Source organism: Streptosporangium sp. NPDC020072 (genome assembly GCF_040631445.1).
In the GTDB taxonomy this organism is placed as follows: domain Bacteria; phylum Actinomycetota; class Actinomycetes; order Streptosporangiales; family Streptosporangiaceae; genus Streptosporangium.
Genome location: NZ_JBEYAB010000020.1, coordinates 56,794 through 163,305, shown reverse-complemented (window position 1 = coordinate 163,305; position 106,512 = coordinate 56,794). Strand labels below are relative to the sequence as shown.

General features: G+C 70.0%; 92 protein-coding genes and 2 pseudogenes (1 of these 94 only partly in view). 41 read left to right on the top strand and 53 right to left on the bottom strand.

Features of this window, described 5'->3' with window-relative positions; translation table 11 throughout:
- From ABZ470_RS37530 to ABZ470_RS37510, 5 genes are all read left to right on the top strand, one after another.
- A partial coding sequence (locus tag ABZ470_RS37530) for a phosphopantetheine-binding protein (protein ID WP_362917524.1) occupies nt 1-473 on the top strand: 473 nt, incomplete at its 5' end.
- A 1-nt stretch (nt 474) separates the two neighbouring features.
- Nucleotides 475-4,878 carry an amino acid adenylation domain-containing protein gene (locus ABZ470_RS37525; RefSeq protein ID WP_362917522.1) on the top strand — a complete coding sequence of 1,468 codons (4,404 nt, stop codon included), beginning with the start codon at nt 475-477 and terminating at the stop codon, nt 4,876-4,878.
- Nucleotides 4,875-5,051 carry an MbtH family NRPS accessory protein gene (locus tag ABZ470_RS37520; protein ID WP_352012967.1) on the top strand — a complete coding sequence of 59 codons (177 nt, stop codon included), beginning with the start codon at nt 4,875-4,877 and terminating at the stop codon, nt 5,049-5,051. The genes ABZ470_RS37525 and ABZ470_RS37520 overlap by 4 nt, the downstream gene beginning before the upstream one ends.
- Entirely contained in the window at nt 5,038-6,951 is a 1,914-nt protein-coding gene (locus tag ABZ470_RS37515; protein ID WP_362917520.1) for an AMP-binding protein, read from the top strand. The genes ABZ470_RS37520 and ABZ470_RS37515 overlap by 14 nt, the downstream gene beginning before the upstream one ends.
- Nucleotides 6,948-12,680: an aminotransferase class III-fold pyridoxal phosphate-dependent enzyme gene (locus ABZ470_RS37510; RefSeq protein ID WP_362917518.1), complete on the top strand. Its 5,733-nt coding sequence runs from the start codon at nt 6,948-6,950 to the stop codon at nt 12,678-12,680. Before ABZ470_RS37515 ends, ABZ470_RS37510 begins: the two co-directional genes overlap by 4 nt.
- A 4-nt stretch (nt 12,681-12,684) precedes the next feature.
- On the opposite strand, the gene ABZ470_RS37505 is transcribed toward ABZ470_RS37510, so the two are convergent.
- Genes ABZ470_RS37505 through ABZ470_RS37490 form a run of 4 tightly spaced genes read right to left on the bottom strand, consistent with a single transcriptional unit; the run spans nt 12,685 to nt 18,933 of the window.
- Nucleotides 12,685-14,466: a hypothetical protein gene (locus ABZ470_RS37505; protein WP_362917516.1), complete on the bottom strand. Its 1,782-nt coding sequence runs from the start codon at nt 14,464-14,466 to the stop codon at nt 12,685-12,687.
- Between the two features lie 7 nt (nt 14,467-14,473).
- Nucleotides 14,474-16,459: a hypothetical protein gene (locus tag ABZ470_RS37500; RefSeq protein ID WP_362917514.1), complete on the bottom strand. Its 1,986-nt coding sequence runs from the start codon at nt 16,457-16,459 to the stop codon at nt 14,474-14,476.
- Nucleotides 16,456-17,475, bottom strand: a complete 1,020-nt coding sequence (locus ABZ470_RS37495) for a hypothetical protein (protein ID WP_352012962.1) — start codon at nt 17,473-17,475, stop codon at nt 16,456-16,458. The genes ABZ470_RS37500 and ABZ470_RS37495 overlap by 4 nt, the downstream gene beginning before the upstream one ends.
- Before the next feature lie 36 nt (nt 17,476-17,511).
- Complete coding sequence (locus ABZ470_RS37490; RefSeq protein ID WP_362917512.1) at nt 17,512-18,933, bottom strand: hypothetical protein; 1,422 nt, start codon at nt 18,931-18,933, stop codon at nt 17,512-17,514.
- Between the two features lie 236 nt (nt 18,934-19,169).
- Here ABZ470_RS37490 and ABZ470_RS37485 point away from each other — a divergent pair, with 236 nt between their 5' ends.
- The 4 genes from ABZ470_RS37485 (at nt 19,170) to ABZ470_RS37470 (ending at nt 23,334) form a co-directional block, all read left to right on the top strand.
- A complete protein-coding gene (locus ABZ470_RS37485; protein ID WP_362917510.1) occupies nt 19,170-20,564 on the top strand; it encodes a DUF4407 domain-containing protein in 1,395 nt (464 codons plus the stop codon).
- An 8-nt stretch (nt 20,565-20,572) separates the two neighbouring features.
- Nucleotides 20,573-22,048, top strand: coding sequence for a protein kinase (locus ABZ470_RS37480; protein ID WP_362917508.1), 1,476 nt, complete (start codon nt 20,573-20,575; stop codon nt 22,046-22,048).
- A gap of 106 nt (nt 22,049-22,154) precedes the next feature.
- The gene (locus ABZ470_RS37475) at nt 22,155-22,949 is read left to right on the top strand and encodes a GntR family transcriptional regulator (RefSeq protein ID WP_352012958.1); all 795 of its coding nucleotides are present in this window, start codon (nt 22,155-22,157) and stop codon (nt 22,947-22,949) included.
- Between the two features lie 37 nt (nt 22,950-22,986).
- Nucleotides 22,987-23,334, top strand: coding sequence for a VOC family protein (locus ABZ470_RS37470; protein WP_352012957.1), 348 nt, complete (start codon nt 22,987-22,989; stop codon nt 23,332-23,334).
- Here the strand turns inward: ABZ470_RS37470 and ABZ470_RS37465 are convergent.
- Nucleotides 23,321-23,917 carry a helix-turn-helix domain-containing protein gene (locus tag ABZ470_RS37465; RefSeq protein ID WP_362917506.1) on the bottom strand — a complete coding sequence of 199 codons (597 nt, stop codon included), beginning with the start codon at nt 23,915-23,917 and terminating at the stop codon, nt 23,321-23,323. The two genes, ABZ470_RS37470 and ABZ470_RS37465, sit on opposite strands and share 14 nt — an antisense overlap.
- Before the next feature lie 236 nt (nt 23,918-24,153).
- Between ABZ470_RS37465 and ABZ470_RS37460 the strand changes: the two genes are divergently transcribed.
- From ABZ470_RS37460 to ABZ470_RS37450, 3 genes are all read left to right on the top strand, one after another.
- Nucleotides 24,154-24,567 (top strand): hypothetical protein, encoded by a 414-nt coding sequence (locus ABZ470_RS37460; protein WP_362917504.1) that lies wholly within the window; start codon nt 24,154-24,156, stop codon nt 24,565-24,567.
- Nucleotides 24,568-24,885, top strand: coding sequence for a hypothetical protein (locus ABZ470_RS37455; RefSeq protein ID WP_352012954.1), 318 nt, complete (start codon nt 24,568-24,570; stop codon nt 24,883-24,885). It abuts the gene before it with no gap.
- 222 nt (nt 24,886-25,107) lie between these two features.
- Complete coding sequence (locus ABZ470_RS37450; RefSeq protein WP_362917502.1) at nt 25,108-25,629, top strand: peptidoglycan recognition family protein; 522 nt, start codon at nt 25,108-25,110, stop codon at nt 25,627-25,629.
- A gap of 492 nt (nt 25,630-26,121) precedes the next feature.
- On the opposite strand, the gene ABZ470_RS37445 is transcribed toward ABZ470_RS37450, so the two are convergent.
- The 8 genes from ABZ470_RS37445 to ABZ470_RS37410 all read right to left on the bottom strand — a co-directional run bounded on the left by ABZ470_RS37445 (nt 26,122) and on the right by ABZ470_RS37410 (nt 32,886).
- Nucleotides 26,122-26,607: an Ohr family peroxiredoxin gene (locus tag ABZ470_RS37445; RefSeq protein WP_352012951.1), complete on the bottom strand. Its 486-nt coding sequence runs from the start codon at nt 26,605-26,607 to the stop codon at nt 26,122-26,124.
- Nucleotides 26,604-27,353 (bottom strand): hypothetical protein, encoded by a 750-nt coding sequence (locus tag ABZ470_RS37440; RefSeq protein ID WP_362917500.1) that lies wholly within the window; start codon nt 27,351-27,353, stop codon nt 26,604-26,606. The genes ABZ470_RS37445 and ABZ470_RS37440 overlap by 4 nt, the downstream gene beginning before the upstream one ends.
- Complete coding sequence (locus tag ABZ470_RS37435; RefSeq protein ID WP_362917498.1) at nt 27,346-28,251, bottom strand: RNA polymerase sigma-70 factor; 906 nt, start codon at nt 28,249-28,251, stop codon at nt 27,346-27,348. The genes ABZ470_RS37440 and ABZ470_RS37435 overlap by 8 nt, the downstream gene beginning before the upstream one ends.
- A gap of 91 nt (nt 28,252-28,342) precedes the next feature.
- Complete coding sequence (locus ABZ470_RS37430) at nt 28,343-30,118, bottom strand: ferritin-like domain-containing protein (RefSeq protein ID WP_362917496.1); 1,776 nt, start codon at nt 30,116-30,118, stop codon at nt 28,343-28,345.
- Nucleotides 30,111-30,341: a hypothetical protein gene (locus ABZ470_RS37425; protein WP_352012947.1), complete on the bottom strand. Its 231-nt coding sequence runs from the start codon at nt 30,339-30,341 to the stop codon at nt 30,111-30,113. The genes ABZ470_RS37430 and ABZ470_RS37425 overlap by 8 nt, the downstream gene beginning before the upstream one ends.
- A 60-nt stretch (nt 30,342-30,401) precedes the next feature.
- Entirely contained in the window at nt 30,402-30,824 is a 423-nt protein-coding gene (locus tag ABZ470_RS37420; RefSeq protein WP_362917494.1) for a cupin domain-containing protein, read from the bottom strand.
- A gap of 3 nt (nt 30,825-30,827) precedes the next feature.
- Nucleotides 30,828-31,589, bottom strand: coding sequence for an SDR family oxidoreductase (locus ABZ470_RS37415; RefSeq protein ID WP_362917492.1), 762 nt, complete (start codon nt 31,587-31,589; stop codon nt 30,828-30,830).
- Nucleotides 31,590-31,707: 118 nt separating this feature from the next.
- Nucleotides 31,708-32,886 carry a low temperature requirement protein A gene (locus ABZ470_RS37410; RefSeq protein WP_362917490.1) on the bottom strand — a complete coding sequence of 393 codons (1,179 nt, stop codon included), beginning with the start codon at nt 32,884-32,886 and terminating at the stop codon, nt 31,708-31,710.
- A gap of 153 nt (nt 32,887-33,039) precedes the next feature.
- Here ABZ470_RS37410 and ABZ470_RS37405 point away from each other — a divergent pair, with 153 nt between their 5' ends.
- Both ABZ470_RS37405 and ABZ470_RS37400 read left to right on the top strand, forming a co-directional pair.
- Entirely contained in the window at nt 33,040-33,864 is an 825-nt protein-coding gene (locus ABZ470_RS37405; RefSeq protein ID WP_362917488.1) for a sugar nucleotide-binding protein, read from the top strand.
- Nucleotides 33,865-34,065: 201 nt separating this feature from the next.
- Nucleotides 34,066-34,641 (top strand): DinB family protein, encoded by a 576-nt coding sequence (locus tag ABZ470_RS37400; protein WP_352012942.1) that lies wholly within the window; start codon nt 34,066-34,068, stop codon nt 34,639-34,641.
- 79 nt (nt 34,642-34,720) lie between these two features.
- On the opposite strand, the gene ABZ470_RS37395 is transcribed toward ABZ470_RS37400, so the two are convergent.
- The 6 genes from ABZ470_RS37395 to ABZ470_RS37370 form a co-directional block, all read right to left on the bottom strand.
- Nucleotides 34,721-36,520 carry an ABC transporter ATP-binding protein gene (locus ABZ470_RS37395; RefSeq protein ID WP_362917486.1) on the bottom strand — a complete coding sequence of 600 codons (1,800 nt, stop codon included), beginning with the start codon at nt 36,518-36,520 and terminating at the stop codon, nt 34,721-34,723.
- A gap of 43 nt (nt 36,521-36,563) precedes the next feature.
- Nucleotides 36,564-36,977, bottom strand: a complete 414-nt coding sequence (locus ABZ470_RS37390; protein ID WP_362782530.1) for a lasso peptide biosynthesis B2 protein — start codon at nt 36,975-36,977, stop codon at nt 36,564-36,566.
- Nucleotides 36,974-37,120, bottom strand: a complete 147-nt coding sequence (locus ABZ470_RS37385) for a hypothetical protein (RefSeq protein WP_362917484.1) — start codon at nt 37,118-37,120, stop codon at nt 36,974-36,976. Before ABZ470_RS37385 ends, ABZ470_RS37390 begins: the two co-directional genes overlap by 4 nt.
- Nucleotides 37,117-37,389, bottom strand: coding sequence for a PqqD family peptide modification chaperone (locus tag ABZ470_RS37380; RefSeq protein WP_352012938.1), 273 nt, complete (start codon nt 37,387-37,389; stop codon nt 37,117-37,119). Before ABZ470_RS37380 ends, ABZ470_RS37385 begins: the two co-directional genes overlap by 4 nt.
- Nucleotides 37,386-39,149: an asparagine synthase-related protein gene (locus ABZ470_RS37375; RefSeq protein WP_362917482.1), complete on the bottom strand. Its 1,764-nt coding sequence runs from the start codon at nt 39,147-39,149 to the stop codon at nt 37,386-37,388. The genes ABZ470_RS37380 and ABZ470_RS37375 overlap by 4 nt, the downstream gene beginning before the upstream one ends.
- Before the next feature lie 160 nt (nt 39,150-39,309).
- The gene (locus ABZ470_RS37370) at nt 39,310-39,441 is read right to left on the bottom strand and encodes a lasso RiPP family leader peptide-containing protein (protein WP_352012936.1); all 132 of its coding nucleotides are present in this window, start codon (nt 39,439-39,441) and stop codon (nt 39,310-39,312) included.
- Nucleotides 39,442-40,065: 624 nt separating this feature from the next.
- Here ABZ470_RS37370 and ABZ470_RS37365 point away from each other — a divergent pair.
- Nucleotides 40,066-40,743: a hypothetical protein gene (locus tag ABZ470_RS37365; RefSeq protein WP_352012935.1), complete on the top strand. Its 678-nt coding sequence runs from the start codon at nt 40,066-40,068 to the stop codon at nt 40,741-40,743.
- A gap of 6 nt (nt 40,744-40,749) precedes the next feature.
- On the opposite strand, the gene ABZ470_RS37360 is transcribed toward ABZ470_RS37365, so the two are convergent.
- The 5 genes from ABZ470_RS37360 to ABZ470_RS37340 all read right to left on the bottom strand — a co-directional run bounded on the left by ABZ470_RS37360 (nt 40,750) and on the right by ABZ470_RS37340 (nt 45,446).
- Entirely contained in the window at nt 40,750-41,475 is a 726-nt protein-coding gene (locus tag ABZ470_RS37360; protein WP_362917480.1) for an ABC transporter permease, read from the bottom strand.
- 139 nt (nt 41,476-41,614) lie between these two features.
- Nucleotides 41,615-42,415: an ABC transporter permease gene (locus ABZ470_RS37355; RefSeq protein ID WP_352012933.1), complete on the bottom strand. Its 801-nt coding sequence runs from the start codon at nt 42,413-42,415 to the stop codon at nt 41,615-41,617.
- The gene (locus ABZ470_RS37350) at nt 42,412-43,119 is read right to left on the bottom strand and encodes an ABC transporter ATP-binding protein (RefSeq protein WP_362917478.1); all 708 of its coding nucleotides are present in this window, start codon (nt 43,117-43,119) and stop codon (nt 42,412-42,414) included. Before ABZ470_RS37350 ends, ABZ470_RS37355 begins: the two co-directional genes overlap by 4 nt.
- Before the next feature lie 217 nt (nt 43,120-43,336).
- The gene (locus ABZ470_RS37345) at nt 43,337-43,999 is read right to left on the bottom strand and encodes a response regulator transcription factor (protein WP_352012931.1); all 663 of its coding nucleotides are present in this window, start codon (nt 43,997-43,999) and stop codon (nt 43,337-43,339) included.
- Complete coding sequence (locus ABZ470_RS37340; RefSeq protein ID WP_362917476.1) at nt 43,989-45,446, bottom strand: histidine kinase; 1,458 nt, start codon at nt 45,444-45,446, stop codon at nt 43,989-43,991. The genes ABZ470_RS37345 and ABZ470_RS37340 overlap by 11 nt, the downstream gene beginning before the upstream one ends.
- Nucleotides 45,447-45,528: 82 nt before the next feature.
- Here ABZ470_RS37340 and ABZ470_RS37335 point away from each other — a divergent pair, with 82 nt between their 5' ends.
- Entirely contained in the window at nt 45,529-46,437 is a 909-nt protein-coding gene (locus tag ABZ470_RS37335) for a hypothetical protein (protein WP_362917474.1), read from the top strand.
- A 10-nt stretch (nt 46,438-46,447) separates the two neighbouring features.
- Here ABZ470_RS37335 and ABZ470_RS37330 read toward each other — a convergent pair whose 3' ends face one another.
- The gene (locus ABZ470_RS37330; protein WP_362917472.1) at nt 46,448-47,311 is read right to left on the bottom strand and encodes an SDR family oxidoreductase; all 864 of its coding nucleotides are present in this window, start codon (nt 47,309-47,311) and stop codon (nt 46,448-46,450) included.
- Nucleotides 47,312-47,447: 136 nt separating this feature from the next.
- Here ABZ470_RS37330 and ABZ470_RS37325 point away from each other — a divergent pair, with 136 nt between their 5' ends.
- Nucleotides 47,448-47,843: a ChaB family protein gene (locus ABZ470_RS37325; RefSeq protein WP_362917470.1), complete on the top strand. Its 396-nt coding sequence runs from the start codon at nt 47,448-47,450 to the stop codon at nt 47,841-47,843.
- Nucleotides 47,844-48,018: 175 nt separating this feature from the next.
- Here ABZ470_RS37325 and ABZ470_RS37320 read toward each other — a convergent pair whose 3' ends face one another.
- On the bottom strand, nt 48,019-48,453 hold the full coding sequence (locus tag ABZ470_RS37320) for a hypothetical protein (protein ID WP_362917468.1): 435 nt from the start codon (nt 48,451-48,453) through the stop codon (nt 48,019-48,021).
- Between the two features lie 84 nt (nt 48,454-48,537).
- Here ABZ470_RS37320 and ABZ470_RS37315 point away from each other — a divergent pair, with 84 nt between their 5' ends.
- Entirely contained in the window at nt 48,538-49,203 is a 666-nt protein-coding gene (locus tag ABZ470_RS37315; RefSeq protein WP_362917466.1) for an SMI1/KNR4 family protein, read from the top strand.
- Between the two features lie 147 nt (nt 49,204-49,350).
- Nucleotides 49,351-50,700, top strand: coding sequence for a hypothetical protein (locus tag ABZ470_RS37310; RefSeq protein ID WP_362917464.1), 1,350 nt, complete (start codon nt 49,351-49,353; stop codon nt 50,698-50,700).
- Nucleotides 50,701-50,797: 97 nt separating this feature from the next.
- On the opposite strand, the gene ABZ470_RS37305 is transcribed toward ABZ470_RS37310, so the two are convergent.
- The 3 genes from ABZ470_RS37305 to ABZ470_RS37295 form a co-directional block, all read right to left on the bottom strand.
- Nucleotides 50,798-50,923: a hypothetical protein gene (locus ABZ470_RS37305; RefSeq protein ID WP_362917462.1), complete on the bottom strand. Its 126-nt coding sequence runs from the start codon at nt 50,921-50,923 to the stop codon at nt 50,798-50,800.
- Complete coding sequence (locus ABZ470_RS37300; protein ID WP_362917460.1) at nt 50,920-52,632, bottom strand: tetratricopeptide repeat protein; 1,713 nt, start codon at nt 52,630-52,632, stop codon at nt 50,920-50,922. Before ABZ470_RS37300 ends, ABZ470_RS37305 begins: the two co-directional genes overlap by 4 nt.
- A 258-nt stretch (nt 52,633-52,890) precedes the next feature.
- Nucleotides 52,891-53,598 carry a TetR/AcrR family transcriptional regulator gene (locus tag ABZ470_RS37295; RefSeq protein ID WP_362917458.1) on the bottom strand — a complete coding sequence of 236 codons (708 nt, stop codon included), beginning with the start codon at nt 53,596-53,598 and terminating at the stop codon, nt 52,891-52,893.
- A gap of 69 nt (nt 53,599-53,667) precedes the next feature.
- On the opposite strand from ABZ470_RS37295, the gene ABZ470_RS37290 reads away from it, so the two are divergent.
- Together ABZ470_RS37290 and ABZ470_RS37285 are read left to right on the top strand one after the other, a co-directional pair.
- A complete protein-coding gene (locus ABZ470_RS37290; RefSeq protein ID WP_362917456.1) occupies nt 53,668-54,624 on the top strand; it encodes an ATP-binding cassette domain-containing protein in 957 nt (318 codons plus the stop codon).
- Nucleotides 54,624-55,427: an ABC transporter permease gene (locus ABZ470_RS37285; RefSeq protein WP_362917454.1), complete on the top strand. Its 804-nt coding sequence runs from the start codon at nt 54,624-54,626 to the stop codon at nt 55,425-55,427. Before ABZ470_RS37290 ends, ABZ470_RS37285 begins: the two co-directional genes overlap by 1 nt.
- Before the next feature lie 94 nt (nt 55,428-55,521).
- Here the strand turns inward: ABZ470_RS37285 and ABZ470_RS37280 are convergent, their stop codons facing one another.
- The 11 genes from ABZ470_RS37280 to ABZ470_RS37230 form a co-directional block, all read right to left on the bottom strand.
- Nucleotides 55,522-56,979 (bottom strand): MDR family MFS transporter, encoded by a 1,458-nt coding sequence (locus ABZ470_RS37280; protein WP_352012918.1) that lies wholly within the window; start codon nt 56,977-56,979, stop codon nt 55,522-55,524.
- 695 nt (nt 56,980-57,674) lie between these two features.
- Nucleotides 57,675-59,015: a glycerate kinase gene (locus tag ABZ470_RS37275; protein WP_362917452.1), complete on the bottom strand. Its 1,341-nt coding sequence runs from the start codon at nt 59,013-59,015 to the stop codon at nt 57,675-57,677.
- 332 nt (nt 59,016-59,347) lie between these two features.
- Entirely contained in the window at nt 59,348-60,331 is a 984-nt protein-coding gene (locus ABZ470_RS37270; protein WP_362917450.1) for a fumarylacetoacetate hydrolase family protein, read from the bottom strand.
- A gap of 8 nt (nt 60,332-60,339) precedes the next feature.
- On the bottom strand, nt 60,340-61,218 hold the full coding sequence (locus ABZ470_RS37265) for a 3-keto-5-aminohexanoate cleavage protein (RefSeq protein ID WP_352012915.1): 879 nt from the start codon (nt 61,216-61,218) through the stop codon (nt 60,340-60,342).
- A gap of 39 nt (nt 61,219-61,257) precedes the next feature.
- Nucleotides 61,258-62,280: a Gfo/Idh/MocA family oxidoreductase gene (locus tag ABZ470_RS37260; RefSeq protein ID WP_362782472.1), complete on the bottom strand. Its 1,023-nt coding sequence runs from the start codon at nt 62,278-62,280 to the stop codon at nt 61,258-61,260.
- Nucleotides 62,277-63,155: a sugar phosphate isomerase/epimerase family protein gene (locus ABZ470_RS37255; protein ID WP_362917448.1), complete on the bottom strand. Its 879-nt coding sequence runs from the start codon at nt 63,153-63,155 to the stop codon at nt 62,277-62,279. Before ABZ470_RS37255 ends, ABZ470_RS37260 begins: the two co-directional genes overlap by 4 nt.
- A complete protein-coding gene (locus ABZ470_RS37250) occupies nt 63,152-64,225 on the bottom strand; it encodes an alcohol dehydrogenase catalytic domain-containing protein (RefSeq protein WP_362917446.1) in 1,074 nt (357 codons plus the stop codon). Before ABZ470_RS37250 ends, ABZ470_RS37255 begins: the two co-directional genes overlap by 4 nt.
- The gene (locus tag ABZ470_RS37245; protein ID WP_362917444.1) at nt 64,222-65,238 is read right to left on the bottom strand and encodes a hypothetical protein; all 1,017 of its coding nucleotides are present in this window, start codon (nt 65,236-65,238) and stop codon (nt 64,222-64,224) included. Before ABZ470_RS37245 ends, ABZ470_RS37250 begins: the two co-directional genes overlap by 4 nt.
- Nucleotides 65,235-67,028: an ABC transporter permease subunit gene (locus ABZ470_RS37240; RefSeq protein ID WP_352012910.1), complete on the bottom strand. Its 1,794-nt coding sequence runs from the start codon at nt 67,026-67,028 to the stop codon at nt 65,235-65,237. Before ABZ470_RS37240 ends, ABZ470_RS37245 begins: the two co-directional genes overlap by 4 nt.
- 45 nt (nt 67,029-67,073) lie before the next feature.
- Nucleotides 67,074-68,183 carry an extracellular solute-binding protein gene (locus ABZ470_RS37235; protein WP_362782463.1) on the bottom strand — a complete coding sequence of 370 codons (1,110 nt, stop codon included), beginning with the start codon at nt 68,181-68,183 and terminating at the stop codon, nt 67,074-67,076.
- 50 nt (nt 68,184-68,233) lie between these two features.
- Complete coding sequence (locus ABZ470_RS37230) at nt 68,234-69,385, bottom strand: ABC transporter ATP-binding protein (RefSeq protein WP_362917442.1); 1,152 nt, start codon at nt 69,383-69,385, stop codon at nt 68,234-68,236.
- A gap of 280 nt (nt 69,386-69,665) precedes the next feature.
- On the opposite strand from ABZ470_RS37230, the gene ABZ470_RS37225 reads away from it, so the two are divergent.
- From ABZ470_RS37225 to ABZ470_RS37215, 3 genes are all read left to right on the top strand, one after another.
- Nucleotides 69,666-70,430 carry an IclR family transcriptional regulator gene (locus ABZ470_RS37225; RefSeq protein WP_352012907.1) on the top strand — a complete coding sequence of 255 codons (765 nt, stop codon included), beginning with the start codon at nt 69,666-69,668 and terminating at the stop codon, nt 70,428-70,430.
- 130 nt (nt 70,431-70,560) lie between these two features.
- Nucleotides 70,561-71,142, top strand: coding sequence for a signal protein (locus ABZ470_RS37220; protein ID WP_362917440.1), 582 nt, complete (start codon nt 70,561-70,563; stop codon nt 71,140-71,142).
- Nucleotides 71,143-71,325: 183 nt separating this feature from the next.
- Nucleotides 71,326-72,555, top strand: a complete 1,230-nt coding sequence (locus ABZ470_RS37215) for a cytochrome P450 (RefSeq protein WP_362917438.1) — start codon at nt 71,326-71,328, stop codon at nt 72,553-72,555.
- A gap of 88 nt (nt 72,556-72,643) precedes the next feature.
- Here ABZ470_RS37215 and ABZ470_RS37210 read toward each other — a convergent pair whose 3' ends face one another.
- The 3 genes from ABZ470_RS37210 to ABZ470_RS37200 form a co-directional block, all read right to left on the bottom strand.
- Nucleotides 72,644-73,885 carry a VWA-like domain-containing protein gene (locus ABZ470_RS37210; RefSeq protein ID WP_362917436.1) on the bottom strand — a complete coding sequence of 414 codons (1,242 nt, stop codon included), beginning with the start codon at nt 73,883-73,885 and terminating at the stop codon, nt 72,644-72,646.
- Nucleotides 73,882-75,120 carry a MoxR family ATPase gene (locus ABZ470_RS37205; RefSeq protein WP_362917434.1) on the bottom strand — a complete coding sequence of 413 codons (1,239 nt, stop codon included), beginning with the start codon at nt 75,118-75,120 and terminating at the stop codon, nt 73,882-73,884. Before ABZ470_RS37205 ends, ABZ470_RS37210 begins: the two co-directional genes overlap by 4 nt.
- A 62-nt stretch (nt 75,121-75,182) precedes the next feature.
- Nucleotides 75,183-76,532: a hypothetical protein gene (locus tag ABZ470_RS37200; protein ID WP_362917432.1), complete on the bottom strand. Its 1,350-nt coding sequence runs from the start codon at nt 76,530-76,532 to the stop codon at nt 75,183-75,185.
- Between the two features lie 228 nt (nt 76,533-76,760).
- Between ABZ470_RS37200 and lgt the strand changes: the two genes are divergently transcribed.
- From lgt to ABZ470_RS37175, 5 genes are all read left to right on the top strand, one after another.
- Nucleotides 76,761-77,762, top strand: coding sequence for a prolipoprotein diacylglyceryl transferase (lgt, locus tag ABZ470_RS37195; RefSeq protein ID WP_362917430.1), 1,002 nt, complete (start codon nt 76,761-76,763; stop codon nt 77,760-77,762).
- Nucleotides 77,763-78,307: 545 nt separating this feature from the next.
- On the top strand, nt 78,308-79,069 hold the full coding sequence (locus ABZ470_RS37190; protein ID WP_362917428.1) for an ABC transporter ATP-binding protein: 762 nt from the start codon (nt 78,308-78,310) through the stop codon (nt 79,067-79,069).
- Nucleotides 79,066-81,915: an FtsX-like permease family protein gene (locus tag ABZ470_RS37185; RefSeq protein WP_362917426.1), complete on the top strand. Its 2,850-nt coding sequence runs from the start codon at nt 79,066-79,068 to the stop codon at nt 81,913-81,915. The genes ABZ470_RS37190 and ABZ470_RS37185 overlap by 4 nt, the downstream gene beginning before the upstream one ends.
- 145 nt (nt 81,916-82,060) lie before the next feature.
- On the top strand, nt 82,061-82,789 hold the full coding sequence (locus ABZ470_RS37180; protein ID WP_362917424.1) for an alpha/beta hydrolase: 729 nt from the start codon (nt 82,061-82,063) through the stop codon (nt 82,787-82,789).
- A gap of 230 nt (nt 82,790-83,019) precedes the next feature.
- Nucleotides 83,020-83,457: a nuclear transport factor 2 family protein gene (locus ABZ470_RS37175; protein WP_362917422.1), complete on the top strand. Its 438-nt coding sequence runs from the start codon at nt 83,020-83,022 to the stop codon at nt 83,455-83,457.
- A gap of 148 nt (nt 83,458-83,605) precedes the next feature.
- Here the strand turns inward: ABZ470_RS37175 and ABZ470_RS37170 are convergent, their stop codons facing one another.
- Nucleotides 83,606-85,222 (bottom strand): RICIN domain-containing protein, encoded by a 1,617-nt coding sequence (locus ABZ470_RS37170; RefSeq protein WP_362917421.1) that lies wholly within the window; start codon nt 85,220-85,222, stop codon nt 83,606-83,608.
- A gap of 312 nt (nt 85,223-85,534) precedes the next feature.
- A complete protein-coding gene (locus tag ABZ470_RS37165) occupies nt 85,535-86,227 on the bottom strand; it encodes a DUF6461 domain-containing protein (RefSeq protein WP_362917419.1) in 693 nt (230 codons plus the stop codon).
- Between the two features lie 223 nt (nt 86,228-86,450).
- On the opposite strand from ABZ470_RS37165, the gene ABZ470_RS37160 reads away from it, so the two are divergent.
- The 3 genes from ABZ470_RS37160 (at nt 86,451) to ABZ470_RS37150 (ending at nt 88,948) form a co-directional block, all read left to right on the top strand.
- On the top strand, nt 86,451-87,014 hold the full coding sequence (locus ABZ470_RS37160) for a hypothetical protein (RefSeq protein WP_362917417.1): 564 nt from the start codon (nt 86,451-86,453) through the stop codon (nt 87,012-87,014).
- A gap of 182 nt (nt 87,015-87,196) precedes the next feature.
- Nucleotides 87,197-88,273: a ParB/Srx family N-terminal domain-containing protein gene (locus ABZ470_RS37155; protein WP_352012893.1), complete on the top strand. Its 1,077-nt coding sequence runs from the start codon at nt 87,197-87,199 to the stop codon at nt 88,271-88,273.
- Nucleotides 88,274-88,492: 219 nt separating this feature from the next.
- A complete protein-coding gene (locus ABZ470_RS37150; protein WP_362917415.1) occupies nt 88,493-88,948 on the top strand; it encodes a hypothetical protein in 456 nt (151 codons plus the stop codon).
- A 21-nt stretch (nt 88,949-88,969) separates the two neighbouring features.
- Here the strand turns inward: ABZ470_RS37150 and ABZ470_RS37145 are convergent, their stop codons facing one another.
- On the bottom strand, nt 88,970-89,344 hold the full coding sequence (locus ABZ470_RS37145) for a DUF5997 family protein (protein ID WP_352012891.1): 375 nt from the start codon (nt 89,342-89,344) through the stop codon (nt 88,970-88,972).
- A gap of 55 nt (nt 89,345-89,399) precedes the next feature.
- On the opposite strand from ABZ470_RS37145, the gene ABZ470_RS37140 reads away from it, so the two are divergent.
- On the top strand, nt 89,400-90,134 hold the full coding sequence (locus ABZ470_RS37140) for a LysR family substrate-binding domain-containing protein (protein ID WP_362917413.1): 735 nt from the start codon (nt 89,400-89,402) through the stop codon (nt 90,132-90,134).
- Between the two features lie 247 nt (nt 90,135-90,381).
- A complete protein-coding gene (locus tag ABZ470_RS37135) occupies nt 90,382-91,344 on the top strand; it encodes a LysR substrate-binding domain-containing protein (RefSeq protein ID WP_362782421.1) in 963 nt (320 codons plus the stop codon).
- On the opposite strand, the gene ABZ470_RS37130 is transcribed toward ABZ470_RS37135, so the two are convergent.
- From ABZ470_RS37130 to ABZ470_RS37105, 6 genes are read right to left on the bottom strand one after another with little or no spacing between them, the layout of a single operon-like run.
- Nucleotides 91,331-92,179, bottom strand: a complete 849-nt coding sequence (locus tag ABZ470_RS37130; protein WP_352012888.1) for an alpha/beta fold hydrolase — start codon at nt 92,177-92,179, stop codon at nt 91,331-91,333. The two genes, ABZ470_RS37135 and ABZ470_RS37130, sit on opposite strands and share 14 nt — an antisense overlap.
- Before the next feature lie 10 nt (nt 92,180-92,189).
- On the bottom strand, nt 92,190-93,089 hold the full coding sequence (locus ABZ470_RS37125) for an ATP-binding cassette domain-containing protein (protein WP_352012887.1): 900 nt from the start codon (nt 93,087-93,089) through the stop codon (nt 92,190-92,192).
- The gene (locus tag ABZ470_RS37120; RefSeq protein WP_362917410.1) at nt 93,086-94,120 is read right to left on the bottom strand and encodes an ABC transporter ATP-binding protein; all 1,035 of its coding nucleotides are present in this window, start codon (nt 94,118-94,120) and stop codon (nt 93,086-93,088) included. The genes ABZ470_RS37125 and ABZ470_RS37120 overlap by 4 nt, the downstream gene beginning before the upstream one ends.
- The gene (locus ABZ470_RS37115) at nt 94,113-95,099 is read right to left on the bottom strand and encodes an ABC transporter permease (protein ID WP_362917408.1); all 987 of its coding nucleotides are present in this window, start codon (nt 95,097-95,099) and stop codon (nt 94,113-94,115) included. The genes ABZ470_RS37120 and ABZ470_RS37115 overlap by 8 nt, the downstream gene beginning before the upstream one ends.
- Nucleotides 95,096-96,019, bottom strand: coding sequence for an ABC transporter permease (locus tag ABZ470_RS37110; protein ID WP_362917406.1), 924 nt, complete (start codon nt 96,017-96,019; stop codon nt 95,096-95,098). The genes ABZ470_RS37115 and ABZ470_RS37110 overlap by 4 nt, the downstream gene beginning before the upstream one ends.
- The gene (locus tag ABZ470_RS37105; RefSeq protein ID WP_362917404.1) at nt 96,012-97,706 is read right to left on the bottom strand and encodes an ABC transporter substrate-binding protein; all 1,695 of its coding nucleotides are present in this window, start codon (nt 97,704-97,706) and stop codon (nt 96,012-96,014) included. The genes ABZ470_RS37110 and ABZ470_RS37105 overlap by 8 nt, the downstream gene beginning before the upstream one ends.
- Nucleotides 97,707-98,810: 1,104 nt before the next feature.
- Here ABZ470_RS37105 and ABZ470_RS37100 point away from each other — a divergent pair.
- Complete coding sequence (locus ABZ470_RS37100) at nt 98,811-99,182, top strand: YciI family protein (protein WP_362917402.1); 372 nt, start codon at nt 98,811-98,813, stop codon at nt 99,180-99,182.
- Between the two features lie 1,660 nt (nt 99,183-100,842).
- A complete protein-coding gene (locus ABZ470_RS37095) occupies nt 100,843-101,670 on the top strand; it encodes a hypothetical protein (RefSeq protein WP_362917400.1) in 828 nt (275 codons plus the stop codon).
- A gap of 240 nt (nt 101,671-101,910) precedes the next feature.
- Here the strand turns inward: ABZ470_RS37095 and ABZ470_RS37090 are convergent.
- A pseudogene (locus ABZ470_RS37090) lies at nt 101,911-102,171 on the bottom strand (helix-turn-helix domain-containing protein); the annotation flags it as partial.
- Nucleotides 102,172-102,887: 716 nt separating this feature from the next.
- Between ABZ470_RS37090 and ABZ470_RS37085 the strand changes: the two are divergent.
- The 5 genes and pseudogenes from ABZ470_RS37085 to ABZ470_RS37065 all read left to right on the top strand — a co-directional run.
- Nucleotides 102,888-103,718, top strand: a pseudogene (locus ABZ470_RS37085) (transposase).
- A gap of 70 nt (nt 103,719-103,788) precedes the next feature.
- Nucleotides 103,789-104,594 (top strand): IS5 family transposase gene (locus ABZ470_RS37080; RefSeq protein WP_362917528.1). Its coding sequence is split into 2 segments (ribosomal slippage): nt 103,789-104,134 and nt 104,134-104,594, totalling 807 coding nucleotides; the frame shifts between segments, so codons are not numbered across the junction.
- A 364-nt stretch (nt 104,595-104,958) separates the two neighbouring features.
- Nucleotides 104,959-105,141, top strand: a complete 183-nt coding sequence (locus ABZ470_RS37075; protein ID WP_362917398.1) for a hypothetical protein — start codon at nt 104,959-104,961, stop codon at nt 105,139-105,141.
- Between the two features lie 61 nt (nt 105,142-105,202).
- On the top strand, nt 105,203-105,808 hold the full coding sequence (locus ABZ470_RS37070) for a restriction endonuclease subunit S (RefSeq protein ID WP_362917396.1): 606 nt from the start codon (nt 105,203-105,205) through the stop codon (nt 105,806-105,808).
- Between the two features lie 41 nt (nt 105,809-105,849).
- Nucleotides 105,850-106,512 carry the start of an N-6 DNA methylase gene (locus tag ABZ470_RS37065; protein WP_362917394.1) on the top strand. 1,194 nt of this gene lie beyond the right edge of the window, so only the first 663 of its 1,857 coding nucleotides appear in the window; it begins with the start codon at nt 105,850-105,852; the stop codon falls past the right edge of the window.

The window sequence follows — 106,512 nt, the reverse complement described above, 5'->3', positions numbered from 1 at the left end:
CCTACCTGCCCCTGACCCACCTGCCCACCACCCACAACGGCAAGACCGACCGCAACGCCCTGCCCCCACCCCACACCCTCACCCCCCTACCGACCGACCGGGCAGCCGCGGAGAAGTCCGCAGCGGAGCCCGCAGGGGAGGCCGACCCGGTCCGCCGTACCCTCGCCGACATCTGGGGACGGGTACTCGGCCTGGCGTCCGTGGGCGCCGAGGACGACGTGTTCGAGCTGGGGGCGCACTCGTTCGCGATCGCCAAGGTGAAGGCGCGGGTCGCGGTGGCGCTGCGGATCGACCTGCCGCCCCGGGTGTTCTTCACCGCCAGGACCGTCGCAGAACAGGCCGCGGTGCTGCTGGAGAAGGCGTCCTCGCCGGAGGCCGTACTACGCCGGGCGGAGGCCGTCGCCGCGCTGCCGGAGATGAGTGACCACGAGTGGGCGGCGGCCGTGGCCGGCCTCACGGACGGGGAGGACTGACATGACGACCGTCGAACACGGCTGGCAGCCGCTCAGGCCGGGGAACCTGGAGACGGCCCCGCTCACGTACGGCCAGCGTGCCCTGTGGCTGCTCGACCGGCTGACCCCGGGCACCGCGTTGCACAACATCCCCTGGGTGCTGCGGCTCGAAGGGCCGGTCGACGCCGACCTGCTCGCGGAGTGCCTCGGGACGATCGTCGGGCGGCACGACATCCTGCGCAGCGCGTTCCTCGCCTCGGTGTCGGAGCCGTACCAGGTGGTCAGGCAGGAGACGGCGTTCGCGCTGACGGTGACCGAGTGCGCGCCGGAGGCCGTCGACGACCTGGTCCTCGACGAGGCGCGCAGGCCGTTCGACCTGGAGCGTGATCTGCCGGTCCGGGCGCGGCTGCTGCGCTGGGCCGAGGACGGGTGCGTCCTGGTGGTCGTCTTCCACCACATCGCCTGTGACGGGCTCTCGCTGCCGGTCTTCGAGCACGAACTGGCCGTGCTGTACACCGCGCGGGCCGAGGGCCGTACGCCCCGGCTGCCCGCGCCGCCGATCCAGTACGCCGACTACGCGGCGTGGCAGCGGGAGCAGGACCCGCGTGAGGACCTCGACTACTGGCAGCGGCGCCTGGCGGGCGCGCCGGAACGGGTGACGCTGCACACCGACCGGCCCCGTCCCCCGGTGCGGTTGACGGAGGGGGCGACCCACCTGTTCGACCTGCCACCCGAGGTGACCGAACGGGTGCGCGTGCTGGCCATGGACGAGGAGGTCACCCCGTTCGTCGTGCTGTTCACCGCGTTCGCGGTGTTGCTGCACCGCTACACCGGTCAGGACGACCTGGTCATCGGCTCCCCGGTGGCGGGCAGGGACCGGATCGAGATCGAGGACCTGATCGGCTACTTCGTCACCGTGCTGCCGCTGCGCACCAGGATCGACGGCGGGGAGAGCTTCCACGAGCTGCTGGCCGCGGTCGGCCGTGACGTCATGGAGGATCTCGACCACCACCGGGCGCCGCTCGACATGGTCGTCGACCGGCCGCTGATGAACGTCGCCTTCGGCGCGCACGGCGCGCAGGACACCGGGCCGATGCGACTCGGCGAGGTGAGCGGGACCCCTCGTGTCATGACCACCGGCACCGCCAAGTTCGACCTGCTGCTGTCCGTCTTCGACGACGGGCGCCGCATGCGGGGCGAGGTCGAGTACGCCACGGGCCTGTTCGACGCCGCCACGGTCGAACGGCTGGCCGGGCACTGGCTGACCCTGTTGAGCGCCGCCGTCGAGGCGCCGGGGACCCCGGTCTCCGAGCTGCCCCTGACCTCCGGTGCCGGGCACGGCGTCGCCGTACCGGTGAGCCGTGAGCCCCGGGCCTGCCTGCACGAGCGTTTCGAGGCGGTCACCGCCCTGCACCGGGAGCGGATCGCGACCGACGTCACCTACGAGGAGCTCAACGCCAGGGCCAACCGGCTGGCCCGTCACCTGCGGGCCCGTGGCGTACGGCCGGGCGACCGGGTCGCCCTGCTGCTCGAACGCACTCCCCGCCAGGTCGAGGCCGTGCTCGCGGTGCTGAAGGCGGGCGCCGCCTACCTGCCGATCGCCCCGGAGACCCCGGCGGAACGGGTGGCGTTCCTGCTTGAGGACGCGGGCGCCAAGGTGGTCGTCGCCGACCGGGCAGGGGAGGGCGTCACCGTCGGGCTCGACGAGGAGGCGGAGGCCATCGCCGACCACCCGTCGGACAACCTCGGCCTGGCCGTCCCCGTCGGGACGACCGCGTACATCATCTACACCTCGGGCTCGACCGGCCGTCCGAAGGGGGTGGCCGTCACCCACGCGAACGTGGCGGAGCTGTTCGACGCGACCGAGGAGCGTTTCACCCCCGGCCCGGGGGACGTGTGGACGCTGTTCCACTCCTACACCTTCGACTTCTCCGTGTGGGAGATGTGGGGTGCCCTGCTGTACGGCGGGCGCCTGGTGGTCGTGCCGAAGGAGGTCGCCAGGTCGCCGGAGGACTTCGCCGGCCTCCTGCAGCGGGAGCGGGTCACCTGCCTCAGCCAGACGCCCTCCGCGTTCGGCCAGCTCGTCGGCCTCTTCGAGGAGGCGCCGAGGGTCCTCGACGACCTCAGGCTGATCGTCTTCGGCGGTGAGGCGCTGCAGCCGCACCACGTGCGCCGGTGGTTCGCCACCGGGGCGGGGCCGAACGCCCGGTTGTGCAACATGTACGGCATCACCGAGACGACGGTCCACGTCACGGCCTACGACATCACCCCGGAGACGCCCTTCGACCGCAGCGTGATCGGGCGGCCCCTGCCCCACCTGTCGGCCGAGATCGTCGACCGGCACGGCCGGGCCGTACCGGACGGGGTGCCCGGGGAGCTGTACGTCGGCGGGTACGGGGTGACCGGTGTCTACGTGGGCCGTCCCGGGCTGACCGCCTCACGTTTCGTGCCCGACCCGGCGAGGCCGGGAGCGCGGCGTTACCGCAGCGGTGACCTGGTCCGCAGGCTGCCCGGCGGGGACCTGGAGTATCTCGGCAGGATCGACGACCAGGTCAAGATCCGTGGTTTCCGCATCGAACCGGGTGAGATCCAGCGGGTCCTCGACGGGCACGACGCGGTGCGTTCCTGCGTGGTCGTGGTCAGGGAGGGGCGGCTGCTGGCCTACGTCGTGCCCCGCGACGGGTGGCCGGGGGCGTCCGAGCTGCGCGCCTACCTGGCGGCCAGGCTGCCGGACTACATGGTGCCGTCGGCGGTCGTGCCGCTTGAGGGCATCCCGCTGACCCCGAACGGCAAGGTGGACCAGCGGGCACTGCCCGACCCGGGACGCGGGGAGCGGCCCTACGACCCGCCGAGCGGCCCCGCGGAGCAGGCGTTGGCCGACGCCCTGGCCGAGGTGCTGAAGCTGGACCGGGTCGGCAGGGACGACAACTTCTTCGAGCTGGGCGGCGACTCGGTGCGCAGCGTGCAGGTCGCCGGACGGCTCAGGCGGTCGGGTTACGCGCTGCCGCTCGACGTGCTGTTCGCCCACCCCACGGTCCACGAGGCGGCGGCCCTGATGACGCCGGCCGAGGACGGGCCGCCTCCCGAGCCGTTCTCGCTGCTCGGCGAGGCCGACCGGCGGCGGGTCGAGGCGCTCGACGACGTCGTGGACGCCTACCCGATGACCTCCATGCAGCTGGCGATGGTCTACCACATGGAGCTCGAACCCGAGCGGCGGCCGTACCACAACGTCAACAGCTACCGGGTGGCGACGCCGTTGGACGAGGAGGCGCTCGCCAGGGTCCTGACCGAGGCCGTGGCGCGGCACCCGGTGCTGCGCACCTCCCTCGACCTGGCCTCCTTCAGCGAGCCCATGCAGCTCGTCCACCGTGCCGCGCCGTCGCCGCTGGTCGTCGAGGACCTCCAGGGGGCCGACCAGCAGGCGGCGATCACCGCGCTCGTCGAACGGGAGTGGGCGACCCCGTTCGACCTGCGTACGGCCCCGCTGTTCCGGGTGACGGCCCAGCGGCTGTCCCCGACGGCCTTCCAGCTCACACTCACCGAGCACCACGCGATCCTGGACGGCTGGAGCTTCACCTCACTGGTCGCCGAGATCCTCAAGCGGCACACCCTGCTGCGCGACCACCCCGAGACGCCGCCCGCGGCACCGCCGAAGTCGCGTTTCAGCAGGTTCATCGCCCTGGAACGGGCAGCGGCGGGTTCGGCGGAGTCGGTCGCGTTCTGGAAGGAACGCCTGTCGGGGGTGGACGGCACCCTGTTCACCGGTCTCGGCCAGACGGCGACCGTGGCGCACAGCATCGACCGCGAGGTGAACGGCGAGCTGTTCCGGGCGATGTCCCAGCTGGCCGTGACGGCGGGCACCAGCAGGAAGAGCGTCGCCCTGACCGCCCACCTGGTCGCCCTCGGCCGGGTGTCGGGCCGCACGGAGGTCGTCACCGGCCTCGGCGTCAACGGCAGGGTCGAGGAGGAGGCGGGCACCGAGGCGCTCGGCCTGTTCCTCAACACGGTCCCCTTCTCCGTCAGTCTCGACGGCGGGACCTGGATCGACCTGGTACGGCGGGTGCACCGGGAGGAGACGGCGATCATGCCCCACCGGCGGGTGCCGTTCGCGACGCTCGCCCGTCACATGCGCGACTGGAATCTGGACGCCAACTTCGGATTCAACCGGTTCCACGCGCTCGCCGGGGTCCGGATCGACGACGAACGCATCGGCTGCGCGCCGACGATGCGGTACGAACCCAACCACTTCACGCTCAGCATCGGGTTCGTGCAGGACCCGTCCACGGACCGGGCCCTGCTCATCGCCGACTATCCGGCCTCGAAACTGCCGCACACGGTCGCCGCGGACTACGCGGACTCCTTCCTGCGGGCCGTGCACGCCATGACCTCCCAGCCGTACTCCAACTACCGCGAGGAGCTCCAATGACCCACGTCGTCGTGGTCAACGACGAAGACCAATACTCGATATGGCCCGCGGAACGGACGCTCCCCCCGGGGTGGGCCGACGCCGGCCATCGGGGGTCCGAGGACGAGTGCCTGGCCCACATCGAGAAGGTGTGGACCGACATGCGCCCGCGCAGCCTGCGTGAACGGATCTGAGCCCGTGCAGCTCATCGAGGACGCCCTCGCGCACCAGGCGCGCTTACGGCCGGACCGGCTGGCCGTCACCCATCTTGACTTCGAGGCCGGGCACACGCCCAGGCAGCTGGAGGTGACCTTCGGCGAGCTCCACGCCAGAGCCACCGAGTTCGCCACCAGGTTGAGCGCGGTCGTCGCCCCCGGGCAGCACGTCATGCTGCTGCACAACGCGGGCGTCGACTTCGTCGTGGAGTTCTTCGGCTGTCTGATGGCCGGGGCGGTTCCCGTCCCCGCGCCCGAACCGCAGATCCCCTACCACCGGGCCGCCGAACGCCTCACCAGGATCGTCGAGGACGCCGGGATCACCGCGGCGGCGGCCGCCCGTCAGGTGGCCGTGGCCGACGTGGTCGCGCTGAGCCCGCGCCTGTCGGAGGTGACGTGGCTCAGCCACGCCGCACCGGGCGAGCCGGGACCCGCGCGTGAGCGTACGGCCCGGCGGGACGACGTCGCCTACCTGCAGTACACCTCGGGCTCGACCGGTTCGCCGCGCGGCATCGAGATCACGCACGGCAACGTGCTCGACGAGGTCGACTACTTCGGTGCCGCGCTCGGCCTCGACTCCGAGTCGGTGCTGGTGACCTGGGTGCCGGTCTTCCACGACCTCGGCCTCGTGCTGGGCACCCTGGTCCCACTGCTGCGAGGTGCCCGCATCGTGACGCTGTCGCCGCAGGCCTTCGTGCGTGACCCGGAGCGCTGGCTGCGGGCGATCTCCGACTTCGGAGGCACCCACGCCGCCGCCCCCGACTTCGCCTACGACCTGTGCCTGCGCAGGATTCCCGAGGCCAGGCGGGCCGGGTTGCGGCTGGACACCTGGCGGGTGGCGATCAACGGCGCCGAACCGGTGCGGGCCGAGACCGTCGACCGTTTCGCCGAGGCCTTCGCCCCGTACGGCTTCGACCCCGCCGCGATGCGCCCCTCGTACGGCCTGGCCGAGTGCACACTCGCGGTGACGACTCCCCCGTTGCACGAGATGCCGGGCCGGGTCGTCGCCGACCGGGACGCGCTCGCCGAGAGCGTCGTCAAACTGTCGCCGACCGGGCGGACGCTCCTGTCCTGCGGACGCCCGATCCCCGGCATCAACGTCTCGATCGTCTCCCCGACGACCCGCGAGCAGCTGCCGGAGGACGCCGTCGGCGAGATCCGGGTGACCGGGTGGGGCGTGGCGCGGGGCTTCCACGGGGACCCGGCCAAGATGACCGAGCTGTACACCGGTGACCTGGGCTTCTTCCACGAGGGTGAGCTGTACGTCACCGGCAGGCTCAAGGACGTCATCATCGTCCGGGGCCAGAACTACCACCCGGTGGACCTGGAGCAGGTGGCCGAGCGGGCCGATCCGCAGATCCGTCCCGGCTGCCTGGCGGCCTTCCAGGACGGTGACTCGGTCGGCATGGTCTGCGAGGTTCGCGGCAACCAGTCCGAGGAGGCGCTCGCGGCGACGGCGACCACGATCCAGCGGGCGATCTCCGAGACGTTCCAGCTCAAGCTCGACGTGATCGCCCTGGTCCAGCCGGGCAGCGTGCCGAAGACGTCGAGTGGCAAGGTCCGCAGGAACGAGTGCGGTCGCAGGCTCGCCGCCGGTGAGCTGCGGGTTCGTCACCGCGCGGAGCGGACCGTGGTCTCGGCGCGGGTCAGCGCCGCCGCGGCCAAGCCGATGCTCAGGTTCCTGCTGGGCAGGGTGGTCGGCGTCCCGGTCACCCAGCTCGACGACCACGTCCCCTTCGCCGACTACGGTCTCGACTCCAAGGGTGCCCACGAGCTGGCCGGGGAGCTGGAGCGTCTGCTCGGCACGCCGGTCCCCTCGTCGATGGTCTTCGACTACCCGACCATCTCCGACCTGGCCAAAGCACTGGAATCAGAGTGAAGGAGATCGCCGTCGTCGCGATGGCCTGCCGCTTCCCCGGCGGTGTCACCTCGCCCGAGGAGCTGTGGCGGCTCCTGGTCGACGGGGTGGACGCCGTCGGGGAGGTGCCGCACAGCCGGTGGTCCGTCGAGAGGCTGTACTCGGCGGACCCGGCGGAGGCCGGGAAGATCAGCAGCCGGTGGGCGGGCTGCGTCGACGGGATCGAGGAGTTCGACGCCGCCTTCTTCGGTCTCTCCCCCGCCGAGGCCGAGCAGATGGACCCCCAGCAGCGGTTGTTGCTTGAGGTCGCCTACGAGGCGATGGAACGTGCCGGGCTGCCGCCGACCCACGACCTGGTCCGTGACTGCGGGGTCTTCGTCGGCATCAGCGGCAGCGAGTACGGCCGTGCCCTGGGCGGTGACCTGTCGGCCATCGGGCCGTACTTCAGCACCGGTCAGGCCCTGTCCATCGCGGCCAACCGCATCTCCTACGCCTGGGACATGCACGGGCCGAGTGTCGCGGTCGACACCGCCTGTTCCTCGGGGCTGGTGGCGGTGGACATGGCGGTGCAGAGCCTGCGGCGTGGTTCCTGCCCGGTGGCGCTGGCCGGGGCGGTCAATCTCGTGCTGGCGCCGGAGAACTGGGTGTCGCTGTCCAGGTTCGGGATGATGGCCTCGGACGGACGGTGCCGTTCCTTCGGCGCTGACGGCGACGGTTTCGTGCGTTCCGACGGCTGTGCCCTGCTGCTGCTCAAGCCGCTCGACGCGGCCGTGCGCGACGGTGACGAGATCCTGGCCGTCATCCGGGGTTCCGCGGTCAACCAGGACGGCCGGAGCAACGGCCTGACCGCGCCCAACGGTCCCGCCCAGGAGGCGGTGATCCGGGCCGCGCTCGCCGACGCGGACCTGCCCGCCGAGGCGGTCTCCTACGTCGAGGCGCACGGTTCCGGCACCGCGCTGGGCGACCCGATCGAGATGGGCGCGCTGACCCGCACGTACGGCAGGCGGAAGGCGGGCCTGTGTCATGTCGGCTCGGTGAAGTCCAACATCGGGCACGCCGAGGCGGCGGCCGGGATCGCGGGGCTGGTCAAGCTGGTCCTGTGCCTGCGCAACGGCCATCTGCCCGCCTCGCTGCACTCGACCCCGCCCAACCCCAGGCTCAGGCTTGAGGGCACCAGGATGCGGGTGGTCACCGAACCGCTCGCCTGGACCGGCGAGGGACCGCTGGTCGGGGCGGTCAGCTCGTTCGGCTTCGGCGGCACCAACGCGCACGTCGTCGTCTCCGCCGCCCCCACCCGTACGGCCCGCGCCCCCGAACCACCGGACACCGCCCGCGGGACCGAACTCGAAGCCAGGGCCGAAACCGAGGCTGGAGCCGAAGCCGGGGGCGGGCCACTGGTGCTGCCGCTCTCCGCGCGCAGTGCGAAGGCCCTGCGGGTCCTGGCCGGGCGTTACGCCGACTTCGTCGCGGCGCACGAGGAGGTCTCCCTCACCGACCTGTGCCACAGCGCGGCCGTACGGCGGGCACACCACCGGCACCGGGCCGCCCTGGTCGTGGCGGACGGCGCCGAGGGCAGGGCGCGGCTCCTGGACGAGCTTCGGGACCTGCCGAGGACCTCGGACGACGGGCCTCCCTGGCGGGACCCGGTGCTGGTCTTCTCCGGTCAGGGCGCCCAGTACCCGGGCATGGCCCGTCACCTGATGGACCGGGCCCCCTTCGCCGAGGTCGTGGCGCGTTGCGAGCCGGTCTTCCGCGCCGAGCTGGACGTCTCCGTGCGGGAGCTGCTCACCGGGCAGGAGGCGCTGCCGCCGTACACCGACGTGGCGCAGGCGACGCTGTTCACCTTCCAGGCCGGGCTGTACGAGCTGTGGCGTTCCCTGGGGATCGTCCCGGCGGCCGTCGTCGGGCACAGCGCGGGAGAGACGGCCGCGGCCTACGCGGCGGGGCTGCTGGACCTGGAGTCGGCGGCCCGGCTGACGGCCGCGCGCGGGGCCGCGATGCGGCTGGCCCACGGGAGCGGTCACGTGGTCGCCGTGGGCGGTCCGGTGGCCGACGCGGCGCCGTACCTCGGGGACGAGGTCGTGGTCGCCGCCCACAACGGCCCCGGCGCCTTCGTGGTCTCCGGCCCCGGGCCCGCCCTGACCACCGCGACCGAGGCGCTGCGGAAGGCCGGGTTCACCTGTACGCCGCTGCCCGGCGAGTACGCCTTCCACAGCCCGCTGATGCGGCCCGCCGCCGAGGCGATGCGGCGGGCGCGGGTCACGCCGACAGCCCTCGGCGGGACCGCGTTGTTCTGCTCGACCTCGCTGGGCGCGATCGTGAACGGCGTACGGCTCGACGCCGACTACTGGGCGGAGGGCATCACCGGGCCCGTCCGCTTCCAGGAGGCGGTCGAGGCGCTGGTCGAGATGGGGTTCGGCGCCTTCCTTGAGATCGGCCCGAAGCCGACCCTCGCGTCGGGGATCGTCAGGACCGCGCGGCGCAACGGCGGCACCGCCCGTGTCGTGCAGGCGCACCGCGACGGCGGCACCGTCCCCACGCTCGTCGATCTCTATCTAGCGGGGGCCGAACTGGACTGGACGGCCGTCTCCCCCGGCGGCGCGTTCCTGCCCGGCCTCCCCACCTATCCCTGGCAGCGGACCCGTCACTGGGCGCTCACCGAGAACTCGAAGGAAAGCGGCATGAGGGACGACGTCGTCACCACGATCAGGACGCTGCTCGCCGGACACCTCAAGCTGAGTCCCGCCGAGCTCTCCGACCACGCCAGGTTCCTGGACCTGGGCGCAGACAGCCTGGTTCTGCTGAAGGTCGTCTCGCAGATCAACGAGCGGTACGGGACCGCCTTCCAGCCGACGATGCTGTTCGACGAGCACCCGACCGTGCGGGCGCTGGCCGCCGCCGTCGAGGCGCAGGCCGCGCCGGTGACCACGACGGTCGCGGTCACCACGGCGACGACCCAGACGGTGGTCCCGGTCTCGCCCCTGCCCCAGAACACGGTGCAGAACACGGCCCAGAACCTGGTGTACGGCCTGGCGCAGAACACGGCGCCGGGGCCGGTCGACGCGACCGTCGCCCATGTCGTCGCCGAGCAGCTCGCCCTCATGCGGGAGCAGCTGCGGGCGCTCGCCCCCGGTGGGGCCCCCGCGCCTTCCGTTCTCCCCGCCCCCGCCCCCGTGGCCGACGGCGTCGCCCCTCGACTTCCGCAGGTCCCCGAGCCTCCCGTGGCGAGGCCCGCCGCCGCTCCGCCGGTCACGGCCCCCGCGTCCCGTCCCGCCGGCAGGCTCACCGACGACCAGCAGCGTTACGTGGACGAGCTGGCCTCGCGGATGGACGCGCGGGACGCGGCGTCGAAGAAGCTGGCGGGCGCCTACCGGCCTCGTCTGGCCGAGAGCCGCCCGTGGGCGAACTTCAGGCCCGAGGTGAAGGAGCTGCTCGTCCCCATCGTGGCCGACCGGGTCCAGGGCGCCAGGATCTGGGACGAGTCGGGCAACCCCTACACGGACTACTGCATGGGGTTCGGCGTCCAGCTCTTCGGCCACACCCCCGAGTTCGTCTCCGAGGCCGTACGGCGTCAGCTCGACCGGGCCTTCTCCCTCGGCTACCAGCTACGGCAGAGCTACGAGCTGGCCGAGCAGTTCTGCCGGATCACCGGCCACGACCGGGTGACGTTCTGCAACACCGGCTCCGAGGCCGTGATGGGCGCGATCCGGCTGGCCAGGCTCGCCACCGGCCGTCACAAGATCGCCTACTTCGAGAAGTCCTACCACGGGCTGGTGGACGCGGTCCTGGCCCGGGGCGGTCTTGAGCCCGGCCAGTCCATGCCGATCGCCCCCGGCCTGTCCCCCGGCGCGATCGGCGAGGCGGTCGTGCTTCCGTACGGCGAGGCCGAATCGCTGGCCCACCTGCGGAGTGTGGCCGGTGAGCTGGCCGCGATCGTCGTCGAGCCCGTGCAGAACCGCAACCCGTCCGTGCAGCCCGCGGAGTTCCTGGCCGAGCTGCGGCGTTTCACCGCCGAGAACGGCATCGTGCTGATCTTCGACGAGATGATCACCGGGTTCCGGATCGGCATCCGGGGCGCGGCCGGATACTTCGGCATCACGCCCGACATGGCGACCTACGGCAAGATCCTCGGTGGCGGCCTGCCGATCGCGGCCATCGCGGGCCGCGCCGACCTGATGGACGGCATGGACGGCGGCAGCTGGGGCTACGGCGACGACAGCGCGCCGACGGCGGCGACGACCCTGTTCGGCGGGACCTTCCAGAAGCACCCGCTGGCGGTCAGCGCGGCCCGTGCCGTACTCGACCATCTGGAGAGCCGGGGACCGGCGCTCTACGAGGATCTGAACGGCCGGGCCAAACGGATCACCGACGCGCTCTCCGAGATCATCCGGGCCGAGGAGCTGCCGTACACCATCGCCTCGTTCGGCTCGCTGTGGCGGTTCGAGTACCGGGGCGCGTCCAACTTCTACCAGCCGTTGCAGCTGGAGATGCTGTACCAGAGCCTGCTGTCCGACGGGCTCTACGTCTGGGAGGGCCGGACGTTCTTCCTGTCGACCGCCCACGACGACCGGGACGCCGACGAGCTGGTCGAGGCGGTCCAGCGGGGGGTGCACCGGCTGCGTTCCGCCGGTTTCCTGCCCGCGAGGAAGCCCCTCGAATGGCCCGCGACCCCGCAGCAGCGGCGGCTGGCACGGCTCCAGGACGAGCACGGCCCCGAGTGGAGCGCCTACCACGAGACCGTGCTGCTGCACCTGCGCGGCGACCTCGACAGGGACGCCCTGGTCGCGGCGGTCAGGGCGGTCTGGCGCCGTCACCCGGCGCTGCGGGCCGTACTCTCCGGGGACGGGACGCTGCTGCGGTGTGACCCTGAGGCCACGCTCGACGTGCCCCTCCTTGAGGGCACGGCGGTGGAGGTGGTCCGGGAGCTGACCGACAGGCCGTTCCCGCTGGACCGGGGGCCGCTGTTCCGCGCCGCGCTGCTCGACCGCGGTCCCGGCCTGCACACGCTCGTGCTGTGCGCGCACCACGTCGTCATGGACGGGGTGTCCGCCGCGCTCCTGCTGTCCGACCTCACCGAGGCCTACGCCCAGGCGAAGAAGGGCCTTCCGCTGACCCCGGTCGTCACGTCCGTCCCCGCCCGCACGGGGGACGCGGGGCCGGTCGGGGCCGTGGCGCCGGTCGCCGAGGAGGACTTCGCCCCGGCGGCCCGGCACACCTCCCGCCTGCCCGAGGGGCTGTGGGCGGCGGTCGCCGAACGCGCCAGGAGCCTGGGGTGCACGCCGTTCACGCTCGCCTTCTGCGCGTTCGGCCACGCGCTGCACGAGGTGACCGGCAGGGCCGAACTGTCCGTCGGCGTCCACGTGGACCGCAGGACGACCGAGCGGGAGCACGCCTTCGCCGGGCACTTCCTCGACGTGGTGGCCGTCCCCAGCACCGCGGCCGGTTCCTTCGAGGACTACCGCGCCGGGCTCCAGGGACGGCTCGGCGCCCTGCTGGGCGCGCCCGGCGACCAGGGGACACCGGTCGAGGTCGTCTTCGACCTCAACCCGGCGGTGCCCGAGCTGTCGTGGCCCGGCCTCGACGTCGAGATCGAGGCGCCGAAGGCGGGACACGCCAAGTACGGGCTGTTCTTCGACGTCATCCCGGTCGCCGACGAGGGCCTGGTCGAGGTGACCTACCGGGCCCCGTTCGACCGTGACCTGGTCGAACGGCTGCACGCCCGCTGGACGGCCCTGCTGTCCGAGGTGTGACCCGTCAGGACCGTCCCGAGCGGCGGGCGGTGTTCCTCCGCCGCTCGGACGGGTCCCGTCCCGGCTCACCGAGTTCCCGCATGACGTCGTCGAGGAGCTCACGGGTGATCCCCTGTCCGAGCAGCGTCAGGAACACCTCCCTCATGAGGAGGGGGCGGGCGTCCCACGCGCACGTGAGGGCCAGCGCGGCGAGCAACGGCGCCGGAGGAAGCCCGACGGAGAGTACCTCCCGCAGCGCCTCCTCTCCGGGCTCCTGGCCGTAGGCGGCGGTCAGCAGGTCGCGGTGCCGCCGGATCTGGCCTTCCTGGTCGCCCGGGTGGAGTCGCTGGACCACCTCGACGAGCTGCCCGCGTCGCCGCAGCGCGGCGCGGACGACCGTCCGCCCGGTCTCGTCGGCGCCCCGCCGTACCAGCTCGTCGCAGGCGGTCCTGGCGGCCGGCGGATCGACGGGTTCCCTGGCCGCCGCGTCGGCCAGGTCGTCCGGCGCCAGCGAGGCGAGGAGCGCGGCGCGTTCGGCCGCGCCGAGGTAGCGGGTGAGCCGTACCGTGACGGCCGGCTCGGCGGCCGTCATCCGGCGCAGGGCGGCCACCAGCGGCGGCGGGATCCGGCGTCCCGCGTCACGGACGATCCGGTCGAGGCCGTCGACGGTGAGCCGGGGCCCGTAGGCCAGGCTCAGCAGCGCGTCGTAGAGGCGTTCCTGGATCGTCTGGTCCAGCGTGGGGTCCGGCACCAGCAGTCTGCGGCTGCCGATGATCTGCCGGTGGCGTTCCTGTTCGCCTCCCTCACGCGCCCGCGCCGCCAGGATGTTGAGCTGGACCAGGTGTTGCGGGAGCATGTCGAGCCGCCCCTGCCCGAGGGCGTCGGCGCACGAGGTCAGCACCTCGTCTCCCCCGGTCGCCAACCACTCCTCAAAATCCGATATATCGGATATGTCAGGCAACTCGAAGAGGAGGCCGAGTTCACCGAGCACCGGCAGGACCGTGGCGAGGTTCTCCACACTCATGGACCTCGGCCGGGTGTCCCGGGCGAACCGCGCCGTCAGCTCCACGAGCCGGTCGCCGCCCAGGAGCGCGTTGTGGTAGACACGCGCGACGTCCTGGTCCTCGGGGATCTCCGCCCCGCGCCCCCAGGAGACCGGATACGCCCCCGCGGGCGCGTGCCTGGCGAACGACAGCCTGATCCGGTGCCGCGAGGCGCTGTCCGTCCAGGTCGAGGCGGTCATCTTCGCCCTGAAGCCGTACGGCAGCAGCGCCGTCACCGCGTCGAAGAACAGCAGGCGGTCGAGCAGCGGCACGTCCTCCCCGTTCACGACGCAGACCGGCTGCCCGGTCAGCAGCAGCGCCGCCGCGCCCACCACGGTCTCGTCGGCGGCCCGCGCGGTCGCCTGCGGGTCCAGCGTCGGCACGTCCACCAGGAGCGGCCCCGTGACGGGCAGCGCGCGTTCGGCGAACGCCCGGTAGAGCCCCTCGAAGGACACCGGCCCCTCGGCGGCCCGCTCGTAGGGCACGCAGAAGTACCGGGTGATCGCGATGTCCCTGCCGAGCCCGTCCCGCTCGTCGGACCACTCCTGTACGGCCAGGCCCAGGTGCGCGCTGTCCCTGCCGCCGAACCAGCTCATCGTCACCTGGGGCAGCTCGGTGGAGGTGCCCGGCGCGTAGCGGGTGATGATCTTGCTGAAGTCACCGCCGCCCACCTTCCCGTCGCTGCAGGCGAGCACCTTCTCGCCGTCCCGCGTCCTCGGCTCCTTGCCCCACAGCGCCCACTCGGCGGTCAGTCGTATGGTCAACGCTTCCTCACCGATACATGATCAAATAGGGGATGGCAGCCCCGATGAAGCCGAAGAGCAGGAGAAAGAGCACGAAGAGAACCGGCCGGGGAATGAGCGGCTCGGAGCTCCGGCGCTCCGGAGCCGGCCGGAACCGGGAGAGGAAGCCTTCTCGCGGACGCGAACGCTGGTGCTGGTGCGAGGGGGACGACGAGGCGGGGCTCAGTCCTTCCAGCGGCCTGACAGCCGGGAGGTGGGCGACCGGGGGCTTGACCGGCTGGGGGCTGACGGGCTGGGGATTCGGTTCGGGTGGCGGCAGCAGTTGGCCGACCACGCGGTTGAGGGTCTTGGTGGAGAGCCGGGCCCGCTCAAGGAACTCGCAGAAGGCGCTCATCACGACGTTCCGCGCGCCCGGCCCGTACAGGTCGACTGCGGCGGCGACGAGCCCCGCCGACTCCGGCGGGAGGGGAAACCTGAGCACCTCCTCAAGCTCGGCGCGCCCGAACGACCGGCCGTAGGCCGCGACCAGCAGGCTCTTGAACCAGGCGAACCGGGTCTCCCCGTCGTCCGGATGGACGGATTCGATCGCGGCGGCGAGATAGCCGTGTTCCCGCAGCGCCGGGGCGATCGCCGGGTCCTCGGCGGCGTCGCCGCCCCTCATGACGAGCTCCCGGTAGACCAGCTGCACGATCGGCGGGTCGAACGGCTCCGCGGCAGCGGCCCTGACCAGGTCCCCGGTCTGCAGTTTCCGCAGTACGTCCGCCTTGCGCTCGTTGTCGGAACACAGCGGCAGCAGTCTCACCACGGCGCCGGGCTCGGTGGGCATGCGCAGCATGGCGTTGACCAGCGTTTTGCTCAGGCCGCCCAGTTCCTCCTGGATCCTCCCCACGCCTTCGACGGTGAGCTCGGGGCCGTACCCGACGGCCAGGACGGTGTCGTAGAGGAAGGTCTCCAGGCGTTTGGGCAGCTTCGGGTACTCCCACAGCAGCCGCTTCACCCTGATGGTCTCCCGGTGGAGGCGCCGGTCCCCGTCGAGGAGACCGGCGGCGGCGTTGAGCCTTCCCAGGCGAGCCTCAAGCTCGTCGTACCGTTCCTGCTCAAGGAGGTCGGCGCAGGCCTTCAACGCCTCACCGACCTGCGCGGACGACCACCTGACGGGCATCAGCGCCGTCGCGCGGCTCGCCTCGTCGAGCAGGGTGAGGACCCGCTGCTGGGCGTCCTTGAACGACAGCGGCTCGGTCTGCCTCGCGAGCCTGGTCACGGCCTCCTCCGGGGAGAACTCGTCGAGCAGCTCCACGTACCGGCCCGCGATGTCACGGCGGGCGGCGACGGCGTCGTCGGCCTCCCAGGTGACGGAGTACGCCCCCTCCCTGGTGTGCTTGGCGAACGAGAGCTTGATCCGGTGCTCGGCGGAGCTGTCGGTCCACGTCGAGACCGTCAGCCGTGCCCGCAGGCCGTACGGCAGGAGCGCGGCGACCGTGTCGAGGAAGCGCAGCCGTTCGCGCATCGAGACGGCCTCGCCCCGCAGCACGCAGACCTGCTCGTCCGTCAGCAGCAGCGCCGCGGCGTTCATCGCCGTCCTGTCGACCCGGTCCGCGATCACCCTCGGGTCGAGGACGGGGACGTTCACGTTGAGGGGACCGTCGACCGGCAGCGTGCGGCCGACGAGGGCGTCGTAGAGCCCCTCGTAGGAGACCGGGCCGTCGGCGACCTGACCGTAGGGCACGCAGAAGTAGCGGGTGTCGGCGATCGGCCTGCCCAACCGGTCCCTGCGGTCCGACCACTCCTGGATGGCCAGCCCGATGTAGGGGGTGTCGATGCCCCCGACCCAGCTGACCGTCACCTGGGGCAGGTCCGTGGGGGTCCCCGGCGCGTAGCGGGTGACGATCTTGACGAAGTCGTCGTGACCCAGCCGCCCCCTGCTGCACGCCAGGACGTTGTAGTCGTCCCTGGTGTCGGAGAGCTTGCCCCACAGAGCCCATTCCGCCGCGAGCCGCACCTCCCCCCTGGTCATCGGACTCCCTTCGCGTCCCCGTTCGACGACAGCTGCTGCCCGAGCCAGAGCATCGGCTCGACCACGTTGATCGGGTGCGCCTGCCCGCGGATCTGGTAGCCGCTTCCCGGCGGGGTGTGCGGGTCCCGTACGCCGCCCGCGCCTCCGAGCGCCTCGGGGATCAGGTTCTGGAAGTCGTCGGGGTCGAAGGTCCCCCTCATCGGGTTCAGGTAGAAGCCGATCGACGAGGTCACGAAGAACTTGATCCGGTCGGGGTGGAAGAACTGTTTGAGGGTGGGCAGCACCATGTTCGCGTTTCCGCTGGCCGAGACGGTGGACAGGGCCTGGAACAGCTCCTCGGCGTCCTCCTCTCCGACCCGGGGGAAGCAGTGGGGGTCGGCGGGGTCGGGGCTCAGCAGGCTCAGGCTCTGCGCGGTCTTCAGAACCCGCAGTTCGTCGAACTTGGTGACGCAGACGGCGAGGTGGTGCGGCAGCATGCCGTCGGCGAACTCGTCCGTGGCGAGCATCCGCTGGGCGAGGTCGGCCAGCACGCCGTGCAGGTAGGCGAAGGCGTCCCCGTCCTCGAACTCGCGGATCGGGTCGAAGAGGAAGACGATGCCCCTGCTTGAGGCGAGGTTGTCGAGCAGGTCCTCCCGGTCGGTCCCGCGCCCGCGCTTGGAGTGGTACGAACGGCCCGGCGCGTCCAGCACGTCGATCCCGATCTTCCAGGCGCGCTCCTCCTTGCGCCTGCGCCCCCATCGTCTGGGCTGCGGCTCCGGCTTCTTGCTCAGGAACCAGCGGTAGTGGCCCAGTGCCCCGGTCGCCGGGGGGAAGCGCTGGTCGTGGGAGAGCGCCGTGGTCATCTCGATGAGGAAGTCGGTCGAGGGACCGTCGGCCCCGATGACCCGCCACGGCCCCTTCTTGAGGATGAGAGCGATGTCGAGGGCGGCGAGGAACGTGGTCTTCCCGCTGCCCGGCGCCCCCCATATGGCGATGTTGTGATCGGAACGTGCCGGTTGTCCCAGGTCAGGGTGCACGGTGAGCCTCATTCCATCTGTTCGCTGACATCTCACTCACGGCGTCTCGATCAGGGGGAAGGGGATCCGCTGGGTCCGCGACGCCATCAGGCCGAGCCCGGCGCCGAGTTCCCGGACGTCCACCGCGTCGTCGAGCCGGACCAGCCCGTCCCGGCCCAGGCGGGACCAGGCGGAGCCCTCCCGCCCCGGAGGCCGGTCGCAGATCGCCCCGAACACCAGGCCGGGGTACTGCTCAAGCCTGCGCACCTGCTGTTCCCAGTCGATCCTGCGCGGGCAGGGCAGGACCTCCGAGTGGTGCGCCCTGGGCGGGTGCGGCGGCCCGTCGCCGACCGTGAGCAGCGCCGTACGCCCCTGGAAGGCCGGGGGAAGGCGGCTCGCCACCTCGGCCAGCATGTCCTCGACCATCGCCGCGCCGGTGTAACCCCGGTAGACGGCCTCGCGTTCCCTGACGCGTTCCTCCAGGAGTTCCAGGGACCGCCGGGCGCGTTCTGCGGGCACCTGCCAGTCCGCGACGTCGACCGGATCGTCGAGAACCTTCCGCTGGAAGGAGTGCGCGCCGTAGGCGACCAGCGACACCTGGAGCCGGTCGTCCAGTTCGCCGGATATCGTGGTGATCATCTGGCTGACGCGCCGCAGCCTCTCGTGCACCCGCTCGGCCGCCCCGCTGACCTCGACGGCGCAGATCAGATGCGCGGGCCCGACCGACGGTTCGAGCCGGTACGGCACCGCGGCCACCAGTTCGGTCCAGCTCCGGCCGCCTCTGGTGAGACCGGGCAGACCGGAGAAGCGGACCCGGCCGGGCCGTTCCAGCTCGGCGGTGATCTCGTAACGTCCCGGCGGGACCTTCGCCGTGTGGACGGACAACGGTGTGGGCCGCCGGTCCTGCCACGCCACGACCACGAACGCCGTGCCCTGCTCGTCGCTCGGCTCGCAGCGGACGGTGACGGCGGAGGAGCTGCCGCGCTGGGTGTCGATCGCGAACAGCGGCGCGCAGGTGAGTTCGAGCCGGTTGGTCACCGGGTGGCGTCTCAGGACGACGAGCTCGTAGGACCGGCACAGGGGTTCGTCGGCGACGACCTCACGGAGAAGCGTCTCGACCTGCACCCCGGAGCGGGTGAAGGAGAAGGCCCGTGGATGGGCCGCCCTCAACCACTCCATCGCCTCCTCGGCCCGGGAGTCGCCCGGAGCCGAGCCGACCAGCACCACCGTGGTTTCGGCGGAGGCCCGCACGGCGTCGAGAACCGCCTGTCTGTCCCCGGGACCTCCTGGGGTGTCCTCCGAGTCGGTCCAGCGGACCACCTCTCTCCCCTGGCCACGGGGTGTTCCCGCCTCGTCACGGTGCAGGTCGAAGACGGTGACGCCCTGAGCCGCGACCTCCGCCACGCGCAGGCGCCTGGTGCCGCCCAGCTCGGCGACCGCTTCGGTGAAGGTCTTGCGGAGCAAGCTCGATTCGGTCAACTAAGACTCCCGTTGCCACATCTCCCCAAAGCCGGTCTTGTTCCCCGAATAGTCACCTATGCCGTCAAACCGAAAAAACGACACAAGTCAGAAATTTTGCTATATTTCGCCGTCATTCACCGTGCTCATATTTGGCAATATGCATAGCCTATCCTGGCCCTGTACTGGTAGATCTGATACGAGGCAATCATGGTGCTCACGATCCGAGCAGGGGAGCCATTCCCGAGAGGAAACATGTGAGAAAGTTTCTGATCACCCTGTCCGGGGCCCAGCCCGACATCGTCAGGAGCTGCCCGACCGAGCACGGCAAGTTCGAGGGTATCGGCGGCGCGGTCCTCACCACCGGTGTGCTGGCCATTGTCTCGATGACGTTCGCCCTGTACAGCGCGCTCGGCATCAGCATCTTCCTCGCCGTACCCGCCAGCGTCCTGTGGGGCCTGGCCATCATGAGCCTCGACCGGTGGCTGGTCGGTTCCATCCAGACGGACGGGCCACGCCGCTGGCGACTGGTCATACCGAGAATCCTCATGGCCGTGCTGCTCGGCGCGGTCATCTCGACCCCCCTCGTTCTGCAGATCTTCAAATCCGAGATCGACGCCCAGATCGTCCAGATCAGACAAGATCGCGCCAATAGCTTCACCCGCGAGCAGAAGAAAGGCGACATCGGCCAGGACGTCACCGCCCTGCGCCAGTCCGTCGCCGATCTGCGGAAGGTGATCGCCTCCCAGGGGGACGTGCCGCAGGACCCGGCGAAAGACCCGAAAATCAAGGCGCTGACCGCCGAACGCGACGCGCAGAAGAAACAGGCGGACGAGTACTACGACAAGTGGCAGTGCCAGCTGTACGGCGGGCCGACCTGCCCCCGCAAGGGCGACGGCGTGGTGGCCAAGGCGAGCAAGGCGGCCTACGACAAGGCGAACTCCCGGCTCGACACCCTCAACAAGCAGGTCGAGAAGCGCAAGCGGGAGCTGACCGCCAACGACGAGACCACCAAGCAGATCCGGTTCGAGGCGGCCAAGGCCGAACTGCCGAAGGTCCAGGAGCAGCTCGACGCCGCCGTACGACGGCAGAGCGACCTCCAGGAGTCCTTCGACGCGGAGAACAGGTCGGCCAACGGACTGCTGATCAGGCTGCGGGCGCTCAACGAGGTCTCCGGCAGGGACTTCACCCTCAACGCGGCCCGTCTCCTGCTGTTCCTGCTGTTCCTGCTGATCGAGTGCCTGCCGGTGACCGTCAAGATGATGCAGAAACCCGGCAACTACGAGAAGATCCTCGACCTGGCGGCACGACACGAGTTCCGTTCCGTCAAGGACAGCTTCGTCCCGGGCGTCCGGGCCGAGGGAGCCGGGGCGTCCCCGGTCATGGGGGACATCTGGCGCCGGGACGCCGCCCCCTCCCCGAAGCCCGACACCCCGGGCACCGTCCCGATGCCGCCTCCCCGGTCCGACGCGCGGGACGGCTCCACCACCTTCGAGACCCGGCCGGACACCCTCGACCCTGACGACGGGCACGTCTCCCTGGAGGACGAGGCGCTGCGTCAGATGCCGGACACGTGGGTGACCCGCACCACCGTCTCCGGCCAGGGCGCGGAGCGATCCGGCGGATTCGAGCTGTTCCCCGACGACGAGTGAGCCGTCATTTGATCAGAAGCCGTTATCGCCTGCTGTCCACGCTCGCCCAGGGAGGCATGGGCGCCATCTGGCTGGCCAGGGACGTGGTGCTCGACCGCCACGTGGCGCTCAAGGAGGTCGTGCTGACGCCGTACGGGGAGGACCTGTCCGTACGCACCGAGCGGGCGCTGCGTGAGGCGCGCGCCGCGGCGAGCGTCGGCCACCCCGGCATCGTCAAGATCTACGACGTGTTCCTCGAAGAGGGCAGGCCCTGGATCGTCATGGACTACATCAAGGGCCGCTCGCTCCTGAACCTGATCGAGGACGGCGGGCTCGGCGAGCGCGAACTGGCCAGGATCGGCGTCCGTGTGCTCGACGCGCTGAGCGCCGCGCACCGCGCCGGTGTCGTGCACCGCGACGTCAAGCCCGCCAACATCGTGATCAGCGAGGAGGGCGAGGTGTTCCTGGTGGACTTCGGCATCGCCCAGATCAACGGTCTGAGCGGCCTCACCACCCACAACGCCCTGGCGGGCACCCCGGACTTCATGGCGCCGGAACGCGTCAACGGCGGACGGACCGGCCCGCCCGCCGACCTGTGGTCCCTGGGGGTCACCCTCTTCCACGCCCTGGAGGGATACTCCCCCTTCCGCCGCGACAACGCCGCCGCGACCATGGGCGCCGTCCTCACCCAGCCACCGCCGCCGCTCTCCCGCGGGGGACGGCTGTCCGAGGCGGTCGTACGACTGCTGGAGAAGGACCCGGCCAGGCGGATGGGCGCCGACGAACTCGCCCGCGTCCTGAGGTCGGTCGTCGCGGGCCCGATCCCCCCGCCGCCGCCTCGGGAACGACAGGAACGCCGGGAACCCCCGGAGCGCCAGGACCGTCAGGTCACGGAGCGGCGCGCCGTCGACCCGCAGAAGGCCGCGCGCCGCCTGGGCGCCATGGCGGCCGGACCCGCCGCGAGACTCCTGGAGACGCTGCCCAAGGAGACCGCCCAGCAGGTGGTGTCCCTGCTTGAGCCACGGACCGCCGGAGGAATCCTGCTGGAGCTCCCCGAGAGCCAGGCCGCCGCCGTCCTCGTGGGGCTACAGGTGAGGGACGTCGGCGGTCTGCTGGAACGAATGGCCGTCGTCCCCGCGCGGGCCGCCTCGGTACTGCAGATGATGTCCGCCGCCAGGGCGGGCCGCGTGGTGGACTACATCCGCCTTGAGGAGGCCTCCGCGATCGTCGGCGCGCTGCCCTCCGGTGAGGCGGCGCGGATCCTCGCCCACGCCCATGTCCGCACCGCCGCCGGGATCGTCAGGGAACTCTCCGGAACCCCGGCCGCCGTCCGGCTCGTCGAGGCCATGCCGCTACGCCGGGCCTGCGACGTCCTCTGCTACGTGCCGCCCGCGGTCGTCGCCACGGCGCTGCGGAACCTCCCCGCCGGGCTCGCCGAACGACTGCTCGACGGCCTGGACGACAGGACCCGCGGCCTCGTCCTGCACCACCTGAAACGCCCCTGAGCCGTGGAACGGACCCGCGAGGGGCGACGGTCTCGATACGATCAATGGAAATGTCCCGGTCAATGGTAGTCCGCCGCGAATGCCGACCCAAGGGGGAAACAAGAGGATGAGCGGCTCGCCGGCCCGCCGCACCCCGCGTGGCGCCGCGGGTGGGTTACCCCGCGTCGGCAACGGCTCCCTGGCCGAACGGACCACCCGTGCCCTCCTTGAGGCCATCATGGAGCGCCGCTTCCCCGGCGACCGCCTGCCCAACGAACCCGACCTCGCCGCCCAGCTCGGCGTCAGCCGCACCACCATCCGTACGGCGCTGCAGACGCTCGGACGGCTCGGCGTCGTCAGCAGGGCGCCGGCCAGGGGTACCCAGATCCGCCCCCACGTCGGACGTGAGAGCATCCTGCTGCACCGCCTGGTCGGCTTCCGCGGCCTGCTTGAGGCCAACCACGACGAGGTGCGCGTCGAACAGCGCTTCGAGGTGCGCGAACACCCGACCCCCGCGGGCATGACGGCCCTGGGCATCGGCGAGGACACCCCGATGGTGGCGCACGACAAGGTCATCTTCGCCGACGGGCGCCCGGCGGTGCACCTGTCGCAGGAGGTGCCGCTCGGCTTCGTCGCCGAGGAGGTACGGCGCAGGCTCGTCGCGGGGCACCGCTTCGACCCCCCGGACACCATCTTCGAGTTCAGCCGGTCATGGCCGGGCCGGGAGATCGACCACTCCCTCGTCGAACTGGTTCCCGCCGTGGTGCCGCAGGCCGCCGGGTTCCGCCTCGACATGGCGCCGGGCACGCCGTACATCGCGATGCGGGAGGTCCACTACGCGGCGAGCAACGAGGCCGTCGCCTACTCGGAGGAGACCGTCGACGATTCCCTCATCCGGTTCAGGATGGTCCGTACCCGCTGATCCGGTATGAAGGAGACCGTCCTTCGGGGAGGAAACCATGAGCGTTCGCCGTGTCGTACCGGACATCCATACGGAGTCCATGGAACAGAGCCGTGACTTCTACGGCCTGCTCGGCCTCGTCGAGGTCATGGACCTGGGGTGGGTCGTGACGATGGCCTCACCGGCCAACCCGACGGCGCAGGTCATCCTGATGGGACCGGAGGCGAGCGCCACGGTCCACCCCGACGTCAGCGTCGAGGTGGACGACGTGGACGCGGTCCACGAGGCGCTGGTCGCGCGGGGCGCGAAGATCGTGCACTCCCTGCGGGACGAACCGTGGGGGGTGCGCCGGTTCTTCGTGCTCGACCCGAACGGCAAGGTCGTCAACGTCGTCAGCCACCGGTGACCGGCTGGGCCAGTAGCAGGCCCGCGCAGCGGGCGACGAGGTCCTCGGCGTGGGCGGGGATCGCGCCGCCCGCCTGGTGGTGACGGCGCACCGTGGCGTAGGGGAGATCGACGGTCGCCAGCACCAGCCGCTCGACCTCCGGCGGCGTGCCCGGCCCGAGGCGCCTGGCCAGGGCGACGAGGGCCTCCTCGATCCGGCGGTTGCCGGTCCTCAGCCGTTCACGGGCGTCCCGCGGCCAGTCGGACTCGCCGAAGTCCGCGGGGCCGTACAACAGGACACGGGCCTGGAGCGGGTTGGCCCGGCTCCACGCGACGACGTGACCGGCCGCCGCCATGACGGCCCGCTCCGGCGGCTCCTCGTGCGTCGCGGCCAGGAAACCCTCCTGGAAACGGCCGACGGTGCGCAGCCACAGCGCGGCGAGCAGCGCCGCCCTGCTGGGGAAGCGGTGGTAGACCGAACCGCTCGGCGCGCCCGCCTCACGGGCGACCGCCGCCATGGTGACGCTCCCCGGCCCCGACTGCGCCGCCAGCCGCACCGCGGCGTCGAGGAGCCGGTCGACATCGTGCTGTGACGGTCTTCCCACGGCCCAAGAATACGGGTGGGGAAACACGACGCCCACGGTGCGTGGCAGTGCGTGGCGGAAGAGTCACTGGCCCCTTACCGGAAGCCCAAGAATCGGCTCGCTATCTGTACTTTCCGTATTACATTAGTCACTCTCTGTATAGACGTCGTGCACGGCACGCCCTAGGAAAGGAAAGCCGATGTCGACCGGACCACGCTCCGTCTCCTTCTGGAGCGGCCCCCGGGGACGGCACTGACGTGTTGCGCCGACTCATTCACCGATTCGACCGCCGGGTCGGCTTCCGCGGATCGGTGTTGCTGTTCCTGGCACTGTGGAGCGCCAGCCAGGCGATCCGGCTCGCCTGGCCCGACCCCCTGGTCACCAGGACCCCCACCTACGTCTACCTCGCCAGCGTCGCCCCACTCGGGATGCTGGCCGTTCCCTGGGCCGCCTGCGCGATCATGTGCGGCATCCAGGCCTTCACCATGACCGACTGGGTGGCCTTCGCCCTCGCCGCAGGCGTCCTGGTCGCCTGGGCCGTGATCCACCTGGTGGGCGGCGTCAGGGGAGCGATCCCCCAGGCGTACTGGGCCTGCGTCGTGCAGGTGGCGGTCGCGAGCCTCATCCTGCGCCTGTCGCGCTGGCCCGAGCCAACAGAACGGGGGCACTGAATGGACCCTGGCGTCATCGTCGGCGCTGCGGGCGCGCTGGCCGGCCTGCTTTCCACCGTCTACACCGCCCGACAGGCCAGAAGAGCCGCGGAGGACCAGGAGGCCGCCGCCGAACGCGCGGCGCTCCGCCAGGTCGAACAAGGCGCCTACCAACGGGCGAGCGCCTTCGACGTGGACACCCAGATGCGCATGCAGGCCGAGATCGCACGCCAGGCGGAGCAGATCCGCACCCTGCAACGGCAGGTCGCCAGACTGACCCGGCAACTCACCCATGTGGGCCTGGTCCCCGACATCGACGACGAGGAAGAACACGCGTGACCCGGCCCACCACCACCGCGTACGGCCTGCACGGCTCGTACGGCGCCGCGGGCCTGTTCGGGGCGGCGCCTCGGAGCAGGGCCGTGACCTGGAGCGGCACCGCGAACCTGTGCGGAATGACACCTCAGGACGACACTGCGAACTCGTTCGGGGCCTCGCCCCAGGACCAGACCGCGATCCGGAGCAACACCGTGAGTCCGAACACCGACAGAGGAGATGCCCATGAGCATGCTCAGCCGCCGTGACTGGGGGGCCAGGCCCCCCAAGGACGCCTACACCACGCTCACCCACACCAAGGGTGTCAAGATCCACTACACCGGCGACCACGTCGATCCCGCCCTGGCCAGGGAGCACGCCAGGTGCGTGGCCACGGTCAAGGCGATCCAGGACCACCACATGGACGGCAACGGCTGGATCGACATCGGCTACTCGCTGGTGGTCTGCCCGCACCGCACGATCTTCCAGGGCCGGGGCGCCGGGCACCTGCCCGCCGCCAACGGCGCCGGACTCAACTCCGACCACTACGCCGTCCTGGGACTCGTCGGCACCTCCGGCCTGACCCAGCCGCCCGACGACATGCTGCTGGGCATCCTCGACGCGATCGACTATCTCCGTGAACACGGCGGCGCGGGCAACGAGGTCAAGGGCCACCGCGACGGCTACTCGACCGACTGCCCCGGCGAAGCCCTCTACAACTGGCTCAAAGCCGGCACCCCCCGCCCCAAGACCGACGAGTCCCACTGACCGACGTGCTCCCCGCACGTGCGGGGAGCACGCCCCGGGGCCCGGGTCCGCGCCGGTCGAGCCGCGACGGCTCACACCGGACGGCCCGCCACCGAGACAGGCCGGACCCGGTGGGCGCCGATGGTCAGGTCGGTCAGCCGTCGTTCGTCGCCGGTCGTGGTCGTCCCGGTTCGGACGGCGGGCAGGAACACACGTCGTTCGATCCGTGAAGTCGGGACTCCTCACCTGGGCTGGAATTCCCGGGAACTTTCGTCCGGGCCGAAATTTCCGAGGTTCTTCATTCGGACCGTGAGTCCCGGGTTTCGGAGCGACCGTGAGCCTTCACATAAGCCCGCACAGGGCCGTGTAGGAGCCGGAGTTCGGAGAGGCCGGGCATTTCGCGTAGGACGGGTCCCCGGCGCACGGAAGCCGCCCGCGGTGGCGTGCCCGAGCCGCACGTCAGGAGGTACGGCGGGGCGACGTTCCACCACCCGCCGTACCGGCCTCAGGAGCTCAGGGGGCGAGGGTGAGGGTGGTGGGGATGCCTTGGCGGGTCATTTTGGTGTAGGGGCACAGGGCGGCTGCCTGGGTGAGGAGGGGGTTGGCCCTGTCGGGGGTGGCTCCGGGCCAGTTGACGACGAGGTCGGCGCGGAGTTGGTACCCGCCGTCCGCCGGGTCGCGGCCGAAGGCGACGGTCGCCTCGACCGTGATCGCGGCGGGGTCGAGGTGGTGCTGACGGGCCAGCAGGCTGAGGGCGCCGTGGAAGCAGGCGGCGTAGCCCGCGGCGAAGAGCTGCTCGGGGTTCGGCCCCGTGGCGTCGCCACCCAGTTCCTCGGGCATCCGCAGCTCCAGGTCAAGGGCGCCGTCCGCGGAGCGGGCCCGGCCGGTGGCCCGGCCGTGGGCGGAGCTGCCGCCGCTCACCTCGACACTCGTGACGTAGAGCGGTTTGAACGCCGAGCCGTCGTAGTCGTGGTCCGTGGACAGGATCGGGTCGTTCACCGGTACGCCTTCCGTGGCAGCGGGCGATGCCACGGCCGCAGTTTGTCGGGGTTCAGCACGATCCACACGGCGGTGACCCGGGCTCCGGCGACGCTCATGCCGACCACCGCCACGGCCTGGCCCGCCTGGCGCAGCACCAGGCCTGTCCGGCCGTTCACCGACTCGGCGGTCACCTCGGTGCCGGACTGGCCGGTCAGCAGGGCGACGACGAAACAGGCGACCGCGTCCGCCCCGTGAACGGGATGTACGGCGGCGCGTAGTTTGCCGCCTCCGTCGCTCACGGCTGTCGCGTTCCCGGCCAGGATCTCCCGCAGTGCCGTCACCTCCCCCAGGCCCCAGACCTGGGCGAACCGCCGTACGACACGGTCGTGCTCGGCGAGGGCCCGCGGGTGTGCCGAACCGACGGCGAGGGCCCGTGGGCGCGCGGGTTCGGCGGTGAGGGCGGGCGGACGCGCGGGGCCGACGGGTTCCGGCCGGTGCTCCGGGTCGGCGACGCCGGGGACGGGAGCCGGGGCCGGGGCGGCGAGGAGTTCGAGGCAGATCCCTCCGGCCACCTTCGTCAGCCAGGCGCGGGGCACCGTGATGGCGCCGCGTTCCGCCTCGTCGAGGGTGTACCAGCGGCGGTAGGTCTCCTGGACGATCCGGTCGGCCAGGGGTTCCGAGCCCAGCATCCACAGGGCGATCTCGATCAGGTGCCGACGTTCGTTGAGCATCTCCGTCAGCGTCCCGGCGCTCACCTCAGCCATGTCCCACCGCCCCGACCGTGCGAGGCCGTGAGCGTTCGAACGCGTCGAGTTTGGCCGGGTTGACGACCCACATGACGTGGTGGATGCCCTGTGGGGAGGCGTCGATGGTGAGGAAGGTGGTGCCGTGGTTGCGGGGGACGATCACCCCGGCCCTGCCGTTCGCCTCGACCCAGGTGATGTCGGCGCCCGGCCAGAACCGCGGCGCGTAGGTGGCGACGAACTTCGCCACCCGGGTGCCGCCCGTGATGGGGAAGCGCGCCGAGCCTCTCATGCCGTCCCCGTCGGAGGAGCTGACGACGTCCGCCGCGAAGAGATCTTCGAGGGCGGCGACGTTCCCCGTCTCGGCGGCGGCGAGGAAGACCTTCAGCAGGCGCCGGTGCTCCGTCTTGTCGATGGGCTCGCGGCGCTCGGCGGTCAGGCGTTTACGGGCGCGGCTCACGAGCTGGCGGACGTTGACCTGGCTGAGCTGGAGGATCTCCGCGATCTGCGGATAGGGGTAGACGAAGGCCTCACGGAGCACGTAGGCGGCCCGTTCCGTCGGGGTGAGCCGCTCCAGCAACAGCAGGAAGGCGAATTCGAGCGCCTCCCCGCGTTCGGCGCCCAGGGTGGGGTCGAGGCTGGTGTCGACGGGTTCGGGGAGCCACGGTCCTATGTAGGCCTCACGGCGTGAGCGGGCGGACTGGATGACGTTGATGGACAGGCGGGTGGTGATCAACGCCAGGAAGGCCGAGGGGTTCTCGACGGTCGCGCGGTCGGTGTTCTGCCAGCGCATCCAGACCTCCTGGAGGATGTCCTCGGCCTCCGTCACGCTGCCGAGCATCCGGTAGGCGATGCCGAACAGGCGCGGACGCAGCTCGACGAACGCGGAGGCGACCTGTTCCAGGGATTCCGTACGCATGTTCACCCGTGCCTTCGCTGCATCGGCGACAACCTGTCCACATTGATTCCCCGGCCGGCCGGTGATCCGTCACACGACCGGCCAAAACGGCCTACGCTCCGCCGTCGCACAGCGGCCCCGGCTCCTCCCGGAAGTCGATCCTCCGGTGGGTGCCGTCGCACAGCGGTTTGTTGCCGGAGTGGCCGCAGCGGCACAGCGTCATCCTGTTGCGGGTCTCCAGCGGCTGTCCGTCGGAGCGGGTGACCGGCACCCCTCCGGTGACCCACAGCGCGCTGGCCAGGCCGTTCTCCTCCTCCAGGACCGAGACGGCCTGCGGGAGGTCGGGTTCGACCGTCTCGCCGCCACGGCTCAGGGCGTAGCTGTAGGAGCCGGAGGGACAGTGGTCGATGCGGCCCATGATGTCGGAGCGCACGTCGCTGTCGTCGGTGTCGGCGAGCATCTCGGCGATCGGCCTGGTCCGCCCGACGCAGAAGGCCGCGTGGACGCACAGCTCCCCCACCCGCTGGGCCGAGATGCCCACCCCGTCGTGCACGTGCTGCGTCTCCCTGTACGGCGGGGCGACGGGAGCCTCCGTGCCGTCGAACCCGACCGCCGCGTGGGTCCCGTCGCAGAACGGCTTCGACGAGGAGCGTCCGCAGCGGCACAGCGCGTAGGTGTCCTCGGTCTCCAGGTGTTCGTGGGTCTGCCAGGTCAGCGCGTCGTTCCCGGCGGAGACGATCTTCCGCTTGCGTCTGAGGGGCACGCCGCCGTACACCACGTAGGGGCCGTCGCGCAGGACGACGATCCGCCTCCGGTCGCCGACGCTCCACCGGCGTAGTTCGGGCGCCACGTACTCGAAGGTGGGACCGGCGTCGGGCGTCTCCATCAGGGCCTGGGCCTGCGCCTTGAGCGCGTACATGGTGCCGGTGGCGACCGAGAGCATCCTCGGGCTGCCGTTGAACGCCTGTTCCAGCAGGTGCAGAAGGGCGCAGTAGGTGTGGTTGAACTCCTCCTGCGCGGCGCGGGCGGGGCTGCCGGGCGGCGCGGGCCTGGGGTCGCGCCGCATCGGACGCACCCCGGCCAGGTCGACGGAGACGGCCTCACCGGTCGGCCCTGACTGCGGGGTGTCGCCACGTCGGTAGCGGCGGCCCGCCTTCAGCTCCTGGAACCGGTAGTAGTGCGCGACCTCGTCCCGTTCCGGGTGGAGGACGTCCCGGTCGCCGTCCCAGACCTCGCCGTGGTCCAGGCCCTCGCCCTGTTCGACGATCTCCGCCAGCGCCGTCAGCGCGGACTTCAGGCCGTCGACGACGACCAGCCGCCCGGCGGTGTGCCGGAAGTGGGCCGCGCGCACCTGGCGTGCGGGGTCGCCGCTGAAGACCTCCTGTTCACCGAGCCGGTCGCACAGCAGCCGCAGTCCCTGTTCGACGGCGGCGTAGAACTGCCCGATCGTCTCGTAGCCGTCGCTCTCCGCCACGGCACCGGCGGGCGCGGGCCGTTCGATCCGCAGGAACATCTCCAGTGCCTCCGGCCCGAAGGGGACCAGGGACAGTTCGATGTCGCTGTGGGGCAGCCGCCGGGGATGCGGTGGCAGCATCTCCGGGGTGTCGAGGCGCGGCCTGCCGCCGACGGCGTTGAGCAGGTTCGCGGCCAGCGTCAGGTGCAGCATCTCCTCGGCGAAGACGCTGCCCACCACCTCGACGGCCTCCCGGTTGCGCTCCGGGTCCAGCGAGTACAGCGCGCACAGGTACGGCGGCAGCGTCGCGTGTTCCAGCTCGATCGCCCACTGCAGGTGTTCCCTGAGGCTGTCGAGCGTGTCGATCCCCCCGTTGGCGCCCCTGTTGGCGCCCCCGTTGACGCCCCGGCCGTCCCGGACCGGGTGTTCAGGCACCGTGACCGCCGGGCCGGGAGTCGTCCTCCAGCACCTCGACCGCTTCGAGCAGACCCCGCAGGCCGATCTCCTCGCGCTCGGCGTCGGTGGGGTCGAACAGCCAGTCGGTGACCGGCAGCCCGGCCACCTCCTCGGGGTGGCTCGCCTCGACCTGGGTCAGTTCGATCTCGACCTCGGCCTGGAGTTCGTACAGGAACTCGTTCTCGGCGTTCGGGGTGCTCATCTTTCCTCCGCGTGTGGTTCGAGCGCTCCGCCGTACGGCGTGCGGGCGGTGTGGGCCGGGTCAGGCGGGGCGTGGGGCGCGACGGTCCCCGCGCTGGGCGAGTTCGTCCTCGTCCACGAGGGTGAGCATCGGTCTGCCCGGCTCGCACAGCATCGTGACGGTGAACCGCAGCGGGACGTCGTCGCGGTTGTTGCCGTCCTGGTAGTGGATGACGTCGCCGCCGGGCTCCCAGAAGGCCTCCCCGGCGCGGACGACACGCTCGGGCTCGCCCTCGATCTCGAACAGCATCTCGCCCTCCAGGACGTAGCCGAACGCCGGTCCCGAGTGGCGGTGTGGCGGAGTGCCCGGGTCACCGGGCGGGAACTCGATCACCACGGTCATCGCGTGCGCGCCCCGCGGGATGAACGGCGGTTCCGCCTCCTGCAGCATGGTCAGCGCCGTCTGCCATGCGTTCGATCCTGGTTTCCGCGTGCCCTCGGACATGGGTCACCTGCCCTGGGCCTGCGCCGTACGGCCTGGCCAGTCGCGGTAGCGGATCCGGCCGAGGGTGGCGCCCTCCTCCGGCACCAGGGTCCGCTCCTCCAGCTCGCTGCCGAAGTAGCGCGCGTGCGGGTCGGTGACCACCTCGCGGGGGTCGCCCCATTCGGCCAGTACGTCGCGGAAGAACTCGTCCATCTGGAACCGTTCCGGACCGGCGATCTCGATCCTGCCGTTGATCGGCAAGCCGACCGCGACCTTGCCGACCTCCTGCGCGACCTCGTCGCCCGCCATGGGCTGGAAGCGCACGGGCGCCACCCGCACCTTGTCGCCGTCCGTGGCCTCGTCGGCGATGTGCCGGACGAACTCGAAGAACTGGGTCGCGTGGACGAGGGAGAACGGGATCGACGACTTCTCGATCAGCTGTTCCTGGGCGATCTTCGCCCGGAAGTAGCCGTTCTCTGGCAGCCGTTCCGTGCCGACCACCGAGACCGCGACGTGGTGACCGACGCCCGCCGCCGCCTCCGCGGCCAGCAGGTTGCCCGTGGAGGTCGTGAAGAACTCCATCACCGCGGTGGCCTCGAAGGAGGGGGAGTTCGACACGTCGACCACGACCTGGGCGCCCTCCAGCACCTCCGCAAGCCCTTCACCGGTGAGGGTGTTGACCCCGGTGCTCGGCGCCGCCGCCACCGCCTGGTGACCGTGTTCGTTCAGTTTCGCCACAAGCTTCGACCCGATCAGGCCGGTTCCACCGACCACGACGATCTTCATGGCAGACCCTTTCCGCTTGTCCTCTGTCCGCCGGGGCACCCGTGTGCCAACCGGTCGCCAGCTAAGACAGGGCAGCCCCCGAGCCTGTGACAGCCGTCGCGAAAATCTTTTTTGACGGCTACGCCGCCTCCTGCCGGGACGCCCTCCCCGCGGTGGTGATCGTCACCGCGACCAGCAGGACGCAGACGGCCGTGATCGCCCCGACCACGGCGGCCACCCCGATCGCGGGCGCCGCGAGGGGCAGCGCCAGGACGGCGACGACACCGCCCAGTGCCGGGACGGGACGGATGACGGGCTCCGCCGTGATGAGTCTGTGCAGGGCCCAGAGCATGGCGAGATACACCCCGGTCGGGATGGCGACGGCGTAGCCGAGGGCCGACGGCGACGCCGCCACCGCGTGCCCGCTCTGTTCGACCGCCACTTCGAGCCCGGCGCCGAGGGCCGCCAGGGCCGCGAAGATGACGTAGTGGCCGTACCCCCACAGATAGGACCGATGGCGGCGGTCGTTGAGGCCCTCCCCCGCCTCGGTGAGGAAGTAGAGCCACCACAGGGCGAACAGCAGGACGAGGGCGCAGACGGCGATGACCACGAAGGACGGCCTGATCTCCGCCGCTTCGAGTGCCCCGGCGACTCCCCGGCTCGCGGCCAGCACGCTCTCCCCGAGCAGGATGATCGTGAACAGGCCGTAGCGTTCGGCGATGTGGTGCGGGTGCCAGTTGGTGGACCTGACCCGTTCCGCCCACCTCGGCACCGCGAGTTCCAGGACGACCAGGCAGACGAAGGCCGGCAGCCAGGCGGACTCCGGCAGGACACCCGTGTCCGCGAGGACGAGCCGCAGCACCCATCCCACCTGCAGGACGGTGATGCCGGCGGCGTAGCGCAGCGCGGTGCGACGACCGGCCGGATCTTCGAGACCGGCCCGCACCCACTGGGCGACGAGCCCGATCCTCATGATGATGTAGCCCAGCGTGACGATGCCGTAGTCGGAGTGGTCGGCTGCGGCGGGCACCCCGGCGGCGAGCGTCAGCACCCCGCCCATCTGGACCATGGTCAGCAGCCGGTAGAGAACGTCGTCGGTGTCGTAGGACGAGGCGAACCACGTGAAGTTCATCCACGCCCACCAGATCGCGAAGAACACCTGCAGGAACGGCACCAGCCCGGTGAGGCCGTGACCGGCGGCGACGGCGTGCGCGAGCTGGGCGGTGACGGCCGCGACCGCGACCACGAAGGTGAGGTCGAACAGCAGCTCCAGCTGGCTGGAGACGCGGTGCGGCTCGTCGATGGCACGAGCGGTCATCCGGACCCGGATCCGGACGGACGTGCTGGCTGGTGGCACGGTCTTGCTCCTGTCGTTCGCACCTGACTGGTTCGCCATAGTCTGACCTGCCTGAAAGACAGGGCGGCGTCCCGGTCTGTGACACCTCACCGTCTCCGGTTACGGTGACGGCCCATGAGAATCTGCATCGTAGGCGCCAGCGGCTTTCTCGGCGGCGAACTCCTACGGCGGGCCGCCACCGGCCATGTCGTCGCCGCGACCTATCTGAACCGCCCGGGAACGACGGCGGGGGCCGACTGGCTGCCGCTCGACGTCCGTGACCGTACGGCCGTGGCCGACCTGGTCAGGTCCTTCGCCCCCGACGTCGTCGTCAACGCGGCCTACGACCAGGCCGACTGGACGACCACGGCGCTCGGCGCCGCCCACGTGGCCGTCGCGACCCGGGAGAACGGCGGGCGCCTGGTGCACGTGTCCAGCGACGCCGTGTTCTCCGGCAGGGCGATCACCTACACCGAGGACGACGTCCCCGACCCGATCACCCCGTACGGAGCGGCGAAGGCGGCCGCAGAGGTGGCCGTGCAGGTGATCGACCCCTCGGCCCTGATCGCCAGGACGTCCCTGATCGTCGGGGACGGCGGCTCCTCCCACGAGGCCATGGTCCACTCCCTGGCCGCGGGCCGTACGCCCGGAGCGCTGTTCACCGACGAGGTGCGCTGCCCCGTGCACGTCTCCGACCTGGCCTCGGCCCTGCTGGAGCTCGCCGCCTCCGGCCGTTCGGGGGTCCACCATGTGGCCGGGGCCGACGCGGTGAGCCGCTACGACCTCGGCCTCCTGATCGCGGAACGCGACGGCCTGGACCCGGCCCGCCTGCCCTCCGGCCGTAGCGCCGACCTCCCCTCGCCCCGCCCCCTCGACGTCCGCCTGGACTGCTCCCTGACCCGGCGACACCTGCGAACGAGGCTCCGCGGCGCACGGGAGTTCCTGCGAAACGGGGCCTGACCTGGCACGCCGTACCCTCTGACGTCGGCCGAGCCGTGAGAAGTGTAGTTATGATAACTGCACTTCTCTTAGCTTCTAAGGGATCTGGGCGCGAACCCCCGAGCCCCGGGTTGCTGGTCGAGCAGGGCGTCCTGGCGTGGTGGCGCGCCTGACCGTGAAGAACGTCCACAGAAAGGGACACCGGACATGACGGAGTCAGGCGTGAAGACGGACCTTCACCGTTACCTTCAGCGCGCCCGTGACGCCATGGTGTGGAAACTCGACGGGCTGTCGGAGTACGACGCCCGCCGGCCGCTCACCCCGACGGGCACCAACCTGCTCGGCCTGGTGAAGCATCTGGCCGGGGTCGAGGCCGCCTACTTCGGCGACACCTTCGGGAGGCCGTACGGCGAGGCGCTGCCGTGGATGTCCGAGGAGGCCGAACCCAACGCGGACATGTGGGCCGACGAGAGCGAGACCCGCGAGGGGATCGTCGCGCTCTACCGCCGCGCGTGCGCGCACGCGGACACCACGATCGGCACGCTCGCCCTGGACTCCGTCGGACGGGTGGCGTGGTGGCCGCCGGAGCGCAGCGAGGTCACGCTGCACCTGATCCTGATCCACATGATCGCCGAGACCAACCGGCACGCCGGGCACGCCGACATCGTCCGGGAGCTGATCGACGGGGCCGTCGGCCTGCGGGCGGACATGGACAACATGGCGCCGGGCGACGAGGCCTGGTGGGCCCGCTACCGCGACCGGCTCGAAAAGGTGGCCCGTGAGGCCGGCCGGTCCTGACCGCGACCGGCGTTCGAGTCCGCCGGACTCGCGGCCGTGGGAAACCCCTGTGGTCTGCCGCGCTTCCGCGAGGCGGTCGTCAGGCGAGCAGCTGGTTGTGGGCGAGTTCGCGGTAGAGGGGGGAGATCCTCAGGAGTTCCTCGTGCCTGCCCTGGGCCACGACCCGGCCGTTCTCCATGACGATGATCGAGTCGGCCGCGACCACGGTCGAGAGCCGGTGCGCGATCACGATGATCGACTGGGTGCCGTCCTTGGCGCGCAGGACGTCCTGGACGACCTTCTCGTTGTTGCTGTCCAGGTTCGAGGTGACCTCGTCCAGCAGCAGGATCGGCGCGTCGGCGAGGAACGCCCGCGCGATCGCCAGCCGCTGCCGTTCGCCACCGCTGAGCAGCACCCCGACCTCACCGACCTGGGCGTCGAGGAAGTCGTCCGTCGCGGGCAGGTTGACCCGGCGCAGGGCCTCAAGGCACCGTTCCCGGCTCGCGGTGTGCGCGCCGAGCAGCAGGTTGTCCCGTACGGTGCCGGACAGCGCGGGCGCGTCCTGCTCGACGTAGGAGATCTGCCCGCGCAGCTCGTCGCGTGACAGCCGCCGCACGTCCTCGCCGAGGAAGCCGATCTCCCCCTCGGTGACGTCGTGGAACCGTTCGAGCAGGGCGAAGAGCGTCGACTTGCCCGCGCCGGAGGGGCCGACCACGGCCGTCGTCCTGCCGCCGGGGAAGTCCAGGGTGACGTTCCGCAGGGCCCAGGCCTCGTCGTCGGAGCCGTTCTCCGTACGCCTCGGGTAGCGGAAGGAGACGTCCCTGAGCGTGAAGACCGGCTCGCCGGGGGCCGTCCGTGCGGGCAGGGCCGTCAGCGGGGTGTCGGTCTCCGGCTCCATCGCCTGGATCTCCATGATCCGGGTGAGCGAGCCGAAGGCCTCGCCGAGCAGGGAGACCAGGCCGCCGAACACCGTGATCGGGGTGGCCATGAGCAGCAGATACATGATGAAGGCGCTGAGCTGGCCGATGGTGAGCGAGCCCGCGGCGACCCGGATCGCCCCGGCGGCGACGACCGCGACGAGCAGCAGCTGTACGGCGACGCCGGAGAAGGTCTGCACGACAGCCCGCAGCCGGGCGACGGCGAAGCCCGCGTCGAGGGCCTCGCGGGCCCGTTCCACGGCGGAGTCGGCCTCGCGGGTGGTCGAGACGGTGGCACGGATGGTCCGTATCGCGCCGAGTGCCCGGGTGACGACGGTGGCCAGGTCGCCGACGGCGTTCTGCGCGCGCAACCCGGCCGGGCGGGTACGCCGTCCGATCAGGTAGACCGCCACGATGACCACGAAGATGGCCAGTGCCGCGAGCGCCAGCAACACCCAGTCGATCAGCGCCATCATGACAATGGAGACCAGCACCGTGATCAGGCTGGTGGCCAGCTCGACCAGTCCCGAACTGAGGATGGACCGGGTCTGGGAAACGTCGGTGGTGATCCTGGAGACGAGGTCGCCGCGCTCACGCCGTTCGAGCACGCCGATCGGCAGCCGGTAGACGTGCCTGATCAGCCGTTTCCTGGTGTCGAAGGCGAAGCGTTCGCCCGAGCGCTGCAGGACGTACTGTTCGAGCCCGTTGAGGGTGGCGCTGGCCACCAGCAGCGCGAACATGAGCCCCAGCGCCCCATACGGCACGCCCCCGGCGAACCCGTCGACCGTCGAGGAGACCAGCAGCGGCTGCAGCGCCGCGAGCACGGTCGAGGCGGCGCCGAACGCGAACGCCACGACCATGCTCGGGCGGTACGGCCTCAGCAGGGCCAGCGCCTGCCGGAACCCGGCGACCTGGGGTGCCGCCTGTCCGGACCCGGGGGTGGCGTCCGGTGCCACGGTCTCCTGCGCGACTACGGTGGTCACGGTATACGACCTCGTTTCCGGAAATTTCAGGAAATTGTGGGGGTCAGCGGTGGGGGACCGACATGACGGCGTGGAAGTGCGCCACCACCTCGGGCTCTCCGATCGGCACTCCGTCCACCTCGACCCAGGCGTGCGCGACGAAGGGGTCGGGCCGGAAGCCGGTCTTCCACGCGGGCGGCGCGCCGTACAGGCGGCCGAGCAGCATGACCGCGACCGAGCGTTGCAGGCAGCCCTCGCCCGCGCAGCGGCGGCTGACGCTGTTGACCGCGTCACGCCAGGCGAGCACGTCCGCCGCCACGGGTGGCCGGGTGCCCCTGACCAGCAGGTTCAGCACGCGGCGCAGCAGGTGCGGGGAGAGCCTGGACAGCGGCAGGGCGAGCGCCGCTGCGGTCCTGGCGGCGACGGCGGGCCTGCGGCGCAGCCGTACCCGGCGCTGCGGCATGATCGGCGCGCTCACGACGACCACCCCGCCGGCAGGCCGCTCATCCTGAGCGAACCCGTCAGGAAGCCGTTCGTCGCGAGCGATCCCGCCGACAGGCCTTCCATGGCGGGCGATCCCGTCGGCGGGCTCGGGAAGGGATCCTTCGGCATGCCGTTCACGACAGCTTCCCCTCGATGAGCTTGGCGCGGCGCAGTTCGTCGAACAGGGCCAGGTGGTCGGAGCGGACCCGCTCGGCGTCGGCCCCGGTCTCCCTGGCGATCTGGCCGACCAGGTCGTCGAGGGCGCGGCCCCGGCCGAGTTCCTCGACCATCGTGATCGCCGTCTGGTTGAGGTGCCAGTAGACGCCGCGTCTGGTGTCGAGGATGACCTTGCCGTCCTCGACCTCGACGATCGACAGGCCCTGCCTGAGGTGAACCACGGTCGTCACTCCCCCTGTCCCACGGAGCGCAGCCAGCGCTCGGCGATCACGATGTTGTCCAGGTCGGTGTAGGCGGTCCCGCTCGTGGTGTACCGCTCGGCCAGGCGCAGGACGCGTTCGGCGGAGACCAGGCCCAGGTCCTCAAGGGCGGAGCCGTCGGCGAAGAGCCTTCGCAGCACCGGTTTGACCGCCTGGTGCTGGGCGAACACCTCGGCGGTGTAGTCGCCCTTGTCCGGCCTGGTGAAGTAGTCGAGCGCCATCGCCGGGGGCCTGGCCGCCGCGAGCAGCGGTTTGGCCGGGTACTGGTGGCTGCGCGCGCCGACGCCGAGCGCCAGGGCGGCCTCGACGACGCGCCGGTCGAGATACGGGCTGTCGAAGGTGATCCCGCCCGGGGTCGCGGCCTGGTTCATCCGCCGTACGACGTTGCCGTGCACCACGAGGTAGTCGAGGATCTGGTTGACCGTACGGTCCTCGGAGAAGGCTCCCCGTTCCCCGAGCACCGCGTCGGCGGCCAGTCGTCGCAGGTGTTCACGGGCGGTCTCGGTCAGCGCCGGGTGCACCTTCGGCAGCGGCACCCAGCGGGAGTAGGCGGCCACCCCCTCGTCACGGACGCCGAAGTCGTGCCGGGCGATCCTGCGCAGGTCGTCCAGGTAGGAGCCCCGCTCGGCGAGCATCCGGACGGTCTGGCCGAGCGGGTGCCGGTTGAGCACCCGGAACCGCCACGTACGGCGGTAGCGCCCCTTCTCCCGCGAGTGGAACAGCGACCAGAGCATCGTGGAGACCGAGCCGAACAGGGCGTCGCCCGCGTGACCGTTGAGGTGCAGCGTGGTCCCGGTCTCCTTCATGACCTCCTCGATCATGGAGACCGAGGCCAGCGCGGCGTTGGCGATGCCCGGCCCCTCCGGCGCCGTGGCCACCGTGCCCGTCCGCTCGTCCAGCAGGTGCGGGATGACCGAGCCGTACGGCACGCTGTGGTGGTCGACGCCCAGCTCCGCGGCGGCGCGGCCCGCCCATCGGTGGTCGTTGTTGGCGACGTTGGCCGAGGCGAGGAAGAGCGTGTGCGGCTTGAGGCCGAGGTCGGCGAGGAAGAAGCAGAGCGTCGTGGAGTCGAGGCCGCCGGACAGGTCGGCGCTGATCTCCTGGTGTCCCGCCGTTCTGAGGCGTAGCGCCTCGGTGACGGCCCCGCGCAACTCCTCCGCGAGGTCGTCCACGGAGCGGCCGGGGTGGGGCGGTCGCCACCACACCGTGCGGGCGGGGGCGCGGTCGTTCCAGGAGTCGAGCCACTCGCCGGGGCCGGTGACGTGCACGCCCTCCCAGACGCTCCTGAGTCCGTAGGCGTGTGTGATCTCCGCGTCGGTGAGCCTGCTCGCCAGGACGGCCGGGTCGGGGCGCAGCCGGGCCAGGGTCCTGAGCGTGTGCTGGTCGTCGGAGATCAGGGGCACCCCGTCGACCATGGCCCAGCACAGGGCGCGGGTGAGCAGGAGCGGGCCCTGCGAGCGCATGCGCGTGTTCTCTCTGGCGAAGAGCAGGAGGTCGCCCTCGACGAGCCGCTCGGCGACCGAATCGAGTTCCCTGACCGTTTTCCTGTCGCCGACGAGCCGGGCAAGATCGCTTTCTGTGAATGCCGCTCCGCTGTTTCCCAGGAGAATGACGTCGATATCCCTGTTTCCCGCCCGCACGATCCCACGGCCGTCGCCGCCGATGATCCACGGGAATCCCGATGGATGTCGGAACAGGATCTCTCCCGCGTGCTCGACGATCTCGTTCACGAGTGCGGGACGCAAAGGGATGTCTGGCAGGACTACCACAGGCATGGCGAAATTCCCGGCCTTTTCATCGTGTTCCGCGTCGATGGGAATTGGGTAGGGTTGGACGGGCACGGAGCAGGTGTCTGCTGCTCCGTGCCCGCGCTCAGCCGTCCCTCGCGGGTTACGCCGGCGGGTGGATCACGATCAGCGCGCGGAAGCCGAGGATGTCGTGCTCACGGGCGCTGCCGAGGCTCTTGGTGACGTCCTCGAACGATCCGATCCGGGTCAGCGTGGGCGCGGTGTAGTCACTCACGGTGTACTCCTCTCTCATGTGGGTCGTTGGTGCGTCGGCACCGGCCGGTGCCCACACAGAAAGCTAAGCCGCCCGTCCGCCCGGGGTAATCTCGGCGATCCGAGAAGTCGTCCGGTTGCCGTTGGGGAAAATCATTGATACACGCGCGCGTGCCGACCGATTAGTGATCTGGTTCACTGTCGCACGTGACCGCAATGACTCTCCGTAGTCAATGCGAACGGATATGGAGTTCTCCCAGCTTCCGGCGCGTCTGAGAACACCCATTAACAGTGCGCCCCGATCAGCCGCTTCACCCCTGCGGCCACCCTTGTAGCCATGAGCGCACATGTCTTACATTAAGGATGATTTTCGGCTGCCTGATGGTGAATTCTCCGGCCGTTCGCCCGTTTTCAGGCTGGCATAAAACTACAAAAAGGACGCTGCGACCTGTCCAGACCGGACGACATCATCGGGAGGTGACGATTCTCGCTTCGCACAGCAGCCGACCGGTCGGCGTCGCCACCGCGGCGGCTCCTCCGTAGGCCTGCCCGAGGACACCGACGAGACGATCCGAGGAGCGACGTACGGCCACACCCCAGAGTTTCTTGATCAGCACGGGGAGCCATGAAGAACAACGGGGAAGCGATGAACAAGAAGATCACGATCCAGGGCCCCGCCGAGATCGGTGAGACGGCCACCCAGATCAGCCTGACCGCCGGGCAGTCCGCCACGATCGGAGCCTGTCGCTGCGGACACTGCAGGGTCGACCTGCGCATCGACACCGACGAACTGCCACCGGCGATCGGCCGCGTCACCGCCCACACCGGATTCTGGTCGCTGAGCAACCTGTCCGGCGAGGCACCGATGACCGTGACGAACATGGACGACTGGTACCAGTACCTTGTGGTCGAACCCGGACGCCGCGACGTGCCCGTCCCGTTCGAACTGGCGCAGATCGAGCTGGCCCCCTCACCCAACGCCCCCAAGGTGGCCGTCTTCGGCTACGAGCCGCAGTACACCTCCCAGGACCGTCTGGTGATGTGCCAGTCGCCGCCACCGCGTCCGCTGCTCGACCGCCGTTCAACCTATTTCTCCGTCCTGTCCGAACTCTGTCGCGACAGGCTGAACGGCACCATGGACGCGAGCCTGCCCACCTCCGTGGAGATCGCCGACAAGCTGCGCACCCGCTACCGGTCCATCAGCCCGCGTGCCGTCGACGCCCACATCAAGTACGTCAGCGAGAAGCTGCGGCTCCCCAAGGGAGCGGGCCGGGACGCGCTCGTCGCCGTGGTCATCCGGGCGAACCTGCTGCACCAGTCGTGACGCCCCTCAGCTGTCCCGCCGTACGGTGACCACCCAGGCGGCGCCGACGAACACCGCGGCCCAGGCCAGGAGCACCCCGAAACCGGCGGGGCGGCTGAGCGCCAGCACCGGGCTCGTGGGGGTGCCGAGGAAGCTCAGCGTCGCCTCGTGCGGCAGCAGCCGTACGAGGCCGGGCAGCAGGCCCGCGAGCATCGGGGAGACCAGGATCGGCAGGATGAACAGTACGGCCAGCGGGGTGACGACCGTCCTGGCCAGAACCGCGAAACCACACCCGAGAAGGCCGAGCAGCAGATAGGCCGCCACCTCGGCGGGCAGGCCGTCCACCGCCTGCCGTACGAGAAGACCGGGGAGCAGCACGGCCGTCGCCGCCACGACGGCCGTCCCCGCGCCGGCCAGGAGCTTGGCCAGGAAGAACCGGTTGCGGTCGGGCGTCGCGATGAGGCTGACCCGCAACTGCCCGCCGTACTCCCTGCCCGCGGCGAAGACCGGGACGGCGACGAAGGCGTAGACCGGGGCCAGCATCACGGTGCCGAGCTGGGCGATGGCGACCGGTCCTCCCTGTGAGGCGACGCGCACGGTGTCGGAGGCCGCGAGCAGGCCCAGCAGCGTGTTGGCCACCAGGGTGACGGCCAGCGCGATCCAGGTCGCGGGCAGGGTGCGGATCTTGGTGAACTCGGCGCGCACCAGGTCGGCCAGCCCGATCGCCTCCCGCCGTTCGGAGAGGCCGGTCATCGCGCGTTCTCCTCGTCACGGGGGAGCCGCGTTTCCTCTCCGGTGCGCGGGAGTCGCGCGGGGACGTCGCCTCGTGGGGGTCGCCCGTTCCCCTCGCCGCGTGGGAGTCGCGTGTGCTCCCCGTCGCGTGGCAGGTTCGTCATCGCGCGTCCCTCCTGGCGAGCAGGAAGGCGGCCACGACCGTGGTCACCAAAGGCCAGGCGACCAGCACCACCATGGCGTGTCCCGGCCCCGCGGAGAGCGTGTTCTCCACCGGGTTGAGCAGCAGGTTGCGGCCCGCGCTGAGCGGGAACAGCGCGTCGAGGGCCGGGGAGAACACGGCCAGGAGCTGCGTCATGGTGACCGCGATCAGCCCGACGGTGACCGCGACACCCGTGAGGGTGCTGCGGGCGATCACCGTGATCGCGAAGCTGATCAGGCCGGTCAGCACCGCGAAGGCGACGAACTTCCCCTGCCCGATCCAGGCTCCCGGGCTCACCAGCAGGCCCGGATTCCAGTCCCTGACCGCGGCGTACATGAACGCCGTGCTGACCCCGGCGACGACCACGGCCACGAACAGCAGGTAGACGGTGGCCGCGACGGTCTTGGCGACGATCAGCCGCCCCCGGCGCGGCACCGCGAGCAGCGTCTGCCCGAGCTGCGGGGTACGGAACTCCTGTCCGGCGATGACCGCCCCGAGGCCGGGCAGGAACAGCCCCATCTGGAACGACGACGCCACCAGGAAGTCGACGATCGCCCGGTTGGCGGGCTGCGGGTCGTCGGCGAACAGCTCGATCATGCCGTCCGGGGTGATGGCGCGCACCGCCTCGATGTTGATCCCCACGTTCGCGTAGGAGACCAGCAGGTGCAGGGCGAGGATCACACCGGTGACGATCCACACCGTGCGCAGGGTGACGATCTTCGTCAGTTCGGCCCTGGTCGCTGCGAACACGGCGCTCACCACCCCACCTGGCCGCCGGTGAGCGCGAAGAAGGCCGTCTCCAGCGACGCGTGCCCCTTGGTGATCTCCTCGATCGAGCCGCGCGCGACGATCCTTCCCTGGGCGATGACGACCGCCTCGTCCGCCGTCTCGGCCATCTCCGCCATCAGGTGGCTGGACAACAGCACGGTACGGCCGGAGGCCGCGAACTCCCGCAGGAAGGTGCGCACCCAGCGGATGCCGTCCGGATCGAGCCCGTTGACCGGTTCGTCGAGCACCAGGATCTCCGGGTCACCGAGCAGCGCCGCAGCGATGCCGAGGCGCTGCCCCATGCCGAGGGAGTACTTCTTGACCCGCTGCTTGGCCGCGTCGCCGAGGCCGACCAGGTCGAGCACCTCCCGTACCCGGCTCCGGGGGATGCGGTTGCTCTGCGCGATCCACGTGAGATGGTCGATCGCGCGACGCTCGGGCACCGGCCCCGCCCCGTCGAGCAGCGCCCCGACCTTGCGCAACGGATGGCTCAGGTCGCGGTACGGCCTGCCGTCGATCAGCGCGGTGCCGCTCGTCGGGTGGTCGAGACCGAGCAGCACCCGCAACGTGGTGGACTTGCCCGCGCCGTTCGGGCCGAGGAAGCCGGTCACCGTGCCCGGCCGTACGGTGAAGCTGACGTCGTCGACCGCCGTCTTCGCGCCGTAGCGCTTGCTGAGCCGTGAAACCTCGATCATCGCCCGCCTCGCGTCGCCTGGGATCCGGACGTCCAGCGTGCTCCCCGTCACCCCGACCCCGCGTCACCCGAAAGTGGACATCCACCGACGCGCGGCCCGATCCCTCGACCCCACGGCGCCCGAGAGCGAACGGCGACCCGACCGCTTGGCCTCCGTCTCCCGAAAGTGGACGGCCACCGGCACGCGACCCGGTCCCACGGTGTTCGAGAGCGGACGGTTACCGGGGTTCGCGCAGCAGTCCCGCCTCGTGGGCGAGCACCGCCAGGTGCGTACGGTCGTTGACCCCCAGCTTGGCGAACATCCGGCGAAGGTAGGTGCGGACCGTCTCCAGGCTCAGGAACAGCTCGTCGGCGATCTGCTGGTTGGAACGGCCCCTGGCGACCAGCCGGATGACCTGCAGTTCCCGTTCGGACAGGACGTGCTCGGCGAAGGGGTGCCGTTCGACGGGACGCTCGGGCGCGAACCGGTCGAGCAACCGCGCCGTCACCTCGGGGGCGAGCATGGCGTTGCCCTCGTGGACCGTACGGACGGCCCGCAGGATCTCCGCCGGGGAGGCGTTCTTCAGCAGGAAGCCCGAGGCCCCGACCGTGAGGGCGCGATGCACGTACTCGTCCAGGTCGAAGGTGGTCAGCATGACGACCCTGGTGGTCGTGTCGGCCACGATGCGCCGCGCGGCCTCGATCCCGTCGGTTCCCGGCATCTGCACGTCGAGCAACGCCACATCCGGTCGCAGCGCGGTGACCAGTCTGGCCGCCTCAAGCCCGTCGGCCGCCTCCCCGGCGAACCGGAAGCCCGCCGTACGCTCGAACAGCTTCCGGTAGGCCCCACGCATGCCCGCGTCGTCGTCGGCCAGAAAGACCGACACCACCTCAGCGGACATCATCACCTCCCTCGAAACCCCGCCTCTGAACGCCGTCCTCGTCTCGCCCTCGAACCGCGGCCTGACTTCTCCCCTGGGCCGAGACCCGGTCTTGTTCCTGAGCCGTGGCCTGGCTTTGCCCCGGAGCACCAGTCCGGCCTTGGCCCTGAACGTCGGCCTCGCCTCGCTCCTGAACACCGTTCTGGCTTTGTCCCTGAACGCCGGCCTGGTTTCGTCTCTGAGCCGTGGCCTGGCCCTGGTCGTTGAGGGGCAGTCTGGCCTCGACCGCGAATCCGCCCTCCGGCCGGGTGCCCCAGGTCACCGTCCCACCGGCCAGGCGGACCCGTTCACGCATACCCCGCAGCCCGACCCCCGCACCGGCGGACCGGGCCGCGTCCCGACCCGCGAGCGCCCCGCCGTCGGCGACCCCGACCACCAGGGCGTCGTGCTCCCGGTGCAGGTCAACGACGCATTTCGCTCCTGGAGCATGCCGTACCACGTTGCCCAGCGCCTCCTGAACAACCCTGAACGCCACCGCCCCCACCACGTCCCCGACCTTCCCGGCCGTCTCCGGACCGATTCCCGGACCGAGCCCCGCGCCGCCCTCCTGGTCAGGCCCGGTGCCAAACTTTCCGCCCGGCTCCGTACCGCCCTCCCGGTTGGGCCCCGTGCCGGTCACCAGGCCGAGTTCCCGGCTGATCCGTGTCTCGACGTCGATTCCGGCGGCGCGGGTCGCGGTGATGACCGCCGCGATGCCGTCGAGGCCCGGCCCCGGGCCGCCGTCCGGGTCGCGGAGCGTCCGCACCAGCGCCTGCACGTCCTCAAGCGCCCGGCGCGTGTGGGTCTCCACCTCCGCCAGGGTCTCGCGCAGCTCGGCCTCCCCGACGTCGGGGAGGCTCAGGACGACCCCTGACTGCGCCAGCGTCACCCCCAGCGCGTGCCCGACCACGTCGTGGACGTCACGCGCCACCTCAAGCTGCACGCGCATCCGTTCCGTCTCCCGCGCGGACTCGATCTGCCTGCCGGTGGTCGTGCCGAACAGCCACGACGCGCTGAGCGCGGCCACTGCGATGACCACCCGTTCCCCGAGGCCGCGAGCGGCCCCCTCGGGAACGGCGACGACCAGCGCCAGCGCCGCGAACATGGCCGCCAACATCACGACCGCCACCCGCGTACGGCGCGCCCGCTCGACCGCGAGCGGATACAGGCACCAGGCCGCGGCCAGCATCGGGTCCTGGCAGACCCCCAGGGCGCCGCCAACGACGGTCGCGGCCCCCGCGGTGACCGTCGCGGCGAACGGCAGCCGCCCACGCAGGACCATCGCCCCCGCGGTCACCACCGCCAGCACCGCTCCCACGGCGACGTACGGCCAGGCGACGGCCTGAGCCGTCGGCAACGCCCAGAACATCCCGACAACGGCGACCGCCGCGACGACGTCCGCCCCAACCCCCCGCCCCCAACTCCGCACCCCAGCACCGTAGGCGACGGACTCCCGGGACGGCCACTACGCTGAAGATCACTAAGCCCGTCGACGCCGAGAGGACGTACCGATGCCGGAACTCGCGGTGGCATCGCGCCTCTACGCCGTCCTGGCCGTCTCGGGGCCGGTGGTCCTGACGGCCTTCGGCATCGGCGGAGGCGACCTCCCCTGGTTCTGCTCCTCGGAGAGCCCCTACCTGCCGGAGGGTCCGTACGCGCTGGGGAGCGTCCCCGCGGAGGCGCTGTTCCTCGGGGTCCTGCTGCTGCCGGTCGTCGTCGCCGGCCTCGTCTCGTACGGCTCGCGCAGGGCCGTGCTCTCCGCCGCCCTCGTGACCGGCGCCGTCCTCGTTCTCGGCCTTCTCGTCTCCGGCCCCGACCCGTGCACCGGCCAGATCCGTACGGCCTCCCCCTGGCCTCTGCTCGTCTGTTACCCGCTGGCCGTCGGGGCCCTGCTCCTGGCGGCCCGGCATCCCCTGCCCACCAGGCGGTACGGCTTCGCCCCGTGGGCGGCCGTCCTCCCCGCCGCGTGGGGCGCGTTGTGCGACCGGCCCGTCTCCGCGTTCGACGAACGTTCGTTCACCGTCTTCTTCGACGTGGCGCCGGGGTCTTCGGGAGACGTCCCCCAGTGGCTCTGCGCCGCTCTCCAGTGGTTCACCCAGGCCGACAGGATCGGCCTGCCGGTCACCCTCGTCGCCCTGGCCGCGGTCGCGCACGCCACCGGCCTGTCACGGTGGATCGGCGCCACGGTCGCGGCGGTCCTTCTCCTCTTCCCGGTCCTCGACGTCTTCCTGCTCGACGAACTCCTCCTCGTACGGTCGCACCTGCTGCTCGCCGCCCTCCTCGTCGTCTGGACCGCCCGGCCCGCCCGGTTGAAGGTCGGGCCCGGGTCCCTCGCCAGGGTGCGGACCGTCGCCGCGACGGCCGCGGTCGTTCTCTGCGCCCTCTGGCTGGTCGTCTCCTCCTACGGTCCGTCCCGATGACCTCGAAGGATCAGCCGGGGAGGGTCTCGCCGCCGACCGGGGCCAGGATCTCTCCGGTGTAGTAGGACGACAGGCGGTCGGAGGCGAAGAAGACGTAGGACGGGGCGATCTCGTCGGGGTCGGCGGCCCGTTCCATGGGCGCCTGCTCGCCGAACTTGCCCACCTTCTCCGGTGGCATGGTGGCCGGGATGAGCGGTGTCCACACCGGCCCCGGGGCCACCGCGTTGACCCGGATGCGGCGTTCGAGCAGGTTCTGCGCCATCGAGTAGGTGAAGGCGTTGATCGCGCCCTTGGTCGCGGCGTAGTCGATCAGGGTCTTGTTGCCGCGCAGCCCGTTGATCGAGGAGGTGTTGACGATGGCCGACCCCTCGCCCATGTGCCGCAGCGCCGCCCTGGTGACCCGGAAGTAGCTGTGGATGTTGACGGCGAAGGTGTACTCCCACTGTTCGTCGTCCAGTTCGTCGAGCGAGTCGACCGGTTGCTGGTAGGCGACGTTGTTGACGAGCACGTCGAGCCCGCCGAGTTCGCTCACCGTACGGTCCACCACGTCGGCGCAGTGGGCGGCCTGGGAGAGGTCTCCCGGCAGCAGTACGCACCGCCGCCCGGCCTCCTCGACCAGCTTGCGGGTGTGCTCGGCGTCCTCGTGCTCGGACAGGTAGGCGATCGCGACGTCCGCTCCCTCCTTCGCGAACGCCACGGCGACGGCCCTGCCGATTCCCGAGTCACCCCCGGTGATCAGTGTCCGCCGGTCCCTGAGCAGGCCACGGCCCTCGTAGTCGCGCATCTCGTCCCGGGGAGCGGGGGTCATGTCGCCGCTGCTGCCCGGGTACGGCTGCTGCTGTTCTGGTGGTGTCTGGCGTGGTTCATCAGGCATTTCCCCCACGTGCCCCACCCCCTGATCGGCTAACAGGACGTAACCGCCGATTTCGCAATTGAATGATGTTTCGGGATGCAATGAGGGGTATGGCCCGGATGAGGCCAACATCCGACCTGGAGAAGAGGTGACGATCATGCCCGTCCGTCAGGAACTGCCCGAGACACTCAAACGCTCTCCCAAGAAGGCCCAGGAGACGTGGATCAAGGCCCACGACTCCGCGGTCAAGGAGTACGGCGAGGGGGAACGCGCCCACCGGACGGCCAACGCCGCCCTCAAGCACTCCTTCGAGAAGATCGGCGACCACTGGGAGCCCAAGAGCAAGAAGGGTCCCTCCGACAGGCAGGCGGCCCGGCACACTCCCAAGCGCGGGAAGACCGCCGAAGGCGTCGACGCCAACTCCTCCAAGCAGCATCTGTACGACGTGGCCAGGCGGCTGGACGTGCCGGGAAGGTCGTCCATGACCAAGACCGAACTCGTCGATGCGATCAAGAAGGCCAACCGCAGGGCGTCCGCCAAGGCGCGCTCCTGACACACGGGGCGACGGGAGGGGCTGACCGGCCTTCCCACGAGGGACGACCCGACCGCGAGGGGCGCCTCCGGGAGGATCCGGCCGCCGCGACGACCGGCTCCAGGAGAGCCCGGATCGCCCGCGAAGGCCGGCTCCCACGAGAACCGAGTCCCGTGAGGGTCGGCACCCGTGAGGGTCAGCTCACCCCTCCCACGACCGCCCCGCCCTCCCGTGCCGCCGCCGTGTAGAACGGGCCGAGGCCCGCGAACCCGTCCTGCCCGGCGGCGGCGAAACCCCATCCCTCACCGGCCAGGCCCCGCGCGACCTCCGCCACCCGCTCCGGATCGAGGGCGAACGGCGGGCCGTACCCGAACGTGTGGTCTTGCAGGTCGTGTTCACCGTCCGCGCCGGTCGCCGCCGCGAGCCAGGGGTAGTGCCGTCCCCATCGCGCGTCCCCATGCTCGGCCTCGGCCCTGCCCTCCGCGAAGTCGCCGAGGGCCAGGTAGTCGTCCGTGAACACGTCCTCCTCCCGGGGGTGCCCCGAGAGGATCTCCCCCGCCAGATCGGGCCTCGCCCGTACGGCCCGCAGCGCCTCGGGGTCGATCCTCACCAGCGTCAACCGCATGGACACCGCGTCCGCCTTCCGCCGTACCGGACCAAACGACCATGATCGCAGGCCCGATTTCTCACGCGTCCGTCCTTTAAGGTGCCGGGTATGACGAGTCACGACTGGTCGGATGTGCGTGAACGGCTCTCGCGGCTGGCCGCGGCACGGCCCGCCAGGGCGGTGTTCGGCTCCGAAGGACATCGCTGGAACCTCGAACCGCCACTGAGCACCGGTGAACTGGCCGAACTGGAGAAGCAGCTCCGGGTTGAGCTGCCCGAAGAGTACCGTTCCTTCCTGCTGGAGGCGGGACGCGGCGGAGCGGGGCCTTCCTACGGCCTTTTTTCCGTGCGGCGCGTGGCCGGGCGGTGGCGGTGGGAGGGCAGCGAGGCCGACCGCACCGACCTGGACATCCTGGACCAGCCGTTTCCCCACGTTGAGGCGTTCAACCCGGCGAGCCCGCCCGGCGAGGCGGACTTCGGCTCCCCCGAAGAGTTCAGGACAGCCCTGGAGGAGTACTGGGGGTGGTACGAGACGACCGTCGACGACCCCCGGCACTCGATCGGGATGTTGCACCTGTGCCATCTCGGCTGCTCCCATCTGGAGGGCCTGGTGGTCACGGGTCCGGCGCGGGGCCGGATGTGGGCCAACAGCATCATGAGCGACGAGGGGTTCCAGCCGTTGTTCGACGACGACGGCATGCCCCTCGGGTTCGCCCGCTGGTATCTCCGCTGGCTTGAGGAGGCCGAGGCCCAGGTACTGCCCAGTGCCCGCTGATACACCGATATTTCTGGATATATGGATTACCTGATCGATCCGAAAGGAGGCGGTGTGCGCTAATCGCCGATGTGATCGGCCGTCACCGGTGTACCGTCCTGCTGACTCCACATGCGCGTACCACTACCGTTACGGCGAGGAGATCAGGTGAGCGGCACGCGAATGCGACTGGCCGACGTCGCGCAGCTCGATCCCGACATCACCCCCGAGGGGTTGCGGGAGCGGTACGGAGACGATCCCGACACCATCAGCCTCCTGGCGGTGGCCGAGGCCACCCTCAACCGGGTTCCCTCCGGGTTGAGCCGCTGGCTGTCCTCCGCCGAGACCTGCGAGGTCTGGGAGGACGTGCTGATCCGGCAGGAGGGGCTCCACCAGCTGTCGTGGTGGAACAACGTGCTCGGCTCCGGTTTCGACGATCCGTTGACCCGGCGCGCCGAACGGCGGCTGGCCCGCATCCGCCAGCGCGGCGTCGAGGCGCGTCTCACCGTCGAGGCGCACGCCGGGCTGACGACCGACCGGGCGGCGGCGTCGGCGGTCGCGGCGCTCGTCGCGGCCCATCGGGAGGAGGCCGACTCGCTGCTCCGTCCGGGCGGGGCCGGCGACGGCCTGCCTCCGGAGGTGGCCAGGATGCTGGCGATGGGCACGACCGCCTTCCGTGAACTGGTCGGCAACGACATCAAGGACAGCGGGGTGTGCCACCCGCTCCGCCATCCGGCGCTGCTGTCCCGCTGGTACGAGGCCCTGGTGGCGATCGGCACGATGGCGTTCACCGAGATCGGCCTTGAGGTGACGCCCGTGCGGGTGCGCAACCTCTTCGCCGTCCCGGACCCGCACCTCATCCAGGCCCGTCACGACGCGTCCCGCGAGAAGTGGGCGTCCAAGCTCACCTTCCTCACCCATGTCCGGGCCGCGCTGGTCGAGCAGGACCGGCGAAGCCGCCGGGCCGAGGCGCCGGTCCACCGCCACCTCGTCGAGCGGTATCCCGTCCAGTACGCCGAACTCGTCCAGCAGGCGCGGCAGGACCCGCGCAACCACCGCCCCGCGCACCGGCCTCCCCACCCGACCGTGTTCGACGACCACGCCGACATCCTGCGGGAACACGGCTGGGACGTGCGCTGGATCTTCGACGGGCACCGTGTTTGGCTCGACGCCTGGCCGATCGGCGAACGGACCGGGAGGCCGTCGCTGCCCGCCTGGCGGACCGGGGGACGGCTGATCGCCACCGCCGTCCGCAACCGCAACACCGGCAGGTCGGCCTGGCGCTGGAGCACCCCGACCTACGTCTTCTACGGCCGGGGCCAGGGTCGTTACACGCTGCTGACCGGGGCCGACGCCCTGTGTCATCTCGCCGAGACCAACCCGCGCGCCACGCCACGGCGCTTCTTCAAGGCCATGGTGCCGCCGGTGCGCGAGCATCTTGAGGCGCACGTGCCGCCGGACGGGCACCGCTGGCGGCGGCCGTTCCCCGAGTGCTTCCCGGCGCTCCACTACCGCTGAACACCGCGCACCGCCACTGGACACCGCGTACCACCGCTGGGTGCCGCGCGACGCGCCTTCTCCTCGCGCCGCGCGGCCGTACCCGAACCGCCCTGTCCTACCAGTTGCGGCTGCAGCCGTTGCGGGTGCACCAGACCTCGTGGACGACGTCGCCGTCCACGATCAGGTCGGCGTAGACGCGCCGCACACCGCCGGCGACGGTTGAACGAGGCCTCGGGGTCATCCCGCCATGGCGCGGCGGCAGCGGGCCAGTTCCGCGCGCAGGTCACGGCGCAGTGCCCGGTCGAGGCCCGGCTGGGTGAGGGCGTCGGCGAAGTCCCGCGCGGCCTCCTCAAGTCTGCCGAGCCGTACCAGTGCCTTCCCTCGGTTGTAGCGGGGCACCGGTGCCGCCGACAGCGCGACCGCCCGGTCCAGGTCGGTCACCGCGGCGGCCACGTCACCGCGTTCGAACCGTACGGCGGCCCGGTTCGTCCACGCCTCGACGAGTTCGGCGTCCCCGGCCAGGGCCCGGGTGAGGAGGTCGTCCGCCTCGGTGAGGTCGCCGCGCTCCGCGCGGATCAGCCCGAGGGTGCACAGCAGCGCGGGGTCCTCCGGGGCCGGTTCGAGCCCGGCCCGCGCCTCGGCCTCGGCCTCGTCGAGCGCGCCGCGCTCCACCAGCAGGTTGACCAGGGCGATCCTGGCGTCCAGGTGTCCCGGCTCGATGGCGAGCACGCGTTCCAGGTCGGCGCGGGCCCGTGCCGTACGGCCCCGCTCCTGCTGGAGCACGGCCCGGTTGTAGTACGCCTCGGGCAGGTGCGGCCCCAGGCGGATCGCGGTGCCGTAGTCCTCGATCGCGGCCCTGGGCCGTCCCGCCGCGCGGTACAGGGCGGCCCGGTCCACGTAGTACTCGCAGTTGTCCGGGTCGTGGGCGATCACGGTGTCGAGGTCGGCCAGGGCCCGGTCCCGGTCTCCCATGGCCAGGTGCACCTGAGCCCGGTTGTGGCGCAGCCTGGCCAGGTCCTGCGGACGCTCTCCCGGCCCGAGCACCGCCGCCAGCCGGGTCAGCCCGTCGTCGATCAGCCGCAGCGCGCGGGCGTGCTCGCCGTCCCTGGCGTCCAGCAGGGCGAGTCCCTGCTCGTAGAAGACGGTGGACAGTGTCCGCTGCCGTGGGTCGTCCAGCTCGGCGGCGAGGTCGAGCGCCCGTTCCAGCCAGTGTCTGGCCCGCCCCGGGTCCTGCTCGGCCGTGGGCAGGTGCCTGGCGTACAGCATGGCGGTGGAGTAGGCGGCCGACGTGGTGATCTTCGGGTCGTCGGTGACGGCGCGCGCCTCGTGGTAGAGGTCGAGTGCCTCCTCGGCCTGCTCAAGCGCGGCCAGGGCGGTGGCCAGGCCGGTGGTGAACGCCCACCAGTGCCGCAGGTCGCCGTCCGGGGTAACCGTCGCGCGCCCGCGCCGGGCGGTCCTGGCCGCGTGGTGGTAGAAACCGCGGGCCAGGCTGTCGCCGAGAGCCCTGCGCGTCTCCTCGGGGGTCGGCTCAGCCGCCGCCCGCCGGGGGGCGCCGCCGTCCCGCAGGTCCAGGCGCAGCGTGGACGGCTCCGCACGGACCAGCGCGTCCAGCAGTTCGCGGGTGGTCTCGTCGGCGTCGCCGACGTGGTCGAACCGTACGGTGACCGGGTTCCTGAGCGTGTCCGCCCAGGCCGTGACGAACTCCGCCGCGCCGTAGGCCAGGCAGGCGGTGCGCCGGGCGGGGTGGAAGCGGATCGGCTCCTCCTCGGCGGCGGGGCGCGCCGTACGGTCGAGCCAGGGGGCGATCGCGTGCAGCTCGACCCGGTGGCGGGCCGCCAGGCGGGGCCGTTCCGCGGCGACCTGGGTGAGGAAGGAGGCGACCCCGGCGTACGGCCCGCCGTCGCGGTGGCAGTCGTAGCCGTCCTCGTGGGTCTCAGAGGGGCCGGTCACAGTCGGGCCGGTCGCCGCAGGGGCGGGCACCCGGGGGCGCCCGCCGTACCGGCAACTACCAGCACCACTCGAACCAGAGACGGCGAGCGCCGGACAGCAGGCGCAGCGCGCCCTTGCGACGGACGGTCATCTTCCTCATGGACACCTCCGGAGATCCACTTCGAACTGCCCAGAGCATAATCCGGCCCAACCGAAATATATGGATCCCTCATGATTGGTCGCCTATCGTCAGATCTGGTCGTTATATGACAATTGGCACTACCGCAGGCTGAGGGCGAGGCCGTCGAGCACCATCTCCAGGCGGCGTTCGAACACCTCGTCCCGGTGGGGGTGCTCGGCCTCGGTGACGATCCGTTCGAGATACGGGTGCTCCTCCTCGTTGAGCAGCCGTGACAGGTACGGTGCCATCCAGTCGCGCCAGGCGTCCTCGTCCAGCCCGGTACGGCGTCGCTCCTCGGCCTCGGCGAGTTCCGCCTGGACGAACCCCTGGGTGAAGTGCAGCGTGGTCGAGACCATGTCCAACATCCGGTCCGTGGTGAGCCCGAGGCCGTCCACGCACGCCATGGCGTACTCCATCACGCGCACCGCGTTCGGCCCCATGGTCGGGCGCTGGCCGATCTGACCGAGCCAGGGGTGGCGGTGCCGCAGCGCGCGATTCCGCCCGGCCAGGTCGGCGAGTTCGGCCCGCCAGCCCCGGGACGGCCGCTCCGCGAGGTCGAGTTCGCCCAGCACGTGGTCGTACATCAGCTCGATGAGGTCGTCTTTTCCCTTGATGTGCCGGTACAGCGACATCGTGCCGCTCTCGATACGACCGGCGATCTTGCGCATGGACACGGCGTCGAGACCGTCGAGGTCGGCGATGGCGACCGCGGCCCTGGTGATGATCTCGTAGTCGAGAGGGCGCTCACGGGCGCGCTGCGGCGCCGAGACGCGTGCCCAGATCACCGATGGCGAAGGCGAATCCATGTGATTAGACTCCTCAGTCGTATGCATACACCGTACCCATAAGCTTCCCCAGAACCGGGAGCAGGTTCGATGACCCAGAACGCGGTCGAGGCACACGGCATCACGAAACGCTTCGGCACGACGACCGCCCTCCGGGGCGTCGATCTGGCGGTTCCCACGGGCACCGTCCATGGACTACTCGGTCCGAACGGCGCGGGCAAGACGACGATCGTCCGAATCCTGTCGACCCTCCTGCGGCCCGACGCCGGAACCGCCCGGGTCGCCGGACACGACGTCGTCCGCGAGGCCACCGCGGTGCGGCACCGGATCGGGCTGACCGGCCAGTACGCCGCGGTGGACGAGAAGATGACAGGCCGGGAGAACCTGCGCCTGTTCGGCAGGCTGTACCACCTGCCGGGGAAACGGGTTCGCCGACGCGCCGACGAGTTGCTCGACCGGTTCGGCCTGGCCGAGGCCGCCGACCGGGTGGTGCGGACCTACTCCGGTGGGATGCGGCGGCGTCTCGACGTCGCGGCGAGCCTGATGGTCGAGCCCGCCGTGCTGTTCCTCGACGAGCCGACAACCGGTCTCGACCCGCGCAGCCGTACCCAGGTCTGGGACCTCGTCCGCGACCTGGTCAGGGAGGGCACGACCGTGCTGCTGACCACGCAGTACCTGGACGAGGCCGACCGGCTCGCCGACCGGATCGCGGTCGTCGACCGGGGCGGCCTGATCGCCGAGGGCACCCCGGCCGAGCTGAAGGGCGGCGTCGGCGGGACCCGGATCGAGGTCGTGGTCGAGGACGCCGGCACGCTGCCCGCCGCCGCGGCGGCCATCGCGCGGACGACGAACACCACCCCGCACATCACGGGGGAAACCCGGCGGATCAGCGCCGTGCTCGACGGCCGTGGGGGGCACCTGCTGGCCTCGGTGGTCCGCGCGCTCGACGACGCCGGGGTCGGCGTCGAGGACATCGCCCTGCGCAGACCGACACTCGATGACGTGTTCCTGCGGCTGACGGGCCACACCGCCGACGAGGCCGCCTGATGCCTGTTCTGTCGCAGTTCGGCTGGGGCGTGCGTGACGCGTGGTCGGTCGCGGGCAGGGAGTTCAGCCAGATCCGCCACCAGCCGGGAGAGCTGGCGGGCGCGCTGGTCGTCCCGGCCGTCATGGTCGTGCTGTTCGGCTACGTGTTCGGCAGCGCGATCGAGGTTCCGGGTGGCGGGAACTACCGCGAGTACCTGATCCCCGGCCTGTTCGCGATGAACGCCGTCACCGGCGTGATAGCCAGCGCCCTGATGATCTCCAAGGACGTCGCCGAGGGCGTCATGGACCGGTTCCGTTCCATGCCAATGGCGCGCTCGGCGATCCCGTTCGGCCGTACGATCGCGGATCTGGTCGTCGGCGCCATCACCACCGTGATGATGGCGGGCATGGGGCTGCTCGTCGGCTGGCGGGCGCACAACGGCCTGGCCGCCGCGCTGGCCGCGTTCGGCCTGATCCTTCTGGTTCGTTTCGCGGTGAGCTGGATCGGGGTGACCGTCGGCCTGTCGATCCGTCCGGAGACCGCGGATGCGTTCATCCCGATGATCTTCCCGATCTCGGCGCTGTCCAACAGTTTCGTGCCCACCGACGGCATGCCCGGGTGGCTGCGGCTCGTCGCGGAGTGGAACCCGGTCAGCGCGCTCGTCGCCGCCTGTCGCGACCTGTTCGGTGATCCGGGCGCCGCCGTACCGCAGGACGCCTGGCCCCTACAGCATCCGATCGCGGCCGTCCTGTTGTGGTCGGTCGCGATCCTTGTCGTCTTCGTCCCCCTGGCGACCCGCCGGTATCAGCGGATCGGGAGGTAGGCGCCAACGGCTCCGGGGTTCGCCGCTCGATGACGGCGAACCCCCGAAGAGCCACGGCGACGGTCTTCTTAGACGGTCTTCCCAGGCGGTTTTCCTAGACGTGGGCCGCCTGGTGCTCCGTCGTGGTGGCGGCCCTGGCCGGCAGCATCAGGGCGGTGATGACCACGATCACGGACAGCGCCGCGCTGACGATGAAGGCCGTGCGCATGCCGCCGAGGTTGGCGAGCGCGTCGCTGGCGCCCGTCGCCTTCAGGGCCTCGGCCCGCACGCTCATCAGGGTGACCACGAGCGCGGTGCCGATGGCCGCCGAGACCTGCTGCAGCGTGCTCAGGATCGAGCTGCCGTGGGAGTAGAGCGAGGCCGGAACCGACCCGAGCCCGAGGGTGAACACCGGGGTGAAGGTCGCGGCCAGGCTCACCATCAGCAGCGCGTGCAGGCCGAGCAGCAGCCAGAACGGCATGGTCATCGTGACCTGGGTGAACCCGACGAGCGCGACCGCGATGCCGATCGCACCGGGGACGATCAGCACCCGGGCGCCGAAGCGGTCGAACAGCCGGCCCACGGTCGGGCCGAGCAGCCCCATCGCCAGACCACCCGGCATCACGAGAAGCCCGGTCTGCAGGGCGGTGAGCCCACGGACGTTCTGCAGGTACAGCGGGAGCAGGATCATCGAGCCGATCATCGCCAGGAAGGCCACCGCCATCATGATCAACGCGATCGTGTAGGTGCGGTGGCGCAGGGTGCGCAGGTCCATCAGCGGCGTGCCGCGCTTCTGCAGGCGCAGCTGGCGCCAGACGAAGACGGAGATGGCCACCAGGCCGGCCACCACGAACCCGACGGCGGTACGGGTGTCGCCGCTCTCGAACCCGCTGAGCCCGTAGACCAGGCTGCCGAAGCCCGCCGCGGCGGTCAGCACGCTCAGCCAGTCGACGGTGCTGAACTTGGGCTCGCCGACGTTCTGGAGCTGCCTCAGCCCACCCCACATGATCAGCGCGGCGATGGGGAACACCACGGCGAACAGCAGCCGCCAGGAGCCGAACTGGAGGATCACCCCCGAGACCGTGGGGCCCATCGCGGGCGCGACCGAGATGGCCAGGGTGACGTTGCCCATCACCCGGCCCCGGTTGCCCTCGGGCACGACCTGCATCAACGTGGTCATCAGCAGCGGCATCATCACCGCCGTCCCGGAGGCCTGGATGATGCGGGCACCCAGCAGCACCTCGAAGGTCGGCGCGACGGTGGCCAGAGCCGTACCGATCAGGAACAGGCCCATCGCGGCGGTGTAGGCCGTGCGGGTGGACACCCGCTGCAGGAACCAGCCGGTGATCGGGATGACGGCGGCCATGGTCAACATGAAGGCCGTCGAGAGCCACTGCGCGGTCTGCGCGGTGATGTTCATCGCGCTCATCAGCCGCGGGATCGCGTTGATCATGATCGTCTCGTTGAGGATGACCACGAACGTGGCGAGCACCAACAGCCGGATCACGGCAGGGGTGCGCACCTTGGTGACGGTCACGGGCTTGACTGGTGAGTCGAGCTGTGTGCTGGGCACGGAACCTCAATCGGGTTGTCGGACAGGACGTCGTTGCTGGCGTTCCAGCCGTGAGACACACGAAAGTGTGTTCGTACAAAGACTGACGGGTGCCACCGACAAAACTCATCGCTCACGCTCAACATTCCGCCATCTGACGCGAAATGTCACCCGATTTTCACCACCGATGGGGGCTCCCAGAGCCCTGCACAGCTCCCCGAAACCACCTACGAGCTGGGCGAATGCCACTCAGTGACCAAGTTCGGACATCACAGGCCGGAACATCCTTCTATCCCCCGAATGACACTTCCCCAAACGGCGCCTCCCCCGAGTGGTCGTCAGGTGTCAGGACGCGCCACCTCGGTACGGCGAAGCCGGAGGCCCTTCGACAGAGGCCCCCACGTGCCCCGGCGTCGCCGAACTCGTGGAGGCGGTGGGACCGAGGCCCCCACGTGTCTCCGCGTGCCCCGACGTGGCCGAACTCGTGAAAGGCGGTGACGACGGCCCCGCGTGCCCCCGTTTACCCGGCGTGTTCCCGCGTGTCCGTGACCGGCTCCACGGCGGGAACCGGAGGCCACGGCACCCGGTCCGGCCGGGTCACGCTTTCGCGGCCCTTTCAGGGTCACCTTCCGATACCGGTTCGTCCCTCGGCGTCAACGACGACGGACGGGGAGATCGTCCGGTGACCGTCTCAGGGGGTGAGTCAGGTGACCGTCTCAGGGGGTGACGAACCTGGTGGCGATCCGGGTGGTGAGGCGTTCGAGGAGGGGGCCCGCCTCGGTCATGCATCGTCGTACGTCGGGTTCGATGTCGGTCAGCGCGTACACGGCCTCGATACCGGCCGCCCGCAGCTCCGCTTCGCTCACCGAACGCCGGCCGCAGACCGCCACGACCGGCACGCCGTGCCTGGCGGCCGCCGCCGCGACGCCCACGGGGGCCTTGCCGCGCAGGGTCTGCTCGTCGATCGAGCCCTCACCGGTGATCACCAGCCGGGCGCCCCTCACGTGCCGGTCGAAGTCCACCAGGTCAAGCAGGTAGCCGATGCCGGGCCGGATCTCCGCGTCGAGGAAGGCCAGCGCGCCGAACCCCACCCCACCCGCCGCCCCCGCCCCGGGCCTGCTCGCCACACCCGTCACGCGTACGGCCCCGCCGGGGGTGGCCGTGTCCGTCACGTGTACGGCACCGGGAACAGCCACACCCGGCGCGTGTACGGCGCCGCCTGACCCGGCCGTGTCCGGCACGGACGCGACGCCGTCGGGGGCAGCCACACCTGGCGTGTGCGCGGTGTCGCCTGAGCCGGGCGCGTCCGGCGTGAACGCGACGCCGCCGGACTCGGTGACGGCTACCAGCCTGGTCAGGCCGGCCTCAAGGACGGCCACGTCCTCGGGGGTGGCGCCCTTCTGGGGGCCGTACACGGTCGCGGCGCCGTACGGTCCGAGCAGTGGGTTGTCCACGTCGCTCGCCACGACGACCTCGAAGCCGCGCAGTCTGCCCGAGGTGTCGATCGTGCGCAGGTTGCGCAGCGCGGCGCCGCCCGGCGGCAGGTCGTTCCCTGCCGCGTCCAGCAGCCGCACGCCGAGCGCCTGGAGCATGCCCGCGCCGCCGTCGGTGCAGGCGCTGCCGCCGAGGCCGAGCACGATCCGTCGCGCGCCGTGCCGTACGGCGTGGGCGATGAGTTCGCCGGCGCCCCGGCTCGTGGCGGTCAGCGGCGCCGGGTCACCGGGCAGTTTCCGCAGGCCGGAGGCCTCGGCCAGCTCGACGACCGCGACCCGGCCGTCCCGTTCGTCGCGTACGGCGTAGGCCGCCGGGATCCGCGCGCCGACCGGTCCGGTCACCTCCGTCTCGACCCGGGTGAACCCGCTCGCGACCACCGCCTCCACGGTGCCGTCACCGCCGTCGGCGACCGGGAGCCGGACCACGGCCACCCGCCCCTGAGCGGCGGCGCGTAGTCCGGCGGCCACGTGGGCGGCCACCTCGGGAGAGGTCAGCGACCCACGGAACTTGTCCGGCGCGACGATGATCCGTCCCGCCGTGAGTCCCGCTGTGAGCCCTGTCATGCCGTGTCCCTCCCCGATGTACCTCCCGATGCTCCGTCCCGACCGGCCCGACTCCAACGAACCGACGGCGGGCCGATGGCGAACCGACCGGCCCGGTTCCGGCGCACCGGCGATGGACCGGCCGTCCCGACTTCGGCTAACCGACGGGTCGACCAGCCGACTCCGGTGAACCGGTCAAGGGTCGACCAGCCGACTCCGGTGAACCGGTCAAGGGTCGACCAGCCCGACTTCGGCGAACCGCTCAAGGGTCGGCCAGACCGACTCCGGTGCACCGGTGGCAGGCCGGCCGCCCTTCCTGGAGGACTTCCCTGGAGGGCGGCCGGGTGGTCATCTCATATGACGCGTACTTGGTTGACGACCTCGCCGACGCCCTCCACGGTCACCGTCACCACGTCGCCGTCCCCCACCACCAGCGGGGGCGTGCGCGCGAAACCCACACCCGGCGGGGTACCCGTCAGGATCAGGTCCCCCGGTTCGAGCGTCAGGTAGCGGGAGGCGTAGGAGACGATCTCCGCGACGGAGAAGATCATCTTCTCCGTCGAGCCGTCCTGGACGACCTGGTCGTTGAGCCGGGTGACGATGCGCAGCGCCTGGGGGTCCTCGACGTCCTCGGCGAGCGTCACGACCGACCCGACCGGGCAGAACCCGTCGGCGGACTTGCCGCGCAGCCACTGGCCGTCGGAGAACTGGGCGTCCCTGGCCGACAGGTCGTTGGCCGCGACGTAGCCGAGGACGTGGTCGAGCGCCTCGTCCAGGGCGACGTCCCTGGCCCGGCGCCCGATCACGACGCCCAGTTCGCCCTCGTAGTCGAGTTGGCCGGACAGGTCCTCCGGCACCTCGACGACGGCGCCGGAGGCCCGCAGCGCGTTGGGGAACTTCGCGAACAGCAGCGGCCTGGCCGGAGGCTCGACGCCCGACTCCTCCGCGTGGTCACGGTAGTTGAGCCCGACGCACACGATCTTCGAGGGGTTCACGACCGGGGCGAGGAGTTCGAGGTCACCGGCCACGACCGGCTCGCCGTCGGCGCGCCACGCGCCGGTGTGCAGCGCCTCCCTCAGCACGTCGGCCGCCGGGTGGTCGGACTCGGTCGCGAGGACCGTCGCCTTCTCCGACTCGATCCTGACGAGCACGACCCGGCCGTCGCCGAGCCGGGCACGCGCCAGACCCCGTACGGCACGCACCGGCTCCGGTGCGGTACCACCGCGCACCGGGTCCTGTGCTGTACCACCGCGCACCGGGTCCTGTGCCGTACCGCTTTGCACCGGGTCCTGTGCCGTACCGCTTTGCACCGGGTCCTGTGCGGTACCGCCACTCATCAGGCCGGTCACCTGCTCACCCCGGCGATGCGCCTGGCCTCTTCGACGTTCGCGATCGGGCGGCCGATCTGCTGGGCCATGGTGACCGCGACCTCGACCAGTTCGGCGTTGCTGCGCGAGGCCTCACCGTTGGGCAGGTAGGGGTTGTCCTCCCAGCCGACGCGGACGTGGCCGCCCAGCGCGATGGCCAGCGGCAGCAGCTGCCACTGCGCGACCGGGTCCATGACGCTGATGTTCCAGTTCGTGTTCGGGGGGAGGTGGTTGACCATGTACATGAGCGCGTCCGGGGTCGGCGGCGTCCACGCGCCACCCTGCCAGCCGAAGAACAGGGTCGCCCAGGCCTTCTCCTTCAGCAGGCCCTGCCGCCGGACGTACTCCAGGTTCCAGAACGCGCCGGTGTAGAAGCACTCGATCTCCGGCTTCACGCCGTTGGCCTCGGCCGCGGTGACGAACTCGACGAGCTCGTCCCTCGGGTGCAGGGAGTACATCTCGTTGGCGGGGTAGGCCGGGTCGGGCTGGAAGTACTCGTCGTGCACGTTGAACGCGTAGGACATCATGTCGGGCTTGAGCGACATGAGTTCCACCTTCTCGGGCAGCCGGGCGCTGGCGATGCCGAACTGCATGATCGGATCGGTGCCCACGGTCCGGATCTTCTCGGTGAGATCCCGCCAACCGTCGAAGTCGATCTTGGAAAGCTTCTTGCCGTCTTCCTGGATGGCGTCCTCCAGGTAGTGGACACCGTGGTGGTGGCACAGTGTCGCGCCCGCGTTCACCGAGTCGATGTACTCCTGGCCGACCTTGTCGGTGTCCTCGATGGCCGGCATGCCCTTGTAGCCGGGATAGGACATCGTGCTGTCGACCGTGACGGTGATGACGAGCGGGTCCATGGGGGTTTCTCCTCTGTCTGTGGAACGGGGTGACAAATCTCAGAGCGAGACGGGACGGCCGGTGGCCACCGACTCGTAGGCGAGTTCGATGATCCGCACCGCGTAGGCGCCGTCCTCGGGGGCGACGGCGGTCGGCTCGTCCTTCGCGATCGAACGGGCGAAGCTCTCGATCCCGGCCGCGATCGAGTTGTACTTCCAGGTGGTGGGCTCGTAGGCCGTACCGGGCAGGGGCGACCCCTCGTGGTCGCGCTTGCCGTGGAAGATCATGGCCGGGGGGTTCTGGTGCTGGTCGACGACGATGAGGCCCTTGGTGCCGTGCACTTCGAGGCGCTCGTTCCACGGTCCTCCCGAGGTGAAGGTGGACTCGACGGAGAAGAGCGCGCCGGAGCGCGTCCGGCCGCACACCAGCGACCAGTCCTCGACCTGGCTGACGTCCACGAGCCGGTCGGACATGGCCCGCAGGGAGGCGACCTCGCCGAACATCCACTTCAGCAGGTAGAAGGAGTGGGCACCGGCGTCGATGATGGTGCCGCCGCCCGAGCCGTCCTGGCGGCCCTTCCACAGCTTCGGGTTGCCGAGCCGTTCGAACTCGTTGCCGCTGATCAGGGTGCGGACGAGGGTCACGTCCCCGATCTCGTCGCCGTTGATGGCGTCGAGGGCGGCCTGGTAGGCGGGGATGAACCGGGTGTTCTCGTTGACGGTGAACTTGAGGCCCTTGCTCGCGGCGAGGGCGACGAGTTCACGCGCGTGCCCGGCGTCCACGGTCATGGGCTTCTCGATCAGGACGTGTTTGCCCGCTTCGAGGAACTCCCGTGCGATCTCGTAGTGCACGTTGTGCGGAAGCACGAGGTCGACGGCGTCGATCCGGTCGTCGTCGAGCAGTTCGCGGTAGTCGGTGGACGCCCGCGCCCCGAGCGACCGCGCCGTCCGCTCGGCGACGGCCGGGTCCAGGTCGCAGACGACCGCGGCCTCCAGGCCGTCGGCCCGCTGGTAGGCGAGGTGGTGGGCGAGCTGGTAGATCTCTCCGAGTCCGACGACGCCGAAGCGTATCGATCCGGTCACTGGGCAACGCCCCCTTCGAGACGTTCGCGAATGATGCGAAGGTTGTGGGTAAGGGAATCCATCACCCGTGACTCGTGCCGGAAGACGGCCACCGACAGGACGCCGTCGAAGGCGACCTCACGCAGGGCGTCGAACACCTCGTCCCAGTCGATGTCGCCGTGCCCGATGTCGAGGTGCTGGTGGTTGCGCACCCCGGGGCTTCCCGGGTTGAGGAAGGTACGGCCGGGCAGCAGGGTGTCGGCCAGGTGGACGTGGTCCATGGTCTCGCCCGCGTAGGTGATGATGTCGCGGTTGACGTTCTTGAGGTGGCCGCGTTCGTCCTCGACACCGGTGAGGTAGAAGGTGTGCGGCACGCAGTGCAGGTAGGTGACGTGGTCGCTCTGCAGGCCCCTGATGAAGTCGACGGCCCCGATGCCGGACTCAAGCCAGTCGCCGGGATGCGGTTCGAGCGCGATCGTGATGCCCTCGGACTCCGCCAGCGGCAGCACCTCCTCCAGGGAGCGGCGCATCGCGGCCTCACCGGCCTGCGGGGCGCTCGGCCGTCCGGTGAACTCGGAGTTGATGCGGTCGCAGCCCAGGTCGACGGCCAGCTGGACGGTCTGCTTCCAGTAGCCGACCGCCGCCTGGCGGATGTCCTCCTCCGAGCTCCCCCAGGCCTGCTCGATGAAGATGGACGCGATCCCGACGCCGTGGGTCTTCGACGCCGTCGCGATCTCGGCGATCTTCGCCTTGGACGCGCGCCTGCCGCCGTAGCTCGGCATCACGTCGGGCCGGGGCGAGAGCTCCAGGTGTTCGAAGCCCGCCTGCCGTACGGTCGAGAACACCGTGTCGATGGGGTGTGGACGCAGCATCCACGTGTCGGTCGCGATCTTCATCTCGTTCCTCGCTGGTCGTTGTGCGTGATGAGGACCCGGCCCCGTGCCTGGCCGCTTCGCAGCCGGGCGAGTGCCTCGTTGGCGTGGTCGAGGGGGTACTCCTCGTCCAGTGCCGGGGTGATGGCGCCCTCGGCGAGCAGCCGCAGCGCGTCGTGCTGGTCCTTCCTGTCGCCGTTGCGCGAGCCGACGATCTCCAGCTCGCGCTGGGCGAGGACCGTCGAGCTGACGCCGGGGAGGTCGGGCTCCTCGCCGACCACGACGATCCGGCCCCTGCGGCGTACGTACCGCGCGGCGTCGGCCATGGACTCCGACGTTCCGACCAGGTCGATCACCAGGTCAGCGCCGTCGGCGGGGCCCTCGTCACCGGCCCGGGACCCGGCCCAGGCGCACAGGGCGGACACCCGGTCCGCCGACGACGCGGGCACGACGTACTCGGCCCCGTTGTGTACGGCGAGCGCCAGGTTCTCCTGCCGCACGTCGACGGCCGCGGCGGAGATCCCGGCACCGGCCAGGAGCTGGAGGACGATCTGCCCGATGCCGCCCACGCCGATCACGACCGCGGTCCGCACCGGCGTCACGGTGCCGCGCCGGTAGGCGTGCACCGCCGTGACGACCGCGCAACTCGACAGCCCGGCGATCCTGGGGTCGAGGCCTTCGGGAACCCTCAGCAGGTTCCTCGCGGGGGCCGCGAAGTACTCCGCGAAGCCTCCCGGCAGCGTCACACCGATGATCCCCCGCAGGTGCAGCGCCTGCGCGTCGGCCCCGGCCCGGGTGAAGCGGCACTCCCGCTCGGCGACGAACAGGTGGGGCACGACCACCTCGCCGATCTCGACCCCGGAGACGTCCCGGCCGCGTTCGACCACGACGCCCGCGGGTTCGTGGCCCATGATGTGCGGCAGTCCGGGCACGTAGGCCAGGCCGTCCTGGATGTGCAGGTCGGTACGGCACACGCCGCTGGACAGAGTCCGTACCAGGACCTCGTCCGGCCCGATCTCGGGGACGGGAACCTCGCGAATCTCCAGCGGCCCGCCGACGCGAGTCAGGAGCGCGGCGCGCATGGTGGCACTCACCGCCATCCCTCGGCCCACCCCGCGAAGAAGGCGTCGGCGGCCTCGGCGGTCGAGTCGTAGTAGCCGTAGCACCCCTCGGTGGTCACCAGCGTCGGCAGGCGCAGCCCGGCGATGCGGCGGCCGAGGACGCCGAAGTCCGCGACGTCCAGGCGCAGCAGCCCGAACCCCTGCTCCCGGTGGGCGTCGTAGCCCAGGGCCAGGACGAGGTGGTCGGGTTCGAAACGGGTGATCGCCTCAAGCGCCGTCTCGAACGCGGGCAGGTAGGCGTCGAAGCCCGAACCGGTCGGCAACGGCAGGTTGAGGTTGCCGCCGGGGGCGCCGGGGCCACCGGTCTCCTCCGCGAACCCGGCGACGTGCGGCCAGCCCTCGGCGTGGATCGAGACGGTCAGGACCGACGGGTCGTCGTAGAACACGGCCTGGGTGCCGTTGCCGTGGTCCTGGTCGATGTCGAGCACGGCGACCCGGCCGCTTCGGGAGAGTTCGCGGGCCGCGATGGCGGCGTTGGCGAACACGCACAGTCCGCCGCCCACGGTGGGCAGGGCGTGGTGGCCCGGGGGGCGGGACGGCACGAGCACCAGCCCCGGGGAGGACCGGTCGGCCCGCGCGAGCCTGCGGGCGCCCTGCTGGGCGGCCGCCGCGCTGTGCAGTGCCCCCTGGCAGACCGAGGGGGTGGCCTGGGTGATCTCGTCGAAGAAGTACTGGATGTGCCGTCCCACGAAGGTGCGCGGCTCGGAGACCTTCAGGGCGGGGACCGCGACGACGTTCAGCGGGAACTTCGTGGACCCCTCCTGCCGTCCGCTGCCCTCCTTGACGAAGTCGACGTATTCGGGGCTGTGCACGGTCAGCGCCGCGGCGCCGCCGTCCTCCTCGGGCGCGAGCCGTTCGGCGTCGGGGAACGACCGGCGGAAGGCCGCCAGCGTCGCCGTGACCGAGGTCGGGTAGACGATGCCGGGAAACTCCTGGTTCTCGACGTAGGGGGAGGTCATCTCCGCGACGACCGAGGGGGTGTTCATGAGGCTCCCATCCGGCTCAGCGCCACCCGTACGGCGCGCACGAGCCAGGCCATGACGAACCGGAGGAGGACCGCGGCCGCCCCTGCTCCGAGCAGGACGACGGCGACGACGGCTGTCCTCGGGCTCACTTCGAGTTTGATGTCCTGGAACATCCGCAGCGGCAGCGTCACCGCGGTCGGCCCGGACATGAAGGTCGCGACGACGACGTCGTCGAACGCGGCGAGGAAGGCGAACACGAAGCCGCTGACCAGCGCCGGGCGCAGCGCGGGCAGCAGGACGTGTCTGAGTACCGACAGGGGTCCGGCGCCCAGGCTGCGCGCGGCGTTCTCCAGCCGCACGTCGAGGTTGCGCAGCGCCGCCGCCGTGATCGACACCGCGAAGGGCAGCCCCAGCACCACGTACGGCAGGACCAGGCCCAGCGGGGTGCCGACGAGGCCGTGCGGCGCCACGAGCACGAAGAACCCGAGGCTGTAGATCATCGGAGGGACGATCATCGGCATCGCGACCAGGACCGCGACCGGCACCCGCGAGCGCCGTGGACCCCGTACGAGACCGAAGGCGCCGAGACCGCCGATGACCACGCCGATCGCCGCGGAGAGCGAGGCGATGCCCAGGCTGAGGAAGGTCGAGCCGATCCACGACTCGTCGGCGAGGTAGTCGGCGAACCACCGGGTGGAGTACTCCTCCGGCGGGAAGATCAGGTAGGTCGCGTCGCTGAAGGACCAGATGGCCACCACGACCAGCGGCGTGACCAGCAGGGCGGCGCCCACGAGCCAGCCGCCGACCAGGATGGGCAGGCGCAGCCGTCCGACGACGCCGAGGACGGTGTCGAGCACCCGGGCACGCAGGTCACGCAGCCGCTCATACCGTTCGTCCTGTTTCGCGGACTCCCGGCGGGGGCTCGCGGCGGTGCTCCCGATGGAGAGCGAGGGCGCGAGGTAGCGGAAGAGGACGACGAACAGCACCAGGACGACCAGCAGGAGCAGTACGGCCTGCGCCGCGGCCCCGGCGGGATCGACGAGGTTGGAGAACTGGACGAGGATGGACTGGGCGATGAGCGTGTCGCCGGGGCCGCCGAGCAGCGCGGGCGTCACGTAGAAGCCGAGGGTGCTGATGAAGACCAGGGCGGCGGCGGCCAGGACCGCCGAGGAGGTCGCGGGCCGGTACACATGCCAGTGCGCGACCGCCGGTGAGGCCCCCAGGCTCTGCGCGGCCCGTACGGCGGCGCGGTCGATGCCGCTCATCACGCTGTAGATCGGCAGCAGCGCCAGCGGCAGCAGGATCTGCACGGTGCCGATCAGCATGCCGGTCTGGTTGAACACCAGGTCAGGAGGGTTGTCGATGCCGACAAGCGCGAGCGTTTTGGCGACGAGCCCGCTGGGGGCGAGGATCGCGATCCACGCGTAGGAGCGGATCAGGATGCTCGTGAAGTACGGCACGAGCACCACGACCATCAGCGCGCCGCGCAGCCGTTTGGGCATCCGGGTGAGCGCGTAGGCCATGCAGTACCCGAGGGCGACGCAGATGCCGGTCGAGAGCGCGGCGATGACCAGGGTGCGGCGCATCGCCCGCCAGAAGACCGGCGAGGTCACCTGCTCGTGGTAGTTCTCCAGGGTGAGTCCCTGCCCGCCGCGGAAACTGTCGACCAGCAGTGAGCACAGCGGGACGACGAACAGCAGGATCAGGACCGCCAGGAGCGGAACCAGGGTGAGCCACCGGCGATCCGGCCTGTGCCGTGGGGGGGCGGCCGGATCACCGGTGAACCGCTCCGGGGAGCTGTCGACCGACATGGATCTCCTAGGTCGAGGTCGTCTCGATCGCGGACGGGCCGTGGGCTACTTGGAGACCCACGCCTGCCAGCGCTCGATGGCGACTTCCTCATTGGACTTGGTCGACCCGGGGGCGGTGGCGGTCCACCAGTCGTAGTCCTGGGTCACGGCGGAGGCGACGTTCTTCGGTGACGTCGGCAGCAGGGCGGCGCGGTCCTCGGGGAGCAGGTCGAAGGCCGCCGAGTTCGCCGGCGAGTAGGTGATCGCGTTCGCGAAGTCCGCCTGGGCCTGCGGCTCCATCATGAAGGCCAGGAGCTTCTGCGCGTTCTTGGCGTTCTTGGCGCCCTTGAGGATCGCCCAGTTGTCGTACTGCAGGATCGACTGGTTCCACGTGCTCGCGACCGGTACGCCCTTCTCCTTGGCGCCCGCGACCCGGCCGTTCCACGCGCTGGCGACCGTGACCTGGCCGCCGGTGAGCAGCTGGATGGGCTCGGCGCCGGTCTCCCAGTACTTGACGAGGTTCGGCTTGAGCTTGTCCAGGCTCGCGAACACCCGGTCGTAGTCGATGGGGTAGAGGTCCTTCGGCGCGACGCCGTCGGCCAGTGCCGCGATCTCGAACGTCGCGCCGCCCGCGCCCCAGGCGCCCGGCGCGAGGGTCCGCTTCCCGGGGAACTTCGCGACGTCCCAGAAGTCCGCCCACGAGGTCAGCGCCTGGTCGCCGAGCTTGGCGGTGCTCCAGGCCGGGACGACGGAGATGTAGTAGGCGGGCACCGCGTCGTCGGCGGCCTTCACCGGGGAGATCTTCTCGCGGTCCCCGGCCTTCCACAGCGTGTAGTCGACCGGTTCGAGGGCGGCGCCGTCGCGGAACCGCTGGAGTACGGCGCCGTTGATGTTCACCAGGTCGAAGGCGGGGGCACCGGCCTTGACGCCCGTGAGCACCACGGCGGCGTCGAACTCGCCGGGGCTGAGCACGACGTCGATCCCCGTCTTCTTCTCGAACGGGTCGAAGAAGGCCTTCTTCATCGCCTTGCCCAGGTCACCACCGGGGTCGGGGACGACGACCGTACCGGCGGAGGGGGCACCGCCGGTGTCGTCGCCGCTTCCACAGGCGGTGGTCGTGAGCAGGGCTCCGGCCGTCACCGCCGCCCCCAGCACGGTCTTCCGGGAGAACTTCATCAGCCGAACCTTTCTGTCTTGCACATCTCTGACGCGTCCTGGCCCGCGGCTTACCGCCGGCCGTCCGCGTGGTAGCCGCGTGCGGCGTAGGGGTCCCAGTGGACGGCGACCCGGTCGCCGACGGCCCATCTGGTCTCGGTGAGGTTCCTGAACGACAGGCGCGCGTTGAGGTTCCCGATCGCGGTCTCGACGACGTGCAGCGCCGTCGCGCCCTCGTACAGCACCTCGCTCACCACACCCGGTACGGCCTGCGCGCCCGTGCCGTCGGCGCCGTCGGGGGGCAGCAGCGAGACCTGTTCCGGGCGGACCCCGACCTCGACGCCCCGGTCGGGCCTGAGCGAGGCCGCGTTGGCCACCTCACGGCGGTGTTGCGACGAGTCGCCGTCGAGGACGACCCGGACCTGGCCGTCGGCGTCGAGGACGGAACGGCCTGTGAAGAAGTTGGTCTCCCCGACGAAGTCGGCCACGAAGGCGCTCGCGGGTCTCTCGTACAGGTCGGTCGGCGTGCCGAGTTGTTCGACGGCACCGTCGTTCATCACCGCGACGCGGTCGGCCATGGTGAGGGCCTCGCCCTGGTCGTGGGTCACGTAGATGACGGTCGCGCCGAGGTTGCGCTGGAGGCGTTTGATCTCGACGCGCATGTGCTCGCGCAGCCGCTTGTCGAGCGCGCCGAGCGGCTCGTCCATGAGGAGCAGCGCGGGCCGGAACACGATCGCGCGGGCGAGCGCGACCCGTTGCTGCTGACCGCCGGAGAGCTGGTCGGGGAAGCGGGTCGCGTAGTCCTCAAGTTTGACCAGCTCAAGGGCGTGCTGGATGTGGCCGCGCTGTTCCCGGAGCGGCATCCGCCGCATCCGCAGCGGGAAGCCCACGTTCTGGGCGACGGTCATGTGCTTGAACAGGGCGTAGTGCTGGAACACGACGCCGATCTCGCGTCTGTGCGGCGCCAGCCGCGCGACGTCCCGGCCGTTGATGCGGATCGCACCGCTCGTCGGCTCCTCGAAGCCGGTGAGCATGTTGAGCAGCGTCGTCTTTCCCGCACCGGAGGGACCCAGGATCGCCAGGAACTCACCGCGTCGGATGTTCAGCGAGACACCGCGCACCGCCTCGACGGTCCCGTACTTCTTCGACAGGCCGTCCAGCTCAACCTCACCGCCCGTCGCGACCTGGTCGACGACCTGGACGCCCTCCGACACCTCGGACATCCTCAACTCCTCGGTAAAGTTGCAATCAATGCAACGCGTATGGCTGACGAACTTAGGCAGCCCCGCAAGGCGTGTCAAGGGGTCAACCAGGGGTGAAACAGTACAGATCCGGCACCTTGGACCGGTCCAGCTGCGAAATCGGGCGCTTCCTTGGCCCAACTTGAGCGTGCTATGTTGTCGGCAGCGCAACACACCTCAGTGCGCGGCGCACCCCTGCCCACACTGAGAAGATTCCGAGAAGACGGTCAGTCCAGGATCTTGGTAAGGAGAGAATTTCTCTATGCCAGACAATCCATCACGGGACAACAGCGACCTCGGGAGCATGTCGCACATCAGGCGCGGTCTCATGGTTCTTGAGCAACTGGCCACCAAGTCTGCGACGGCGGCCGAGGTAGGGCGGTTGGTCAACGTGAACCGCAGCAGTGCGCTGCGCATACTTGGCGATCTCGTGGACGCCGGCTACGTCGCCCGCGACGACGCCACCAAGGAGTTCACCATCCGCCCGGAGCGGTTCTACGGGCTGATCGTCAACCATCCCGCGCACGAACAGCTGATAGAGAAGGTCGGCCCGCTGCTCAAGCGGCTGACCGGCGGGACCGGCGAGGCCTCCCTCTTCGCCGCCCCGGCCAGCGGAAACATGGTCTACGTGCAGTACCAGCCCTCGTCCGAGGTGCTCACCCTGCGCGAACGGCTCGGCACCGTACGGCCCATCCACTGTTCGGCGGTCGGCAGGGCCTACCTGTCGACGTTCGACGACGTCGCCCTCGACGAGGTCCTCGGCACCCTGAGCTACTCGGGCGGCACGGACCGCGCCGCCAAGGGCCCGCTCGACCTGCGCCAACGGGTCGAGGAGTCCCGGCTCCTCGGCTACGCCCTCGACATCGACGAGACTCTCGTCGGCGCGTCCTGCGTCGCGGCCCCCCTGAACAACAACGGCAGGTGCATCGGTTCGATCGCCCTGTCCGGACCGACCTCCCGCATGCCCAAGGACCGCCTCGTCGAGCTCGGCTCCTTCCTGGTCGGCGAGATCGCGAACACGTTCTGACCTTCGGCGAGCGCCCACATCGGGGACGGCCCTCGCCGAACGTCACCCAGCGGGCACCGCGCTCTTCCCGAAGAAACCAACGTCACGGACGACACCGCCGGCCCGAGATCCGGAGTCCTATGATTCCGGGATGCCCCTCCGATCCGTTCCGTTCCTTCTGCTGGTCCTTGGGCTCGTCGCCGGTTGCGGGCTTCGCGGAGCCGGGGCGGAGACGTCGATCCAGGGACGCTGGTGGACCTGGGCGTCCTCGGAGCCCGAGAACACGAATCCGGTCACGGACCCGAGCGGACGGTTCTGCCACCGGAACCAGCCGCAGGACGTGTGGTTCCTCGCCGGCACCTTCGGCGGTACGGCCCGGCGGACATGCGAGGTTCCCGAGGGACGGCCGATCGTGTTCCCCCTGGTGAACCGGACCGCCACCAGGGCCGAGTGCCGGAGGTTCATGGCCGCCGCCAAGGGTGAGGCCGTCCTCGACGGCGCGCCGGTCGCGTCCGAACGGCTGACCGAGGGCCGCGTCGCCATAACCGGCGTCGCGGGCAACCCGCTGACCGGCCGGAAGGGGAGGATGCTCTCCCCCGCGTGCGGCATCTGGGTACGGCTGCGACCGTTGAAGCCCGGCCGCCACACCCTGACCATCCGCGGCTCCTCCGACGACTTCCGCACGGGCGTCGACTACACGCTCATCGTCGATCCCCCCGGCCCCCAGGCCTGAGGACCTGTTCCGTGGGCCCTCGCCACGGTGAAGATCGTCCTGGAGGGGAACGGTGGCCTTTCCCGCCGGTCGGGGGATGTACTGAGCGGTCCTCTGTCACAGATGGCCGGGCTGCCCTGTCAACTGTGCGCGGAGAATCGATCTTCAGTGTGCTTCGCCGTCGCGACCGTTAGGAGAAGGCACGTGTCCCACCCCCTCCCGTTCGTCATCGACCCCGCCGGTGCCGACCGGTACACCGAGTACCGGGCCCTGCGGGACCGAGGCCCGGCCACCCCGGTCGACGTCCTCGGCCTGCGCGTCTGGGCGGTCACCGACCCCGCCCTGCTCAGGACCCTGCTCACCAGCCCCGACGTCTCCAAGGACGGCCGCCTTCACTACCCGGCCTTCCAACGGACGATGGAGACCTGGCCGCTCGCCCTGTGGATCGGGGTTCAGAACATGTTCACCGCCTACGGCGCCGACCACCGCAGGTTACGCCGCATGATCGCCCCCGCCTTCAGCGCGCGTCGCATCGCCGAGCTGAGGCCGACCGTCCAGGCCATGGTCACCGGGCTGGTCGACGACCTCGCCGCGGTTCCCCCGGGACAGGTGGTCGACCTGCGCGAGCGGCTGGCCTACCCGTTGCCCATCGCCGTGATCGGTCACCTGATGGGCGTCCCCGAGGAACGGCGCAACGACTTCCGGCAGCTCGTCGACAACATCTTCGACAGCACCCTCACCCCCGAGCAGGCCCAGGCCAACACCGCGCTGCTCTTCGAGACCATCGAACGGCTGATCGCCGACAAACGCGACAACCCCGGCGACGACATGACCTCCCTCCTCATCGCGGCGCGCGACGAGGAGTCGGACGGCACCGGCCTCACCGACGCCGAACTGCGCGACACCATGATCCTGATGATCAGCGCCGGGTACGAGACGACCGTCAACGTCATCGACCAGGCCGTCTTCGCGATGCTGACCTCCCCCGACCAGCTCCACCTCGTCCACGAGGGCCGGGCCACCTGGGAGGACGTCGTCGAGGAGACCCTCCGCGCCGAACCCGCCATCAAATACCTGCCGCTGCGCTTCGCCGTGACCGACATCGAACTGCCCGGCGGGCAGGTCATCGCCGCGGGAGACCCCATCCTCGCCGCGTACGGCGCCGCCAACCGCCACCCCGGCTGGCACGGGCAGGACGCCGACACCTTCGACGTCACCCGGGCGGCGAAGGACCACCTGACGTTCGGCTACGGCGTGCACTTCTGCCTCGGCGCCCCCCTTGCCCGCCTTGAGGTCGCCGAAGCCCTGCGGCAGCTCTTCGCGCGTTTCCCCGCCATGTCGCTCGCGGCGCCCGCCGACACGTTGCGGCCGGTCCCCAGCCTCATCAGCAACGGCCACCAGGAACTCCCCGTGCGTTTGAGCGCCGCCGAGTAGCCCGCCGTACGATCCCGGAGGACCTCTGGACCGGCTACCCGTGCGGGTAGCCGGTCGCCCCGCGCAGGCCCGGCCGGCGACGACCGGGTCAGCCGATGGTCACCACCCGTGCCCACTCGGGTGGCCGATCCGGCACGTAGAAGGAGTCGTCCTCCTCCCACGAGCGAAGCCGCCCCCTCCTGGAGAACAGCCCGATCACCGTCCGGCACGGTGGCCGTACCTCCGGCCAGCGGGTCTGCCCGTCGGTCAGGACCACGACGACGTCCGGCGCGGGCCTCGTCCGCAACGCTCCGGCGAAGCCTGTACGCAGATCCGTCCCGCCACCGCCGACCAGCGGAATCCCCTCCGCGCGGCACAGCCCGTGCACGGCCTGGACCGCCGCGTCGCACGACAGCACGCCGACCAGGTCACGCCTGCCGCCCACGGCCCGGACGATCGCGGCGATCTCCACGAGCGCGCCGCCCAGTTCGGCGTCGCTGACCGACCCCGAGGTGTCGACGACCACGGACACCCTGGGCGGTCTGCGCCGCAGGCTCGGCAGCACGACGCCGGGCAGGCTCGTCGAGCGCCGCGACGGCCTGCCGTACACGTAGTCCTCACCCGCGCCGGGGCCGGAGAGCGCGGAGCGGACCGCGGCGCCGAGCAGTTCGCGCCACGGCTGCGGCGGGTGGAACGCCTCCTCGGCCCACCTGCGCCACCCCTGCGGGGCGTCACCGGGACGGCCGACGATGCCCTCCGCCACCCGGAAACGCACCGCGTCCCGCTCCTGCGGGCTGAGCCCGTACGCGCCGTCCGGCCCGAGCTCCCACTCCCGTTCCAGCCCGTCGGCCCCGCTGCCGCAGTCCAGCCAGACCAGCCCCTGCGTGTACGGCCCCAGCGTGAACCGGCGCAGGTAGTCCTCCATCAGCTTGCCCTCGGGCAGCCCGAGGGCCTTCGGATCGACGGCGTCCTCGGGCCTGACCAGCCCGTCCCCGTACACGTCGTCGTTGATCTCGCAGTCCGCGGCGATGTTCATCCGCAGCCGCTCCCCCGGCCCGGTCAGGCCCCGTTCCACGGCGACCCGGTCACTGCGTCCGTGGTGGTCGCGCAGCAGGTGGGAGACCTCGTGCACCCACACGCCCGCCAGCTCCTCCACGGAGGTCGCGGCGACGAACGGCGGCGAGACGTAGCAGCGCCAGTACCTGTCGACGGCCATCGTCGGCACCCGCCGTGACTCGACCGGGTGCAGCGCGAACAGCGCCGTCGCCAGGTAGGGCCGGGCCCGGACGGCGAGCAGCCGGGCCGCGAAGAGCTTCTCCAGGTCCAGCGTCCCCGTCGCGCCGGACGTCATCGGCCCCGCCCCGCGACGGCGGTGATCCGTGCCGCCGCCCTGTCGGCCTGCCCGCTCAGCGACACCACCCCGGCGAGTCTCTCGATCGACGCCGGGACCTCCCAGTCGGCGTGACGCAACGCGGCGAGCGTGGACGCGGGCACGACCACCAGGTCAGGGGCCCCGGTCTCCAGCGCCCTGGCCAGCAGTGCCCACGCCGCCTCCCACCTGGCCCGTTCAGGCCGCCTCCTGACCGCCTCGACCACCCCGTCGAGTACGGCCTGGCGCAGGTCACCCCGTTCCGGCAGAACGGCCGCCGCCGGGTCGGCCAGCAGCGTCTCCGGGTCGGGCAGGTCCATCCTGTCCGTCCAGGCCAGCAGCTCCAGCCCGGGACCGTCCCCGACCGTGCCCCTGACCAGCGTGGACAGCACCTCCCTTGAGGTGTTCGCCGCGGTGGCGAAGGCCGTGAGCCGCAGCGCCATCTCCCAGCTGCGGGGCGAGGGCCACGGCCCGCCCCTGCGGGTCTCCTCGCTCGGCAGCCGGTGCACGAGGGTGGGACGGGCGGCGAGGAGCCCGCACACCGCGCGCCTGGCGAACGTCACGGCCTGCGGCAACAGCTCCGGATCGAGCCGGGGCAGCGTCGCCCTCGGCCAGGTCCCGCCGAGACCGCGCACCACCACGTCGTGGTCATGAGCCCACCGCAGGTGGACGAACCGGTTGGCCAGGGGCGCGCTCAGCTCCCAGCCGTCGGCCGCCGAGGAACGCGGGTTGGCCGCCGCCACGATCCGCACCCCGGGCGGAAGCCGCAGGGCGCCGACCCGGCGTTCGAGCACGAGACGGAGCAGGGCGGCCTGCACCGCGGGCGGTGCCGTGGACAGCTCGTCCAGGAAGAGCAGCCCCCTGCCCGCCGCGGCCAGCCGTACGGCCCAGTCCGGCGGGGCCATCGGGACGCCCTGGGTCGCGGGGTCGTCGCCGACCACCGGCAGGCCGGAGAAGTCGGACGGTTCGTGCACGCTGGCGATGACCGTGGTCAGCGGCAGGTCGAGGGCGTCGGCGAGCTGCTGGAGGGCCGCGGTCTTGCCGATCCCCGGTTCCCCCCACAGCAGCACCGGCAGGTCGGCCGCCACGGCCAGGGTCAGCGCCTCAAGTTGCGGGTCGGCACGCGGCTCCGTGGTCGTGTCGCCGAGCATGGCGATCAGGTCGGCGGCGACCTCCAGATCGGAGGTGTGAGCGGTACGGGATGAGAATTCGAGCATCGAATCACCTCTGGGTCTGAGAAGGGTTCAGCGGGATATCCGGTGACGTTCGGTGGGGACGTTCAGCGGGACGTCGTGCGGCGCGAACGCGCGTGGTCGGCCTTGGCGCCTGTCTGAGGCACCTGACCAGGCCAGATGACCGATTCCTTGCCTGGCCCGGTCAGTCCGGTCCGGAACAGCCCGTGCGCGACCCGTCGCCGTGCCGCCGCCTCAAGCTCGTCCCGCAGGGCGCCCTCGGGCAGTGCGGCGCCGGGGCCGAGGAGGTCCTCGACGGCGGCCAGGGCACCGGCGACGTCGCCGTGCTCCAGCCGCGCGCGGATGCCGGGGAGGCCCTCCGGGGCGCGGTGCGCCTCCTCGATCACCCGCAGGCAGGGCAGCGGGGTACCGGTCAGCGCGGACAGCAACCTCTCGCGGTGTATCTCGGCGGGGTCGTGGTCGAGCGGCACGAGCACCCCGTCGACGAGCCCGATCCGGTGCCGGGCGCCACGGCACTCGACCAGCCGCCACGCCTCCCGGCCACCGGTTCGCGGTGGGCGGGACGGGGAGTGGTCCGGTGCGAGCGCCGACGCGACGAGCGGGTGCAGCCGGTCGGCCTCGATCAGTCCAGCGCGGAGCAGCATCAGGTCGGGCGGCACCCACGTCGCCGCGTCCGGCAGCACGGGCAACGCCGACCGGCCGCCCCGTGTGGGAGCCGTCGTGATCCGTACCTCAGGGAACGCCGTCAGGTCCAGCACCAGCAGGCGCCGCCTCCCGAGCCGTACGGCGACCGCGTCCCCTTTCTCCTCCTGGAGAAGGGTCCACGCCTCGGCCGCCCACCGGTCCACGGCGCAGCCGGGCTCCAGCGGCACCCCCGGATCCTGAGAGGGAGGGTCGCCGGCCCCGGCGCGGACCCGCAGCTCACCGGCCCTGCGGGCGTCCCACAGGTGGCGGTGCAGGTCGAGGCGGAAACGTCGGTTCGGCCGGGGGTGCGGATGCCGTCCGGCCCCGGACCCGTCCCACAGCGCCAGGCTGATCCGCTGCCCGGCGCCCGCCCAGGCGGGTGGGGTCCGGGCCACGAGGTGCACCGTGGCGCCGCCGCCGTACGACGCAGGGAGGTATCGGGCCAGGGAGACGGTCAGGCCCGGCCGCAGCAGACCGTCGGGGACGATCCGCGGCATGTGCCAGCGCAGCAGGTCAGGAGCCAGGTGACGAAGGTCGTCCCGGACTCGGGCCATGAGCTCCCGGCCGTGGGTGCGAGCCGTGGAGCGCAGGTTCAGATCGATGTCGACGTGCGCCGCCGCGCACGCCCCCGCCCAGTCTCCGACGGTACGGCGGGCGGTCGCTGTCTCGATCATGGAGGGCGGCACGGCGAACTCGCGCACGTGCAGCCAGAGGGAGAGCCGGGAATCCTCGGTCACGGTCAAGGGGCGCATCAGCACTCACCTTGCCGGAACGAGACCCCCAATCCACAGGAGTAGGTATTCATCCCGGCCAGCATAGAGCCTTCCCCACCGGATCCGCCATGCACGAAATACCGGCCCCACCGGAAGGGGGACGATTTTCCGGAGGGATTTCCGTTTTCCGCGCGACCATAAACCGGTCCTGTGGACAGATTGGTCGTTCCTGTACGCCCCGATGGCGTGCCTGTAGTGTTCTCCACCGTGATACTCGCGAGCATTCCCAGCCCGGCGACAGCGGTCTGGTACGTGAATCTCGGGTTCTTCGAGATTCCGATCCGGGCCTACACGTTGTGCATGGTCGCCGGTGTCGTCGCCGCGAGCCTCATCACGAACAGACGCATGCGCAGCCGTGGCGCGCCCGCGACCGCCGCCCTCGACATCGCCGTGTGGGCGGTGCCCTTCGGCATCGTCGGCGCCCGCCTCTACCACGTCGTCACCACCCCGGAGAAATACTGGGGCGCCGGTGGCGAGGGCGTCATGGGCACCCTCAGGGTGTGGGAGGGCGGCATCGGCATCTGGGGCGCCGTCGCCGGAGGCGCGCTCGGCGCCTGGATCGCCTGCAGGAAAACGCGGTTGAGTTTCACGCTCCTCGCCGACTGCATCGCCGTCGGTCTCCCGATCGGCCAGGTGATCGCCCGGCTGGGCAACTGGTTCAACAACGAGCTCTACGGCGGCAGGACCGACCTGCCGTGGGGCCTTGAGGTGCACAGGATGTCCGGCGGCGGCCCGGGAGAACCGCCGATCGGCAGCGCGGCGGTCGACGCCGAGGGCAGGCCGGTCCTGCTGGAGGGCCTCTACCACCCCGCGTTCCTCTACGAGATGGTGTGGGACCTCGGCGTGGCCGGGTTCGTCTACTGGCTCGACCGTAGACACAGGTTCGGAAAGGGCCGCGCGTTCGCGCTCTACGTGATGGCCTACACCGCGGGCCGGGCCTGGATCGAGACCCTGAGGACGGACGAGGCCCTGATCCTCTTCGGCCAGCGTCTCAACTTCTGGGTCGCGATCGTGGTGTTCCTGTCCGCCCTGGCCTACTTCGTACTGCGCAGGGGGCCGAGAGACCATCTCGTTCCCGCTCCCGGCGGTGAGGGCTTCCTGACCGTCACCGAGGCGGAGTTCCTCGCCCACAGGGCGGCCGGACCCCGGACCGGCACCGGCGATTCCGTCCCCGCGGACGAGCCGGACGGGGCAAAGACCAAGAACTGACGACTCCTTTACTCTTTCAAAGTCAATTCATGACCGGAACGATTGTGTCGATTTCCTGAACAGACCGAAGAGAACGGTCGCCGTCCAGGAATCTTTCCTCTCATTCCTGCGAATGTGGACAAGCCATCGAACATGCCTCTCACATTCCATTCACCACATCAAGTGACATACATTATTCCACTTGTCGGACGTCAGGGCCGTCCTTATACTCGCCCGTAAGCCAAGCAGCCTGACGCGATCAGTCACGCGTCATCCCCCATCGGCGGACGCTCCACTCACCAACCCGTCGACGGACCGATGAAAAAGGCCTTCACCTCCGGTGCTTGTGCTCTTGTTGTCGCCAAGGCCCCCGGGCCGCCGACAACGCCACGCCGTACATCGGCGGGGTCTGGATTCACAGAAAAGTCACGAGTCAAAGAAAACAGGAATCAATGGCCACCGATAACCGCACGAAATCACCGGCGACGAGGAATGCCGCCTCCCTCGGCAGGGGCTCCGCGCAGGTTCCGAGACGTGATCGGCGAAGGTGGCCCGCGGCGTCCAAGGTGTGGTCGACGATCAGGGGCGGCGCGAACGGCACCGGCCCGCGGCCCGACGAGACCGGCCGGACGCTGATCCGCGCGAACGGCATCGTCAAGACGTATCGGTCCGGCGAGATGTCGGTGCCCGCGCTCAGAGGCGTGAGCCTCGAAATCCAGGCCGGTGAGTTCGTGGCCATCGTCGGCCCTTCGGGCACCGGGAAGTCGACGCTGATGAACTGCCTGTCCGGAATCGACACCGTCGACTCCGGCACGGTGATCGTCGACGGCCTCGACATCCACGCGCTCTCCGACCGGAGGCGTACGGAGCACCGGGCCAGGCGCATGGGGTTCGTGTTCCAGGGCTTCAACCTGATCCCGGTCCTCAACGCGGTGGAGAACGTCGAACTCCCCCTCCTGGCGGCGTCGGTCAGACCGGCCGAGGCACGCGAACGCGCCCACGCCATGCTGGCGAGGGTCGGCCTGACCGACCGGGCGAGACACCGGCCCGGCCAGCTCTCCGGAGGCCAGCGGCAGCGCGTGGCCATCGCCCGCGCCCTGGTCGGCGGCCCCGCCGTGATCTGGGCCGACGAGCCGACCGGGAACCTCGACTCCTCGACCGCCGCGGCCGTCGTCGAACTGTTCGCCGAACTGAACGAGGGCGGGCAGACGATCGTCATCGTCACCCACGACGACACGGTCGCCACGTGCGCCAACCGGACGGTCGAGCTGATCGACGGCCGTGTCGCCACGGTCCCGGTCACCTGGGGTGACTGGAGGCAGTCGTGACGTACGCCGCCGTCGCCGTCCTGGCGCTGCTCGTCCCACCGATCGTCTTCGACCTCGTGTTCCGCCCGGCCATCCGCAGGATCGGGCTGCGCGAGGTCCTGCGGCGTCCGAGAAAGGCGGCCCTGGTCGTCTTCGGCTCGATGTTCGCGACGGCCCTCATCACCGGGTCGTTCGTCGTCGGTGACTCCTTCGGGACCTCCTACCGCGTCCGGGCGGAGACCCACCTGGGGCCGCTGGACCTGCTCGTCACGTCCGAGAACGTCAAGGACGACCTCCGTACCCTGGACGCGTCGCGCCTGGTGGACCACAGCCCGATCGAGTCGGTCATGGCGGTGCGCGAAGGAGAGATCACCGCCACCGACGGCCACGGAAGGACGCGTCCCCGCACGAGGTTCTGGGAGCTGGAGCCCGCCGAGGCACGCGCGTTCGGCCACGACCTCGACGCCTCAGGCCTGACGCGGCTGCCCCTCAGGCTCGGACGCGACGAGGTGGCGATCAACACGCGTCTGGCCCGGAGCCTGGACCTCACCCCCGGCGACGACCTCGAACTGACCGCCGGTCCGACCACCGTCAAACTGCGCGTCGCCAGGGTGCTCCGCGAGCGGGGAATCGCCGGATACGCACCGATCATCGTCACGAAGGGCACACTGAGCGACGCGCTGCCCCACCGGCCCGGCGTCGTCCGGGACATGATCGCCGTCTCGAACGTCGGCGGCACGTACGGCGGGGCGGACAGGACCGTCGAGGCGGAACTCTGGATCGTCGCGGCGCTCGGCGACCGGACCCCCGTCGTCTCCGTGAAGTCGCCTGCCCTGGACCGGGCGAACCGGATCGGCGACGAGGCGAAGAACCGGTTCGGCATGGCCGGTGGCTTCCCCTTCGCCGCGGCCGTGCTCCTCGTCATCAGCCTCTTCGTCATGTTCGTGACGGAACGGAGGGCCGAGCTGGGGACCCTGCGCGCCATCGGCCTGCGGAGGGGACACATCCGCAGGATCTTCGCCGTGAAGGGGCTGGTCCTCGGCCTGCCCGCCACCCTCCTGGGACTCGGGGCCGGGGTGGGCGTCGCGGCCCTGGTCGTCCGCGTGAGCCACGGCTCGTTCGGGGTGGACGAGAACCTCCGGCTCCACCTGGACGTCCAGCCCGCCGCCCTGCTGTCGGGGGCGCTCATCGGGCTGGCCGTCTCGCAGCTCACCGTGCTGGCCGCGACCCTGAGGACCACCGGAGCCGACATCATGGCCGCGATGCAGGACGCCGCGCCACACGGTTCCGGCGGGTCAAGGCGCTGGATCGTCCTCGGCCTGTCGCTGTCCTGCGTGGCGGCGGCAGGCTGGCTGTTGACGTCGGACCGTCAGTTCACGGCGTTCGCCGCGCCGATCGTGTTCGTGCTCGGCTTCCTCCCGCTGCTGATCGACAAGATGGGCCGCAAGGTCGCCGTGACCCTCTGCTGCGGGCTGGCCCTCGTCTGGGCGAGCACCGTCTTCGGCATCCTGACCGGCACCTTCGAGGAGATCGACCTCAAGCTGCTCATCGTGCGGGGCGTCGTCCTGGTGGGGTTGTCGTCGGTCGTCGTCGCGGTGTTCGACGGATGGCTGGTCGCCCCGATCCTGGCGGTCACCCGGAGGTCCGTCGCGCCCCGTCTCGGTCTGGCGACCGTACTGGCGCGACCGGTCAGGACCGCGTTGCTCACCTCCTTGTACGCGCTCGTCGCCTTCGCGCTGACCTTCACCGCGATCCTCAACACGGTCCTCAGGCAGGAGGAGCCGAACGACGTCGCCCGCGCGGGCGGGGGCTACGACGTCGTCCTGTTCAGCAGCCGTCTGTCCCCGGTGACGACGAAGCAGCTGAGAGCGCGGAGCGACGTCGCGTCGGCGATCAGGCTGACCGACGGCTACGCCATGATCACCTCAGCCGCCCTGGACAGGTACGAGGCCGCGCAGGGCCACCGGCACGCCTGGGACTCCGGCACGCCCCGGCCGCTGCGCAGGACCGTCACCCTCGTCACGCCCGAACTCGCGGGCAACCGCCCCCCGAGGCTGGCGGAGCGTTCGCAGGAGTTCGGCTCCGACGCCGAGGTCTGGGCCCACGTCGCCGCCGACGCCTCCGCGGTCATCGTTCCGAAGTACGTCGGCCTCGAAGTCGGCGACAGCGTGCGGCTCGTCGACCGGTCGAACCGTCCGGCCGAGCTGAAGGTCGTCGGCCTCAGCGACTGGAACCGGCTCGTCGGGGCCGGGCTGTACGTCTCGGAGAAACAGGCCGGATCGCTCCTGACCGAGGTGCCGCCCCTGCGCCGTCAGTACGTCGCGGCCGCGCCCGGAACGACGGCGGACGCCCTCGTCGAGGCGCTGAACACCGACTACGTGACCGCCGGGGCCGACGCCCACTCCTTCGCCGCGGACGTCGCCGCCGAGTCGGCGAAGACGGGGGCGTTCGTTCAGACCCTGCGGGGTTCCATCGGTCTGGGGCTGCTGGTCGGCATGGCCGGGCTGGCCGTCGTGCTGGTCCGCGGCGTCCGCGAACGACGTGGGCAGTTCGCGATGCTGCGGACCATCGGGTTCAGGCCCGGCGCGCTCAGGAACGCCCTCCTCGTCGAGGTGTCGTTCGTCGGCGTCCAGGGCACCGTACTGGGCGCCGGGCTGGGCGTGCTGAGCGTGTGGCAGGTCCTGGCGCCGCGGACCGCCACGGCTCGCGGCCTCGGCTTCACGGACCTCACGGACCTCACGGTGCCGGTCGCCTTCCTCGTGGTGCTGGCGCTGTCAGCCCTGGCCGCGGCCCTGCTCGCCGTCCGGGCGGGACGCGCCGTCTCCGCCGAAGCGCTCCGGCCGTCCCACTCCGGCCTTCTCATCTGAACCACTGTGATACCTTCGGCAACGCCGTGCATTATTGCGAATTCGAGGAGGTGAGTCCGATCAACGCTGTGACAAGCCGGGGCTCCCTCCTTCGCATGGCCTAGGGAGCGCCCGCACAAGGCATCCCGAAAGGTCAGAAACGCTGATGCGCTTCACCTCCCAGACGTCGTCGGACGGCGTCACCGAGCAGTTCTTCACCCTCGACGAGATCCCCGGCGTGCTGTGGACGCCGGATGACACCCCCGGCACGCGGCCGCTGATCCTGCTGGGCCACGGCGGCGGGCAGCACAAAACGGCTCCCGCCATCGTGTCCCAGGCTCGCCGCTACGCCGCCGAGGGCTTCGCGGTCGTCGCGATCGACGCGCCCAACCACGGCGACCGCCCCAAGGACGAGGAGTTCGGCCGCGTCGTGGCCGAGATGCGGGCCGGTATGGCCTCCGGCGAGAACCCGGGCGTCGCGGTCGCCGGCATGCACGGCCACCTGACCGGTCGGTCCGTCGCGGACTGGCGGGCGGTCCTCACCGAGGTCCAGCGTCTCGACCGGGTCGGCGTCGGCCCGGTGGGCTACTGCGGCATGTCGATGGGCTGCGGGCTCGGCATCCCCCTCGTCGCCGCGGAACCCAGGATCCGCGCCGCGGTGCTGGGCCTGCTCGGCGTGTACGGCCTGGCCGAAGAGGCCGCGCGGGTCACCGTACCGGTGCGGTTCCTGATGCAGTGGGACGACCGGCTGGTGCCGCGTGACCAGGGCCTGGCCCTGTTCGACGCCCTGGCCTCCCCCCAGAAGACACTGCACGTCAACCCCGGCGCACACGGGGACGTGCCGTCGTTCGAGGTGGACAGCGCCCTGAGGTTCCTCACCCGGCACCTGACCTGACCTGCCAGGACGCGCCGGCCGGACCCTCGCTTCCGGCCGGCGCGTACCGGTACGGCCGAACCACGTGCGCGCCCGGTACGGCCAGGCCGGGGCGCCCGTTCCGGTGGACCGGGGCGCCCGTTTCGGCGCGTCCATCGGCGACATGATCCCCACCCTGTGGATAGTTGTGCGTCCTTCCTGGCCCCGTATCGTCCTCACCAGTGATCACAGCCGTGTGGGAAAGGGAGGGTATGACCGACGATGTGGTGCGACGCGTTTTCCAGGCGGTGGACTCCTTCGACCCCGAGGAGTTCGTGCGGCTGCTGACCGAGGACGCCAGGTTCGTGTTCGGCAACGCCGAACCGCTGGTGGGCCGTACGGCCATCGTCGCCGGGCTGCGGGCGTTCTTCTCCACCATCGGCGGCCTGCGACACCGGATCGTCAGAAGCTGGCAGGTCGACGCCGACGTCATCGCCGAGACCGAGGTGACCTACCAACGCCTCGACGGCAGGGAGACCGACGTCGTCGCCGTGTCGATCTGGCGCACCCACGACAACGGCCTCATCTCCGACTACCGAATATTCGTCGACCTCACCCCTCTTTACGCGCCTTGGAACCCGCCTCCAGAGCGTCACGACCACGCCAACAGCTCGGTGGTCTTGCCTGCCCGGGATCTGCCGAGGGCGTGATCCGCCTCCCCTTTCGGCATCCGGCGGCATGCCGGTGGGCGCGCCGGGTGGCTCCGCCGGACCCTGCTGGTGCGCCCTCGCCTTCTCCGTCCCCCCCTTTCAGGGGTCGACGATCGAGCGCGGACAGGCGCACCAGCCGGTCATCGGGTCAGGAGACGCAGCGGCGCAGGGCCACCCGGCCACCGTCCTTGGTCACATCGCTGGAATGCGGGGCCAGGCAGAGCTTCGTCCACTGGTTGGAGAAGGTGTAGCGCCCGCCCGGCATCGGGTTGACCGACCAGTACTGGTTGGCCGAGTCCCAGCGGGTCTCGCAGCCCCACCACATGAGCTGCGTGTTCTCCCCGGGCGGGGTGCCGTTGTTGTACGGCGCGGTCAGGCAGTAGCCGTTGGCGTTCTTGATGTTGAACCATCCGCCGTTGCGCGGGGCGGCAGTCCACTTCTGCGACGACTTGCCGTTGCACGAGCGCTGCACGACCATGCCGCCGCCGGAAATCGTCGAACCGCGGTCGAGGCACTTGCCGCTCAGCACGTTCTTGTAGGCGGTCGTGTTCACCGACCACAGGTCGTACGCCCCGGTGGGCTTCGGCTTGGGCAGGCTGCCGCAGTCGTACTGCTGCAGCGGCGCGTCGTTGCTCAGCAGGTTGTTGTGGTCGAGCGCCATGCACTTACCGCTCTTGCGGTTGTAGAGATAGAACGCAGGCTGCGCGTCGTAGTGCGGCGGGATCTTCACCGTCACCCGCATCACCGCCCAGTTCTGCTGCGGCGCCGACGGCGTGCAGTTCTGCTGGTCGAGGCTGAGCCAGTCGGCCATCTCATCGCCGGTGACGTCCGCGCACTTGCCGGAGGCGTCGTTCTTCTGCAGGAACGACCCGTCGGCCTGCTTGACCCGGGTCCAGCGCAACGCCGAGGACGTCCCGGTCGGGCAGTCGCGCTGCACGATCCTCGCCCCCGCCGTCCTGCTGTCGTCCTTGACCACCATGCACTTGCCGCTGTGCGCGTTGAACAGCCGGTACTGGCTCGGCAGCCACAGACGGAAGTCCCCATAGGACGACTCAAACGAGGTCGACTCGGTGTAGCCGCTGTCCCCGCCCCCGCCGCTGCCGCAGTACTTGGAGATCTCCCAGTCGCTCATCGGCCGCGAGTTCAGCGCCCAGTCGTAGGAGCGGCTCTTGTCGGGCACGTACACGGTGAGGTTCTTGCCGTACTGCATGCCGTTGCCGTCGTCGTAGTCGGCGGCGATGTCCACGACGGCCTTGATGAGCGGCCGGCGTACGGTGATCCACGCGACGCCCCAGCCGGGCACGTTCGCGGTGTTGGTGTAGGTGTCGCTGGTGCTCCAGCTCCATGACCAGCCGAGCTTCGGCCCGACGGACGCCTCCCAGTCGCCGAACTTCTTCTTCCCGCCGATGTCGAGCCCGAAGGAGAAGGAGGTCGACGAGCTCTTCATTCCCGCGACCCCGACGCTGCCGCCCGCGGCCCCGCAGGAGCGGGCGACCGGGCGAGGCTTGTTGGAGTCGCCGATCGCGTCGGGGATCTCCGCCTCACCGAGCACCTGCTGGGAACTCTTGTAGGTGAGCCTGCACTCGGGCACCTCGTACACGAGGTCACCCGCCTGCCGGTAGGTGACGTTGAGGCAGTCGCGAGCGATCTGCTCGGGGGATCTGGCCGCGGCGGCGGGTGAAGGTGAGATGACCATCGTGCCGAAGACGGCGGTAACCGCCGCGAGCATGACGGCACCGGCGCGAAGCCGGGGGAGGACGTGCATGACGCTCCTGATCAGAGTATTCAACGTGCTCGCGCAGGCTAGAAGTCCAGGGAGGCGCCGGACTGAACGGCTCAGGAACACGACTTGAAATGATCATTCAGGGGCTGGGTGTCGGCTGTCGGCGCGTGCCGCGGTGGTGAAGGCCGGCGGAGCTCGGATCTTGGCTTCGGATATCCGGAGTTTGGCGTCCCCGCCGTACGCCCGATCGTCGTGCGGTGACGCCCACCGCCCCCAACAGCCGCACCCGGTGACCCGGTACCGCCGACCGGCCGCGGCTGCCTCCACCGAGCCGGATCGTTCCTCTCGGCGGTCTCACCGCTCGCGGATCACGTAGCGGGTGTGGGCCCCGTCCATCCACTCCCGGTCGATCTCCCGGCCCGTCACCCTGCCGACGAGCGCCAGAGCTGATGTGAGGCAGGTGGCCATGGGCGGGCTGTACCCGTTGAGAGCGAGCGAGATGAAGTCCTGCCACCCGTCGGGAATGTCGTCCTCGTAGTCCTCCTGCCCGCTCTCCAGGCGGGCCTCCTCCCACGCGCAGTACTCCAGCCACCCCGCCGGCAGCTCCGGATCGCTCGTCCAGCCGGTGTCGTTCAGGTCGAACTGCAGTCCCCGCGCGTAGGAGTCGAGCGCCTGCGGATCGCGTCCCCACCGCTCTCCGGGAACGGTGACGCCGAAGCCCGTCACGTAGTCACCGTTGACCGCATACTCAAGATCACGTGGCCCGTTGATGTCCCAGCTCATCCGCAGCGCCCGCCCGCCGTACGAAAGCTCCCGTAGCGCCCGATCGCAGTCGAACCCCCGCACCTGGATGATCTGCGTCCAGTCCGCCGTCAGCCGACCGGCCCAGACAACCCCCGCGTCACCGTCGGCGGGCCTCCCGCGTACGGCGTCCGCCCAGACGCACTCAACCGCGTCATCCACGTCGGCGACCGAAACCCCCAGGCGTCGTGCCGCCTCCCACACCTCCAGCCCCTCGACCCAGGCCGCCATGAACCATTCGCCCATGCGGTAGGACCGGACAAGATGCCAAAGACGCTCTGATCGCCGCATTCCCGTCCCCGCCCGTTCGGCACTCGTTCCTGAGGCGACCCAATCAGACATCCCCGACAATCACCGTGGGAGCGGACGCCACAACGGGATTCGTCACCCGGTCGTCCACACCGCCGTCCGGGTCGCGCTCGGGCTCGCTTTCCAGTGGATCACAAGTCCCGGTCCATAGCGTGCCGCCATGAGTCTACGCACACGGGTCGCCGGTGCTTTCTTCGTTCTGGCGGTCCTCGCGGTGGTGGGCGCCCTGGTCGGCGCCCTCGGGCACTACACGGTTCTCGACCGGCCGGTCCTGCTGGGGACCCTGGCCGTGAGCCTGGTCGTCCTCGCCGGAGCGCTCGTTTTCGGCGGAGGGCCTCGCGGCCCCGCCGTCGCGCTCGGGATGATCTGGGCGACGGTGGGGCTGGTCACCTACGTGAACAGCTGGCAGGTGTACGCCCGGATCCCCGGCCCGACCGGCAGCGGGCTGGAGGTGCGTGTCCTGTACGACGACTGGATCATCCCCGACTGGGCGCTCGTGGTTCGCAGGAACGACGGCCTGCTGACGCGTGAGTGGCCCCTGGTCGAGCGCTTCAGCTCCGAACACTCCGACGGCCTGCCCACGGTGACCTGGGTCGATCCCTCACACGTGCGCCTGGACGACAGGCCGGGTGACGACCGGGCGCCCTGGGGCGGGCAGGTGATCGTCCTGGACCCCGGGACCGGGCGACCTCTCAAGCCGGACCACCCGGTGAGCGCCTTCTGAGATCCGGCCGTCCGGGAGCCGTCGACGTCGGCCGGTGAAAGTCCGCACCTCCTTCGTTCCCCGAAGAAGAACACGAAGTTCGCCGCCGGTTTCCCTGGATGTCATGAACATGCACTCGTACGTTGGTTGGTTACCGGCACTCTCACCGTCGATAGACGCAATGCCGACGAGGAGCACGTGTTATGCGCTTCAGTTCTCCGTACCGCCTGGCCTCGGCACTTGGGGCAGCCGTCGCCGTCACCGTCGGCTCCGGCGCCGCCCTGGCGCCATCCGCTCTGGCCGCACCCGGTGCGCCGGGCACCCGGCCGTCCTTCTGCGAGCACGACAACCGCGACACGCCGTTCGCGAAATACCTGTGCGCCAAGCCCGGTGACCTGCTCGACGTCCGCATCGGCGACGTGCACCCGACCCAGCCGTCGCTCGGTTACGACGAGGTGTACTACAAGCTCGGCCGCTACACCCTCGGCAAGGACGCGATCAACAAGAAGTTCGACGACTGGTGCGAGGCCGACGGCCGGGAGGAGGCGGCGTCCGTTTCGCCCGGCGCGCGCCTGGACGACCCGTCCTCGTTCACGTGTCAGATCCCGGTCGGCGCGGAGACGCCGGACAGCGTCGCCGCCATGAAGACCGTCGTCATCGGCCCCCATGGCGAGCCGTTCCTCACCGACGGGCACCACACGCTCACCTCCTTCTTCGAGACCCCTGACGGCGGCGCCGACCTGCACGTACGGCTGCGGGTGCAGGCCAACCTGAGCACCTTCACCCGGCAGAGGTTCTGGAACGAGATGCAGGCGCGGAAGTGGGTGTGGCTGCGCGGCCCCAACGGCAAGCCGGTCACCGTGAACAAGCTGCCGACCGGCGTGGGCCTGGCCAACTTCACCGACGACAAGTACCGCAGCCTGCTCTACTTCGGCCGTGACATCGGCTACGAGCAGAACGGGCTGCCGTTCCAGGAGTTCTACTGGGGCAGTTGGGTCCGCGACGCCAAGCCGATCGACCTGGCCGGCTGGAACCAGAACGACCACGGCAGCTACCTGGCCACCGTCAAGGCGCTGACCGAGGCGATCACCGCGCTGCCCAAGGGCACCGTCGTCGACAACGGCCTCACCGCCGCCCAGCTGGGCGCGCTGGCCCAGTGGAACAACGGCAAGGCCGCCAACAAGGGCGAGTTCGACAAGCTGAGCAAGCCGTACTCCGACGCCAAGCCAGGAAAGCTGGCCTACACCCTGGAGTACAAGCGCGCGCACGGCCTGGGCTGAGACCTCCGGGACCGTACGGCCGGGCCGCCGGGCGACCGTGCTCGACGGCCCGGCCGGTGTCTCGGCCAGGGGTCGGTTCTCACCCGCTCGCAGGACACGAACGGCCAGGTGGGGCGCGGCGATCCGTTCGCTCGTCACCGCGGCGTCCCGGAGATCCCCGCGCCGTGGCCGGGTCGGGCGGGCGCCGTGTTGTCGTACCCGGTGGCTACTCTTCGGCGCATGACGGTCCCCGAGGTCATTCCCATCGCCCACGAGCCCGGCTATCACACCGACACGATCGGCCACTGGGACGGCGGGCAGTTCCTCGGCTCCGTCGTCGCCGCCTTCCCGAACGGCTACACCGTCACCGACGACTGGCCCGCCCACAAGTGCTGGCACGCCGTCCTGCACACCTTCGACGCCGCCGGTCACCACCTCGGCTCCCGCGTCGAACGCACCGGCACCGACGAGAACCACCGGACAGCCGTCGAAACCGCCAAGAACCTGCTGACGCGGTGGCTCGACACCCTCCCCGGCCACCGTTACGGCGACATCGCCGTCCGGCCCTTCCGGCACGAGGTCGACGACGTGCTGTTCGGCCTTGTCATCGAGACCTTCGAAGGCACGGAACACGCCGAGCTCTATCCGGACACCCTCGGCTTCTACGAACCCTGGGACGGTTCATACGACACCTGACCGTCCCCGGATCTCAGCTGTCTAGCCCTGTTGCTTGAGGCGGAGCGCCTCTTTGCGAACCTTGACCTGGAGGGCCTGCTCGCGCTCCAGCCACTCCGGGTTCTCCGCCTTCAGCGCGTCGATCTCGGCGGTGGTGAGCGGTTCGGTGATCCCGTTCCTGAGCAGACCGGCGACGGAGACCTTGAGCTTCGCGGCGATGACCTGCTTGGTGTGCGGGCCGTTGCGGCGCAGGTCGACGAGCCAGGCCGGAGGCGTCGACTGCAGCTCGTTCAGCTCGTCCCTGGAGACGACACTCGCCTGGAACTCGGCGGGAGTGGCCGAGAGGGGGACACCCAGCTTCTTGGCCGCCGTCGAAGGCTTCATCGTCTGGGTGGTCTTCGGTTTGGGCGAGGTCATGGCGTCAAGAGTAGCCAGCCGGAACGGGTTCTCCTGACATCGATACCCTGGGGAAGTGACCGATGGAGAGACCGGCAGGGTGTTCCGACTGGCGTACGTGCCCGGGGTGACGCCCGCCAAATGGGTCAACATCTGGAACGAGAGAATGCCCGGGGTGCCGCTCACCCTGGTCGCGGTTCCCGCCGCCGAGGTGGTGGAACTCCTGCGGAACGGCGGCGCCGACGCCGGGTTCGTCCGGCTGCCGATCGACCGGGACGGGCTCAGCGTGATTCCTCTCTATGTGGAGGACACGGTGGTCATGGTGCCCAAGGGGCACGTGGTGACCGCCGCCGACGAGGTGACCGTCGCCGATCTCGCCGACGACGAGGTGTTCCACCCTCTTGACGACACCATCGAGTGGGCGGTCCGACCCGGGCAGCCCGCGTTCACCCGCCCTGCCACGACGGCGGAGGCGGTCGAGCTGGTGGCGAGCGGCACCGGGATTCTCCCCGTACCGCTGTCGCTGGCGCGCCTCCACCACCGCAAGGACCTCACCTACCGGCCGGTGTCGGACGCGCCGCAGTCCCAGGTCGCGCTGAGCTGGCCCACGGACGCGACCACCGATCTGGTGGAGGACTTCATCGGCATCGTCCGCGGCCGTACGGTGAACAGTTCGCGAGGCCGTACCCCCGAAGCCCCTGCCTCCTCGGCGAAGAAACCGGCACAGCGGCAGGCGCAGAAACCCGCACAGAACAGCTCCGGCCGCCGGGCCGTACCGGCCGGTCGTAAGAAGAAGGGCCACCGCCGGTAAGGGAGCCCGGTGCGCCGATCGGTTCCGGCGGCGCCTCCCGACCGTGCCCGTCGTGGTCACCCACGCCGACGCGAGAGGAGCGCCCCGGCAGGGTTAGCGATCAAGGACCGGGCCCTTGTGGGCGGCGAAAAGCCCAGGCCGGGACGTTTCACGTCCTGAGGCGCCCGCTAGCATCGGGGTTCCCCGGTCCCGCCTCGCGGACGCTTCCACCGCGACGGACGCCCGGCCGACTCGCGACGGAGCCCGCGTGCCCACGATCGATCCCCGCCGTCTCCTCATCCTTCGCGCCTTCGTGCTGTCCGACTCGGTCACCGCGACCGCGGCGGCGCTGCACCTGACGCCGTCCGCGGTGTCGCAGCAGCTCGCGGCGCTCGAACGCGAGGTCGGTCACGTGCTCGTCGTACGCGCGGGGCGCAAGCTGGCGCTCACCCCGGCCGGGCGCATCCTCGCCGAGCACGCCGAGGAGATCAGCTCCCGGCTGAAGATCGCCGAGGCCGACCTGGCCGCGCACGCGGGCGGTGTCCTGGGGCAGCTCAGGATCGGCGCCTTCCCCACGGCGATCAGCTGGTTGGTTGCGCCCGCCATCGTCGAACTGCGCCGTCAGGCACCGGGCGTCGACGTCACGGTCGTCGACGCGGAGGCCCACATGAGCCACCGGATGCTGATGCGCGGCGACATCGACGTGACCGTGACCATGGAGTACGAGTCCAGCCCCGAGCGCGACTCCCCCGACATCGTGAAGTTCCCGCTCTACATCGAGCGGTTCAAGGTCGTTCTCCCCCACACGCACCCGCTGGCCGGGGAGGAGGGCGTCGGGCTCACCCAGCTCGCCGAGGAGAACTGGATCATGCCGTCACCCGGTAACCCGTGCCGCACGATGGTGTTGCAGGCGTGCGCCGAACTCGGCTTCCACCCGTCGATCACCCATGTCTCGGACGACTACCGTGCCGCGCTGGCGCTGGTCGCCGCCGAGGCGGGAATCTGCCTGGCGCCGGAGTCCGCGCTCTCCGCCCGCGACGCCGACTGGGTGGCGATCCTGCCGACGCGCGGCGTCGCGCCGCTGCGCAAGGTGATCATGACGACGCGACGCGACAACCAGGGTCATCCTGTCGTACGCGCGGGGCTTGAGGCGATGCGAGCCGCCGTCGCCTCGCCGGACGCGGAGATCTACGGCCCGCTCGCGCGGTCCGACACCTTCAGTGTCGAGTGACGGCTCCGGCCGGTGGCGCGTTCTCGCGGAGGAAGGCGTCGACGTGCCGGTGGTACTCGTCCGGCTTGTCGCGGCGCACACAGTGGTGGGCTCCCTCGATCACGACGACGTCGAAGCCGGGCGCGACGGCCGTGAGACGCTCACGGGAGTGCTTGTCGACGATGACGTCGCCGGTACCGGTGACGAGCAGCGCGGGCACGCCCGCCGGACCGACCGTGATCTGCCGCGCGGTCGGCGTCCAGATCCGGCGCTTCTCGTGGAGCCGCTGCTCCATGTAGTCGGTGTCGACGGCCTTCATCGCCTCGGCGAGCGGACGCAGCTCCTGCTCCGCCCAGTGGGGATAGAGCTCGCGCTGTATCTCCACGAGTTCCTCGACCGACGCCGTGTCGGCGTAGTCGAAGGGGTCCTTGATGGTCTGCTCGACGCTGAGCCACGGGTTGGGACCTGCCTCGGGCACCCACCACGGCGGGTCCTCAAGCACGACGCCGGCCACGAGGTGCGGGGCGTCGGCGGCGACGAATGCGGCGATCCGCGCACCCATGGAGTGCCCGACGACGAGCGTCCTGCGCCCGGTCTCGTCGAGCATGTCCTTGAGGATGTCGATCGCGTCCTGCACCATCACGTCAGTCGACGGAACACCCTCGTGTTCGGGCAGGCGGCCGGGTGACTTCCCGTGGCCCCGGGCGTCAGGCGCCACGATGTGGTAGTCGCCTCCCCAGCGGTCGACGGCGTCACCGTAACAGGCGCCGGACTCCACGGCGCCGTGCAGGATGAGAATGGCGGGCGCATCTGCTGCGTCCCGCCCGTACTCTCGGACGAACAGGTCGGTTCCCACGTGTCCTCATTCAGTGCTCTGTGGCGCCGGCCTCCGGCCGGCTCACAACAGGGTGATCGTTTGGTGAGACATGGTCGTGATCGTGGCACGCCTCGTCGGCGTCGCGCAACGCTCCCGCAGGCCAGGGGGGCGGCTCCGCCTCCGGTGTCGCCTCGACCAGCGCGCGCGTGCAGGGGTGCCGCGGGGAGCGGAAGATCTCGTCGGACGGACCGGTCTCGACGATACGGCCACGCTGCATGACGGCGACGCGGTCGCTGTAGAGCCGGATCACCGCCAGGTCGTGGCTGACGTGGAGGAACGAGATCCCCTGGTCGCGCTGCAGGTCGGCCAGCAGGTTGAGGATCTGGGCGCGCACCGACACGTCGAGCGCCGAGGTCGGCTCGTCCGCGATGATCAGATCCGGTTTGAGGGCCAGCGCGCGGGCCACGGCGACGCGCTGGAGCTGCCCGCCGGACGCCTCGTGCGGGAAACGCCCCAGGTACTCGGCGCCGAGGCCGACCGACTCCAGCAGTGTGACCAGCTCGGCGGTCGACGTCGTCTCGCCGTGCGCGCGGAAGACGTTCTCCAGCGTCTGCCGTACGGTCTGCCGCGGGTTCAGCGACGCCAACGGGTCCTGGAAGACCATGGCGACGTTGCGCCGCAGCCGCCGTAGTCCTCGCCTGCCGAGGCGGGCGAGGTCCTGCCCGCCCGTACGGACGGTGCCGGACGTCGGCACCACCAGGCCGTTGGCCATCCGCGCCAGTGTGGACTTGCCCGAGCCGGACTCGCCGACCAGGCCGAGCGCCTCGCCTCGCTCGACGTGGAGCGAGACGCCGTCGACGGCGAGGAAACCCCCGCGCCCGCGGCCGAAGCCACCGAATGTGCGGTAGCGCTTGCTGACGTCGGTCATCTCCAGGATCGGCTCGCTCACCGGGCGACCTCCTGCGGTGCGGGGAGACGATCGAGGTGGCAGGCCGCGAGGTGCAGCCCTCCGACCTCGCTGGTCGGGCGGGCGGTGGGCAGCGGCGCCTCGACGAGGCAGCGTTCGCCGACCTGGTCGGCGAGGCCGCAGCGCGGCGCGAAGGCGCAACCCGGTCCGGCGTCGCGCAGCGACGTGGGCGCGCCGGGGATGGCGCGCAGCCGGGTCCGCCGCCCTCCGGTTTCGAGCCGGGCGTCCAGTCGCGGCGTGGCCGCGCGGAGACCGGCGGTGTACGGGTGGGCGGGCCGGTGGAAGATGTCGCGGAGGCTGCCGTACTCGGCCTGGCGGCCTGCGTAGAGCACCAGGACCTCGTCCGCCGCGCTCCCCACCACCCCGAAGTCGTGGCTGATCAGGAGCATCGCCATGCCGTACTCCTGCTGGAGTTCGCGGAGCAGGGCCAGGATCTGCGCCTGCACCGTCACGTCGAGCGCGGTGGTCGGTTCGTCGGCGATGAGGAGCGCGGGCCGGTTCACCAGGGCCATCGCGATCACCGCGCGCTGCCGCATGCCGCCGGAGAACTCGTGCGGGAAGCGGCGTACGGCGTCCGCGGGCTCGGGGATGCCGACCCGGTCGAGCATCTCGACCGCACGGGCCCGCGCGGCGCGGCGGGTGACCGACGCGTCGTGCAGGCGGAGCGCCTGGGCGATGTGCGCGCCGATGTCGAGGTACGGGCTGAGCGCGGACATAGAGTCCTGGAACACCATGGCGACCTCGCGGCCCCGGGCCCGGCGCAGTTCGCGCTCGTCGGCGGAGAGCATCTCCCGGCCCGCGACGACGATCCGGCCCCTGGCGCTCGCCCCGCGCGGCAGCAGCCGCATGATCGCCCGGCCGGTGATCGTCTTGCCCGAACCCGACTCGCCGACCACGGCGAGGGTGCGTCCGCCGTCCAGGCTCACGGAGAGATCCCGGACCACGTCGGCGGTGACGCCGCCGCTGGTGAACGAGACACACAGGTCCTCGATCTGGAGTACGGGGTCAGACACGGCGGATCCTCGGATCGAGAAGCGGCATCAGCAGATCGGCGATCAGGTTGCCGACGATGATGAGGAAGGCGGAGAAGAGCGTCACCCCGACGACGATGCTCAGGTCGGACTCGTTCACGCCGGACAACAGCAGGTCGCCGAGCCCGTGCAGGCTGAACACCTTCTCCGCGATCACCGATCCGCCCAGCAGCGCGGTGACGTCGAGCGCGAACATCGCCGCGACCGGCACCATCACACCGCGGACGGCGTGCCGGTTCACCTGCCGGTTCGACGCGCCGCGCGCGGTCATCGCGACGAGGTGGTCGGCCGAGAGCTCGTTGAGGAGCTGGGTACGGGTGACCCGGATGTATCCGGCGGCGAGGATGAACGACAGCACCATCCACGGGCCGATCAGGTGCCAGGCCCAGTCCGCCGGCGACTCCGAGAACGACACGAAGCCGGAGTACGGCAGCGCGTTGAGCATGAAACCGAAGACCTGGAGGACGAGCAGACCGACGAGGAAGGTCGGCACCGACAGCCCGAACATCGCGAAACCGGTCGAGAACCGGTCGACGACCCCGCCCTTGCGTATCGCCGACAACGCGCCGAGGCCGATGCCCACGACGAGGCACAGGACGGCCGCGCCGAGCGCGAGCGACAACGTGACGGGCAGCCGCTCGGCGATGAGCGTCGTGACGTCGCTGCGGTTCGGGAACGAGTAGCCGAAGCAGGGCGCTGGACAGTGCACCTGCTGGGCGCCCTGGCCGTACGTACGGCCGGCGAAGAGGCCCTTCACGAACTCGGTGTACTGCCACAGCACGCTCTGGTCGGTCTGCATGTAGGCGCTGACCTTGGCCCGGGTCTCGGGCGGGCACGGCTTGCCGCACATGGAGCGGGCCGGGTCCTTCGAGGCCCCGAAGAAGAGACAGATCGTCACGAAGGCGATCGAGAGGAGCATGAACACCGCGGTGACCATGCGGCGGGCTATGTAGACGATCATGCGGCATCCTCCGTGCGCACATCGAGGACGTCGCGGAGCGCGTCACCGGCGAGCGTGGCGCCGAACACGATCAGGAACACCACGGCTCCCGGGAAGAGCATGTACCAGACGTCCGCGCCGCTGTAGATCCACGGCAGCGAGTCCGAGAGCAGTTTGCCCAGGTCGGGGACGTCACCACGCAGACCGACGCCGAGGAACGACAGCCCCGCGACGACGCTGACGTTGCCGGGCAGCGACATCGCGAACAGGACGACGACCAGGCCGAAGAGGTGCGGCAGCATCTCGCGGCGGATGATCTGCCAGGGCGGGGCCCCGGTCGCGCGCGCCGCCTCGACGAAGGCGCGGGCGTTGACGGCTCCGGCCTGGGCGCCGATGATCCGGGCCGGGACGGTCCAGCCGAAGAAGGCCAGCACCAGCACGAGGACCAGGCCCCGAGGCATCTCCTCGGGCACGATCGCCATGATCGCGATGACGAACATCAGGCCGGGGAAGCCGAACATGAAGTCGATCAGCCGCCCGGCGACGGCGCCGAACCAGCCGCCGAAGTAGCCGATCGCCGTACCGAGGACGGCGGCGAAGGCGATCGACAGGATGCTCGCCCCGAACGCGATGAACAGCGACGAGCGGATGCCGTAGACGATCTGGGCGAACAGGTCGACACCCGTCACCGGGACGACGCCGAACCAGTGGTCGGCGCTGACGCCGCCGAAGGCGCCCAGCGGACGGCCGCCGTCCGGGTCGAGCAGGTCGGTGTGCAGGGTGCTCGGGTCCTGTCCCTCGATCCACACGAGCAGCGGGGCGCAGAGTCCCGCGACGAGCGGCACGACCAGCATGACCAGGCCGGCGACGCCGGACCGCTTCCTGAGGAAGCGGCGGAGGGCCGACGTGCCCCGGCCCTCCGCCTGCCGGATCTCAGCCACCGACACCGACGACCAACTCGTTCGCGAACGGTGGGTAGGCGGGGATGAAGTAGTTCATGATCTTCGAACCGGCCAGGGCCTGCGTGCGCTGCACGAGGATCGGCACGATCGGGGCGTCCTCCATGATCTGCTTGTCGATCGCGGCCCACATCGTGGCGGCCTTGCCGAGGTCCGGCTCCGCGACGGCGGCGTCGATCGCGGCGTCCACCTTGGGGTTGGAGTACTTGGAGGCGTTGCCGCCGCCGTCGCCGATCTCACTCGACGCGAACAGCGGCTGGATGGTGCTCATGCCGCTCGGGAAGTCCGCTCCCCAGCCGTTCGTCGTCATGTCGTAGTCGCCGTCGTCGGAAGAGATGAGCTCGAACCAGGTGTCTCCGTCGAGGCCCTTGAGCTCGACCTTGACGCCGATCCGCGCCAGCGAGTTCTTGATGCTCTGGGCTTCCTTCTCCTCGATCGCGCTCACGTCGGTCGGGTAGGTGAGCGTGAGCTTCAGGTCGGAGACCCCGGCCTCGGTGAGCAGCTCCTTCGCCTTGTCGACGTTGCCGGTTTCGCCGCCGTCGTACAGGTTGTACTCGGTGCGGCCGGGGATGCCGGGCGTCATGATGGTCGAGGTGATCTGGCCGCCGAACTTCGGGCCGCCGTACACGCTCTGCAGCTCGGCCTTGTTGATCGCGTAGTTGATCGCCTTCCGGACGCGGACGTCGGAGAGGCTCGGGCGCTTGACGTTCATGGCGAGGTAGCGGAAGTAGCCCGACGGGCTGTTGGCCATGCGGTTGGAGATCGACGGGTCGGACTCGATCCGCTGGAACTGCGACGGCGAGATGAGCGCGTTGCTGATCGCGTTCTTGTCCGCGCCCTTGTCGTCGATGAGGCGCTGCACGATCGTGTCGTTGTTCAGGCCCATGTCGAGGACGATCTTGTCCGGACCGGCGAGCCGTACCTGGTCGGTGTCGGCCTTCCAGTTCGGGTTGCGTTCCAGTACGGCCTGCGAGCCCTTGCGGAAGCTCGTCACCTGGTACGGGCCGCTGGCGACCGGGCGCTCGCCGTACGTCTCCGGCTTGGTGTCGGCCGCGGCGGGCACCGGCGCGAAGGCCGGCATGCTGACGATCCACGGCCAGTTGCCGAACGGGCGCGCCAGACGGAAGACGATCTTGCGGTCGTCGACGACCTCGATGGAGTCGAGCTTCTTGCCATCGTACGGGCCGTCGTAGTCGGCGCCGCCGACCAGCAGCGTCTTGTGGTAACCGAGGCCGCCCTGGAACATCGGCGCGAACGACCGCTCGATGCCGTACTTCACGTCCTGCGCGGTGATCGGGCTGCCGTCGGAGAACTTCAGGCCCTCCTTCAGCGTGAAGGTCCACGTCTTGCCGCCGTCGTCCGTCGTACCGGTGTCGGTGGCGAGGTCCGGCACGAGGACCGTGTCCTTGTCCGGGAACGTCTGCCACGACGTCAGCCCGCGGTGCACCCACCGCAACCGGCTGGTCGGCACCATCTGCGCGTTGGCTGTCTCGAAGGACTCGTTCGCGCGCCGCGAGAGGTAGTGCAGAGTCTGGCCCTTCGGCACGGACTCAAGCGCCGTCGCGTTCTTGTCCTTCGTCGGCTCGGCGGACTGCGAGCTGGACTGCGAGTTCGCGTTGCAGCCCGCCGTCACGAGGGCCAGGACGAGCGCGAGCCCTACGGGCGCCACTCTCCGGGATCGATTCGCCATAGATCGCGCTTCCTGTGAGGCGGTCCCAATCGTTCGGGTCCGCTGCTGGATCTCAGGAAGGGAGTCTGTTGGCGGGCGAGAGCGCCCGTCCATCGAGGAGTTCTACACGGGATCTTTAAGAAAATCTGATAGATCGCGGAGACCTGCGCGTGTGACACCCACGATACCCCCCTCTCCGGGTGGCTGGAAGATCACGACACACACCCGCGGGCGGGATCCCCTCCTCCGCGCACCGGCCCCCTGCACTGGGCCATGGAGCCGTGCCTGATCGTAGCGATATTTGGGCTGTTTTCATACCGTTGTCAGGCTTCTGTCATGCCGTTCTCATCCTCACGACACGTTCATTAGCAGTTAAATACCGCAGATAGTGAATTATGCCCCAATACGGTGAAAACCGTATTTAAATCCAGGCCTGCCGTGAAGTGACCACAGGCACGTACAGGCCGTGCACAGGACCGCCAGGGGCGGCGACACCGTCTTCACCGAGCAGAACGGCAACCAATGAAACCACAGAACATTAACCAGAACTTCAAAATCAACTACCCCCGGACAAGCAGCCCAACGACCCAAGCCCACCACCCGGCGCACCCTGGCGCCGTTCCCAACCGCCTTCACACCACCCGGCCCGCGCCTCATCCCCGGGCCACTCCCGCGCCACCCCTGGCCACTTCCACGTCGCTCCTGGCCGTCCCCACACCACCCGGCCCGCGCCTCATCTCTGACCATCCCTTCATCGCTTCTAGTCATCCTCACACCACCTTGCGCGCCTGCGTCTCGCCCTCAGCCACTCCCGCATCGCCCCTGGCTGTCCCTTCGTCGCTCTTGGCCACCCCCGCGTCGCCTCCGGCCACCCCCGCTGTCACGATGCGCATCCTGCTGTGCTCGCGGATTCCCACCCCGAAAACCGGGGCTCAATCACCGCGGCCATCGCGCAGGGGTCACTTCGGCGGGTGAAACGCGGACCGGAAAGATCAGCCACGTCACGGTGAGAGATTTCCCCGAGGCCGTGTCGATTCGCAGGTCGCTCATTCGACGTGTAGATGAGGGAGCCGAGAGGCGGCCCCGACGGACGAGGAGAACGCGATGTCGAAGTACCTGCTGATCATGCGGGGCACCGACGCGTCGAACGCGGCCATGATGGCCGATATCGACGAGATGATGACCACGACCCGCCTATTCATCGAGGACGCGGTCAAGGCCGGTGTTCTCCTGGCGGCGGAAGGACTGGACGATCCGGGCCAGGGCGTCGTGGTCGACTTCAGCGGCGAGACCCCGGTGGTCACGGACGGACCGTACGGCGAGACCAAGGAACTGTTCGGAGGCTTCTTCATGCTCGACGTCGCCTCGAAACAGGAGGCGATCGAATGGGCCAAGCGGGTCCCGGTGGCTCGCGGGTCCAAGATCGAGGTCCGGCGGGTACCCGGGGACGACGAGGTCCCGCAGACCAACGATTGACCACCCAGATCTGGACCGGCGGCCGGATCCGATGGGCATGACCGGCACCGAGGCCGTCCTACGGGTTGGTCGGCACGGACTGTCGTCGAATCGGCCCGGTTCACCGGCGACTTCGAGCTGACCGAAGCCTCGACCGGGAGACGGTGACGTCATGGCCGCTCGCCCCTCCGGCGAATCCGGCCGACCAGCTGGACCGTGGAGGATCGACCCGCTCCGCCACCCGACCACCTTCCAGAATCGATGCGCCCCGCCGTCGGCCGACTCGACGGTCAACTCAGCCGTCAACGAAGAACCGATCCCGGCAAGACCGATGACGGCGTGTCGGCACCGACGTTCGTCGGCTACCGCCCCGTGCTCTTCCCCGGGGCCGGGCGGGCCGACCCCACGCGTGATCGCGTGGCCTGCCCAGCGAGGAGATCACCCGCGCGTTCCCCGCACCGGCCCGCGTCACCCGGGACGAGAACGGCCGTTGCGCCGTCCAAGCTGCCGCCGGCCACCGAGAGCGGGTGGACGGCGTGCCCAGAGCCACCTACATGATCTTCTCCAAGGGGCCAACGACCGCGTCGAAAACCGGCCGCCGCGCCCCGGCATCGCATACGAGGCGATCCGGCCTTCGCACCGGCCACGCCGCGGCCGGACGAGCTTGGAGGTGCCCGGCCTGATCGAGAGGTCCTCCAAGACCGCAGACCGAACACCCGAGTACGCGACAGCGGTCACCCTCGAATCCCGGAAAGGCGAGAGGCGCTTCTCGAAGCGTTCGCGGCTCTCACCGTACGAACAGCACGGAAGCCCATCAAGGGCGTGACCCACACCAGCGAGCGGAGCCGAGAAGCCGCACCGGACGTGCCAACGCCTCGCCGTACTGACCTGCCCGGCTCCTGGAAACCACCTGACGGTACGGAACGGTGTGCGCCTCCCGTCAGCGAAGAAGGGGACACCGGGGATCAGCAAGGAGCGGCTCGATCAGGCCCTCCCCATCGAGTGGATCCGCCGCCTCCGAGGTGACCTCGGAAGTCTGACCTCGCATCCTCAGCCCTGAAAAAGCCCCAGCCTCAACACGTGATACCCACGGACGGTTCTCTGTGTGAGACCGCGTTGCCGTGTCCCGCTGCCGCACGGGCAGGAAAAAGGCCCTCGGGAGGACGCAGGGGGCTCCGACCTGCTGCGCGGCCGAGAAAACGCCTTCTGATCCGTAGCCGGTCCGAGAATGTCCGCCCGCGTCTACCAGTGTCAGAAACGCCTGCTCATTGATGCCTTCGCCGCAATCACGTTCTACGAACGTCCATCAGTGTCCAGGCCCGTCGTTGGCAACCGCGCCGGCGGGAGCGGCCGTCATCGTGGCGCGCATGCTCCGACTGAGGGCGCGAGCGGCGGAACTCGGCCGGCAAACGCGAGACATCGGACTGCGCACACACGATAAGCACCGCCAACGATGCGAAATGCCCCTTCACCTACTGAGGAGGGCAAGGTCAGCCCGTGGGAGAGATTGGGTTAACCGAAAACACGAGAGCGGACGCAAGAACCACCCCGACCGCCTTCATCGAGGGCCGTCACCGCTTGGTGGTCACCGTCCTGCAAAGATTGTTACATCATATCCCTTGTCTCATCTGCACCACCCTCTACTCTTTTCCCTGCTGTATCCCCCTAAGCAAGGACGTTGATGAAACTCTTCTTCGCAGGCCTCGTGGCGACAGCCGCGGCCGTGGGCACGGTGGCCGTACCCGCTCAGGCGGCATCCGCCACAACCGTGCAGGCCGCTCCGGTGGACCCGGTGAAAGCCCTGAAGGCCCAACTGGTCCCGGGCAAGGGCGTAAAGATCACCGAATCAGGTGGCATCACCCTCGATTTCACCGTCGACGACCAGGCCATGCAGGTACAGGTGAACACCAGCTCGACCGGCACCGTGGCTTTCGGTAAAGGCAACATAGCCGCTGCCGACCTTCGTGTCCGCACGTCCTCACGCCTGAAAGGGTCCAAACCTCCCTACCGCGTCATCACCGAAGGCAGAAACGCCTACGTGACCAACGCCGACATCGCCAAAGCACTGCCCTCCGGTCGTTCCTGGATCCAGTCGAAGACCAGCGAGCGCGAGAACACCATCCTTAATTTGGGTGTCACCCCAGCGGAATTGAAGTTCATGCTGGACAACGCATCAGAAGTGGCGACCGGCGAATATCAGGGCACCGCCAAACTCACCGACTTCCGGCACGACAAGTCCGCCGGGGAAGGCGACGTCGAGTTCCACCTGTACTTCGACGAACACAACCTGCTCACCCGCACGGTCGTCGACACGACGGCCTACCCGGACAGCGGCAGCTCGGCCTATGACCAGATGGCCTTCCACACCGACACCAGGTATTCGGGCTGGGGCACCAAGGTGAAGATCTCCGCACCGGCAGCCGGCAAGGTCATCAGCGAAAAGAAACTCAACGCGAAGACCCGCAAGGCCGTCACAAAGGCCGGCTACCCGGAGGACGGCCCCTTCTGACCTACGCCAAGAAGCCGACGCCGACCGGCGAACCCATGTGCATCTCTCCCATCTTGATCAGCGCCCCCTCCAGAGGGCGCTGAGCCTTCTCACCCATGACTGAGCCAGTCTCTGTGGATCCAGCGAGACGACTCGGGGGCCGAGGATCACGCCTCACTTCCTGTCTCTCCACATGGCTCAACGCAGGCATTCCGCCGAAGCAGGTCGGAGTGGACAGGCAACAGCTGGAGGCTCTTCATGGGGTTCCAGACAGGTCAGTCCGATCTTGTTGAAGCGGTGAATCACATCGAGGACAGTGTCGTCATCGGCGGCCACCAGGCGGGCGATGACCGAGACGGTGTTGCCGCCGGCCGAGGCCGGCAGCATCATCGCCCACCGGTAGCGCACCGAGCTGGTACTGCCCCGGCGCACGACCTGCTGGAGCTTCCACCCTTCCTGGTCGGTCAGCTTGTGGTTCTGCCGCTGCACTCCCTGCGCCGAGCCGGAGCTGACGACTAACATCCAATCCGCTCAGGCTCAGCGACCGCGAGCAGCGACCCGATGACCCTTCCCTGTCACCGCACCAGAGATGCTCGGAGAACGTCGTCCGCCTCACGACGTTGTGCTGGATGACCTCGCGCGTCTTCCGCTCAATGAACCAGTGCAGCGCCTTGCGGCAAGACCACGCGGATCCCATCGCCCAAGACGCGAAGGCGCTCAACCGACTGAACAGCAACTGGACGGTAACGGCTGAACCCGTAGCTGTACGGACATGAAAGAGGCCCTCCGGGACGATCCCGGAGGGCCTCTGACCTACTGCGCGGCCCAGAGGACTCGAACCCCTAACCTTCTGATCCGTAGGGAAGCGCAGACACCTCGTCAGAGGCTTCCTGCGCTGGTCAAGCGGTGGATGCGGGTTGGAGCGATGTGCCCCCCGTAAGGCGGCGTTGCTGTACGGCGCTGCTGTACAACAACGCAACAGACGACCAGCCCGCTGATCCAGTGGCAATGGGACCCATACCGCGGGGCCGCCAGGCCCGAGGAGCGGAAGCCTCGCAGCAGCTTGACATGCCGCTCTACAGGGCGTCGTTCGTTTGGGCCGTTTGTCGATTTTCGTGGTTCGGGGGAGGGATACCGTTGGCGGATCGCCCGCGCGGGGAGTACGACGCCCTGCATGTGTCCACCCTTTCGGACACGCCTGACGTGTACATGCCGGGCACGCCCAAAATGTGGTCAGTATGCGCCCGCCCATCGTGTTCGCCAAAGCCCCTGCCGCTTCGATCGAGCAATTACCTGCCCAGCTGCGAGGTTACTGGCGGCCAGCGATCTGCGCGGTGATGGTCTTGGTGTCGTTGCGCGGCCTGTCGGCGACGCAGATCGCCGAGCTGCTGGACTACGACGCCGCCACCGTGCGCGGATGAATCGGCCGGTTCAACCGCCACGGCCTGGCAGGACTGACCGACCGCCCCGCCCCGGCCGCCATCGCCGAGCAGCTGCGAGCGCTGCCGCGCGGGGCGGTGGTCTGGGCCGCCGACGAAACCCACGTGCACCTGCTACCCCACGTCCGAGCGGGCTGGACCTTGCACACCGGTCGCCCGGACGTCGCCACGCCGGGCAAGAACCGGCAGGTCACCGTGTTCGGCGTAGTGGAGCTGACCACGGGTCGGTGAGTGTATCGGCTGGGCCGCCGCTGCACGGACGACTTCCTGCGCCTGCTGGATGAAGTGGTAGCCGCCTTCCCGGCCGCCCCAAAGATCGCGGTGATCTGTGACAACGACAGCATCCACCATGCCGGGGCCATCGCCTGCTACCTGCAGAAGCACCCGCGGGCGGAGGTGCTGTACGGGGCGCACTACAGCCCGCACGACAACCCGGTCGAGCGGATCTGGGTGGTGCTGAAGGCGTTCATCGCCAACACCGTCGTCAGCTGGCCCGGGCAACTGCGGCAGATCCATGCCTTCTTCCGCGCCCGCTCACCGGACCAGTTGCTGGCCACCGCCGCTCTATGGCCCCCTTGGCTCCCGGCCGGTTACAAGCGGAACTTCTGGAATGCCGCTTATAGCTCCTAACAGAATGATCTCCGTTGTGGTTTGATCTCTCGCTGTAGCGATAGCGGGAGGGGTGAACGGGTTGGCGCGGCTGAAACCGTGGGAGGTCAGCGACGACCTGTGGGCGGTTATCGAGCCGTTGTTGCCCAAACACCAGCGCAGGGCCCGCTGGCCAGGCCGTAAGCGACTCGATGACCGCCTGGCCCTGCAGGGCATCTTGTTCGTGCTGCACACCGGCATCGCCTGGGAGCACCTGCTACAGGAACTCGGGTACAGCTCGGGCATGACGTGCTGGCGACGGCTGGACGAGTGGCACAAGGCCGAGGTCTGGCAGCGTCTGCACGAGGTGCTCCTGGCCAGGCTCCGAGCGGCCGATGCCATCGACTTCTCCCGAGCCTCGGTGGACTCCTCCCACGTCAGAGCTCTAAAAGGGGGGCACAGACCGGGCCGCCCCCGGTCGACCGGGGACGATCCGGCAGCAAGCACCACCTGATCGTCGACGCCACCGGCATCCCACTCGCCGCGATCGTGACCGGCGGCAACCGCAACGACGTCACCCAGCTCATCCCCCTGCTGGAGGCGATCCCGCCGGTGCGCGGCAAGCGCGGCCGACCACGCCGCCGCCCCGACGTCGTCCTGGCCGACCGCGGCTACGACCACGACAAGTACCGCAAGCAAGCCCGCGCCCTCGGCGTTCGTCCACTGATCGCCCGCCGTGGCACCGGGAATGGCTCCGGCCTGGGCAAACACCGTTGGGTCGTCGAGCAGGCCTTCGCCCTGCTGCACCACTTCCGTCGTCTGCGGATCCGCTGGGAGGTCCGCGGCGACATCCACGAGGCCTTCCTCACACTCGGCTGCGCCTTGATCTGCTGGCGCCGTTTGAGCTCATTGCGTTAGGAGTTCTTACTCCATGACTTCAGCAGGTCCCAACCATACTGCTCTGTGACGTAAATCACATTGACGATGAAGAGGCAGGGTGGCCTGGGCAAACAGATCACCCTGGACGCCTTCGCCCGCCATGCTTCGGCCAAGCAATACTCGCACGCCTATTGCTAAGCCAGCTTATGTGGCAAACTAGAGGTATCAGAGCGGGCAGACGACATGTCTCGTGTGCTGTGATCAAACCTCGTAGGTCGCATACCCACCCCGAACGCGTTTCGTAGGCCCGAACAGGGTGGGCTGCGACACAACCCGCCCGCATCATGCGGAGCAGAAAGGACCTCCTTTGAACAGGAGAGCCTGTACCCATCATGCCCTGCCGATGCCGCTGCAGGCGACACGCACCATCACTGTCCTCGTAGTGATCACCCTCTGCGTGTATGTGGTCGGGCAGCTGATCGGTCACGGCGACGTCATCATCGTCACGACTGCCACCGCCATAGTCGGTGTCGTTACGGAACGGCTCACCCAGCTGATTCTCCGCCGTTGGGTCCGAGCGGTCTGAATGACGGTGGGCTGGGCTGACATCTAGTTAGTTCAGCCCACCGGCCCTCGAAGGGAGAAGCATGCAGGAACACCTAAAAATCCGCCTGGACGATGCTTACGACGTGATCGCAGGGCCGTCCGGGCATTTGCTCGATGCCTTACACGATGGACTTGAGGGCGTTCCAGTGATCGGACCACAGAATCTCGCCAATGATCACACTATTGACACACGCAACTTGCGGCGTCTACCACAAGATAAAGCCCACAAGCTTGCTCGGTTTATTGTACAGGCTGACGATTTACTTATCGTGAGGCAAGGCGCGCTAGGGCGGCTAGCAGTCGTTGGACATGCTCAGGAATCCTGGCTTTTTGGATCTTCATGTCTACGGCTGCGGGCACACGGCAATCTCGTGCTTCCCACTTTTCTTGCCTGGTATCTAAGCCACCCACCCGTCCAGAACGAGCTTCTACAAAAGGCGAACATTGGCACCGTCTCGGCTTTCAACGCTGCAACCCTAAAGGAGATTGAAATTCCCGTCCCTCCACTGGAGAAACAGCAGGAAATCGCCTCGACTCTCCAAGCAATACAGGAACAAGCAAAGTTGCATCGCGAGACAGCCCAACGTTTAGATGAACTATGCCCTTCTCTCTTTGCAGAGCTAATCCATAAAGGGATACATCTGTGACAAAGCTAACGTCTTTGACGCTATCCACTAAAATCTTTTCGGTGGCGGACATACTGCACGGTACTGCACGCGAACCATTCGATTTTGTAGCTGGTTTGCTGGTCCTTAAGCGCGCTTGTGATCAGCCTGGATTCCTGCAGATACCAGATCTGAACCCATGGCCTTCGCTTACCTCAAGCAAGGACCTGGGATTGAAGGTATCCAAAGCGTTCTACATGCTGGAGGAGATGAACAAGGAAATCTTCCAAAACTCGCTACAGTCGATTGACTGCAGCCGTATAGGAGATTCAGCACTACGGAAAGCAATCCAAGAGTTGGATGAGCTTTCCTTTGCAGACGAGGCATTGGAGTTCCCTGACACCCTCGGTACTGCCTTTGATGCCTACCTTGGTAGGTACGCCGAACGTCACAGCAAGGGTAGCAGTGCCTTCTATACGCCACCTTCAGTGGTTGAGCTTATGGTCCGCTTGGTGGAACCAGATGAAGGGGATAGCATACATGACCCTTTCGCCGGCGCTGGCAGCATGCTTATTCGTGCCCACAAGTTTGCTGAAGAGAAAAAAAGCAGCAAGACTAACTTGAGATTGTTCGGTCAGGACAGCAACTATAGCGCTTGCGCCCTAGCACGACTTAACCTTCTTCTACACGGTATTACCGATGCTGAGATTCGCCAGGGCGACTCACTGACCAGCCCCGCATTTATC

Bases quoted from the DNA above. Each gene is read 5' to 3' on its own strand.
- ABZ470_RS37420 (WP_362917494.1), bottom strand. From the start codon at position 30,824: ATGTCCGAGGGCACGCGGAAACCAGGATCGAACGCATGGCAGACGGCG.
- ABZ470_RS37240 (WP_352012910.1), bottom strand. From the start codon at position 67,028: ATGTCGGTCGACAGCTCCCCGGAGCGGTTCACCGGTGATCCGGCCGCC.
- ABZ470_RS37290 (WP_362917456.1), top strand. From the start codon at position 53,668: ATGACCCAGAACGCGGTCGAGGCACACGGCATCACGAAACGCTTCGGC.
- ABZ470_RS37450 (WP_362917502.1), top strand. From the start codon at position 25,108: ATGAGCATGCTCAGCCGCCGTGACTGGGGGGCCAGGCCCCCCAAGGAC.
- ABZ470_RS37425 (WP_352012947.1), bottom strand. From the start codon at position 30,341: ATGAGCACCCCGAACGCCGAGAACGAGTTCCTGTACGAACTCCAGGCC.
- ABZ470_RS37145 (WP_352012891.1), bottom strand. From the start codon at position 89,344: ATGACCTCGCCCAAACCGAAGACCACCCAGACGATGAAGCCTTCGACG.
- ABZ470_RS37230 (WP_362917442.1), bottom strand. From the start codon at position 69,385: ATGTCCGAGGTGTCGGAGGGCGTCCAGGTCGTCGACCAGGTCGCGACG.
- ABZ470_RS37265 (WP_352012915.1), bottom strand. From the start codon at position 61,218: ATGGACCCGCTCGTCATCACCGTCACGGTCGACAGCACGATGTCCTAT.
- ABZ470_RS37095 (WP_362917400.1), top strand. From the start codon at position 100,843: ATGAAACTCTTCTTCGCAGGCCTCGTGGCGACAGCCGCGGCCGTGGGC.
- ABZ470_RS37150 (WP_362917415.1), top strand. From the start codon at position 88,493: ATGACGGTCCCCGAGGTCATTCCCATCGCCCACGAGCCCGGCTATCAC.
- ABZ470_RS37415 (WP_362917492.1), bottom strand. From the start codon at position 31,589: ATGAAGATCGTCGTGGTCGGTGGAACCGGCCTGATCGGGTCGAAGCTT.
- ABZ470_RS37115 (WP_362917408.1), bottom strand. From the start codon at position 95,099: ATGATCGTCTACATAGCCCGCCGCATGGTCACCGCGGTGTTCATGCTC.
- ABZ470_RS37175 (WP_362917422.1), top strand. From the start codon at position 83,020: ATGACCGACGATGTGGTGCGACGCGTTTTCCAGGCGGTGGACTCCTTC.
- ABZ470_RS37470 (WP_352012957.1), top strand. From the start codon at position 22,987: ATGAGCGTTCGCCGTGTCGTACCGGACATCCATACGGAGTCCATGGAA.
- ABZ470_RS37500 (WP_362917514.1), bottom strand. From the start codon at position 16,459: ATGACCAGGGGGGAGGTGCGGCTCGCGGCGGAATGGGCTCTGTGGGGC.
- ABZ470_RS37405 (WP_362917488.1), top strand. From the start codon at position 33,040: ATGAGAATCTGCATCGTAGGCGCCAGCGGCTTTCTCGGCGGCGAACTC.
- ABZ470_RS37440 (WP_362917500.1), bottom strand. From the start codon at position 27,353: ATGGCTGAGGTGAGCGCCGGGACGCTGACGGAGATGCTCAACGAACGT.
- ABZ470_RS37070 (WP_362917396.1), top strand. From the start codon at position 105,203: ATGCAGGAACACCTAAAAATCCGCCTGGACGATGCTTACGACGTGATC.
- ABZ470_RS37335 (WP_362917474.1), top strand. From the start codon at position 45,529: ATGCCGGAACTCGCGGTGGCATCGCGCCTCTACGCCGTCCTGGCCGTC.
- ABZ470_RS37365 (WP_352012935.1), top strand. From the start codon at position 40,066: ATGAACAAGAAGATCACGATCCAGGGCCCCGCCGAGATCGGTGAGACG.
- ABZ470_RS37350 (WP_362917478.1), bottom strand. From the start codon at position 43,119: ATGATCGAGGTTTCACGGCTCAGCAAGCGCTACGGCGCGAAGACGGCG.
- ABZ470_RS37075 (WP_362917398.1), top strand. From the start codon at position 104,959: ATGCCGCTGCAGGCGACACGCACCATCACTGTCCTCGTAGTGATCACC.
- ABZ470_RS37200 (WP_362917432.1), bottom strand. From the start codon at position 76,532: ATGCGCCCCTTGACCGTGACCGAGGATTCCCGGCTCTCCCTCTGGCTG.
- ABZ470_RS37270 (WP_362917450.1), bottom strand. From the start codon at position 60,331: ATGAGTGGCGGTACCGCACAGGACCCGGTGCAAAGCGGTACGGCACAG.
- ABZ470_RS37315 (WP_362917466.1), top strand. From the start codon at position 48,538: ATGACGAGTCACGACTGGTCGGATGTGCGTGAACGGCTCTCGCGGCTG.
- ABZ470_RS37165 (WP_362917419.1), bottom strand. From the start codon at position 86,227: ATGGGCGAATGGTTCATGGCGGCCTGGGTCGAGGGGCTGGAGGTGTGG.
- ABZ470_RS37205 (WP_362917434.1), bottom strand. From the start codon at position 75,120: ATGCTCGAATTCTCATCCCGTACCGCTCACACCTCCGATCTGGAGGTC.
- ABZ470_RS37275 (WP_362917452.1), bottom strand. From the start codon at position 59,015: ATGACAGGGCTCACAGCGGGACTCACGGCGGGACGGATCATCGTCGCG.
- ABZ470_RS37180 (WP_362917424.1), top strand. From the start codon at position 82,061: ATGCGCTTCACCTCCCAGACGTCGTCGGACGGCGTCACCGAGCAGTTC.
- ABZ470_RS37220 (WP_362917440.1), top strand. From the start codon at position 70,561: ATGCCCCTCCGATCCGTTCCGTTCCTTCTGCTGGTCCTTGGGCTCGTC.
- ABZ470_RS37345 (WP_352012931.1), bottom strand. From the start codon at position 43,999: ATGTCCGCTGAGGTGGTGTCGGTCTTTCTGGCCGACGACGACGCGGGC.
- ABZ470_RS37455 (WP_352012954.1), top strand. From the start codon at position 24,568: ATGGACCCTGGCGTCATCGTCGGCGCTGCGGGCGCGCTGGCCGGCCTG.
- ABZ470_RS37100 (WP_362917402.1), top strand. From the start codon at position 98,811: ATGTCGAAGTACCTGCTGATCATGCGGGGCACCGACGCGTCGAACGCG.
- ABZ470_RS37170 (WP_362917421.1), bottom strand. From the start codon at position 85,222: ATGCACGTCCTCCCCCGGCTTCGCGCCGGTGCCGTCATGCTCGCGGCG.
- ABZ470_RS37325 (WP_362917470.1), top strand. From the start codon at position 47,448: ATGCCCGTCCGTCAGGAACTGCCCGAGACACTCAAACGCTCTCCCAAG.
- ABZ470_RS37330 (WP_362917472.1), bottom strand. From the start codon at position 47,311: ATGCCTGATGAACCACGCCAGACACCACCAGAACAGCAGCAGCCGTAC.
- ABZ470_RS37435 (WP_362917498.1), bottom strand. From the start codon at position 28,251: ATGCGTACGGAATCCCTGGAACAGGTCGCCTCCGCGTTCGTCGAGCTG.
- ABZ470_RS37305 (WP_362917462.1), bottom strand. From the start codon at position 50,923: ATGACCCCGAGGCCTCGTTCAACCGTCGCCGGCGGTGTGCGGCGCGTC.
- ABZ470_RS37520 (WP_352012967.1), top strand. From the start codon at position 4,875: ATGACCCACGTCGTCGTGGTCAACGACGAAGACCAATACTCGATATGG.
- ABZ470_RS37235 (WP_362782463.1), bottom strand. From the start codon at position 68,183: ATGAAGTTCTCCCGGAAGACCGTGCTGGGGGCGGCGGTGACGGCCGGA.
- ABZ470_RS37410 (WP_362917490.1), bottom strand. From the start codon at position 32,886: ATGACCGCTCGTGCCATCGACGAGCCGCACCGCGTCTCCAGCCAGCTG.
- ABZ470_RS37255 (WP_362917448.1), bottom strand. From the start codon at position 63,155: ATGAAGATCGCGACCGACACGTGGATGCTGCGTCCACACCCCATCGAC.
- ABZ470_RS37210 (WP_362917436.1), bottom strand. From the start codon at position 73,885: ATGACGTCCGGCGCGACGGGGACGCTGGACCTGGAGAAGCTCTTCGCG.
- ABZ470_RS37525 (WP_362917522.1), top strand. From the start codon at position 475: ATGACGACCGTCGAACACGGCTGGCAGCCGCTCAGGCCGGGGAACCTG.
- ABZ470_RS37155 (WP_352012893.1), top strand. From the start codon at position 87,197: ATGCGCTTCAGTTCTCCGTACCGCCTGGCCTCGGCACTTGGGGCAGCC.
- ABZ470_RS37475 (WP_352012958.1), top strand. From the start codon at position 22,155: ATGAGCGGCTCGCCGGCCCGCCGCACCCCGCGTGGCGCCGCGGGTGGG.
- ABZ470_RS37285 (WP_362917454.1), top strand. From the start codon at position 54,624: ATGCCTGTTCTGTCGCAGTTCGGCTGGGGCGTGCGTGACGCGTGGTCG.
- ABZ470_RS37160 (WP_362917417.1), top strand. From the start codon at position 86,451: ATGAGTCTACGCACACGGGTCGCCGGTGCTTTCTTCGTTCTGGCGGTC.
- ABZ470_RS37360 (WP_362917480.1), bottom strand. From the start codon at position 41,475: ATGACCGGCCTCTCCGAACGGCGGGAGGCGATCGGGCTGGCCGACCTG.
- ABZ470_RS37245 (WP_362917444.1), bottom strand. From the start codon at position 65,238: ATGAACACCCCCTCGGTCGTCGCGGAGATGACCTCCCCCTACGTCGAG.
- ABZ470_RS37225 (WP_352012907.1), top strand. From the start codon at position 69,666: ATGCCAGACAATCCATCACGGGACAACAGCGACCTCGGGAGCATGTCG.
- ABZ470_RS37295 (WP_362917458.1), bottom strand. From the start codon at position 53,598: ATGGATTCGCCTTCGCCATCGGTGATCTGGGCACGCGTCTCGGCGCCG.